The sequence below is a fragment of the Thalassospiraceae bacterium LMO-SO8 genome (assembly GCA_031655335.1).
In the GTDB taxonomy this organism is placed as follows: domain Bacteria; phylum Pseudomonadota; class Alphaproteobacteria; order Rhodospirillales; family Casp-alpha2; genus UBA1479.
Window position 1 is genome coordinate 2,910,001 of record CP134226.1, and the last position, 115,343, is coordinate 3,025,343.

Consider the following 115,343-nt stretch of genomic DNA (forward strand, 5'->3'; position numbering starts at 1 on the left):
AGTTCCGACCTGCACGAATGGCGTAACGACTTCCCCACTGTCTCCAACATCGACTCAGCGAAATTGAACTCTCCGTGAAGATGCGGAGTACCCGCGGTTAGACGGAAAGACCCCGTGCACCTTTACTACAGCTTCAGAGTGGTATTAGGGAATGACTATGTAGGATAGGTGGGAGGCTATGAAGCATCGGCGTCAGCTGGTGTGGAGCCATCCTTGAAATACCACCTTTTTGTTCTCTGATATCTAACCGCGGCCCATGAACCTGGGTCCGGGACCCTCTGTGGCGGGTAGTTTGACTGGGGCGGTCGCCTCCTAAAGAGTAACGGAGGCGCGCGATGGTGGGCTCAAGCCGGTCGGACATCGGCTGTTGAGTGCAATGGCATAAGCCCGCCTGACTGCGAGAGCGACGGTTCGAGCAGAGACGAAAGTCGGTCATAGTGATCCGGTGGTCCCGCGTGGAAGGGCCATCGCTCAACGGATAAAAGGTACGCCGGGGATAACAGGCTGATCGCCGCCAAGAGTCCATATCGACGCGGCGGTTTGGCACCTCGATGTCGGCTCATCACATCCTGGGGCTGGAGCAGGTCCCAAGGGTTCGGCTGTTCGCCGATTAAAGTGGTACGTGAGCTGGGTTTAGAACGTCGTGAGACAGTTCGGTCCCTATCTGCCGTGGGTGTTCGAGACTTGAGAGGATCTGCCCCTAGTACGAGAGGACCGGGGTGGACGGACCTCTGGTGGACCTGTTGTGGCGCCAGCCGCATAGCAGGGTAGCTAAGTCCGGCCGGGATAACCGCTGAAAGCATCTAAGCGGGAAACCCTCCTCAAAACCAGGTCTCGCTTGAGAGCCGTGGAAGACCACCACGTTGATAGGCCGGGTGTGGAAGCGCAGTAATGTGTGAAGCTGACCGGTACTAATGGCTCGATTGATCTTGAGAACCCCTCCATACGTATGGATAAGCAAAACCCATACAGGGGAAACCGATACTCGGTATTCCCGACTTGCCAGACTGTTCTTGGAATATGCCCAACGAATATAACGAATATGCGCGAACCCGGTTTGACGACCTGGTGGTTATGGCGGAAGTGCCCCACCCGATCCCATCCCGAACTCGGCCGTGAAAGCTTCCAGCGCTGATGGTACTGCGTCTTAAGGCGTGGGAGAGTAGGTCGCCGCCAGGTCTTCAAACCGGGTTCCACCCAATTCCTCTTCATAATCTCCCGCGCAACCGCGCGGACCATTCCAGGCGCCGCAGGCGTCCCAGCACAGACAGTGCTATTCGGTGACGCGGGGTGGAGCAGCCCGGTAGCTCGTCAGGCTCATAACCTGAAGGTCGCAGGTTCAAATCCTGCCCCCGCAACCAATAAAAAACGCCCTAACCTCAACAGGTTATGGGCGTTTTTGTTTGGCCAAAGCACAGGCCCAAAAAGCCAGGGGTCAACCTATGGAAAGCAGGCGAAATCTGGGTTCTGCAAGGTTGAACAAGATCAAAGGGCGATGCGAAGGTGATTCAAATCTCGACGCAGAACCGATCATGACCCGTATGATGCGCTGTTCCGGGGTTAAGTCAATTGGGCTTGATACCGGCGGTGACCAAATGTGACGGTCTCAGCCCTTGCCCGAGCCCTTCTTCTACCGCAGTTCCCGAAACAGCGGCGTCGTACCGAAGGCCCTTGGCGTCAATGACTTGAGAACAATTATAAATGCGTCATAGGCCAATTTCTCGGACCAGACAAACATGAAGGCCGTGATGCCGGACATCGCAAATTGCAGGGGCAAGTTAGGCCACTAAAGACCGCAGAACTCCTCGATGGAAAAACCGAGTTCACGACCAAGCAGAATGAACCGCAGACGCGCCACTTGTGTATCGCCATAGCTGCGGTATCCCGTGGCAGTGCGCGGCGGTTCGGGCATCATGCCGATCATCTCGTAGTAGCGAATGGTCTCCAGGTTACTGTCCGTCCACAGCGCGAGTTCAGCGCGCATCAACCTCTTCCTGGAAACGTGATTACCCATGCAGACAAAAAACCTTTTGTACTTGCGGTTACTGCAGATCTTGCCTTAGTGGGTTTTAATCACGAAGTAAACAATGGAAGGTGAAGGGACGAAAGGTGGCAAAAGGTCATCACCCGACGAAATGCGTGATTATCCGTGATGGCCGCTTTTCGTCCCTAAGAGTCCTTGCTCAGCCCGGTTGCCCGCACGAGAGCCCTCATTCCCAGCTATTTAGATTCAGTCTCGTCAATTGGCGAATTCGAGACAGGTTGTAAGCGACGAATGCCTCGCCTCATCTTACGCTGGTAATAGCGTATCCCTTGCCTGATTGCACGAAGTCGAAATCGACGGTATTGCCGACATTGAGTTTTTCCAACAGGGTCTTATCAATGACCATGAAGCCCATCGTCATGGACGGCCAATTCAAGGTTGCGACGGGTTCGTGGGCCAACGTCACCATGCCACTGCTACCATCGACCTTGGTCACCTTACCCCTTGTGGAATGGACCGTTTGGTCGGCGACAGGTTTGTCCATCCTGTTGTTTTCCATGGTGCCCATTGGCATGTCGTTCATCATCTTTTGCTGAGCCGTGGCCGGGGCCGCGGCTATCGCCAGGATGGCGGCACAAACAACGATCCATGATGTCTTCATTGAATTCTCTCCTAAGGTTGGTGAAAAGTTACGAACTGGGTTACGGTACCGCCGGTTGACCTGAAGATGTTCATCACGCGGCATCGGCACGCGATGGAGCACGTTGGTCCGCCACCCGCCATCCTTTGCGCCGTCGGCGCATTAGGTAGTAGGCGGCGGGAATCACGAACATTGATAACAGAGGGGCGGTGATCATACCGCCGACCATCGGCGCGGCGATGCGCTGCATGACCTCACTGCCGGTCCCGACGCCCCACATGATCGGCAACAGGCCGGCCAAAATCACCGCCACCGTCATGGCTTTCGGCCGCACACGCAGCACCGCGCCTTCCCGAATGGCGTCGAGCAAGTCGTCCTCGCTTGTCAGACCTTGTTCAATCCGCGAGGACCATGCTTGCTTCAGGTACAGGAGCATGATGACGCCAAATTCGGCCGCCACACCCGCAAGCGCGATGAACCCAACCACACCCGCGACGGAAAGGTTGTATCCGAGGCCGTAAAGAAGCCAGATGCCGCCGACCAGTGCGAACGGCAGAGTGGCCATCAGCAGCAAGGCCTCGCCGAAGCTCTTGAAGGTCAGGTACAGCAGCACGAGGATGATCAGGAGCGTAAAGGGTACGACAACCTTGAGTTTGGCGCTCGCGCGCTCGAGAAACTCGAACTGTCCGGACCACGTAACCGAATACCCCGGCGGCAGATCGACCTGTTCGCTCACCCTTTGTTGCATTTCGCGAACTGCTGAACCGAGATCCCGCCCACGCAGGTCCACGTATACGAACCCGGCCAACCTAGCATTTTCGCTGCGAAGCATCGGGGGGCCATCGTTAATCCGGATGTCGGCGACGTCACCCAACACCAGTTGCTGGCCACGTGGCGTGACGATGGGCAGGGCACGAAGCCTGTCGAGAGAGTCGCGCGTCTCACGGGGATAACGCAGATTGATGGGATAGCGCTGTAACCCTTCGACCGTCTCACCAATATTCTTTCCCCCGATGGCGGAACTGACGACGGACTGAACGTCGGCGATATTCAACCCGTAGCGGGCGGAAAGCTCCCGCTTGATGTCCACATCGACGTACCGGCCACCTGTCATACGTTCGGCGAAGGCGCTGGTCACACCGGGCAGGTTCTTGACTGCCCGTTCAATTTCGCCGGTGAGCCTGTCTATGACCTTCAAATCGCTCCCGAGAACCTTGACACCAACCGGGCTCTTGATCCCGGTCGCCAGCATATCGATGCGGTTGCGGATGGGCGGTATCCAAATGTTCGTCAGTCCCGGCACACGCACGGTTCTGTCGAGCTCCTCGACGATTTTTTCGGACGTCATGCCGGCGCGCCATTCATCGCGGGGCTTGAATTGGATCGTCGTCTCGAACATCACCAGGGGGGCCGGGTCAGTGGCGGTGACCGCCCTGCCAGCTTTTCCGTATACGGTCGCGACTTCGGGGACAGTCTTTATCAGGCGGTCCGTCTGTTGCAGCAATTCGGCGGCCTTTCCCGCAGACAGGCCTGGAAGCGCCGTCGGCATGTAGAGCAGGTCACCTTCGTCGAGCGGCGGCATGAATTCGCTTCCGATGTGCTGCAAAGGCCATAGGCTGGCCGCAAAAAACAGAGCGGCTACAACGATGGTCGACTTGGGAAAGCGCAACACGATTTCAAGCATCGGCCGATAAACCGCGATCAGTCCGCGATTGATGGGGTTTTTGTGCTCATCGGGGATGCGACCGCGAATCAGATACCCCATCAGCACCGGGATCAACGTGACAGCCAAACCGGCGGCTGCAGCCATTGCATAGGTCTTGGTGAAGGCCAGGGGGGAAAATAGCCGACCCTCCTGCGCTTCGAGCGCGAAAACCGGTACGAACGACAGCGTGATGATCAGAAGCGAAAAGAACAAAGCCGGGCCAACCTCAGCCGCAGCATCTCCGATGACCCGCCACCTTGCTTCCCCTATCAAGGGTTTATCCGGATTTGCGTGACGCCAGTGTTCCAGGTGCTTATGGGCATTTTCGATCATCACCACAGCGGCATCGACCATTGCCCCGATGGCGATGGCGATCCCGCCCAGGGACATGATATTGGCGTTCACTCCTTGCCAGTTCATGACCATGAAGGCCGCAAGAATGCCGATCGGCAACGAGACGATCGCAACCAACGCTGACCGAAGATGAAACAGGAAAATCACGCAAACCGCCGCGACGACCAGAAACTCCTCAAATAGCTTGAAGCTCAAATTCTCGATGGCGCGTTCGATCAGGCCCGAGCGGTCATAGGTCGGAACGATCTCAACGCCGTCCGGAAGGCTCGATTTCAAGGCTTCCAGCCTGTCCTTGACGGCCTGGATGGTGGAAAGGGCGTTCTCGCCGGATCGCATTACGATCACGCCACCCACCGCTTCGCCCTCGCCGTCCAACTCGCCGATCCCGCGCCGCATTTCCGGGCCGATCTGGATATGCGCGACATCGTCCAAGACTACCGAGACACCGGCATCTGTCGTCATCAGCGGTATAGTCCGAAAATCATCCAGGGATTGAAGGTAGCCGGAAGTCCGCACCATGTACTCGGCCTCTCCCATCTCGAGAACCGAGCCCCCGGACTCTTGATTGGCCCGGCGAATGGCGTTCACGACACTTTCGTGTGGGATTCGATAGGCGGCCAGCTTGTCGGGATCCAGGACCACCTGATACTGGCGCACCATACCGCCGATCGTCGCCACTTCGGCCACGCCGGGGACCGTCTTGAGCTCGAATTTCAGGAACCAGTCCTGAAGGCTTCTGAGCTGCGCAAGATCGTGCCGCCCGGATTTATCGATCAAGGCATATTGATAAATCCAACCGACACCCGTGGCATCCGGCCCTAAAGCTGAATTGGCGCCGGGCGGCAGACGTGATTGAGCCTGGTTGAGGTATTCAAGAACCCGAGACCGTGCCCAATAAAGGTCGGTTCCATCTTTGAACAACACATACACATAACTGTCACCGAAGAAGGAGTAGCCGCGCACAACTGCGGCGCCAGGCACCGAGAGCATCGTGGTGGTGAGAGGATAGGTAACCTGGTTCTCCACGAGCTGTGGTGCTTGACCAGGCCACGTCGTCCGGATGATCACCTGGGTGTCGGACAGGTCCGGAAGCGCATCCAGAGGCGTGCGGGTCAATGAAATGATCCCCCAGGCGGTAAGCAGCAAAGTCGCAAGCAAAACCAAAAAGCGATTGGCGATCGACCAGTAAATCAGACGCGCGATCATTTCGACTCTCCCGTTGAGGTTCCATTCCGGGGCATCAGGGAAACGATCATTGGCGCATCTCCCTCTTGCAACTGGAACCTGATCTCAACCTCGTCGCCTCTCCGCACGTCCGACATCATGATTTGAGGGTTCAACTTGAAATCCATGGTCATCGCCGGCCATTGCAGGGCTTTGATCTCGGGATGCACCAAGGTCAGGGCATCCGCCGAAACGGCCTCGACACGTGCGGTCGTTTCATAGGTTTGGGTCGCATCGGATTCAGGCGTATCAAGTGGCGATGCGGACATGCGCGCTTCGACCCCTTTCAGACTGGCTTCTGAATCGATAAGAAACTGGCCGGATAAGACAACTTTCTGACCTTTTGACAGGCCCCGCAAAATCTCACTCCGGCCATTCTGCTCCCTGCCGACCTCAACTTCGGTAGGGCGGAATCTATTGTTGTCTTCGACCGCCATAACCAAGGTTCGCCGCCCTGTTCTGATCAGCGCTTCGGAAGGCACCAGCAAAACCTTTCTGCTTTGCTCATCCAGGAGACGCATCCGCACAAACATTCCTGGGACTAGAAGTTCCTCGGGGTTTGCCAATTCCAAACGCGCCTTACGTGTTCGGGTCGTGGGGTTCACCTCGGGCAGAAGAGCCTGCACCATTCCTTCGAATATCTTCCCAGGTAGCGCGGGAGTCTGCGCAGAGACAGGATTTCCCACGCGCAATTTTGCCACCTGGCTTTCCGGAACTTCAGCATGCGCCCACACCGTCGAAAGGTCGTTTATCCGGGCCAGCAACATTCCCGAATTGACCGTGCTTCCCTCTCGCGCCGCCAACTCGATGACGACGCCGTCATGCGGCGCGACGATGGTGGTACGCGCCTGTACCTTCCCCGTGCGCTCGACATTAGCGATCTGTCGGTCGTCCATGCCGGCTTGCCGCATACGTTGCAGGGAGGCCTCGATAAGAGGTTGAAGATCGCGTCCCCGCATGCGGCGGAGGCTCAGGTAGTCTTCCTGCACGGCAACCCAGTCGGGAACATAAAGTTCGAACAACGGCTGGCCCTTGGTGACGCGGTCTAGCGTCGCACGGACATGCAGTTTTTCGACAAACCCGGTCGCGCGGGCTTGGATGGCGGACTGACCGCGTTCGTTCCAGGCGATGGCGCCCACCGCCGAAACTTCCTGCGACAGGACGCCGTCAACGACCTCGCCAACGCGGAGGCCGAGATTTTGTTGGATACGCGGGCTCACGGTCACCGTTCCCGGATCGGAACCCTCGCCTCCGAAATACGCGGGGACGAGCATCATATCCATAAACGGCGACTTGGCCGGGGACTCGAACTTTTTCCCCGGCACCATAGGGTCGTGATAATAGAGAATCCGACGATCTGTCAGGGGGTCCATATCACCGGCCTTGAGGCCGCTTTCCATATGGCGGCGAGTCGCCTTCTCACCTTCGGGAATTCCCCAACTGGAAGGATCTTCCGGCGCCGAGACGGTCATCGCCTGTGCCGCTATCAGCCCGGTCGAGGGAGATTCGGACGTCGCGTGCGACATGCCGAGACGATAAAGCCCAAAGCCGCTCGCGGAGACCACGCTGATCGCGAGGAGGCTCATCGATATCTTTTTGCGGTTCATTGCCCCGGTTCCTTGTCGGATTTCGAATTGGTTGCATCGGCTGACAGATCGGGTTCAGGCATGAGAAACTCCAGCTGCGCCCATGTGGTCGCGGCTTGTTTCTCAATCCGGAGCCGCTCTAACTGGGTGTCGGTCTGCATGCGTCGAGCATCCAACACGGTCGCCAGAGCCCCTTTGCCGCCTCGGTATGCAGCAAGAGTTGCTTTGGATCTCTCGGCCGCCAGAGGAACTAACGACTGGTCGTAGCCCTGCAGTCTCTGCAGGTCGGCGCGCCAGGTCGCCAACATGCGCTCTACTTCAGAATGATGCTCACGGCGCATCTCCGCCCGTTTGGCCCGTATCTCGGCGACCTCATGTAGGCGAGCAGTGAGTTCCCGATCCTGGTGATTTTTTTGATTCCATTGTAGGGGTACTGAGGCACCGATTGAGACCATATCGCTGAAATTATCGCCTCTCTTGCTGAACATCAGCGACAGGCTCCAGTCGGCATCCTTTTCTTCCCTCGCTACCTTAACCGCAGCCAGCGCCACCCGTTCCTGTGCGCTTAAGATCTGAATGTCGGGATGAAAATCAATCTGATGCGCCATGTCATCCGTATTCAAACGGGTGCTGTTCACCGCCGGCATGGCTCCCAGCGGAAAATTCGCCGCATCTCCAACCCATCGTGCCAAGAGAGTAACGGCATTGCGGAGATCTGCCCGTGCTTCGTGAAGGCGATCCTCGATACGGACGATTTCTTCCCGGGCCGAGAAGACGTCCGTTTGGTCTCCCCGGGCGCTTCGATAGGCGGTTTCCACCGCTTCGGCCGTGAGCACGGCTTCATCACGTTGGCGTTCAATCAGTTCCAATATTTGCTGTTGATATAAGCGGCCGAACCAGGCGCGTGCGGTTTCCGAGCGGAGCCGCGCCAGTTCCACGGATCGCATTACCGACGCTAATTCGGCCTCGCGCTCAAATCGCTCGCGTCGGGCATCCCTTTTGTCGCTTCCGGTGAATGTCTGCGTAACGCCGACCGACCGCATTGTCATAAAGTCGTCGGTCAGGGTATAGCGCTTCGAACCGGTGACAGGCAGATTGTCAACCGAGAACCGGAGAACCGGGTCGGGCAGACTGCCCGCCGACACTGCCCGTTCCTGGGATGACCGGCCCTTGGCATCTTGAGCCTGCAAATTGAATGAACGTTCTTCCGCCAACCGAAGGGCGTGATCAAAGGTCAATTCCGCTGCAAGTTCAGGCGCCTGTGCGAACGGCTCCTCGGGAAAACTGATCGTTAACGCGGCGACGGCAACAAGAAGACTTGAAAAGCCGCGGAAGGATTGAGCGAGAAAAGTGGGGGGGGCTTTGGCTTTCCGTGGGGGCTCTTCACCCTTCGACATTGGGACAGCGGCCAGGAGTTCGTGATTTTCCGCGACGCCATGAGATGGTGGCACAAGTGTGACTAGGGTAAGCTCGGGCATCCCCGGAGCCAACCTCTTGATGGTGGACATATTGTTTGACCCTTCTTGGCGGACGGCTATCGAATGCCGCCGGAAACGGTGCACGCATACGCGAGGCTAACGACCAGGCTCAGGCCCGGTCCAAGGCACGCGCAGAGATCATCGAAGGATCAGGTTCGTGGGGGAGGGAATAAAAGACCGATTGCCCACGAGCGCAGGTATTCGGCTTTAACGATTCGAAGCGCGATGGTCTCCTGATCTGGAAATTCGTGCGTTGATGCACCAATGATCAAGGGAACAAGACAGGTTGAAACGCAAAACTCAGGCGGGCAAGATTGTTCCGGCGCGCAACAAGAACCTTCCGCTTCTCCGTTTCGGGCCGCATCGTTCTGACAGCTGATGACGTCCACTTGGCCAACGCTGGCGCCGCCTGATGTCGATAATCTATCCGAGTCCGCCCACGCAGCGACCACAGGTGGAAGCAACAAGGCAGATACCAGTATAATCGCTGAGATCAGTCGAGGGAAAAGTCGCATCAGGTTTACAGAGCCAACAATCTGAAGCAGGGGAGGCAGTAGGCACGATATCAAATTTTTTTCGCAGCGCACCATCTTTGTTTTCGCAGAGCATCATATTTTTGTGACCGGACGACAACGTCATCGCATCGGACTGGAAAACGGACCAATCCATGGGGTCGAGCAAGAAGTAGACCCATTATTACGATATTCAAGGTGCCGAAGATCAAATGCCAGAGGCCAATGACATATTCGCCCATGCGGGGCTATGGTTGCCCTATTCCTGCGATTCGAAGGGCGTCTTCGGTCACGCCTCGCCCGGCACAACATGAGGCCAGAACGCCATTCACCGCCACGGCGGGAAGCGAGCGCACGCCAAGCTCCTTGGCCCTGGCCGCCACGTTTGTGTCTTTCATGTCGAGGATAGATACCTCGCAATTCGAACAGGCCATCTGATGGACTATTTCAATGGTTTCTTCGCACAGGCCGCAACCCGCGCTGAAGACTTCAATCTTGCGTTTGTCTGACATCGTTTTATCTCCTTTGTTGATTCTCGAAATGACCAATTCAGCCGAGAGTGCCCACACAAGCGGGACACTCGGCCTCTTGGCCGGGTTGATGATTCCGTCGCATCGGCCAGGTGTTCCACAAGGATGCTGCGACAAGCACGCCAAGGCCGGCCCACATGGCCAGATCGCTGTCGAAGCCGAACTTGCCGATCATTACGATCCCTGCGCCGATAACACCCAAGCCAAACGGGCCGTAGCCGCGTCGGGTTCGCGCGCGGTAGGCCAATGCAACAACGGCAATGGCGAGGAACGTGCCGGTCAGCGGCAACAGGTACGGCGTATAGTCGATGAACCCGATACCAAGGCTGCTGAGCAAACCGGCATATGCAGGCCAACACGCGGGGCAGGCGAGTTTCGGGAGTAAGGCGGCGCCGATGGATGGCACCATGGCCGCATTTAAGCGAAAGGCCCCGGGGGACTTGTCGGATGCAAAATTTGGTGTCAGTGCCGCCACAATCTGATCGAGCGGCGGCACGCCACGCGCATCACCTTCCAACGTATAGATCCGGCAACATGAACTCGCTTCTTCAAGGGAAAGGCCTGATACATCCTCACCATCGACCAAGATCGTCGGCGAGCCATAGAAACGGACATGATCCGGCGCACCAGAGTCACTGACCTCCCATTCCGACCAAACGGGGGCCACGCCGGCAGCGCCAAACGCCGCGATCAACTGTTTGCGGGCGGCCGCGATATTCGGACATGACTTTTCATAGACAAATTCAACGGCCGGCATTTAAAGGCTCTTTCCTGGCTTCCAGGGCATCAAGGATCGGACATTCGCTCACCGGCCCTGTGCTGGGGCATGCATGCGTCCATATCCTGAGGATATCCCGCATCCTCGACAGGACATCGATCTTGTCCTCGATCTCGCTGAGTTTCCCCAGCGCTCGGTCGCGAACATCACTGCATGACGCGCCGGGGTCTGCCTTGAGAGAGAGAAGGTCTCCGATGTCCCGCAAGGTGAACCCGACATCCTGAGCGCGCTTGATAAACCGGATATGCCGAACGACGTCCGGCGCATATTTCCGATAGCCATTCGCATCCCGGTCAGGCGTTTTAATCAATCCCTGCTGTTCATAGTAACGCAGCGTTTCAACGCTTACGCCGCCTTGCCTGGCGACATCTCCGATGTTCAGCATTTCGGTGTCTCCATCGATTCCGGACACGATAACCCCTGTAGTATACTTCAGGGTCAAGGCCGAATTTTGCCTTGATCCGGCCATGATTGATGGCAACACTCTCCAACCATGAGACGTCTGTTACGATCCCGCCTTCTAGTTTTTACCCTGCTGCTCGCGGTGGGCGTGGGATCCGTCGTCTCCGTGGTTCAGGCAGGGCAAATGCGTGTCGATATGGCCACGGCGGGGGATACCCAAGGGGCCAGCGGCGACAACTGCACTGCCTGCGGTACCGGTGATGACAGCACAAAGATGTCGATGGATTGTGCATCGGCCTGTCATCTGTCCGCTGTCGATATGGTCGATGCTCTCGCAGCCGTTGGCATGATCGATGACCGGACGTATCACCTAGACCGTAGGCAATTCGCTCGGTCTTCTGGGCCACTTCTCGACCCGTCTCCCCCTAAATCCATTCTCGGTTAGAGCGCTGCTGGCGGAAGCTTCCGCTTTTGCTGGACATCGCTCCTAGGTCCGCCTCCTCGGTCCGAGGTAGGTGGCATTACGTCGGAACAGGCCTATCCGCCTGTCCACGCCCATACCCGAGAATGGAAATCATTCAATGCAAAACATGTTTATCGACGGCCTGTCGCGCCGTTCCTTCCTTGCCGCCGCCGGTGCCGCGGCAGGCATGGCCGCCGTACCCGCCTGGGCTGTGTCTTCGCCCCCCGGTCGTCAATTCGATCTGACCGCGTCCCCCGGCGATACCCACTTAATTGACAGTGACGGGGCCAAAACCAAGGTCTGGTCTTACAACGGCCGCGTGCCTGGCCCGGAAATCCGGGTACGCCAAGGCGAACGCCTGCGTGTAGCCGTGCGCAACGACCTGACCGAAGAGACGACGGTCCATTGGCATGGGCTGCGCGTGCCCAACGCCATGGACGGCGTGCCGCACCTGACGCAGAAGCCCATCGCACCCGGCGAAACCTTCGTCTACGAGTTCGATGCACCCGACGCTGGAACCTATTGGTACCACCCCCACCAACGCAGTTTTGAGCAGGTCGGGCGGGGACTTTACGGCCCTTTGATCATCGAAGAGCCGAACCCGCCCCAAGTCGACCGCGATGTGACTTGGGTGCTCGATGACTGGCGATTGTTGAAAGATGCGCAGATCAGCGAGGATTTCGGCAACCGCCACGACATGAGCCACGCCGGGCGTATCGGTAACACTGTTACCGTCAATGGCCGGATCACGGACGTGTTCGAAGCCCGCGCTGGCGAACGCATTCGCCTGCGCCTGATCAATGCCGCCAACGCCCGTATCTTCGGCCTGGAATTCGAAGGCCATGCCCCCTGGGTCATCGCCTATGACGGCCAGCCGGTGGATCCGCATCAGGTGGCGGGGCGGCTGGACATCGGGCCGGCCATGCGGATCGATTTGATTCTCGACCTGACCGGAAATCCGGGTGATGCCTTCGCCGTCAGGGACACCTTCTATCAGCGCTTACAGTACCGATTGCTGGATGTCGTCTACGGTCCCAAGCGGCTGCGGGAAAAGCCGATGCGTGAGGTTGCGATACTGCCTGCAAACACCCTTCCGGAACCTGACCTGGCTTCTGCCGAGCGCCATCAAATTGCGTTCGGCGGCGGCATGATGGGTGGCATGTCCATGGCTAAGATGGGCGGGCGTGAGGTCGGCATGATGGAGATGATGCGGAACGGCAAGGCCTGGACAGTCAATGGCATTGCCGCAACGGGTCACATCATGGATCCCATTCTGACGCTTGCGCGGAACCGTTCCTATATCCTGGCTCTGGACAACCAAACGGCCTGGCACCATCCCATCCATCTGCATGGACATTCGTTTCGCGTGATCAGCCGAAACGGTCAGCCGACCCGCCACAAGGAGTGGCAAGACACTGTTCTGATGGCGCCGCGCGAACAGGTCGAGATCGCCTTCGTCGCCGACAATCCCGGCGGCTGGATGTTCCATTGCCACATCTTGGAACATCAGGCCGGCGGCATGATGGGCGTCATTCAGGTGGCCTGAGCCAATTCCCTACGTAATCGAGATGCCGGAGATTGGTTTGGCGTCCCTCCCACCAAAATTCTGGAAAGTGACAGAATCATGTTTACACGAATCCCCTTTCTCGGCGCCGCCTTGGCAGCCTTTATCGCCGTATCCGTTCCCGTACCTTCGCAGGCAGCTGAACGACCGGATGCAACCCTCATCAAGAACCCGCAGTGCGGCTGCTGCGAAAGCTACGCAGATTACCTACGCCAGAACGGCTTCAAGGTGACGGTAAAGGCATCCCACGACCTTACCTTGATGAAGCGTGAGATGGGTGTGCCCGATGACTTCTCGGGCTGTCACACCATGGCACTCGACAAATACGTGGTCGAAGGCCACGTCCCTGTTTCCGCCATCGACAAGCTGCTGGCCGAACGCCCGGACATTAAGGGAATTTCTCTTCCGGGCATGCCGCAGGGATCGCCTGGGATGTCAGGTGCCAAATCCGCGCCCTTTACCGTCTATCAGTTCGGTCAAGGGCCGGTAAAAATCTTCGCGGTCGAATGATGGAAGATTTGAAACCGAAGGCTTTAGTGCTGGTTGCGGCGGCCGTCGGGGTGATCTCCCCGACGGTTGCCGCGCAGACTTCCGAGAGCGGAAATTTTGCCCAGGGTCGCGCGCTCTACCAAACTCATTGCGCCAGTTGTCATGGCAAAAATTTGGAAGGGCAGGCCGATTGGCAGATCCGCCTGCCGAATGGCCGTCTGCCGGCTCCGCCGCATGACCGGACGGGTCATACCTGGCACCACCCGGATGAACACCTCTTTCGAATAACCAAGTTCGGAATCGTCCCACCGTTGGCGCCGGAGGGATACGAAAGCGACATGCCGGCGTTCGGCGATGTCCTTTCGGACGATGAGATTTGGTCCGCACTCAATTTCATCAAAAGTACCTGGCCGGACCGTTTTCAGCGCCGGCAACAGGACGTCACCAGGAGGGCGAAAAAGCAATGAACAATATGATGGGAACCGATTGTCCCATGGGTTGGGGCATGATCCTGGCGGGCGGACTGGCCGCCGGACTTGCATTGCTGATCGCGGTTGCGTTGATCAAGTATCTATTCACCCGTGGCGGGGAAAACCGCCATGAATGAGCTGTCTCTTGAGACCGAACAACGGCGCCGACCAGTACTCTTATTCTGGGGCCCGGTTGTCGTGTTCACGGGCCTGGCCGTGGCGTTGGGTTGGGGATTGACGCGCGATCCGAAAGTGCTGCCCTCGGCCTTGATCGACAAGCCGGTGCCTGAGTTCAATCTGCCGCCGGTCAAAGGCCGAACCTTTGGGTTAGCCTCGGTGGATCTGGTTGGCGAGGTGTCGATCGTCAACGTGTTCGCGTCCTGGTGCCTGCCGTGTAAGGCAGAGCATCCGGTCTGGATGGGGCTCCAGGCCCGGAACGGCGTGCCCATCCACGGGCTAAATTACAAAGACACGCCCGAGGACGCCTCGGCTTGGCTCAACCGGCTTGGCGATCCATACAAACGGACGGGTGCCGATCTGGACGGCCGTGTCGCCATCGACTGGGGCGTCTACGGCGTGCCTGAAACGTTTATTGTCTCCGCCGACGGGCGTATCGCCTACAAACACGTGGGAGCCGTAACAAAGGACATCGTGTACGGCAGGCTTATGCCCATCGTTGATCGCCTGCGGCGAGAAATCAAAGGAGCAAAGCCATGACCGGCATGACGCGACGCCGGGCCATGACGCTGATGGCGGCGGCATCCTTGGTGATGCCGGCTGCCGTCGCAAGTGCTGCGGGAACGGTGAAGGCCTTTAGCCTGAACGATGCACCACTACCAATGCCGGAGGTCACATTCGTGTACGAAGACGGCCGGCCCGGGGCTCTCGCGGACTTCCGGGGGAAACATGTACTGCTGAATGTCTGGGCGACGTGGTGTCCACCCTGCCGTGAGGAGATGCCGACGCTTGACCGCCTGCAGGGCCTTCTGGGCGGTGATGACTTTCATGTCTTGCCGCTTTCGATCGACCGGGCCGGGGTAAAGGTCGTGCAGGATTTCTATGCCAAGACTGGCATCGAGAACCTGAAAATCTACGTGGATCAGAATGCACAGGTCATGCGTGCCCTGAAGTTGGGCGGTTTGCCGACAACCTTTCTAGTCAGCCCAAGCGGGCAGCAACTGGGTCGATTGGTCGGCCCCGCGGAATGGGATGCGCCGGAACTGATAACCCTGTTCCGGGACCGGATTACGGAGGCAAAAAAACAAAGGAGATAGAACGATGAAGGATGGTCAACAAACGATGCCCGAGGTTTCAGTCGCACAACGCGCAGTCAACAAGATCTGGCCCTATGTTACCGGACGCCGTGGCTGGATTTTGTTCGGGCTCACCGCCATCGGTGGCGGTCTGGCCATGAACTGGGGCACGGTGGTCGCGCTAGGTTTGGCGCCGCTTTTGCTCGGTGTGCTTCCTTGTGTCGCCATGTGCGCGTTGGGCATGTGCATGAGCGGAGGAAGCGGACAATGTTCGTCCAAGACAGAGGAGAAGGGTAAGGCAGACGATGTCTGAAACCTCGACCCGTGTATCGAAGGATAGCCGCCGCCTACGGGTTGTGCGTTGGACGGCTTGGGGATTTGTCCTGATCACGGCCATGGCGGCGGCCGGTATCGCCGGCTGGCGTACCTTTAAACCGGAACCACCATTGCCTACGGCACGGCAACTCGGCCAGGCTATGATCAAAAGCCAATTCACACTTACAGATCATCACGGTCGTACTGTCACAGAGCAGGACTTCCATGGACGATGGCAGTTGGTGTTTTTTGGCTTCACATTTTGTCCCGACGTCTGCCCGACCACCCTTTCGGTCATGGCTCAGGTTCTGGATACTTTAGGGGATGACGCGAAAAGATTGGCCCCGCTGTTCATCACCGTCGACCCGGAGCGCGACACACCCGAGGTCTTGGCGGAATATGTCGGAGCCTTCCACCCAAACATCGTAGGCCTCACCGGCACCTCTGAGCAGATTAAGCAGGCCGCAAAGTCATTCCGGATCTTTTACGGTAAAACCGAAAAAGCCGAGGCGCCGGGTGGCTATGTCATGGGACATTCGGGATACATGTACCTGATGACACCGGAGGGTATGTACGACGCCGTGTTCTCGGAAAACCTTCACCCGCCGGAGAAAATCGCGATTGAAATCCAAAAACGCCTACAAAACGAAAGTCCCCAAAAATGAACCCACTTAAATTGAGTCTACTCGCCTTCATTGCCGCCTTCACTCTGCTGGCACAGGCAGGCGGCGCGTCGGCAGAGGACGCTTCTATTGTCATTGAGAAACCGTGGGCGCGGGCGTCTATCCTCCAATCACGGCCGGGTGCCGCCTATTTGACGATCCGTAATACCGGCACGAAACCGGATCAACTTCTGAAAGTTACGTCGCCTGCTGCAGGCATGGTGATGATCCATGAATCCAGCGTCTCGGAAGGTGTTGCGCAAATGCAAGGCCGCGACGAGGTCACAATCGCGCCCGGCGCCGAAGTGATCTTTCGCCCGGGCGGGCTGCACCTCATGCTCATGAACTTGCGCGAGAAACTACGAAAGGGAGAGGAACTGATTTTGACTTTGGAGTTCGAGCACGCCGGAAAAATCGACATCATAATGCCGATCCTCGGGCTCGGAGCGACCGGCCCGGAATGACGCGGGGTTTATCCTTTTACGTCACTTTCCTGTTTGAAGCTCCACCACAATCAATCTCAATAAGCTTACTTTCGGCCGGGGTTGGCTAAAAAAGCAGACAATTGAGAACTCGTCTGTGAGCAGTGGTTCTGATCAAGAACGGGCATCACCGGCTAAGATCAGCCACTGATATGTCCACCATGAAAACGCTACGGCAGCACCAATCCATATAGCTGCTACGATGCCGGTAACTGACCAGTGAGACGCGGGGCGGGAAGCGGATTCGGCCGCCTGCCGAAATTCGATCATCAGATGCGGTGGGATAAGACGAATGGCTAGGAGAATACCGAGCGGCAAAAGCAGCAGGTCATCCACATACCCCAAGACCGGGATAAAATCGGGGATCAGATCAATTGGACTCAATGCATATACTGCAACGGCAAGGGCGATGCCTTTGGCGTGCCATGGCGTGCGAGGGTCGCGAGCTGCGATATACAAGGCAATAACGTCACGCTTGCATCGTTGAGCCCATTCTTTGACTGCTTGCCACATCGTATCTTATCCGTTGTATTTTAGACAAACCAACACGCACTCTCTAGAACACCACTCCTCGGAGACGGATCAATTTTCCGATGAACTATGGATGTCAGAGGCTATAACAAGCCCGCTCAAAATACGGCGATTCAACATCGAGATATCTTAAAAATTCAGATAAATGTCCCGGGGTGTCGCAACGCAATTGGAAATTTCCAATGCCACGCGATCTGAAAGCCTCGAACGCCCCCGGATTCCGATGGTTTCCGCGATGGCGACCTCATAAGCCATTAAGCCGCCCAAGACTTCTTGCGCCGCGCGGGTGCGCCAAACCCGTTCCTTAGCGACAACAGCAAGTGCGCCTTGAACCTTTTCAGTAATCGCGGTGCGAGCGGTCGGGTCAGCACGCAAAATCCGGCGCGTTTGAGTTAAGGCATTATCTATTTCCGTGGAACGGTGGACCAGGGCTGCCTGGCCATAGGCTGTTTTCAATCGATCTGTCAGATCGTCCGCGGGCATCACCTCGACATTATCTTTTAACTCTTGCAAAGCCATTTGGATGGACTCCAGCAGATCTCCGTCATTGATCGCCTGGATCGCTTCGACCACGGGGGCATGGGCCGCATCAACGGTTCGCCGATAACGAATACGTGCGTCATGGTGAGCTTTTAGCTTAGCCGCCATGTCGGTCCGCACATCTGTCCAATCTGCCGGAAGTCGGGCTGCTAGTTCGGCGCGTTCCTTTGTCAGAGCCTTTATGCGCTCTTCTGCCCGCTGGCCTTCCTCGGACGAGGCAGCCCTACTGGCCCAGGAAGCGATAGCCCGGTTTTGCTCGATCTTCTTATCGATCCGCCGAATATCGCGTTCGATCCGCCGCACCCTGTCGTGGACCGGCCGGTAGGTCTGCGCCGCCGTGTGTATCGCCGCAGCGGTTTCGGTGATTTGTTTCATCGTCGGAAACGCATTTTCTGCTTTCTCGAAGCTGCTTATTAGTTCGTTCTGAAGGGATGAAGGAAGTCCCTCCAGATTGATGTTCCGGGCTTTGCCGATGGCTTGCCTTATGGTCGTCCCGTTTGTTTGAAATTCGTCTCTGACAAACTCTTCCATGCAGTACTGAAGCCGAGGATTGGTTGGCGGCGGTGAAGTCTCCGCCCCGAGCGAAACACGGGTCGGAAGATAGGTCACCAAGGTCGGATAGGCCGCAACCACACCAAGGACCAGCAACTGAATGGCGATAAAGGGCACAACGCCCTTGTAGATGTCGAGCGTACGGACGCCTTTCGGCGCGACCCCGCGCAAGTAGAAGAGTGCAAAACCGAAGGGAGGCGTCAGAAACGAGGTCTGAATGTTCAGCGCGATCATAACACCGAACCAGACAGCGGCGACGTTTGCCGCGGGGTCGGTCAGCAGAATCGGCGCGATGATCGGGACGACAACCACGGTGATTTCCAGGAAGTCGAGGAAAAATCCGAGGACGAAAATGATGATCATAGAGACCGCGAACTGACCCCAAAACCCGCCCGGCAGGCCACGCATAAAATCACGCACCAGGTCCTCGCCGCCGAACCCCCGGAATGCTGCTGTCAGCATGACCGCACCGATCAGGATGGCGAACACCAATGAGGTCGTCTTGGTCGTGTCCTCCAACACACGCTTTAAGGTGCCGCCGGTTGCCCATGTGCGCCAGAGGCTCCAACCGAGGGCGATGGCGAGTGCGCTTGAGGCGACCGCGGCGAGCACAATGCCCACAATGTCCGCTGTGCCTTCGATCTTTCGTAGATTGACGTGGAAAAAGGCATTGATGATGCCGAGCGCAACCAGGGCAGAGATGGCCAGTAGGGTCGGCCAGAAGGCATCACGCTGACCTTCACGCAGGCGGTATCCAGCCATCATGGCCGCCCCGGCGGCACCGACGGCACCGGCCTGATTGACCGTGGCGACACCGGTGATGATCGAACCAAGAACCAAAAGAATAAGGGTCAGGGGTGGGGCCAGGGCGATGAGCAGCGCCGCAACGGCATTCTTGCCAGAGGTATCTGTATGCCTGTGCACCGGTGCCAGGTCTGGCCGCAGATAGGCCGCGACGAGGATATAGAGGACATAGAGGGCGATAAGGACCAATCCCGGCACGAGAGCGCCCATGAACATCTCGCCTGCGCTGACCGATGGCACATCGAACGGGCTCGGCATCAGCAGGTCACCTGTCACGGTTTTGTACAGGGCCCGCCGGGCGGCGTTGGCTTCGTTGACGGCGGTGGTCAGTTGGTGGACCAGGATTAGCAAGACGATGGATGGTGGGACGATCTGGCCCAGCGTGCCCGTGGCTGCGACAATGCCCGTCGCCATGGGCTTGGAATAGCGGTTCCGTAACATGGTCGGCAACGAAATCATGCCCATGGCGATTACCGTCGCGCCGATCACGCTGGTGGTTGCCGCCAGCAAAGCGCCGACCAGGACGACCGAGACGCCGAGCCCGCCACGCACCGTGCCAAACAGACGCGCCATGGCAACGAGAAGGTCTTCGGCGACGCGCGACTTTTCCAGCATCAGGCCCATGAAGATGAACAACGGCACGGCGATCAACACATCCGTCCCATCATTGTTATAAATTCCCCGAATGTTCATCGCTCCAGCGGACAGCCATTCGCTAGGGCCACCGCCGTGGATAAAGAATGCATCCGGGTTTCCGGTAACCGCCAGGCCGGCGAACGCGGCCAGGCCGACGGCGACGATCGCCGAACCCGGAATGGCAAATGCGACGGGAAAGCCCGAGCCGAGGGCGACGGCCAACATCACGACCAGTAGGACGAGGAAGAAGAGTTCCATCCTCAGCCCCCCCCAGCGCTGCCCGTTGGCGCGGGCTCTCCCAGCACGTCGGCCATCCCGCCGAACATCATGCTGACGAATTGAATGATGAGCGTGACCGCAAACACCCCAACCAGTACGGTCATCAGGTAGAGGATGTACATGCCGTCGCCGACGCCTTCGATCTCGAAGGTTCGCAGGGCGCTGTTGAGGATGCCGGTGCGGCCTGCCGTGCCGACGCTCAGGATCAACCAGCAGAACGGCATACCGAGCACCAGGGCACCGATGGAGTTGACCAGCCCGCGGCAGCGGGGATTTGCTTCCGCGTAAAGCAGATCAATCCGCACATGGCCATCCTCATAAAGGGTGTAGGCGCAGCCCAGCATGAATAGGGCCGCGTACCAGAAGCGGACCAGATCGCCCATGTAGGTCTGTTCGTAGGAAAACTCGAAGCGGAACAGCACGATTAGTAGTTCGGCGACGACGATCATCAGGACCAGCCAAGGTAGCGCCAGGACCCGTGTGCGAAGCGCGATGGCGAGCCCGATTGCGACCAAGGGCATGTGTACATAGGCACCGCGCAATTCCGCGCGCCCCAGAGTATCTGCCAGCGGCGCGCCGACCAGGCCGATCAGGAGTTGCTCGCCCTTCAGAAAGGCAAGAGTGAAGTCTACCAGACCGATCAACAGAACGGCCCAGAACCCGGCGCGGATGAGCACGGCATTGAGCCCAAAGACCCGCTGGTGGTCGGTTCTAAGGCTGCGGTCCCTGGTGCGTGCGACATGGGCGGCGGCGGCCAGTACGGCGGCAGCGTAGATGGCCACCTGTAACCAGATGCGGGGGTCGTGGCCGCCAGTGGACGGGTTGGCCAAAATCCTGACGCCAGGCCATCCAAGCCAATTAGTCAGGAAATTATTGAATAGAAAGGCGGCAAGTACGCCGATGATGGCCCAACCAAAAATTCTCGTCAGGGCTATGGGGAAGTTCGGTATGGAAGCAAAGCCAGCATTTCGTTTGTTCTGCTTAAGCTCCGGCATGATGCCCCCTTAACCCTTATTTTTCGTGCCATTCAGGAACGTCGACGTCAAAATCAAAAACGCGCCGATGAATATGAAAGCATCGGCAGCGTTGAAAGCAGGCCAGTGCAGTCCTTGCCAATGAAAATCGAGGAAATCGGTTACAGCACCTAGTCGCCAACGATCGATGATGTTGCCGAGTGCTCCGCCCGCAACCAGGGCCAGTCCTCTGCGCTCTCCCGGCAAGCGGGATCTTAATGCCCAGGTCATCAGCAGACTGGCGATCGCAAGGGAGAGAAGAGCCAGTGTTCCTGGTCGGGAGGCAAAAAAATCCTGGAACATGCCGAAACTTACGCCGGTGTTGAAGGTCAACATCAGGTTAAAAAAAGAGGTCACCTCGATCACTCTCGGCGGGTCCATCACTCTGGTAAGGATGATCCACTTAGTCACCTGGTCGCCAGCCGTCGCCCCTGCCGCCAGGAAAAACGGTGAAAGTGTATGCAAGCCGGTCTGCCGGCAGCGATTACCGAAGATTAGTCTGGGCAATGTCGTGCCAATCCATTTCTTCACTCCTTACCTCCCGGCCATCGTTGTCTCTAATTTACAATCGATATGGCCGATGCCTTTTGACGCTTCTGGAGGACTGATCGAATCGTAAAAAAAGACGGTGCAGAACGCCTCCCCCGAGCTTTTTCATTTAAAGCACCTCTGTTCAGCGCCTGCGCCACCAACAGGAAAACCAACGGCTTCGATACGCACCTCGTCAATTCGAAATCTAACCAGTGCGCATATAGCAACTTCAAAGCTATCCAGCCTCCTGTTTGGTATCTCTCCTTTGGCACTCGTCGATATTCTTATTCTCATGTTTTCCAAGTGCCGTTTGGCCGGCCTGCGTGCTGGTCCACTCCGATCTTGCCTGAAGGACAATCTGCGTTGCCGACCAAAGAAACAGCCCGGCCATGAGGGCGGCGACGATAAGGTCGGGCCATGCAGTGCCGGTAAACCAGACACCTGCCGCTGCCAACATAACAGCCACGTTTCCGATGGCATCGTTTCGGCTGCAAAGCCAGACAGAGCGGACATTCGCATCCCCGTCTTTAAATCGCCTCAAAAAGAGGACACTGATAATATTGGCGGCCAGCGCCATGAAACCGATTGCGCCCATGATTGTCGCCGAAGGCATACCCAGAATTAGGACCTGATATGCTGTTGAGCCGAACACCCAAAGCCCCATAGCGCCGAGACTGAACCCTTTCGCGAGCGCTGCCATTGCCCGAATTCTGAGAGACATGCCGATGACAAATAAGCTGATTGCATAGGTTACGGTGTCACCAAGAAAGTCGAGCGCATCTGCTTGCAAGGCTTTCGACCCAGCAAAAGCGCCCGCGGCCATTTCGACGAAGAACATTGAGCCGTTAATCGCGATAACAACCCATAGCGCACGTTTGAAATCCTTTGAAACTCCATCGAATTTGGCAGTATCTCCGCAACAATTGGCACTCATATGGATCGGCTCCTTTAATCCGTGGTGGGCACGTTCATTGAAACTGTCCGCCGCTTTGCATTCGTCGATCCGCAGATGCTACAATCTACAATCGTTGTAGGAGCAATAGGAAAAACTGATGACCGTTGAAAGCACCTCCATTGGGGAATTGGCTGAGCGTGCCGGATGTACGGTCCAGATCATCCGCCATTACGAGAAAATCGGACTGTTGCCGGAGCCAAGACGGACCAGGGGCAACCGTCGCATCTACTCCGAAGATCAAGCATCTCGGCTGGTTTTCATTCGTCATTGCCGACAACTGGGGTTCAGTTTGGACAATATCCGCCAATTGCTGTCGTTCTGCGGTCAGTCCAATCAGTCATGCGCGCAAGTAGACATCATCGCTCGCAAACACCTCGGTCACGTTCAGGAACGACTCGCGCGCCTTCGGTCTATGGAGCGTGAACTCAAGCGCATGATCAACCAGTGTAGCGGCGGCAAGGTGGCGGAATGCAAAATCATCGAGGTCTTGGCCGATCACTCGAAGTGTTTGAGCGATGACCATTCATCTGCCTGATTTTACCGTGTTTTCTGTTAGAAACGCCTTCGTGTGACATTTCTGCCCAGCTACACGAAAGTGTCGCGCGATCGAAGGTCAGGAGCGTGTATTCGTACGCTTTAAAGCACCAAATAGCTGTACTAGGTGGCTGTTCTTGAAGTGACCAATTAACGGCTAGGTTCACTTTAGCTTGCGCCAAACGGGTTCCACACAGGTCTGCCAGGACCAAAATTTTACCATGGCGATATAATTGAATGATGCGGACCAAGCAATCAGCAACAGGCCGTTCAGGGTCTCGATTCCTGTGATGAAGCGCAAGTGATCCGACGGCACGATGTCGCCCATGCCGAGGGAGGTATAGGCGACAATCGAGAAATAAAAATAGTCCAACGGCCCAACGATCTGAAGGCCGTCTAGACTGCCGATCTCAAGCGTTCGTTCTCCGAAGGCATAGGCCGCTGCATATAGGGCGACTTCAACGACATGGGCGAAGAGCGTCAGCAGCCAAATGATCAGAATCCGCTGCTCCGCCGTCATCGCAATGTTCGACATCCCGCCGGACAGCCATCGAAAGACGGCGTAATGCAGGAGGAAAGTCGTGATGACCAGAAAAAACGATATGCTCACTGCGGCGCCCATCCGAACCTCCCCTCGTTCTGTGTTCGCAGAGAACTCCACTGTTGCCTTGGGCATCGTAGAGCTGACATCTCTTTAGGACTCTATCAGCTTCATGTCTTCTCTAGTTCCAAGAACCGTCATGGCCCGACCAGGGTCGATCATCGAAATGAAGACCGAACGTTCATAGGCGTCGGTGACAAGGGAGGCTTGCCGCAGGAGCTCTTCCTGGCGTTGCCGATAGCGGTCAAGGCCCTGAGTATCTTCCAATATTTGATTTACGATTTCCGGGTCTCTGACGAACGTCGCGAACTGCGGCCGACGCTCCGGTCCCTCGATGCCCCTCGCCTCACTTTCCAGAAGATCAAGGCGATCCGCCTGATCTGCGGCCAGAGGCGCTGCTGGGACAACCGCAGCCTCTGTCCCGACCGTTGGGATGGGCGGAATAAGGCCGGAGTAGAAATCTGTCTGGATGCCGATCATCGAAGTCACTCCATTCCATTGGATTCTCCGATGGTTGCCAACATAGGGCCTCCAGTCACCGGAGGGTCAAGGATAAGATTGGAGAGAATGATGGAAGATTAATCGATCAGGGCAGCATGACGAGCAAACACGGACGAACGCTGCGTTTGCGAGCCGAAGGGATTGAGATGAGGCGGAATCAAATTTAGTTGGCAGACGACGATGTGGCCTGGTCTTTGTTGAGAGAAACCGAATCACCTGACTTGTTTACCAAAGTCACGCCGACGATCGTCAACGGGATGCCGATAAAATGCGCCCACCCGAACGGCTCGTCGAAGAAGGTCATGCCGAGCAGGATGCCGAACACCGGCACGAGAAAGGCGAAGGCGTTTGCCCGGTTGAGCGGGATGTGTTCGAGCGCCGAAAACCAGAGGTAATAGGCAAGAGCGGTGCCGAAAATACTAAGGCCAAGCAAAGAGGCTACGAACGAAGGAGTCCATTGTACTTTCCAGGGATCTTCTAAGGACCAGGCAGCCGCGGCCAGAGGAACGCTTCCGATAAGCGTTTGCAGGCCCATCGCCATCAGTACATCAATCTTGCCGGCGATCTTCTTGATCAAGACGTTGCTGATCGTGATCCCGAATGCCGCCAGCAAAATGTAGGCGATGCCGAGCGCGTAGGTTTCCCCGCCAGTTGAAAAGAACTGCGGGACAGCGATCACCACGATCCCAACAAAACCCAACAGCAATCCGAGCTTCCCTCGAAACGATACAGTTTCACCCAGCATGAGCGCGGCGAGAAACGCCGCCATGAGCGGCTGCGTATTGGCGATAACCGTTGCGACACCCGGCGTCACGAATTCGGCGGCATGGAACATGCCGAGGAACCCAAGACTCGTTGCGCCCAGGCCGATAAAGGTGATGATGGCCCAATCCCTTCCGGTGTCGGGAAGAGGGCGGCGAAGTGCGGCCGCGAGGATCATGAGCGCTGCGCCCGCGATAACCGCGCGCAAGGCTGCGAAGGTCAAATGCGGCGAGAACCCGATCCCGGCCGTGATGAGCGGAAAGCACGACGCCCAAAGCACCATCACCACGAGAATCTGCAGCGTCGAAATGCGCGAGACGGAAGATTTCGGTTGGTCGGAATCCATTTAATGCGCTACCTCGATTTTATCGTGTTCCAGGAGGTGTAGCAGAAGGAGGCATGTCATGCATGAGCTGGTGCCGGAAAAATTCGTGTGGTTTGTCTGGGCGTCCGCATTCCTTGTTCCGTGGATGGTGGCTTTTGGCGCGTTCCCGGCCCATCGCAGAGTAATTCTTTGGGCGAGCCTGTTTACGACACCGTTCGGTTTGACGGAGCCCTTGTTCGTGCCTGAGTATTGGAACCCACCCAGTCTCTTCGATCTCGCGCAACGGACGGGGTTCGATATCGAAAGCCTCATTTTCTGCTTTGGCATCGGCGGGGTCGGCGCGGTTTCGTACAACATCCTGACGGGAAAAAGTCACGGACGAATGAGTTCGATGGCGCGCCGGCTCGCAAGTCATCGGTTTCATTTTTGGGCCGTGGCGACGCCGTTCCTTGTGTTCCCTGTCCTCTATCTGATGGAGTGGAACCCCATCTATCCGGCGATCGTCGCCATGGCATTGGGCGCCGTTTCGACGATGCTCTGTCGACGCGACCTGATTTCCAAAACTTGGGTCGGAGGCGTGTTGTTCCTTGTCTATTACCTAGTCTTTCTTGCCGGACTGGAGTGGCTGTCACCTGGTTACATCGGCAAGGTTTGGAATCTTGAGTCACTGTCCGGAATATTGATTTACGGCATGCCCATTGAGGAGCTTCTTTTCGCCGTCATGTTCGGCGCCTATTGGTCCGGGGTCTATGAGCATTTCACATGGCGGCGCGTGACAGATATACATTGAGGACTGAACTTATGAGCATGATCTGAAATGGCCCGCGCGAGAGATGTGTTTTTCTGAAGCCGTGAGTTTCGCGACCGGCGGCGTGTTGATCGCCGGCGGCGGTTTCGCGACCTATAAGGCCGTGGCGTTGAACAGGCGTTACCTCCCCTTCGCGTTGATGCCCGCGATGGCTGGCGTCCAGCAGTTGTTCGAGGGGCATGTCTGGATGGGATTGAATGTCGGCGATCCGACAATGGTCTGGTGGGCCGCGCTCGGCTTCATGTTCTTTTCGTGGTTTATGTGGCCTGCGTGGATTCCGCTCTCCGTATACGTTTTGGAGCCCCCGGAAAGCCGGCGTAAAAGATGGTTTTATATTTTCGTAGTCGTCGGCGTTGGCCTCGGCAGCATTCTCTTCATGCCGCACCTGCTGAATCCTGATTGGATCAATGTCAGCGTCAACAACCGATCGCTGGCTTATGAAGACACGATGTTCTTGGACTATTTGGTGCCACGCCCGACGACCTACGCCGTCTATCTTTTGCTTATTGTCCTGCCGCCTCTGCTCTCGACATATCTACACGTGCGGTTGTTCGCGGTGACACTCATCGTCATCGTCACGGCAGTCTATTTGTTCCTAAGCTATGCTTATATATCCTTTTTCTGCTTGTTGGCGGGCCTTGGCACACTCCATCTCATCTACATTATTCTCAGAAACAAATGCCGCCGAGAGTGCCCGGTACTTTTTAGTTAATGGTATCCGGACCGGGGCGCGACCAAAGTAATTGCTTCTCACGCTCCGGATGCCGTTGGAGCCTAAGCGACATGCGATCACGGTGAATTTACCGCATTTGGATGAATAGCCCAGGGGAGTTGACCTAGGTCATGTGTTCGCGACGCTAGAATGAGTAGCGTCCGCATCTTCAGTATTCGCAAACCCGCAATCATGAAAGGGTGAGGAAGATGAGTTCACGGAAGATCATTGTGGCGATCGCGGTCGCCGTTGTGTTCAGCGTTGCATCATTTGAAACGGCCTACGCCCACGGTCCGGCTGCGTCATCTGGCAACCAGTCTCAGATGCCCATGATGGGTGGCTACGGCATGATGGGTCAGATGCCCATGATGGGTGGTCCCGGTATGATAGGCGGCCAAATGCCCATGATGGGAGGTCCCGGTATGATGGGTGGCCAAATGCCCATGATGGGAGGTCCCGGTATGATGGGTGGCCAGATGCCCATGATGGGTGGCTACGGCATGATGGGGCAGATGCCCATGATGAGTGGCTGCGGCATGATGGGCCAGATGCCCATGATGGGATCCGGCATGATGGGCGGCCAAATGCCCATGATGGGTGGCTGGGGCCGGATGCAGATCCTGCGCCGGGACCTGAAGGCCGACGAAGTGAAACACATGATGGAGCACCGCTTGGTATGGACCGGCAACCAGGACATCAAGCTCGGCAAGGTCACTGAAAAAGATGGCGACACCATCGAAGTCGAAATCGTGAACAAGGACGACAAGGTCGTTCAGAAATTCGAAGTCGATCGCCATACGGGATGGATGCAGCCTGCTCAATAAGGCGCCGACTGCGACGAAATACCCGCATCCTGTTTTGAAACTATGATGGCGGGGAGCCTCATTCCGTTGCGAGTGAGCTCTCCGCCTTTGTTTTCGGCTTTCGTTTGTGACAATGCTGGAAGCATCTGCTGGTCAGTCGCCGTTCCCTGTCGCCTTGTCTCTTGCGAGGGCCATCTTTCACACAACCGCGACGGAGACCGTGAAACGCATTCATCTTATTTCTCCCTTGACCCTCCGGTTGCCGGAGGGGGCATCTTCACGGTGTTTCCGCTTAAGAGTCTCGGCGGGAAGACAATTAAGGGAGTGCTGGCTAAATGGAAGCACTGGTTTATTTCGTCATTTGGGGCGTGTTCATATTCCTCATGATGCGCATGGGATGCGGCAGCCACGTCATGGGCCACGGGCATGGTCGTTCCGATGCCCGTAAACATCACGGGCCGGACAACGAGAAGGGGGAAAACCTGAAGTGGTATCCGCCTGAAGAGGATACCGACCCCGTCTGCAAGAAAACGGTCCGGACGGAGAGCGCCAAACCCAGCGTTCACGATGGGTCCGTTTATTACTTCTGCTCTCGGGAATGCCGTGAAGTCTTCGAAGCTGCCCCTGATTTGTATGTCGGACCGCAGGCTGATGGGTCGGTGCCGAAACTGGAGGCAAACAATGTCTGAAGCATCAAATCCGTTATCGCGGTCGGGTACGTCCCTATCCTTGAAAACGAATTCCGCAAGGTTGCCGGTCTTCGTTCTTGGAATGAGCCTTGGGCTGTTTCTCGGAATCACGTTCATCCTTTGCGTGGGGTTCGATCTCTTGTTCCCCGATCACGCTATGTACCGGGTCTGGCAGCCCCTGTTGCCGGGCTTTACCTGGCTCACTTGGCCGAGCTTCTTCCTGGGCCTCGTCGAGAGCGTTGCATACGGGTGGTACGTCGCGCTGGTGTTCGGGCCGCTATACAACTTCTTCGCCTCGCGGAAAGGTTAAAACCTCTCCAGAGCGATGCTTCTCATGTAAATACTCATTCGGAGTCAGTCATGACAGCGCAGCTCACGTTCCTTGGAGGTGTCGGCACCGTCACCGGATCAAAGTATCTGCTTACATTTGGTGGCCAGCGGGTGCTTGTCGATTGCGGCCTGTTTCAGGGTTTCAAGAAGCTGCGTCAGAAGAACTGGGCCCCGCTGCCAATCGAGCCGAGCGAGATTGACGCCGTGGTCCTGACGCATGCGCACCTTGACCACTCGGGATATCTTCCTCTCTTGGTCAGGAATGGGTTCAAGGGACCTGTCTACGCCACCTCTGCGACGACTGAATTGTGTGGGATCCTGCTGCCGGACAGCGGTCATCTGCAGGAACGCGACGCGGAATTTGCCAATCGACACGGCTTCTCCAAACACCGGCCGGCCGCCCCCCTATATACTGAAAGGGATGCGCGGAATTGCCTTGGCCACTTCCGCGCATGCCCATACGAGGTCGACACCGAAGTCATTGATGCGCTTCAAATAAGATTCCTGCCGGCGGGGCATATTCTTGGCTCTGCGTTCGTCCGTGTGTCATTCGGCGGTCGATCACTACTGTTTTCCGGCGATATCGGGCGCCCGAACAGCGCGACGATGGTGGATCCGACGATCGTGCGCGGCGCGGACTATCTCATCATGGAGTCGACCTACGGAAATCGCCTTCATGATCGGGTGAACGTAGAGGACGCTTTGGCCGAAACGATCTCAAGGGTGGCTGCCAGAGGTGGAACCGTCCTGATTCCGGCTTTTGCTGTCGGCCGCGCCCAGTCGATCCTGTTTCATCTGCAGCGGCTCAAGGCGTCGAAACGTATACCAGACCTCCCGGTGTTCTTGGACAGCCCCATGGCTGTCAGCGCCAGCGAGGTTTTCTGCCGCCACATGAAGGAACACCGGCTGACTGCCGAAGAGTGTCGCGCGGCGTGCAACGTCGCGACCTACGTGAGAGAAGCGGAGGAATCGAAAGCGCTTGATGAAAACCCGATGCCTAAGATCATCATATCGGCAAGCGGTATGGCGACAGGCGGGCGGATACTTCATCACCTGAAGTTCTATGCGCCGGATGAACGGCATGCGGTGTTGTTTACGGGGTTCCAGGCCGGCGGAACGCGCGGCGCCAGCTTGGTGGCAGGTGTAAAGTCGGTGAAAATACATGGACGGCATATTCCCATCCGCGCGGAGATCGCGAACCTCTCCATGCTGTCCGCGCATGCCGATGCGGACGAAATCCTGACCTGGCTCGGCAATTTCACGCAGCCTCCTAAACGGACCTACATCACCCATGGTGAGCCGGATGCTTCCGAAGCGCTGCGCGTTCGCATCTCCGATGAATTGCAGTGGCCCTGCGTCGTGCCCGAGTATGGCGACCAGGCCACGCTTGATTGAGCCGTGGATAAGACGCTGGAAGTAGGACGTCGCGTGAAAGATACAGCTACAAACTCCTTGCGCCTGAAGCGCCTTGGGATCGATACGCAGCAGGAAGCGGTTATCTATATGCGGAGCGATTGCCACGTCTGCCGCGCGGAAGGGTTTGCCGCCATGGCCCGTGTCCGCGTGACTGCCGGCGACCGATCGATCATCGCCACGCTGAACCGCGTGAAAGGCGATTTGTTGGCGGAAGGAGAGGCGGGGCTGTCAGAAGCTGCTTGGGGCAGATTAGATGCCCAGGAAGGCGACATGGTGGCGATCGGGCATCCCCGCCCGCCGGACTCCCTGAGCCTCGTTCGTGCGAAAGTCTACGGTTCGGAGTTTTCGGACACAGGTTTGGAAGAGGTCATGCAGGATATTGTGGCAGGCCGCTATTCCGACGTTCAGGTCTCCGCTTTCATCACCGCCTGTTCATCGCACGGGTTGAAACGGCGGGAAATTGTTGCCTTGACCCGCGCCATGGTCTCCGTCGGAGACACTTTGGACTGGGGAACCTCACCGATTGTCGACAAACATTGCGTCGGTGGTCTACCCGGAAATAGAACCACCCCAATCGTGGTCGCAATCATGGCGGCCTGTGGGCTGACCATGCCCAAGACGTCTTCCAGGGCAATCACTTCACCCGCCGGTACAGCGGACACGATGGAAACGCTGGCGCCGGTCGATCTTAACATCGATGCAATGCGGCGCGTGGTCGAGCGTGAAGGCGGGTGTATCGTCTGGGGAGGCGCTGTTTCCCTCAGCCCGGCGGATGACATCCTGATCCGGGTCGAAAGGGCCTTGGACATCGATGGGGAAGGGCAACTCGTTGCGTCGGTGCTATCGAAGAAACTATCCGCAGGATCAACGCACCTCGTTCTCGATATTCCTGTCGGGCCGACGGCCAAGGTGCGAAGCGAAAAGGATGCGCAATCCCTCAGCGAAAACTTGACCGCTGTGGCTTCCGAGATTGGCCTGAAGTCGACTGTTTTACAGACCGATGGGCGGCAACCGGTTGGGAACGGGATCGGGCCCGCTCTGGAAGCCTTGGATGTCCTCTCCGTGTTGAAGGGAAAGCCGGACGCGCCGCATGATCTTAGGGCGCGATCGGTCGCGCTCGCGGCCGCTTTGCTCGAGTTGTCGGGTGCTGCTGGCTCCGGCATGGGCTTTCAGAGAGCCGAAGAAACTCTGGATAGTGGCGCGGCATGGGCCAAGTTTCAGGCGATATGCGAGGCGCAAGGGGGTATGCGGACGCCGCCTGTTTCATCCCAACGACGGGTAATTGACGCAGACGTTTCCGGCGAAATTCTAGGCCTCGACAACCGTCGTCTGGCCATGGCGGCGAAACTTGCGGGTGCGCCGGACGCGAAAGCGGCAGGTGTGCAATTGCACACACGGCCCGGGGACCAGGTGGAGAAGGGAACGCCGCTTTTCACGCTTCACGCCGAGACGCCGGGTGAATTGGCTTATGCGCTGGATTACATCGAGCATCACCCGCCCATCTTCGATATCGGAGTGCCCGTATGAGTGCCGTCGTGTACCCCATGCCCGGGAATGAAGTGGTTGCCCATTCGCTTGCCGCAGAAATCGGAGGCGAGATCGGAAAGCTCGTTGTGCGTCGCTTTCCCGACGGTGAGTCCTATTTCCGATATGAAACGCCCGTCGATGGAAGAGAAGTCATCATTGTAGCCTCGCTGGATCGTCCCGACGAAAAGGTTCTGCCGGTGATATTCGCCGCCGGGACGGCAAAGGAACTTGGTGCGTCGAAAGTCGGGCTTGTTGCGCCGTATCTCGCCTATATGCGCCAGGACAAGAGGTTCAATCTGGGAGAAGCGGTGTCGTCCATCTATTTCGCCAAAGTCCTCTCGTCATGGATTGATTGGCTTGTCACAGTAGACCCTCATCTCCACCGGCGCAGTTCACTTGACGAAATTTATTCGGTGCCGAGTGCCACGGTGCATGCGGCCCCGTTGGTCTCTGAATGGATAAGAGGAGCGGTTTCAGCACCTTTGTTGATCGGTCCCGACAGCGAAAGTGAACAATGGGTTGCTGCTGTTGCGGCGGATGCCGGGGCGCCGTTCGTCGTCTTGGAAAAGACGAGAAGAGGAGACCGCGACGTCGAAGTTACTGTTCCCGAGGTCGACAAATGGCACGACCGAACGCCTGTTCTGGTGGACGATATCATCTCGACCGCGCGTACGATGATCGAAACGGTTGGGCATGTCCGGGCGGCTGGCCTGCACGCGCCGATTTGCATCGGCATCCACGCGGTATTTGCAGACAATGCTTACGCGGAATTGAAGCAAGCCGGCGCGGGTGAAATTGTGACCTGCAACACGATCGGCCACGACAGCAATCGGATCGATGTCTCAGGATTGATCGCTTCGGCCGTCCGCCGGGTTTTACCCATTTAGATTAGCCTTGACCCTCCGGTCGCCGGAGCCATTAAGGATAACGCTTTACGTTGATGGCCATAAATTCGGATGGCAAACCCCAAGTGACCAGCAAGGTTCTGCAGAGGTGTATTCCCGATGAACGAAACAACGAAACGAAGGCATGCAGTCCGGGGGAACGCGGGAGATTCGACCACCAAGGTCGGAAACGCAGCGCAATCTAGTCGAGCGAATCAGGCATCGCCGGAACTGTTAGGCGTTCCGGAAGAAAAGGTAGTCCAGGCTTCCGAATATGGGCGAGATCTCTGGCAGCGGTCGATACTGTTTCTGGACACGCTTCGTGAACGCGCCAACAACATGTTGGACCATGAGCGCGCTGGCCTGCCGCCTTTGCTCGATTTCAAATATGAGATGATCCTTGATGGGCGCGATTTTGAGTCACCTTCAAATTACGCGCTGTTGCAGATCACGGAAGTTGGCGAGGATTGCTGGGAAGACTGTGTTGATCCAGAAAAGCCCCCGGTTATCGTTATCGATCCACGCGCAGGGCACGGACCGGGTATCGGAGGATTCAAACACGACTCCGAAGTCGGCATGGCCCTGCACGAAGGTCACCCGGTTTACTTCGTAATGTTCTATCCCGAACCATCGCCTGGCCAGACGCTTGCGGACGTGTTGCATGCCCTCCGGCGTTTCGTCGATGAGGTTGCTCAGCGCCACCCTAAAACACCTCCCATATTGTATGGAAACTGCCAAGCCGGTTGGGCGGTGGCGCTTCTATCCGCGGATTGCGAGGGCTTGGTCGGCCCGGCTGTGCTTAACGGCTCGCCAATGTCCTATTGGGCGGGGGAAGCCGGCGTTAATCCGATGCGGATAACCGGCGGGCTTCTCGGTGGCGTTTGGCTCGCACATCTTGCCGCCGATCTCGGTGACGGGCGTTTCGATGGCGCGTGGCTTGCGCAGAATTTTGAGAATCTGAAGCCGGAAAAGGCAATCTGGGAAAAGTACGCCGGACTGTTCGCCAAGGTCGATACGGAGCGCGAGCGGTTTCTTGAATTTGAACGATGGTGGAACGGGTTCTATTTCATGAGCCGCGAGGAAATCGTCGCGATCGTCGAAAACCTGTTCATCGGCAATAAACTTGAAAATGGCGAATTCCGAATTTGCAACGGCTGTACCGCTGACCTTCGGCGAATTCGAAACCCGCTCGTGATCTTCTCCTCCTACGGCGACAATATCACCCCGCCGCACCAGGCCTTGGGATGGATCCCGGCCGTGTACAAGGATACGGATGACCTGAAGCGCGCAGGGCAACGTATCGTCTATTTGACGAACCCGCATGTCGGGCATCTCGGGATATTCGTCTCGGCCAAGGTCGCTCGGCTTGAACACCGCGCGATCCTTGAAAGCCTTGATGAGATCGAAGAGTTGAATCCCGGGCTCTATGAGATGCAAATCGACAACCCGAGCGGCGATCCGGACTGCCATAAACCGCAATTTTCCGTCCGGTTCATAGAGCGCAAAGTCGAGGACATCGACTTTGCGAAACAACCGGAATCTTTCGAACGGGTTCGAGCAGTGTCGGAGGCGAATGAAGCTTTCTATCGGACGTTCGTGAGCCCTTGGGTGCAAGCCGCAACAAATCCCTGGATCGCGGAATCTCTCAAATGGCAGCACCCAATGCGCATGAGCCGCTACGTATTCTCTGAAGTCTTTAACCCATGGATGAGGGTAGTCGCGGGTCTTGCCGACGTGGTCAAAAAAGAAAGACGTCCGATGCCCGACGCGCATCCAATGATAATGTATGAACAGGAGTTTTTTGGCCGTGTAGCCGAGGCAATGGAGACCGTCCGAGAGCTTCATGATGCGGGCAATGAGCAGGTGTTTCGCCTGCTTTACAGTCGAAACCCATTTGAGCTCAGCATAAAAAGCCTAGCCAAGGTGAGCCGTGATGATGGTTGAAGAGGCGATCATTGTTATTAACTGTGGGTCATCAAGCGTAAAATTTGCGCTATTTTCTCCTGAGTTCGAGAGTTCTGTGCGGATTGCGCGTGGCGCGGTCGAGCGGATCGGCATAGGTGCCGGCCGGTTTTCAGTGTTGGATGGTTCTGGCGCGACCATTTTAGACGAGACACTCGAAGTTGAAAGTCACGCTGCCGCCATCGACGCGCTCCTCGACTGGCTTCAGGGCACCCAATACATGCCTGTGTCCGTCGGGCACCGTATCGTCCATGGCGGTGAAGAATGCGATTGCTCGCTCATCATCACTTCCGACTTGGAAGATCGCCTAAGCCGACTGATCCCTCTTGCCCCATTGCATCTCCCGCATAACCTGACGGGTATCAAGGCGGTGAAATTGCGTTGTCCGGAGCTTCCGCAGGTCGCCTGTTTCGACACGGCGTTTCACCATGGACTTCCGCGCGTTGCACAGTTGACCGGACTGCCTCGCCGGTTCGATGACGACAGCATACGCCGGTTCGGTTTTCACGGCCTGTCCTATGAGTACGTTGTCGAGCAAGTGCGTCGTTGGCACGGCGATGAGGCGGCGGACGGGAAGATCGTTGCCGCGCATTTGGGCAACGGCGCGTCCATGACGGCGATCAAGGGGGGACGGAGCATCGAAACCTCAATGGGGTTCAGCACCTTAGCGGGCCTTCCCATGGGGACGCGACCTGGAGATCTCGATCCCGGTGCCGTCCTTTACCTTCTGATGGAAAAGAACCTAACCCCCGCCGAACTGCAGCATATCCTTTATCGTGAATCCGGGGTGCTCGGTCGATCCGGCCTAAGCCGGAACATGCGAGATCTTCTGGCGCAACAGGATTTACCCGAGGCGGCTGAGGCGATCGAGTTTTTCTGCCATCACGCTCGCAGGCATCTAGCCGCGCAGACAGCGTCTCTCGGTGGCCTCGACCGGCTCGTCTTCACCGGTGGAATTGGTGCGAATTCGCCTGAAATCCGCGCGCGAATTTGTGATGGATTGTCCTATTTGGGGGTCGAAATCGACCCAGATAGAAATGCCCAAAACCTTCCGGTCGTATCTACTGATCGGAGCCGCGTCCCCATTGATGCGTTCGACACGGATGAGGAATCAGTGATCGCTCGGCATGTCCGGACGGTTTTGGAAAGCGCCTCGGGGAAAGGGGAACTAAATGCCTGTGCATAGTCATGCTGAGGGGCTCGAAGAACTGGTTGAGCGTGCAGAAAAGCTTCCGCCGATCCGAATGGCCGTGATTGCAGCAGACCAGACGCTTGTTCTTCAGTCTGTGGCGCAAGCGCGGAAGGCCGGTCTTATTGTGCCGCTCCTCATCGGTGCGCCGGACGAGATTATTGCATGCGCGGGTGAAATTGACGCCGATATCACCGGTGTTGAAATCATCACTGCAATAGAAGCGGAGGAAGCGGCTCGGGTTGGCGTTGACCTCGTTCGTGGTGGACGAGCAGATGCACTCATGAAAGGGCGAATTCACACAGACGCATTGATGCGGGCGGTTCTCGATTCTGATCGCGGGCTCAGACTGCCCGGCCAGCGTGTCAGTCACGTATTTGTGGTCGATATCCCGACCTATCCGAAACTGTTGGCGATTACAGATGCGGCGATAAACATTTCTCCGGACCTAAACGCGAAGGCGCAAATTCTTCAGAACGCCATCTCGCTCTTTCATCTCCTTGGCGTCGCTAGACCCAAGGTCGCAGTGCTCTCGGCTGTTGAAACGGTGAATCCGGCGATTGTATCGACGGTGGACGCGGCTTGCCTCGCGTTGATGGCAAGACGGGGGCAAATCTCTGGCGCTGTCATTGATGGCCCCATGGCCTTTGATAATGCGATCTCGAGTGACGCTGCAAAGGTGAAGGGGATCGTGTCCGAGGTCGCGGGAGATGTCGATATTCTCCTCGTTCCCGATCTCATATCCGGCAACATCTTGGCCAAGAATCTAGAATATCTGGCAGGCGCCACGGCGGCGGGTATCGTATTGGGATTGTCCGCGCCGGTCGTCCTAAGTTCGCGTGCCGATCCGACCCAGGCGCGCTTGGCGGCAATGGCGCTTGCCGTCCTAATGCATCAGTCATCGGCGGCTCAACGACAACAAGGGCGCGAGGAAGAGCTCGAGTCTGCGATTCACTGTGCAGCCCAACCCGAAAGCGCCTGTTGTCCTATTGGAGCGTGAACGATGTGTGCGACCATGAACAAAATGAAGAATGGCCTGGAGTGTGAGGCGCCTGATCTCAAGTATGCCCCCAAAACCCACCCTTCGTTGGACCAACCGCTGAATGCTGCGCTTGGGCGGGTAACCGGTGGGATCAGCCCTACAGCTCTCTCTCAGGCGTACATCGATTGGGCTCAACATCTCCTTATGTCGCCGGACAAGCAGATTGAACTTGTGCTCAAGGCACAACGAAAGTTTTTGCGGTATATCGAATTCAGCCATAGTGCCTGTTGCGACCCTCAATGCGCACCATGCATCGCTCCCTTGCCTCATGACAAGCGGTTCGCGGCCGAGGAATGGCAGGATTGGCCTTATCGGCTTTCCTACCAAGGGTTCCTTCTTACCCAGCAGTGGTGGCACAACGCCACGACCCAGGTTCCCGGCGTCTCTAAACATCATGAACAGGTAGTTTCCTTCGTCGCCCGCCAACTACTTGACGTTGTTTCGCCGGCGAATTACCCGGCGACCAATCCGGAGTTTCGAAAGGCGACGCTGGAAAGCAGCGGTCAAAACCTGGTTCAGGGGGCGCTGAATTTTGTAGAGGATTGGAAACTTGCCCTTCAGGGTGAACGCCCGTCCGCGGCAAAGCAGTTCCAGATTGGGCGCAATCTGGCAGTCACGCCAGGAAAGGTCATTTTCCGCAACGAATTGATTGAACTTATCCAATACACGCCAGCATCCGGAAAGGTTTATCCAGAGCCGATCCTGATCACACCGGCTTGGATAATGAAGTACTACATCCTCGACCTCAGCCCTGAAAATTCACTGGTCAGGTTTCTTGTCGAGCAGGGACACACGGTATTCATCATCTCCTGGAAGAACCCGTCGGTGGAGGACCGCGAGCTCAGTCTGGAAGATTACCGTTTATTTGGTGTGATGGCGGCGCTTGATGCGATCTCTGCGATCATGCCTGGGAGGGGCATCCACGGCGTCGGATATTGTCTCGGCGGCACTCTTATGGCTATCGCGGCTGCGTGGATGGCCCGTGAGGATGATCGTCGTTTGGTATCCTTGACATTATTCGCCGCGCAAACCGACTTTACCGAGGCTGGCGAACTTATGCTGTTTATCGATGAGGCTCAGGTCAACTTTCTCGAGAATATTATGGCAGAGACAGGATACCTGGACACCAAGCAAATGGCTGGCGCTTTTCAGCTCCTGCGCTCCAACGACCTTATATGGTCAAGCATGGTGAACGCATACCTGTTCGGCGAACGACTGCCTATGATTGACCTGATGGCCTGGAACGCAGATGCAACACGGATGCCGTCGAAAATGCATTCGGAGTATCTCCGTAAGCTCTTCCTGAATAATGACCTTGCCGACGAGCGCTATGTCATCGACGGTCGAGCAATCTCATTGCGGGACATCCGTATTCCGATTTTTGCGGTCAGTACTTTGTCCGATCATATCGCTCCGTGGCGCTCCGTATATAAAATCCATGCTCAGACCAACGCCGATGTCACCTTTGTTCTATCTACTGGTGGTCACAATGCCGGCGTCGTTAATCCGCCAGGCAACGCGAAGCGATCCCACCAAATCGCCGCTCACGATGATCTCGAAGCCTATCTCGATCCTGATTCCTGGCAGTCACAGGCGGACAATCATGAAGGATCTTGGTGGCCCTGTTGGCGGAAGTGGCTTGCGACGAATTCGGGAGTACTGGTCGACCCGCCTCGAATGGGGGCTGCGCGGAAAGGCTATAAACCGCTCTGCGATGCCCCTGGGACATATGTCTATATGCAGTGAATTGATGGCGACGTGAGATTGGTTCACTCGCTCGAACTGCAGGAGGAGTATCAGAGAATGGAAGTCATAGATTTGAATGGCCGGAAAGGACTGGTCGTTGGTATTGCCAACGAGCACAGCCTTGCTTGGTCGGCGGCGCAGCGTTTCCGGAATGCCGGCGCCGAACTGGCGATCTCCTACCTGAACGACAAGGCGATGCCGTTTGTTGAGCCGCTTGCCCGCGAAATCGAAACCCCGGTTTTCCTTCCCTGTGACGTCTCCGTCCCCGGGCAGTTGGAAAAGTTGTTTGACACGATAGCGGAAAAATGGGGTCGACTGGATTTTCTTCTGCATTCGATCGCTTGGGCCCGGAAAGAGGATCTGCATGGCAGGCTGACCGACTGTTCGAGCGATGGGTTCGCTGAATCAATGTTGATATCTTGTCATTCCTTTATCCGCATGGCCAAGCTTGCCGAGCCATTGATGCAAGAGGGCGGCAGCCTGATGACTCTAAGCTACTACGGTGCTGAGAAGGTGGTTGATCACTACAATGTCATGGGGCCTGTGAAGGCTGCTCTCGAAGCATCAGTTCGGTACTTGGCACATGAACTCGGACGCTCTTCCATTAGAGTGAACGCCATCTCGGCGGGCGCTGTGGCAACACGCGCTGCTTCCGGGATTGAGCATTTCGACGAACTCCTGAATGAAACGGTGCGAAAGGCGCCGCTTCGGAGAACCGTCGAATCCTGTGAAGTTGGACGCGCCGCATTGATGTTGGCGAGCGATTATTCTTCCGCCATTACAGGTGAAACGCTCCACGTCGACGCCGGATTTCATATTGAGGGCATGGTTTTTCATTGAGATTTGGTCGCGGGGCTGTTTGCGACCGAGGCAGAAAATTTTGACTTGACCCTCCTGCTGCCGGAGCTCTCATACAAAGATTTATTCGGTTTTGAGCGAATGGAGAGGGTTATGTTTCAGCAATCGATCAGTCGAGTTTCGGAGGCCCGCGCAACAGGATTGGGTTTTCTTATCATGGCGGCCTATTTCGCGATGGCTGCGCTTTCCTCGGCCTCAGCCGGAGAACGGAATGTGGTTTTTGTCCCCATGGGCGGCAACAATGAAATCGCGGTTATCGATGTCGATACAAACAAGGTCGTCGAGCGCATCACCGGCGTACCGGCTGTCCACGGGCTTGCCAAGACGCCCGACGGGAAGCTCCTTATCGCCGGCAGCTTCACGGAGGTCGAACCCGGCGCCACAATACCTGAACGGCCTGCGGGTGTGTCGGCGGAAGACCATGCCGCGCATCACGCGAAACCAGCAAGCCGACCGGTGGCGAAGAGCGCCGTCATAAGCCGCGTAAACTTCATCAAGGTTAAGGATCGTTCCGTGGTTCGTCGGGTTGACGTTCCGGGTGGGGTTCATCATGTTGCCGCGTCGCCCAATGGTTCCTACGCCGCTGTGACCCATCCCAATCAGGACGCGGTGTCCGTGATCGATATTCGGACGTTCACGGTCGTTGCGACCGTCAAGACCGGGGCCGTGCCCAATTATGCCGCCTTTTCTCAGGACGGAGCCCGCCTTTACGTCAGCGATTCCGGTGACAACTCCGTCAGCATTGTGCGCACGGCCAACTGGCGGGTTTCCGACAGGGTGAAGGTTGGAGAAGCCCCGGAGCACCTCGTTGTTCGAGATGATCTCGGAAAGATGTTCGTCAACAACGTTGGCGACGGCACTGTGTCGGTCATTGACCTTAAGCACCTTGCCGTTGCCAAGGTTTTAAAGGGCGGTGAGGATCCGCACGGCATCGACGTGTCTGAGGACGGCCGGACGCTTTTTGTGAGCGCCAAGGGCGCGGACAAGCTCATTGCGATCGATCTGAGTTCCGGTGACCGGCGCGAACTGACGTTGGCACCGCAACCCTACCATCTGGCGGTGATCAAGGGCCAAGGCGTGATCTATGTCTCGAGCGTCGAACTGCCGAAGCTATGGGTTGTCGATGCGAAGACCCTGAAACTGACCGGCACGATCGACGTCGGCGGCAAGGGACATCAGTTAGTTCAGTAGTGGGCTTCAGTTGGAGGGCGATAAAATGGCTGAAAGACATTCCAACGGCATATTGAGCGGGTTGTTTTCGCGAAGCGGCTTGGTCCTTGCTGGGTTTCTCGGTGTTGCCGGATACTTTCTCTGGACCGAGCATCAGGCGCACGTGGCCAGTGCGTTACCGTATCTTCCATGGCTTCTTATTCTTCTGTGTCCCTTGATGCACCTCTTTATGCACCACGGGCACGATGGCCATGGCGGCCACAAGGGGCACGAAGGCCACCAATCGGAAGGGAAGACCGAGGGCGGTCGGGACGAAGGCAATAATCGTGGAGGACCAAGCGCATGAGCGAGACAACTAACGCATACGGTCTTTGGTCCCTTGTGATCATTAACTCCGCAGTATTTATCATGTTTGCTTTCAGTTTCTTCAAGCCACAGACGGCAACGGACTGGCGGTCCTTCGGGGCGTTCAGCGCGTTCCTGGTCGCGTTGTTCACTGAGATGTATGGCTTTCCGCTGACCATCTACCTTCTATCGGGCTGGCTTCAGAGCAATTATCCGGGGATCGACTGGTTAGCTCATGATTCGGGCCACCTGCCCGAGATGATCTTCGGCTGGCAGGGCAACCCGCATTTCGGTCCATTCCATATTCTGAGCTTCGCGTTCATCCTGGCGGGATTCGCGCTGATTTCGTCCGCCTGGCGCGTTCTTTACCAGGCGCAGAAATCCGGCACGCTGGCGAGGACGGGCGCTTATGCGAAGGTCCGTCACCCGCAGTACGTTGGATTTATCGCCATTATGATCGGATTCCTTTTTCAGTGGCCGACGGTTCTGACGCTGGCGATGTTCCCGGTCCTCGTCTGGATGTACGTCCGGCTGGCATATGCGGAGGAACAGACAGCGCTGAAGGAGTTCGGCGCTGAATACGAAGACTACCGGTCCAGGGTTCCGGCGTTTATCCCTCGGTTTGGGGACTTGGTCGATACGACGACATAACCGCATCCGGGGTTAACGACCAAGCTAAGTGAGCAGGTTGTTTCACGATGATGAAATCAGAAGGACATATTGAAAGCCTCAGGATTGACGAGCGGTCGAGACGCGATTTTCTGATCGTCTCAACATCGACGCTCGCAGCTACCGGCGTGGCTTTGTCGGTTTGGCCGTTGATCGACAGCCTTAATCCGGCATCCGACACGCTCGCGCTCGCATCGACAGACTTGAACCTGCAGCCTATTGAGCGCGGCCAGCGGATTACGGTTGTTTGGCAAGGCAAGCCGGTATTTGTGGATCGTCGTACTCCGGAGGCCGTTACAAAAGCGAAGGCAGATGATGGCGCGGCCTTGCCGGATCCGGAGAAGGATGCGGACCGGGTCCAAAGGGAAGAGTGGTTAATTGTCGTTGGGATTTGCACACATCTGGGCTGCATTCCCCTTGGTCAGCGAGAAGGGAGCCGGCGAGGTGATTTCGGCGGCTGGTTTTGCCCCTGTCATGGGTCTCACTACGACACCTCCGGCCGCATCAGGAAAGGGCCGGCGCCGCGCAATCTGGTCGTGCCGCCATATGCTTTCCCCAACCCTGAGAAATTGGTTATCGGATGACATTGGAAATGGAAGGATTTGTTATGAGAACAAAGTTGATCGGCGGGGCGCACGCTTTTCGTCGATATGGTCTCGCTTTCCGGATCTTCGTAGTGGCGGCGGTGGCGGTGGCGGTGGTCTCAGTTACGGCGGTATCTAGCGCGCGGGCTGAGATGAGTGCGGACGAAATTCGAAATAAAGTCGCCGCTGACTACGGTGTTACGGTTCTGAAAATAACACCTGTGGAGAGCGCGTCAGGCACTCGTTATGCCGTGACCGTGATGGCTCCTGGCGGCAACCGGAACCATGCGTTTCAAGTCAACACCATCGTGGTTGATGGTGGAACCGGCAAACCGGTGATTCTGTATGGCCATACCGGCGGGCAACAGCAATCGGCGGCGCCGTCGATTTCACACCGCACGCATCCACGCACGGCTGGGGATGAATAGAATGATCGGGCAGAGCTGTTGAACACCAGAGAAGTCGTCGCCGTGGAGGTGGAGTAGTGAAGATCATGGACAAGGTGCCCGCCATCTTTGTGAGTGCGTTTGTCATAGGCGGCATTGCCATCATCGGTTGGACGATTTTCTCCATGGAACGGGCAGACACAGTTGTTTCGGTGAAGGTGCCCACGCTGTCGCAGCCGGCGAAGGCCGGCAAGGCGGCGTTCGATGCGACCTGCGCTCAGTGCCACGGTGCTAACGCCGCCGGATCTGACAAGGGGCCGCCTCTGGTGCATGACATCTACAATCCGGGCCATCATGCAGACTATGCGTTCGTGCTCGCGGCCCAGCGGGGCGTGCGGCAACATCATTGGCCGTTCGGTGACATGCCGCCGCAGCCACAGGTGAGCGAGGCGGATATCGGGGCCATTGTCCGCTACATTCGCGAGTTGCAGACCGCTAACGGAATTGGATACCGGCCACACAACATGTGAAGTGGCCGTGTGCATTCCTCCAACCTCTGTTTCTGAGAGAATAAATGAAAAGCCTGCTTCGCAGTGATCAAGGTGCCGGCATCGTCATGCTTGCATTCATGGCGCTTGCTTTGGTCGCTGCCAATTCACCCCTCGCAGCATTGTATCAGGCCGTCCATCACACGCCGGTCCACTTGCGCATTGGCGAACTCCTCATCGAAGGCCCAATGGTTTACTGGATTAATCAGGGCCTCATGGTGATCTTTTTTGTCATCATCGGTTTCGAAATCAAACAGCAGGTTCTCGAAGGGCAGCTCAACACCTTGCGGAGTGCGGCGCTACCAGCTTTCGCGGCGCTGGGAGGCATGGCGGTGCCCGCGATCGTCTATGCGTCTTTCAATCAGGGTGACGCTGTGGGCATACGTGGTTGGGCGGTGCCGACTGCGACCGACATTGTGCTCGCTCTAAGCATTCTCTCGCTGATGGGGCCGCGTGTGCCGATTGGACTGAAAGTCTTTCTGACGGCTCTCGCCGTGTTCGATGACATCGGGGCGGTCATCATCATCGGTGTATTTTATGGTGAGCATTTTTCCCCGGTACCGGCGGTGGTCGGGTTGGCTGCGATTGTCGGGCTGTTCGCACTTAATCGCTGGAAGGTTACTAACCCTGTTGCATACATCATCGTCGGAGCGGTTCTGTGGGTAGGCATGTTGAAAGCGGGTGTCGAGGCTGCTCTTGCAGGGGTTATAATTGCGGCCGCCGTTCCCATGCACGGAGACCGGACAAAGTCCAAATCCCCTCTGCGTTCCGCTGAAAACACCCTCCATTTGTGGAGCTCCCTGCTCGTCGTTCCCTTATTCGTGTTTTTCAATTCCGGCGTGGTTTTGGACGAGAAGGCATTTTCCAGCAGCAGCGAAGGGGTTTGGCTTGGGATCGTCCTGGGGTTGTTCCTAGGGAAACAGGTCGGCATATTCGGTGCAGCATTTCTCGCGGTTCGTTCTGGTCTTTGCCGTTTGCCGGAACGTGTTAACTGGATGCAGGTATTCGGTGTTTCGATTCTTGCGGGGATCGGATTCACCATGAGCTTGTTTATCGCCACACGGGCATTTCCGGACCCGGCGGTGCTGTCGTCAGCGAAACTTGCGGTTCTATCCGGGTCGCTGTTGTCCGCCGTGATTGGTGTTCTGGTTCTTCAGTATGCGACTATCGGGTCCGGAACGATCACGCATGATTGATATTTTTCGGAATACTTGGTGTTGACCCTCCTCCTACAGGATGCTTCAGGATTTTCATCAGTCTTTGGGAAGGAGATGTAAAATGACATCCAAGTTGGCGATCGCCTCCATCTTTGTTGCCGCACCTATCCTGGCGGCCTGCGCGAGCTTCGGGCCGGGGAAACTCTTTGAAAAGGCCGTTCTGGTACCTGTCGGCAACTCGTCCGTAGCGGAAGTCGACCAGTTGCAGGCGTGGCAGACGGAAGATGGCTACGTGCTGACCGGAAGGTTGATGCAGTTCGGAAGCGCAGGGCTCCGCCGAGGGCATATTCATGTCCGAGCCACCGATAGCGGTGCCGAGCCCGACGCGAGTTGGGCGGCCTTCACGGATCGGGGAAGAAGGATCACGACGGCACTTAAGGTCTCGCGGTTCAGCGTAAATCTCGGGAAGACAGTACCGCCGGATAGCAAACTCGAAGTGCGCTACCATGGCGGTGCCCATTCATGACGGCAAAACCGGGATAAAGCGATATGACCGATCCGCACGGCCACGAAGGGCACGGCAGTCACGATCGCTCGGCCAAATATCAAGAGAACAGCCTGTCGCTGACCGGTGCCGTTTCCTTGGGAACAGGCGTCATGATCGGTGCTGGGATTTTCGCGCTGACCGGCCAGGTCGCCGAACTCGCAGGCGAATGGTTCCCTTTCGCCTTTCTCGCGGCGGCGATCATCGTAGGATTTAGCGCCTATTCTTACGTCAAGATGTCGAATGCCTATCCGTCGGCTGGTGGCATCGCCATGTTCCTGGAGAAAGCCTACGGCAAGACCATGATGACCGGCGCCTGCGGGCTCCTGATGTATTTCTCCATGGTTATCAACGAGAGCTTGGTTGCACGGACATTCGGCACCTACACGCTGCAACTGTTTGACGTCGATGCAGACAAAAATTGGTTGGTACCTGCAATGGGGATCGGACTGCTGACTTTTGCCTTCTTTGTGAACGTTCTCAGCAACCGCTTTATCCAGACATTTTCCTTCGTCATGGCATTTCTCAAGATCGGCGGGATTGCCGTGTTCGCCGTGGGCGGGCTTTGGCTCACCGGGTTCACGTTCAAGAGCGTCTCTGTCGATCCGGCAACGACCAGCGCCGGCGGCTTCCTCGGCGCCACGGCCCTGGCGATCCTTGCCTACAAGGGGTTCACAACGATCACAAATAGTGGTGGGGAGATTGTCGAGCCGAACAAGAACGTCGGCCGCGCCATCATCGTCTCCATTGTCATCTGCGTCGTCATCTATTTCCTGGTGGCACTTGCGGTTGGGGGGAATTTGACCATTGAGGAGATCGTTCGTGCGCGCGACTTCGCTTTGGCTGAGGCCGCGCGTCCTGCCTTCGGAAAAACGGGTCTATGGTTTACGGTTGCTTTCGCCATTATCGCGACGGTATCGGGCGTGATCGCCAGCGTTTTCGCAGTCTCGCGTATGCTCGCAATGCTGACCGATATGAAGCTGGTGCCACACAGCCATTTCGGCATGCCGGGGGATATCCAGAGGCACACCCTCGTCTACACCATCGTACTGGCGATGCTTTTGACCGCGTTCTTTGACCTCGGCCGCATCGCTGCGCTGGGTGCTATCTTCTACATCGTTATGGACATCGTCGTTCATTGGGGCGTTCTGCGCCATTTGCGCAAGGAAGTGAACGCCTCGGCGACAGTGCTTATCATCGCCATTGTCATGGATGTCGTCGTGCTCGGTGCGCTGTTGGTGATCAAGGCGCAGTCCGACATGACGGTGATCTATTCCGCGGCGGTCGGTATTGCCCTCGTTTTCTTTGGGGAAAAGCTTTTCCTCCGCCGTACCGGCTGAATTCGGTGCGCCTTGGTGCCAGGCGAAATGGCGCTTGAGAGTGAAAATTCTTGCTTGACCCTCCTGTTGCTGGAGGCCTCAAAATTCCATCATCAGTTCAACCGGGGCTCTTGAGCAACGTGAGAGGAATTTAGTGATGGATCAGCATTCCAAACAGGGTGAAGGCGAACGTAAGCAGGTAGAAACCGCTGCGGAGTCCCACAAACTCCAAGGCCACAATTGTTGCTCCGGCCATGGTTCGTGCGGCGGCCATGGGCATCACCATGCGCCGGCTGCGGTGAAAGACCCTGTATGCGGCATGACGGTCGATCCTAACGCGGGAAAACCGCGGTTCGACCATAACGGGTCGACATATCATTTCTGTTCCGAGAAATGTCTCGGTAAGTTCAAGGCTGATCCCGACCATTATCTCTCTGGCGCTCACGAAAAGGCTGCCGAGAATTCCCCCGTTGGCACCAAATACACCTGCCCCATGCATCCCGAAATTGTCCGGGACGCTCCCGGCGATTGCCCCATCTGCGGCATGGCATTGGAGCCCATAGGGGTGCCGACAGGCGAAGAAGGGCCTAATCTTGAACTGATCGACTTCACCCGGCGGTTTTGGGTGGGGGCTATTCTGACCGTGCCGTTGCTGGTCCTGACCATGGGGCCGTTCGTCGGGCTTGGGTTCATCCGTGAGGCGGTCGGCGAACGTGCGGCACTTTGGATCGAGTTGATCCTCGGAACGCCCGTGATTCTTTGGTCCGGCTGGCCATTCTTCGTGCGCGGCGTGAAGTCGGTCGTGAACCGCTCGCTCAACATGTTCACCCTCATCGGTATGGGCGTGGGGGCAGCCTACGTGTTCAGCCTCGTCGCCGTTCTGGCACCCGATATCTTCCCCGATGGTTTCAGGTCCGCGGACGGTCACGTCGGCGTTTATTTCGAGGCTGGTGCGGTTATCGTCGTTTTGGTCCTACTCGGGCAGATGATGGAACTTGGCGCACGTGACCGGACGGGGGCCGCGATCCGGGCGCTTTTGGATATGGCGGCGAAGACGGCCCGCGTTATCCGCGATGACGGCTCGGAAGAAGAAATCCCGCTCGAGGACGTCAAGGTCGGCGACAAGCTGCGCATCCGCCCCGGTGACAAGGTTCCGGTGGACGGCGTCGTCCTGGAAGGCCGCTCAAGCATCGATGAGTCCATGATTTCCGGGGAGCCGGTCCCGGTCGAGAAGACGGAGGGCGATGACCTGACTGGCGCCACCATCAATGGTACGGGCAGTCTGGTCATGGAGGCCAAGCGGGTCGGATCCGATACCATGCTGAGCCAGATCGTTGAGATGGTTGCGAATGCGCAGCGTTCCCGTGCTCCTATTCAAAAGGTCGCTGACTCTGTCGCCGGCATGTTCGTCCCGGTTGTGATCTTGGTCGCGATTGGTGCCTTCATTGCATGGTCCATCTGGGGGCCGGCACCGGCTATGGCGTATGGTTTGGTTTCGGCGGTTGCCGTGTTGATCATCGCCTGTCCTTGTGCGCTGGGCCTAGCGACACCCATGTCGATCATGACGGCAACCGGCCGAGGGGCCCAGGCGGGCGTGCTGATCAAGAACGCGGAAGCCTTGGAACGCTTCGCCAAGGTCGATACGCTGATCGTCGACAAGACCGGCACGTTGACGGTCGGCAAGCCCAAACTGGTCGCCGTTCTTCCCAACGACGGTCATGACGAAGCGGAAGTCTTGCGGCTTGCGGCAAGTTTGGAGCGCGGTTCAGAGCACCCGCTGGCCGAGGCCATCGTATCAGGTGCCGAGGAACGGGGCGTCGAATTCGCCAAGGCAGAGAATTTCGAGGCCGTCACCGGCAAGGGTGTCAAGGGCATCATCGACGGCAAACAGGTCGCGCTGGGCAACGCCAAACTTGCTGCTGACCTTGGTTTGGATGGCGATGCACTCTCTGCCACCGCGGATAGCCGCAGGGATCAAGGCGAAACGGTGATGTTCGTCATTCTCGGGAATGAAATCGCGGGCCTGATCGCCGTCGCCGATCCCGTCAAAGAAACCACCGTCGGCGCGATCAAGGCCCTTCACGCCGAAGGGTTCCGCATCGTTATGGCCACTGGCGACAATGAACGCACGGCGAAGGCCGTGGCCGGCAGACTGGGCATCGACGAGATTCGCGCGGATGTCCTGCCTGAGGATAAGGCGCGGATTATCAAGGATCTCCAAGATCAAGGCCGTAAGGTCGCCATGGCCGGAGACGGTGTCAACGACGCGCCTGCGCTGGCCCAGGCCGATGTCGGTATTGCAATGGGAACCGGCGCCGACGTCGCCATTGAAAGCGCTGGGTTCACCCTGGTTAAGGGAGACCTAAACGGCATTGTCCGTGCCCGCCGTTTGGCACGAGCAACCATGCGCAATATCAAACAGAACCTGTTCTTTGCCTTGGTCTACAACGCGGCCGGCGTGCCGGTGGCGGCGGGGGTTCTCTACCCGTTCTTCGGAATTTTGATCTCGCCGATCTTCGCCGCGGCAGCCATGAGCCTGAGCTCGCTCTCCGTCGTAGGGAACGCGTTGCGTCTTAGGACCGTCTCAATCGAGGAGAAGTGAGATGATGAACGTGGGTCAAGCCGCCGAGGCAAGCGGCATGTCGGTCAAGACCTTGCACTACTATGAGGAAATCGGCCTGGTTGTGCCGAAACGTCAGGAAAACGGCTATCGCGCCTATAGTGAGACGGATGTCCACAAACTGAACTTCATTCATCGGGCGCGCGGCTTGGGATTCACGGTTGAAGCTTGCCGCGAACTGCTCTCGCTCTACGAGGACAGGAGCCGAGCGAGCGCCGATGTCAAGGCGATCGCGGGCCAACACCTTGAAGAAGTCGAAACGAAGATCGAGGAATTGAAAGCCCTTCGGGAAACAATCAAGGACCTGCACGATAAGTGCCGGGGCGACCATCGGCCGGACTGTCCCATCATCAACGGCTTGGCCAGTACGACGCACTGATGAGAAGACTAAAGGTCGTCGTTACCGGCGCGGTATGTGTTGCGGTACTCGGAGCCGGCGTTTGGTTCTGGATGCCAGGTGCGGAGGCGGATATCCGATTGCGTCCGAATGACCCGGAGGTAGTGGCTCATGGTCAGAAGATTTACATGGCCCAATGCGCATCCTGCCACGGCCCGGGGTTGGGGGGGCAAGCCAACTGGCGCGAACGCCTGCCCAACGGACGCCTACCCGCACCGCCTCATGACAAGTCGGGGCATACTTGGCACCACCCGGACGCTCAATTGTTCGATTTGACGAAACGCGGCCCTGCAGCGGTCGTTGGCGGCAGTTACGAAAGCGACATGCCCGCCTATGCCGGCATCCTAAGCGACGAGGACATCGTTGCCGTTCTGTCTTTTATCAAAAGCACTTGGCCGGGAAAAACTCAACGGCGCCACGACGACATAAACATGCGAACCAAAAAGCCGGGTAATTAGTTAAATTAAGGTGTTGACCCTAACCTTAGGGGAGGCTTCAAACTCCGAGCTTGTGCAAGATTGGATTGAGCTAACAATGTTTTGTCTGCACCTTGAAGGAAGCAAACAAAGGACATGGCCATGAAAGAAAAATTGGCGATTTTCGGATCGATTCCCGGAATATTCTGGGGCCTGCCTGCCCTTGCTGATGCAACCGATCGGGGGGGCTACTATTACGGTCATCCCATGTGGTCCGGTGGCTGGGGCGGCATGTTCATGGGCTGGGGCATGATGGCGATTTTTATGATCGCGGTGATCGTCGTCATCCTGTTTGTCGTCAAGGGGCTGACCGGTGGTGACCGCTCATCTTCCGCCCTTGATGTCCTGAACGAACGCTATGCCCGGGGCGAAATCGACGCTGCTGAATATAACGAGCGCAAAAAGAACATTTCAGGAAAGGGATGAGGGCAAATCATCCGAAATCGAAATTTCAACAACCCTCAAACTGATATAGTATTTGTGTGTTCAGAGGAATGATCCAGGCAGTGAACATGAGATGCGGTTTTCTCCGAATATGCAGTTTATTGCTGGCTGTTTCCGTTCTTTTCGCGGGGATGAGTGCCGGTCACGCTGCCGGCTTTCAGGGAGGAGGGCACGTTCATGTTGCGCATTTTAGTGCGGGTGCGAGTGACGGAACCCACCTGAACTCTTCTCCGCAGCACAAAGCTGATTGCGATAAGCCCTCTGAAGAAAAAGCCGGAGCCGGGAACAAGAGTTCTGGCGGAATGGATGGTTGCTGCCACGTTGCCTGTTTCCCATCCGTTGCCGCGCAAGACCTCTCGGACTTGTCCGCTCACGTGTTCGAGGCGGAGAGGCTCGTTCTGCCGCACGATGAAGCGGTCGTTTCCAATAATCCTCAAGAACAATTTAGACCTCCGCGCCCTCGCGGCTGACTTCCATGCGGTCATTCGGGCTGCCGACACGTCAGGCCATCAGGACCGCGTAGCAGGGTAGATGGCGACAGGCCGTCCGAAAATGAATCGAAACGCTGAAATATGCGTGATCGTGCGGCACGGAGTTCTGCCCCGTTCGCCTTCCAAACGCATGGATATAAATTTTCCAGTAAGGCTTGAGCCTTGCTGACCAACAATCAAGGAAACCCAAACTTTGGGACAAGGATATCGAAAATGTTGACCTTAACGACCAATGCGCCCCGTCTTGTGATCACTTCCCTTGCCTTCGCTACTTTCTTGACCTTGACCGCTTCGGCTTGGGCCGGCGCGGGGCACGGTCCGGCGAAGGGGGAGCAGCAAAACCAAGGACACATGATGGGCGCTCAAGGGGGCGATAGTCACGGCCCCGAGGGGCATCACGGTATGGAGATCGGCGCGCCGGGCAAGGCTGCCGACGTGACGCGGACCATCGACGTGACGATGCACGACAATTACTACAAACCGGAACAAATCACCGTTAAGGCGGGAGAGACAATCCGCTTCAAGATCACCAACAAAGGCGAGTTCCTGCACGAATTCGGCCTCGGCACTGCGGTCATGCACAAAGCCCACCAGAAGGAAATGATGAAAATGTGGGAACACGGCATGATCGAAGCTGATCGGATCAACCGCGGAAAAATGATGATGGACCATGGCGATGGGCGCGGGATGAAGCATGATGACCCGAATAGCATCCTGCTGGAGCCGGGAAAATCCGGCGAGGTGATTTGGAAGTTCTCCAAGCCGGTGGATCTGGAATTTGCTTGCAACATTCCAGGGCATTACGAGTCCGGGATGATGGGCCCCATCAAATTCAAGTAAAGATCGAAGGACAGGAGAATCCGATGATAACCATTACACGCCAATATGTTGTCGGTGCCGTGATGGGCTTAGGGCTGGTAGCCGCTCTGGGGAGCGGCTCCGCCCAAGCCGGCGAGTACAACATTACTATCGATCCGGTAACCATCGACACAGGCGACTTCACGCGATCCGGGGTGGGGTTCAACGGCGCCTCGCCGGGGCCGGTGTTACGGTTCAAGGAAGGTGAAAACGTTACCATTAACGTGACCAACAATCTGTCCGAGGATTCGTCAATCCACTGGCATGGATTAATCCTGCCGTTCCAGCAGGACGGCGTGCCTAACATCAGTTATCCAGGGATCAAGTCAGGCGAGACTTTCACCTATAATTTCCCGATCAAGCAATCCGGCACCTATTGGTTCCACAGTCATTCTGGATTTCAGGAACCGGATGGCGCCTATGGCGCCATCGTCATCGAACCCAAAGAACGCGAGCCTTACCGCTACGACCGTGAATACGTGGTTCAGCTCGCCGACGCCCATCCGCATTCGGGCAATCGTATCATGCGAAACCTGAAGATGATGGCGGACTACTACAACCGTAAACAGCAAACGGTGTTCGACTTTTTCAAGGACAGTGAAAAGATGGGTTTGGGAGCGGCGTTGTCGGATCGCATGGCTTGGGGCGACATGCGGATGATGGCCACGGACATCGAGGATCTTCAGGGGTTTACACCGCTGATCAATGGCAAGGGTCCCGACCAGAATTGGACGGGCCTTTTTAAGCCAGGCGAACGCGTCCGCCTTCGCTTCATTAATTCATCGGCGATGACATATTTCGATATTCGTATCCCCGGCTTGAAGATGACCGTGGTGCAGGCCGACGGCAATAACGTACAACCTGTGTCTGTCGACGAATTCCGCATCGCCGTGGCCGAAACTTATGATGTCATCGTTCGGCCAGCGGAAGACAAAGCCTATACCATCTTCGCAGAGTCCATGGGGCGCACCGCCTATGCGCGTGGCACCCTTGCGCCTCGTGAGGGATTGACTGCCGAAGTGCCGGACCTGCGGAAGTCCCCACTTCTTACCATGGCGGACATGGGGATGTCGCACGGTATGGATCACGGAGCGATGGCCATGGGAAGCGCAACGCACGAAATGCCGGATGGCAGTTCGATGAGTGGTGCGGCCCATGATGCTCATAGCAGCACAACCCATAAAATGCCGGACGGAAGCGAAATGAAAGGCGCTGGCCACGCGGTGCCCGACGGATCACAAATGCAAGGTGCTGAGCACCAAGGTATGGCGCAGGGTGGCAGGCATCAAATGTCCGACGACGCCATGATGAAGGGCATGGACCATTCAGCCCAGGGTGCCATGGCACAGAGCGGCATGGATCATTCCATGCACGGCGGCATGGCCAAGGAAGCCGATTCTTTCTATGCATTCAACAGCGGTTTGATGCCGAGCGCGGCGAACGGCGGAAAATTTCTTTCCTACAATGATTTGAAAGCGCAGAAACCGCTCTATAAACAGCGTCCGCCGACGCGCGAGATCGAACTGCGTCTGACCGGCAACATGGAGCGCTACATCTGGTCCATTAACGGCGTGAAGTTCAAGGATGCCGAGCCCATCCGCCTGAAGTACGGGGAGCGGGTTCGATTCAAGTTCGTCAATGAAACCATGATGACCCATCCCATGCATCTCCACGGCATGTGGTCGATTCTGGACAATGGCAACGGCAAATGGAACCCGATCAAGCACGTTGTCAGCGTGTCTCCGGGGACTACGGTCTATATGGAGACTGAGGTCGATGCGCCCGGCCAATGGGCGTTCCATTGCCATCTCTCCTATCACGCCGACACGGGCATGTTCCGCAAAGTCGTGGTCGAGGGTGGTCCCAAAGAACAGGCCGACGCGTCGGCCGTCCGGCACGAAGGGCATTGATCATGACGCTGCAGAAAATTCTCGCCGGGCTTGTTGCGCCAGCCCTTGTGATATCGGTCTTGTCAGCCACGCCCGTTCAAGCAGAGCCTCTGATCTGGGGCATTCAGGCGGAACAGACTGAATTCCGGTATGGCAAGGATACGGACGTGTTCGCCTGGAACTTCGATGCCTTGGTCGGCAGTGATGAATTGAAACTCGTGTGGCGCTCCGAGGGTGAATTCGCGACCAAGAATGATAATTTTGAACGGTTGGAGAACCAGCTCCGGGCGCAGGTCCCGATCTCGACTTTCTTCGATGCGGTGGGCGGTGTTCGCTTCTCAAGCCCATCCTCCGGCAACCGTTTCGATGGGGTTATCGGACTACACGGATTGGCTCCGCAGTTCTTTGAAGTGGATGCCGATCTATTCGTTGGCGAGTATCCGTCAGCGAGGCTTGACGTGGATTACGAAGTTCTACTTACGAACCGCCTTATTGCGACACCAACCATCGAATTGAATCTACCGTTCACGGACGATACAAAATATGGCAAAGCGGCGTTTGGTCCCAGTTTGGAAGTTGGGTTGCGTCTTAGCTATGACGTCGTAGACCGTTTGTTGTCACCCTATATCGGGATTCATTACGAACGGTCGTTCGGCGGAACGGCGAATATCAAGCGTAGCGAAGGCGAAGATGCAGGTGCCGTATTTTTCTTGGTTGGGGCGAAGATGATATTCTAACCCCTTATCGTTTTCTCCCCAACCTGGCCCCTGGTGTCCTCGAGAGAGAGCATCAGGGGCCGCTCTTTATCATCAGCCAGAGTCTAGGGGGATGTTATAGAATTGGGGAAGATTCTCAGTTCGGTAAGGAAGGCGAAATTGGACATCAAATCCTTTCATGTTTCCCGTCGACACGTCCTGGGTGGGATTGCTGGAGCAGTTGCGGTTGGCGCTTTTCGGCAAAGCTTGGCGGCGATGCCGTCGCCCTCGTTGGTTCTACGTCCCAGCCCGGGTCGAAGCATGCTGACTGAGAACGGTGAACCGACGGCGGTCTGGAGCTATGGTGATACGGTTCCCGGACCGCTGATCCGTGTCCGTCAGGGCGAGCGCGTAAACGTTCGTCTGGAAAACGGTCTGAGTCAGCCGACGTCGGTCCATTGGCATGGCATCCGTATCGAAAATTCGATGGACGGCGTTGCTGGGATAACACAGGACCCTGTCCCACCGGGCGGCGAATTCGATTACTCCTTCGTTGTGCCGGACGCCGGCACCTATTGGTACCACCCTCATTTCCGATCTTGGGAGCAGTTGGCCAGAGGTCTATACGGCGTTTTGATCATCGACGAAGCCGATCCCCCCAAGGTCGATCATGACCTTGTTTTCTGCGCCGACGACTGGCGAATGACCAAGAATAATCAGATAGACGCGCAAAGCTTCGGACAACTCCACGACTGGGCACATGCCGGCCGGTTGGGGAATTGGCTGACGGTGAACGGCCAGATGGGCATGGAGTACTCCGCCAGGCCAGGGGCAAGGGTACGGCTGCGGATGCTGAACGTTGCCAACGCGCGCATCCTTGCGTTCAATCTGGGCAGCCTGCCTGCCCGCGTCGTCGCAATCGACGGCCAGCCAATCGTCAGTCCAGCTGAGCCTGGGAATAGATTGATTTTGGCTCCGGGGCAGCGGGCCGATGTGATCCTCGATCTGCCGGGGCCGGGGCCGGGCACCTACGTCATCCAGGAAGTGTCGGGCGCGGAGCCAATCGAGGCTGCTCGTATCGTTACGCAAGGCGTCGCGGTTGCGGCCCCTCGACCGGCCCTGGACGCTGTTGCCTTGCTGCCCAATCCAGTGCCGGAAGATTTTGCATTTGAGGACGCGGTTGTCGTGCCGTTGCGGATGGAGGGCGGCGCCATGGGGCGGATGGAAGGTGCAACCTACAAAGGCGCCTATTACGGCATCCGCGACCTTGTGGGAAAGAACCAGGCGTGGGCATTCAACGGCATTGCTGGGCTCCCTGAAAAGCCTTTGGCATCGGTCGCCAAAGGGCGAACGATTGTTGTCGATATGATCAACGATACTCGCTGGCCGCATGCCATGCACCTCCACGGCCATCATTTCCGTGTCATCGCCCGCAACGGTAAGGCCGTAACCGGCACCCCCTGGCGGGATACGGAACTGGTCGACGCTGGGGAACGCGTCCGCATTGCTTTCGTGGCGAACAATCCGGGAAAGTGGGTGTTTCATTGCCATATGCTTGAGCATCAGGCGGCGGGCATGATCACCTGGCTTCAAGTTGTTGATGGGTGAAGCTCAACGGCAAATCCTTCACTCCTCTAAAGAGATGCGTTTAAAAGTCGGCTTATCATGTCATCTGACGACAATTCACATTCGGCACCTCCGGTTGAGGATCATCCCGTTCCGAAAAACGGGATGGCGGGCGATGGTCCCCGTGACCGCAAGCGCACCAAAATTCTTCTTACCGTTCTTATTCTTGTCGGCCTTGTCGCGGCTTATGGTGCGCTCTCGTGGAGTGGCGCGCTCGACGAAATGATGAACAGTGAGACGCTTCGGAAGCATGTCGAAAACCTCGGTCTCTTCGGTCCTCTCGGCGTCGTCATTTTGATGTCCTTGGCGATTGTGTTGAATCCAATCCCAAGCGCGCCCATTGCGTTGGCCGCCGGAGCGGCCTATGGCCATTTCTGGGGAACGGTGTATGTAGCGATCGGTGCGGAGATAGGAGCTTTGATCGCGTTTGGCATTGCTCGCCTAGTTGGATACGACGTCTTGCGTCGTTGGTTGGGCCGCGGCCTATCATTGGGAGTTTTCGGCTCTCAGAATGCATTGATGGCTGTCGTCTTTCTAAGCCGCTTGTTGCCCTTCATCTCGTTTGACCTGGTTAGTTATGCGGCGGGCCTCACGCCCCTCAAATGGTGGCGGTTCGCGGTCGCGACACTGGCCGGGATCATTCCGGCAAGCTTCTTGCTCGCCCATTTCGGTGGGGAAATGGCATCTCTCGATAGTGAGCGGGTTGTAGAAGCGGTTGTCGCCCTTGGTGCCCTCACAGGCCTTCCGATCGCGGGAAAACTGATTTGGGACCGTGTTCGGAAGAAGGCCGTTCGAACAGAGGACAACGGATGATCAGCAGGGCAGGGTGACGGTCACGGTCAACCCGGACGGCGTTTGATTGTGCAGTTCGACAGTACCGCCGTGATTCTCGATGATCGTTTTCGCTAAGCTGAGGCCCAGGCCCGTGCCTTCGGTGTTTTCCGAACGGGATCGATCACAGCGATAAAACGGTTCGAACACGCGCTCGATCTCCTCACTGGGTATGCCTGGACCGTCGTCCTTTATGCGGACAGATATCCGACCGTCTATACGTTCAAGAAATACCCGAACGCGATGTCCATAGCGAAGACCGTTGTCAATCAGGTTGCTCAATGCCCGGCGCAAGGCCACGGGCTGTCCATGGATGATGATTTTCCCGGAAAGCGGCATGGCGGTCACGTCATAACCTATGTCTGAAGCATCATCGCAAATGGCCTGGATCAAGGCTCCCAGGTCAATGTCCTGCCTGTCTTCCAAATCAAATGCCTGCCGCGCCAGACCCAGGGTTGCCGAAACGATGGATTCCATTTCCGAAATTGACGAAAGGAGTTTCGTCTTTTCTTCGGACGAGGGCAGAGCCTCGGTCCGGAGTTTGATCAAAGACAGTGGGGTCCGCAGGTCGTGGGACAGAGCACCCATCATTTCCGTCCTGCTTCGGATCATGCTTCTGACCTGATCCTGCATGTCGTTAAAAGCTGCGGTGACGTCTCGTACTTCCGCTGCGCCTTTGTCCGGCATTGGCGGCGCATGAATATCGGATGCAAACCGACGTGCGGCTCGGGCAAATTCATCCAAAGGAGAGAGCATGCGACGGACGGCCCAGATTGAGAGCAAAATGATCGTGATGGTCATGACGCCCACGGTAGTTAATGACGGGCTCCAGAGTTCTGCGGGGAATTCGGGAATGACATATGCCATATTCAGCCAGCTTCCGTCCTCCAGGGGGACGGACACCCTTGCGTTCAAGTGAACTGGAAGGCCGTAAACTGTTCGAAGTACGTGTAGGAACAGTTCGTTAGCCGTGTCTCTGTGCAGAGAAGCGGACACAGGTGGTTGTTCGCTCAAACTGATACGTACATTGCCCATCTCTCCTGCATGCCCCTCCCGCTTCAGATGCTCCCGGAAGACTTGGTCATACGGGGGGCGGTAGGGTTCGTTGGAGAAAATCGGCTTTTCACTAAGCGACGAACGGAGGTGTGGTTCGTTCAGTGTTCTTACGATGTCAAACCGCCACGCGGGGTTCGAGGACGCGACAGTGTGCGTGACATGAGAAAAGGTTTGCGCCGTCGTGCGTAGACTCAAATGAATGAGCGCGTCGAGACGATCTCTCGAGTAATGGAACAGCCCGGCAAGGTAGGCGACTGTGAGTCCGAGGACGACGATGATGACGGTCTGCGTCGTCAGAGATCGGATGCGCATGGCGCTATTCCCGCGTTACTTCAGCCGAGAGCACATATCCTCCTCCCCAGACGGTCTTGATGATTATGGGGCTCTTGGGATCTTGTTCGATTTTTCGTCTTAGCCGACTGACCTGCGTATCGATACTCCGATCGAAAGCGACCGTGTCACGCCCGCGTGCCAGATCCAATAATTGTTCGCGTGAGAGTACGCGGTTGGGACGCTGGACAAATACGTGGAGTAGCTCGAACTCACCTGTGCTCAGTGGTACGATTACGTTGTCACTCGCGATTAACTCGCGGCGGTCCGGGTCGAGGCGCCAGGTGTTGAACCTGTATATTTTGCCCGTCTCGTTTGACGGTGAACTCGTTTCTCGTTCCGTCCTGCGGAGAACGGCCTGAACGCGCGCGATGAGTTCAAGGGTGCTGAACGGTTTGGCCAGATAGTCGTCCGCACCCATTTTTAGGCCCAGCACTCGGTCCAATTCCTCGCCTTTGGCGCTTATTATAATCACCGGCGTCGTGGCTTTGGTGCGGAGGTCACGGCAAAGGGTTAATCCGTCATCGCCTGGCAACATGACATCGAGAATGACCAAGTCTACCCTTTCGTTCTCCAGGGCCCTGTTCATTTCCTTTCCGTCTCCTGCCAAGGAAACACGGTAGCCTTCTTTCTGAAGCGCCTTGGAGACGAGTTCCCGCATTTCGCGGTTGTCCTCGACGATGAGGATTTTCGGTGTGATTTCCATGTTCGGTCCTGCTGACATCGCGGTAGGCGGGAATGTCCAATAATCATCGTTGCGTGATTTGTGGAGGCTCCGGTAACCGGAGGGTCAATAGTGTCTAGTCGGATGGTGGATGATTTTGTCCAGGGATGTATCGCAGGGCGACGAAAAGAATGTGACAAGATGTTGCAGAACCGTGTTCTGAAATATTTCGTCACAAAAAATCGCTAATCGGAAAAACTTCAGTCGTATTTCCCGGCCCTAGTGCTCCTCTGTTCAAAATCTCTAACGAGGAGGCTTCTAAATTGAAGAAATTCACAGATACTGTTTTGAAATCGTGTGCGCCGCTTTCGGTCGCGGGGGCTGCGCTATTCGCATTTTCCGCGCCTGCGGAAGCTGGCTCGATCAAGAATGGCAACGCCACCGACCTCATAGTTTACGGTCAGGTCAACCGTACCTTCATGGTTTTCGATGACGGCGATGAAACCGGATACCGCAATATGGACGGTGACGCCGGCTCAACCCGTTTTGGCCTAAGGGCGTCCGGCAAGGTGAACGAGTCCGTTTCCGTCGGTGCCAGGTTGGAAGCGGAACTGCAGTCCAACGATCCGGCTACCATCAACCAGACGAACGAAAGCGACAGCCTGAGGAGCTTCAAGGAACGCTTGGCCTTCGTTTACATCGACCACAAGCAGTTCGGAAAGCTTACCCTGGGGCAGGCGTCGGCGGTTTCCGACGGTATGTCCGACGGCTTGGATCTGGGCTACGCCGCCGGCGCTTTCGACGGGGTGGAAACCGGCCGGAGGAACGTCAATGGCCTCCTGTTCCGTGAAGACAATACCGGCGCGGCGCTTAGCAGCAGAACAATCGGAAACTTTTTCGGCACCTATGACCGTGGCCGTCAGGACCAGATCAATTATGTTACGCCAAACGTCAACGGCCTTAGACTCGAGGCCGGGTTGTATGACGCCGGCGATTGGGGCGCGGGGGTTCTCTATGACAACAAGTTCGGAGCCTTCAAAGTCCGCGGCCGAGCGTTCTTCGAAAGTCTGACGAACTCGAGCACGAGTGAGGGTGCTTGGCAGCTCGGCGCCTCCGTGATGCACGACAGTGGGATTTCCGTGACCGGTCTTTATGGCCAGAGTCTCGCCGTGGACGGTGCGGAGGAGGATGCCCGTTGGGCGGCCACCGTCGGTTATACTGCCAATATGAACACCCTTGGCCCCACCGGTATCGGTGTCAACGTCTCCGGCAGTCAGGATCGTACGGTCGTCGGCAGCGAGGCCATCGCTGTCGGCCTCGGCGTCAACCAGCAGATCAAGAGCGCGGGTACCAATGTGTATGGTAGCGTGGCCTTTTGGGATGTCGATATGCCTGCGGGGCAGACGCCGCTCGACCAGATCGTCACCATGCTGGTTGGCATGCAGGTCAAATTCTAATTGGGTTATGGTAGGGAGCCCCGGCTCTCCACCACTGGCAATAACCAGATTCAGGAAACGGCCGTCCTTCGGGGCGGCCGTTTCTCTGTGATCGGCAGCGGTATCAGCACGCCGTCGGGGGTTTGTCTGCAAACAGGCGACATCGCCAGGCAGGGTAGGCTTCTTGTGACCGAAGGTTCAGCGCGGTGTTCTGGGCGGGTCAGTTCTGGATTTCAACGCCGTGCTTGATTTGGAAATGATGTAACAAAATTTATCGAGACGCCCATCCGAAACATTCCGTCACAAGAAATCGCGATTCCGGCAAAGTTGCGAAACACATAAGTGGTTTGTTGTGAGCATTCACCAACCGCAACAAAGGAAGCTTTGACATGAAAAACATCACCGACACGATCCTGAAAACCCGCGCGCCCTTCTACGCCTTGGCATTCGCTGTTTTGCTCGGTATCGCCGGCGCGAACGTGGCACAGGCCGCTGAATACCAGGAAGGTTCTTCGGTCGCCGTGGAGATGAACCACTCCCACGGCAATGGACACACCCATGATGACCAACCTCTGGATCAACGTGCGGGGGACTGATCGGAAAAGGTCGTTAAAGTGCATTGCGAGAACGGGGGCCGGTATCGGCCCCCGTTTCTGCTAATATCGCATCTATTGGTATGAGGCGGAGTTTTAAGACGATGTCAGTGAGGTCTATGCAAAATGCCTAGCTTCATAGGACGAGCAGCGACAGGAAAAGCGCGTCTGATTGTTTAACTATGATGCATCGGGATCAGTATTAATTACTCCCTATGAAGGCTTAAATTTAGGGGAGCTAGATCAAAACCTGAGTGGCTGTGTCTGAGTGGAACTAGATTGATTGGGGCGGATAGCTTGGGAAAACACCCTGGAAATATCTCTCATTTAGCTTTGCGATACTCTAGGAAAAGCCTTGACCCGTCTTTGGGTAAATGCCCTATATGTCCTTGATGATGCGAAAATTATTCAATTTTCCGGCCAAGAGAGTTCTCCTGGCGTTCGTCGTGTTCAGCGTTGTCGTGCTGAATATGACGGCGGTTATCGCCGCGTCTGTGGACGAAGGCGTTGCCCGTGATTTGATTTCCGTCGCTCATTTGGATCATCCGACAACAAAAAACAATCTCGCCAACGAACATGATGATGTATGTCATTATCTGACCCATCATCTTTCTTGGGTTGAGCATGAAATCGAATCCATTTCATGGATGGATAGCGAGGCGGTCCTTCTTGCTGTCTCAGAAAACCGAACGGGATTGGTTTCCTCCGGATTGTATCGACCTCCCAAAGTCTGAGTTTCCACGCATTGCACCTAACTGCGCGAAGCCCCGTGGCCACGCGCTGTCCTCTACTTGTGCACATTTGGGAACTCAAACATGCTCAATATCAATCGAGCTGCAACGGCGCTTGCGCTTGCAGTGACGGCACTGGCACCGATGACTTCGGTTGCTCAGCAGCCTCAGCACTTAAGCGTTTTCATCGATCAGACGATCAACCTACATCCGGCCGTTCGAGCGGCGGAGAAAAACCTATCCAAGGCTAAGGCATCAGCAAGTGCCGCAGGCCAATATCCATATAATCCGGAACTTTCAGCCGGCTACGAAGAGGCGGCAGAAAAGACCAAGGAGTTCGGTCTGTCACAGACGATAGACGTCTGGGGTCGGCGAAGTTCTGCGGAGGCCTTGGGTTTTGCAGAAATCGAAATCGCTCGCGCGGAGTACGACCTGGTGCGAACGGATCTGCTTGAAGCCTTGCTTCGTTCATTGGGCGCCAACCGGAAGCAGACCGCTCTCCTTCGTTTGGCGGAAAAGCGTCTCGACTTAAGTGTCCGTTTCCTCAACTTAACTGGAAAATTTGCGGCCGCAGGCGACATTGGGCGTGCGGACGTGTTAACGGCCGAGGTCGGCCGCTCAAACGCAGTGCTTCAGGTCGCAGCGGCAAAAGCCGCAGTTGCGGATGCTCAAACCGCGCTGATTGCGTTGGCTGGTGAGCAGAGGACAGTTTGGCCAAAACCTGTCGAAATTGTCGGAAGTGCCTTTGACGCACTATCCCCCGATGTTGAAAAAACACCCGAGATGGTTATGACACGCGCGACATTGAACGCCAGCAAAGCGGGTATCGATGTAGCCGGAAAACTTTGGTTGCCAGACCCGACGGTTGGCGTGCGAGTTGGAAAAGATGGGGACTCCAGCTTATTCGGGGTTTCTCTGTCCGTGCCTCTGCCTGTCTGGAACCGCGGGTCAGCAGAAAAGATTGCTGCCTCTGAAGATGCGGCAAGCAAAGAATTCTTGGTGGCAGAAACACGAAGACGTTTGAATGCGCGCCTCGCTACGGCGGAGGTGAATCTGCGGTCCGCGAGTGAGGCCGTGACGCATTGGCGGTCAATTGCGCAGCCGACGGTTGCTCGTCAGGAAGCACTTCTCAATCGATTGTCCGAGGCCCGGGAAATCGGTGCTTTGGAATACCTGCAGCAACTAGACCGCCTGTTGGAAACCGAAGCTTTGGGCATCGAATTGGAACAGTCCCTTTGGAGCGCATGGATAGATCGCCTGCGTGCCGGCGCCAATCTCCTGGCCTGGTTGGAGGAATTGAAATGAAAAACGGAAAGAACTTAGTGATTTCAGTCTGTGTCGCGGGATTGGTTATAGCCACTCCTGTGTTCGCATTCGGTGCCGACACGCACGGGCACGGCCCTGAAGAGACGAAGGCCCAGCAAGAGACGCCGGGTCATTCTGAGTCACCTAAAAACGCATGGGAGCCCGAAAGAGAAAGCCATTCGAAAAAAGAGGCGGATGGTGACCATGCGGAGGGCGAGAAGCCGCATGGCAGTGAAGGGCATGAAGAAAAGGAGGAGAAAGGCATTTCTCTTTCAGAGGTCCAACGCAGAGAAGCCGGTGTGATTGTTCGCCCGCTTCGGCCGATACAACTGCCCTCTCTACTCAAGGTTCCAGGCGAAGTGCGCCTAAACCAGTACAAGACCCGTATTGTTACGCCACGAATCACGGCGATGGCGCTGAAACGAGAGGCCATCATGGGCCAACAAGTCCGTAGAGGCGACGTCCTCGCGACCCTGTTCAGCGTCGAAATGGCTCAGGCTCAAGGGGAATACATCGTTGCCTCCACCGAATGGAAACGGGTCCGCGATATCGGAGAAAAAATCGTCTCAGAAAAACGGGCGATCGAGGCGCGTGTGAACCTGCAGCAAGCGAGGGCACGGCTGATTGCGTATGGTTTGACAAAAGATCAAATCGCGGCACTTCCCAGTCAAGGCTCTCTGGAGACGCCGGGCCAGTTTGACATTCTTGCGGATCAAGACGGCCTAATCGTGGTGGATGACTTTTTGGTCGGGCAGGTCATCGAGCCTGGAACGCCGATGTATAAGCTTACCGATCCGGACTCAAGATGGATCGAAGCCCGGATTAATCCTTCCGAAGCGCGCCTCGTCGATGTCGGTGGCCAAGTCAGCATCGAGACAAGTTCGACAGGTGCCCAAGTATATGAGGGGCGGATCCTTCAGATCGGGCAACAAGTAGATGAAAGAACTCGGACCCTGGGTGTGCGGATTGAAGTTACTGATCCTCAGCAACAATTACGCCCGGGACAATTCGTCAGTGTTTCCTTGAACGGGAGTGGGCGCGAGAGCGTTCTGGCCTTACCGAAGAAGGCCGTGCTTCGAGGGCCCGATGGAGATTGGACAGTGTTTCAACAGGTGTCGGCTGAAAGGTTCGTACCTGTGGAAATACGTGTCGTGCGGGAAACCTCAGAGTTGGTGGTGTTCGAAGGAATTCCTGCCGGCGTAAAGGTTGTGACTGACGGTGCCTTCTTTGTGCAGTCGGAACTCGCGAAGAGCGGGTTCAGCGTTCACAACCACTGATCAGCAGGAATCCAGAACCATGTTGAATAAGATCATCGACCTTGGGATTCAGGGGCGGTTACTCGTCGTCCTGGCCCTGTTTGGAATCATGGCTGGAGCGGCGATCCTGTTGCCCCGCCTGAACCTCGACGCATTTCCTGACGTTACAAATGTTCAAGTCTCGATCAATACGGAGGCACAAGGACTTGCTGCAGAGGAAGTCGAGCAGCTCATAACTTATCCAATCGAAGCAGTGATGTACTCAATGCCTGATGTCTCGGAAGTCCGCTCAATCTCGAAATCCGGGCTTTCGGTTGTCACCGTTGTATTTGCGGAAGGGACGGACATTTACTTCGCGCGCCAGCTTACGTTTGAACGCTTGCAGGCGGCAAAGGAACAGATCCCGGAGGGCATTGGGGCACCTGAAATGGGACCGAACACGAGTGGCCTGGGCCAGGTGTTCCAATATGTTCTTCGTTCTGAGGCAGGGGATGCCTTCGATGTCACAGCGTTGCGCAGTCTGAATGACTGGGTTGTGAAGCTGCTGCTGATGCCCGTGGATGGCATCACTGAAGTTTTGTCTTTCGGAGGGGAAGTTCGCCAATATCAAGTATTGGTCGATCCGGAACGATTGCTGTCCTACGGCCTGCATGTCCGCGAAGTCCAAGAAGCGATTGAAAACAATAATCGCAACGCGGGCGGGTGGTTTATGGATCGGGGGCAGGAACAACTTGTCATTCGAGGCGTCGGCTGGGTCAGAAGTGAGTTAGATGGCCTGCGGGATATCGGCAACATACCTGTCAAGGAAGAAGACGGCGTGGTTGTCCGAGTAAAGGACATCGCAAAAGTCGCCTTCGGAAATGAGATTCGGCAGGGAGCAGTCTCGATGACCGCGCGGTCCGCCGACGGGGCGCCGGTGCAATTCGGCGAAGTCGTCACAGGCATTATTTTGAAGCGGACGGGGGCAAATACCAAAGCAACCATTGACGGCGTGAAAGCACGGTTGCCGATCATCCAAAATGCTCTGCCGAAAGGGGTCTTGCTCGAGCCAATCTACGATCAATCTGATCTGATTACAAAAGCAGTAGAGACAGTTACGCGGGCCTTGATCGAAGCATTTGCACTGATCGTCGTGATCCTTCTTTTGTTTTTGATGAACCTGCGGGCCTCGCTCTTGGTTCTGGTGTCTGTGCCAGTGTCGATCGGTCTGGCTTTGATGGCCATGGCTTATTGGGGAGTGTCCGCCAATCTTATGTCGCTCGGCGGGTTAACGATTGCGATCGGCATGATGGTCGATGGTTCCGTCGTGATGATGGAGAACATCTTCAAGCATTTGACCTCCCATGGAGAGGGAGATGAACCGAAGACCTTGGGGCAAGAACCTCATGCTTTGCGACTGAGAGTCCAAGAGGCTTCCAAGGAAGTCGGGCGGCCGGTTTTCTTTGCCGTACTCATCATTATCGTGGTGTTCGCTCCGCTGTTCAGTCTTGAAGGAGTTGAAGGAAAACTCTTCCAGCCCATGGCAACATCCATCGTCCTTGCGATGCTGGCCTCACTTGTCGTTGCACTCGTCGTTGTTCCCGCACTGGCCACGTATGCATTTAGCAAACCGGTCAAACATCGCGACAGCCCTGTTTTTAAGCCGATCGAGGCCGCCTACAGGTGGGTGTTGGCAAAAGCGTTGCGTAACCGGATCATCGTAACCTCGGTGGCGCTTGTCATTTTCCTTGTCTCTCTGGGGACGGTTCCGTACCTGGGAACAGAGTTCGTACCGGAACTTGAGGAAGGAACTCTCAATATCCGCGTAACTCTCGGACCGTCCGTGAGTCTCGATACCTCTCTTGCAGTCGCAAAGAAGCTTGAACGGAAACTCATCGATTTCCCGGAAGTAACCTACGTTTCCGCTCGAGTAGGCCGGCCGGAATTAGGCGGGGATCCTGAACCTGTTTCCAACATCGAGTTGTTGGTCGGGATACTGCCCGTAGATCAATGGACTTCCGCAAAGGACCGCAAGGGGCTGCAGGCTTTAATGGAGAACAAGATGTCTGTTCATCCCGGCTTGTTGTTTTCCTTCTCCCAGCCAATTGCGACACGCGTTGACGAGCTGCTTTCGGGTGTGAAAGCCCAACTGGCAGTGAAATTATTCGGCCCGAATCTCGATGTCCTGGCCCAGAAAGGGCAGGAAATAGAGACGTTCATGAAGACCGTGGATGGCGCCCGTGATGTCGCCATGGAACAGGTTGTGGGTGAGGCCCAATTGGTGGTCAGCCCGGACCGTGACCAGCTGGCACGCTACGGCATTCCTGTCAGCCAGGTGATGGACTTGGTTGCCGACGCCATTGGCGGCGTCTCTGCGGGCCAAGTGATCAGTGGGAACGAACGTTATGACATCTACATTCGTTTGGCGCAGGAATTCCGTGACAGCACAGAAGCGATATCAGGCCTTGTTCTCCAGGCACCTAACGGCGGGTGGGTTCGTCTTCGCGATGTCGCGTCCGTAGAGATCATCAGTGGCCCGCCACAAATCCGAAGGGACGATGTGCAAAGACGCGTCGTTATCCAGGCGAACGTCGAAGGGCGCGATATGGGAGGGCTTGTGGCAGAACTCGAGAAACGAATCCCAGAGGCCGTTGAATTGCCCCCAGGCTACTCTGTGGTATTTGGCGGTCAATTTGAGAATCAGCGTCGCGCACAAGAACGCCTGATCATCGTCGTTCCGCTTTCTTTGTGCCTGATCTTTCTTTTGCTGTTCTTCGCCTTCGGATCCGTTGGTCAATCGTTCTTGATCATGGTGAACGTGCCTTTGGCATTGATCGGTGGAATCTTCTCGTTGTTTCTCACGGGACAGTTCCTATCCGTTCCGGGATCGATCGGTTTTATCGCTTTGTTCGGGGTGGCCGTCTTGAATGGCGTGGTGATGGTCAACGCTATTAACCAGAACGTCCTCGGCGGTATGGAACCTGTCGATGCGGTCTATCAAGGGGCGTTATCGCGCCTTCGCCCTGTTCTGATGACGGCATTGATTGCTGCTCTGGGTTTGATCCCGATGCTGCTTTCAACCGGAGTTGGTTCTGAGGTGCAGCGACCCTTGGCAACCGTGGTGGTTGGGGGATTGCTCAGTTCGACATTACTGACCTTGCTGCTCCTGCCGGCGCTCTACATGTGGTTCTCGCGTGGAATGCTCCGCTATTGGCGGCGCACTCATCAAACCAATTATCAAACCTCGGAGGTAATGTGATGCGTAGACTATTTCCTGTAACGGCTGTTCTCTTTGGCGCTGTTTTATTGGCGGGATGTGCCTCAAACAGCCAAGAGATCACAAAAAATGGCGATCTCTCGATCAAGGTTGAAAACACCACAAAGACTGAAATCGACATGGTCAAAGTATGGAAAAGGGAAGATGGGGACCTGATCCTGACCGGGCGAATAATGCAGCGTGGGTACGGACGACTGATCAGGGGGCATGTAGATGTTGAGTTCGTCGAGAATGGTATGAAAGCGCCGCGGCAATATGTCGGCGAAATTCAACGAGCGATACCGATCACGAAGCATTTCAAGCGAGCGAACTTCGATTCCAATTTAGGAGCCGTGAAGTTGGCCGCAGGGGAATTGAATTTGCGCTATCACGAAGAGGCCCACCAGTTTGAACCGATGGAGTTAAAGAACAGTATGTAGCAGCATTTCAGTGCTGTTCTTTGGGAAGAAAGGGAGGTTCGCTTTTTGGCGGGCCTCTTTTTCTAAGCTCTGGATGCATGAAAGGAATTCCCAAACGAGCGAAAGATGATGCTCCTATGGCGTGGGTTGGTTTTTGCTCGCAGTGATCGATTGCTCTTGTGTGTCCTGCCTGTAGGTCCACCCGAGGAGGAAAGAATGGTTACACTTTCCCGGCGAGATCGGCATAACAGTAATTAAACATCGTGGCTAATAGTCACAAAAACCCCCGGCACAGACCGGGGGTTTTCATGATCGCAGATACGGGGCTTCCCGCATGCGCAGGGCTCAAAAAATCAGAGGGAACCTTTGAGTGCAGCGCCCGGCTTGAACCGGACCGATTTGGATGCCTTGATCTTGATCTTCTCGCCGGTCTTGGGATTGATGCCGGCGCGGGCGGCGCGCTTGGTCACGGTGAACGTGCCGAAGCCGACGAACTGGACCTTTCCGTTTTTCTTCAAGGATGCGGAGATCGTGCCGAGTACGTCGCTCAGGGCATCGCGCGCAGCCGTGGCGGTGCAGCCGGTGGCGGCCTGCAGGACGGCGACCAGATGGGCGCGATCATTGAGGTCGGACGGTGTCGCCTTTGGTGCCGGTTTCTTGGAGGCGACCTTCGCAGGGGCTGCTTTCTTGATCGCAGATTTTTTCGGTGCGGACTTCTTGGGAGCGGATTTCTTGGCCATGCAGGCCTCCTGAAAACTTGTGAAGTGAGACAGCGCTTCTAGACCGGAACTTCGGACGGCGCTAGTGACGCTCATCACGCATTTCGAGCTCTGAGGCAGATTCCCTAAAGCCAAGCCAGCCATATATTGGTGGTATAGCTGACGTGTCATCAGAAACGATACGGCCATTAAGTCAAATTTGTATCCCTTGGGAGGGCCTGATCAAGGCATAGCCCATATGTAGCGGAGGTTTGACGAAACGCTCTGTTGATCTATCGATCTGGCGACGACTACACGCGAGAATTTTCAGCTCTCGCCCGCCCCTTCTTTCTTCTTCGCAGCCTGCTTCAGGGAGGTAGTCTCAGACGGCGTGGGTCGTTTCGGAAACAACGGCGTTGCGCCGAAGGCCCCCGGCTCCGCTAACGTCGTCAAGGGCAGCCCCTTCGCCCGCCGCTCTGCGTTTCGCGCGCGGATCCGCTGCTTCGCTTCCGGTGTGAAGTCGAAGGGCAGCGACGTCCGGGCCGGCGTCGAGGCCGAGTTCTGTCGTGAGGAATTCTTGCTCATGGTCGAAAAGTCTCCCATTTCGGAGGTATGACGACAACACCTGACGGTCCAATTCAACGAGGGCATCCGGCGCGTACAGCAAGACGACCGGCGCGAAGGCAAGCGGTGCGCCGGGCGCAGCCGCTAATGACTACCCTCAGACTCGGTTGGTGTATTTAGGCTCGAGCGCAGCTCGGTAAGGACTGACCGGCCCGTGATGATCCGGTCCGGCTCCCGACGCGCGACCTCCGACGAATTCGCCGAAACCGTGTGAGGTATGTTCTTCAACCAGAGACTACCGTCCTCTAAGGCAGTGCTGGAACCACCGTCGCTAGTCAGTTTCTCGCCGGGCATTTGTTTGCAGACTCCAACCAAGGCTGTCTGGGGGGCGGCTTTGTCGTGTTTCCAAAGCCACCTATCTAAGCCGTCCCTTCAGAGCAGGAAGCGATAGCTCCTTTCGACTTCACCGAAGTTCCACCTTATCCTAACAACACTTTTGCAGCGCAATGTGGCCGGGTTGCAAGCGGCGGATCGAGAAAACGAGCGTAACCTCAATATGTCGTGGGAAATCGGTTCAGGTCCTACTACCCCACATAAAATTGAATGCTCATTCGGCGGGATAAAGGAGCAGACCGGCAAATATTTATGGCGCCGATTCGTGGATGCGATGGCCTGGTTAGGGGCGCTTTTTGGGGTCTTATTCTTGGGTTAAAAAATGCGGAACATTTGATGCCTTTCAGGCTCGTGTGCAAAAATTTCAGGGCTATCAACCAAGGGAAGAGGAGCCTGATCGCTACGCGGCGGCGGTCCGGCGCTTTCATGAAACCAAGATCATGCTGACCGTGCGGCTCAAGGCCACCGAAGTCGCGGCGAAGTAGCGGAGAGAGGGGGGCGCAATGATTTCCGGAATGAGTGGGGTCACTTGTAATACGTTTTGCTATTCCTGCCATGACGCGGAAGATAGTGCAGAAAATCAGTGCCGTTTATTTTCTCATGTTTTTCAATGGGTAATGCTGTTCTTCAAAAAGAGTAAGACTTAGGGGGATAAGCCTGCCGTGTGGCACTTTTGAAAACGGCAACGAAAGGGGTGTGGCACACCTTAAAATTCGTGTGGCACGCTTCAAAAATCTTGTGGCACCCCCAAATTTCGTTGTGGCACGCTTTAAAAACGCTGTGGCGCGGTAAAGTGGCCCTTGTGGCCGTTCGCACCCCACATCATCCAGTAGCCCCTGTTCTGCTTTGATGGGGTTTCTGATCAGCTTCGGTTCTCCGGAGGCGAAGATGAACGCGGCAGAGGTTAGGATTGATAGCTATAAGACTGACTACGCGTTCGGTGAATCCCGGAAAAGGTACACCTGCAAGAGGTGATCTTCATGGCAGAGAAACAACAAGTTACGGGCCAAATATGGAACTGTCCGGAATGCGGCACACCTGGTCGTCAGATCATTTATGGATATGTTCACGATGTTGGCGACATCGAAAAATTGCGACAGCAAAGCCCGACTGGGCTTATTGAACTTGGTGGGTGTGTTCAAACCATTTTAATTTCTGAGCAGGGGCGCTCCTGCTCCTCGCCTGACTATAAATGTGATGCCTGCGATCATCGGTGGTGTGTCCAAGGCGACGCCATAGACGAATAGAGCGCCACTTAATTTAAATGCCTTCTCTCATAAGTGCGTGTGCCCGTCGTCATAGACGAATACGCCACGACTTATTAAGCCTTTCTGGCCGAGGAATGGGCACGTTTAGATTGACGGCATGGAAATGCGGCATTTCGTAGTGGAGACCAAGGGCGGTCTGCTCGCCGACGATTTCCATGACAAGGAAGCGGCGAAGGTTCTCTGTGGCCAGGCGAATTTTTCCGCATTGGTGATGGGTGATAAGCCGGCACCCTACATCAAGGCGACTAAAGTTTCTGATTCCGCGCCTTGGAACGACGAGCTCGGTATCGTAACGTCCAGGCGTGGGTAGTTACGCATGCCGTCTTGAGGCGCGAAAACCGTTCAACAGGATGATCGGGCCCTCTCAATGACTAATGATCTGAAACATATTGCCGTCATCGGTTCTAGAGGGTTCGCAAATCCAGGGGCTGTCCGGACGTTTGTGGCAGCATTGCCAAAAGACACCGTGGTCGTCTCCGGTGCGGCCCGGGGCGTCGACATCTGGGCCGAAGAAGCAGCGGAGGCTGCGGGCATAGCGACCCTGATCTTTCATGCCGACTGGGATAGGCTTGGCCGGCGTGCCGGCCCGATCCGAAACGAGCAGATCATCGCTGCCGCTGACGAGGTCGTGGCCTTTTGGGACGGGACAAGCCGCGGCACCTTGAATGCGGTATATCTGGCGACCGAAAAGGGCATCCCGATTCGAGTTCTCGATGCGGCCGGCCGGGACGCGCCCATCGGGACCGTGCTTGAAGCCGCGAGTGCATTGGGCGTGATTGACGCGCTGATGAAAGCCCGAGGCAAGAACGCAGATATGTGACCAAAACGGGCATCTCGATCGTCCATCCTGTCGCAGATAGATGGAGGTATACCGACCGTGGGAAGCACTGTGTACTGGCTCGGAACCTTGGCGCTGGCCGTGTGGACCGGCATCTCGGCTGATAATTTCGGCACAGGGTTCCTGGTCTGGATATTTTTCATCATCATTGGTGGGGCATTCACGGCCGCGACAGCCCGGCCCGTAGCTACACTGTTTGGGTTGGTCCTGGGAATCTCGCTATTTCGTGGAGATGATGATTGCGGAGGCGAATAGTCGATGACCTGAGCCCCGATTTCCCCACCATTATAAGGAAGAATACATCGTCCCTGAGAGGAGATGGACATGAAGGCATCTAGGTTCAGCGAAGAGCAGATCATAGCCATTCTGCGCGATCAGGAGGCGGGTCAGAAAACGGTGGATGTGTGCCGGCGGCACGGTATCTCGGAAGCAACGTTCTACAAGTGGAAGTCGAAGTACGGTGGCCTGGAGGTATCGGATGCCAAGCGCCTTCAGGCGCTGTCGGCGGAACGCCGCCGGTTAGGCTACCGGCGTCTGCATGTGATGTTGTCGAGGGAAGGTCTGCATATGAACCACAAGAAGCTGCGTCGTCGGAAGGTCTTCAGGTGCGCCGCCGGGGCGGCCGTAAGCGGACCCTGGGCACACGGTCTCCCATTCTCCTGCCCCAGGGGCCGAACCAACGCTGGTCGCTGGACTTTGTGTCGGACGCGCTGAACGACGGGCGACGCTTCCGCATTCTCTGCGTCGTCGACGGCTTCACGCGAGAATGCCTCTGCCTGGTCGCCGATACGTCGCTGTCCGGCACCCGCGTGGCGCGGGAGTTGGACGCCATCATCGGCCGACGCGGCACGCCGCTGATCGTAGTCAGCGACAACGGCACCGAGCTGACCGGCATGGCGATCCTGAAGTGGTCGCAGGATCGCCGGATCGACTGGCATTACATCGCGCCGGGCAAGTCGCAACAGAACGGCCTCGTCGAAAGCTTCAACGGGGGGCCGCTTGACGAATGCCTGAACGAGACGCTGTTCGCCTCCCTGCCGCACGCCTGGGACGTCCTGGCAGCCTGAAAGTTTGATTACAACCACCACCGGCCGTACTCCGCCCACGGCGAGGTGACGCCGCTCGAGTTCGCCGAAAAAGCCGATAGGGGGCATGCCCCCTATCGGCTTGAACACAACGCTCGCACAGGGCAACATTTTGAAACCGGACTGTCCCTCTGACTGGAGGGAAGACGGGGAACTATCTGGTTGACGTACCATACGAGTCGAGGATATGAAAATGGCCGACAGGCCGGCGCCCACTGATGAGATTGAGGTGACCCCCGAGATGATCGAGGCGGGGGTCATTCCCCTTTACGCTTATCATCCCGAGGTGGGTGTTTCCGACGAGGAGACGGTGAGGCAGATTTTTTTGAGGATGCTGCTGGCGGCGCGGACTCGGTTAGCTTCCTAATAAGCGCCCTGCGGTGCATTTCTGGCGTTAGCGTTTCAGTGCAGGCGCTCAGCTTGCCAAGATAAAAGGACAGGCCGTCGTCACCGGACTTATAGTCGGGGAATTTTGCCAGGAGTTTTTTTATTTCTTCGTGGTCAAAGTGCATCCACTCCTTGGAGTGGGCAAACTCGTTGCGAATGTCGCGGACAATATGAAGGTCCCTTTGGAGCCACGCAGGAATAGCGCCAAGCGCATATGCAATATCGATCTTTGCCGAGAAGCTTCCCAGCGGCCCATACCCGGTGAATAGCTTTTCGCGAAGGCGTTTTGAGAGGTTGGGCATACATAGGAACAAAAGGTTTGATAGATTTTCCTCAATGTTGGACGCCACCCATATCGCGTGAGCAGCGTGGCCGTTGCGGCCAAGATCGAGTAGAATCTTGGCGATATCCTCTTGGGAGTGTTCCTTCGTAGCCATGTCGAGTTCCCAATCAAACGAAGATCGTCGCGACGATCTTCTGCTGCGCCTCCTAAAGACGCCCCCGCAACCACGCCCCAAGCGTGAGCGGGAAAAGCCAGCCAACAAGGCTGGAAAAACCAAAGGTGGCAGCCGCCGCCAGTCTAGCAAGGACTAGCTAGGTTTCCCTAGCAGGGCCCGGGTTTTGAACGTTTGTGTGGTTTCACACGAACGGTTTTAGGCCCGGGCTTTTTGCCCTCGCGGACCTTACGAACAACCTTTTTACAGGACATATCGCTCTCCATTTTCTGTGCGGAGTTGAAGCCCCGCGCTCCTGGGGCACCATTACCCCGCTCTCTCATTCAGGGTTGGTGTTCAGGAGTGAAAAAAGAGGCGGCGGCCGCCTATCGGAATGGTGGCTTACGGCTCTACTCAGAGTCGAGTCTTTTGCGCCAGCGTATGAAGGCGCGAGCCTTCTGCTTAAGCGTTCGCGGCTTCACAAGGTTGGGCGTACATCAAACGCTTTCCCTTGGCGCCCTTCAACAGCGCGTCGGCCCGCTCGCCACCGGTAACGTCACGATGGTTGTAACGGAAGTCGAACTCCGCGAGGTAGCGGTGCAAGTGGGCTTCGCTCACGTTATGGAACGAGCCCATGATGCCGCGCTTGAGGATGGCGAAGTAGCTTTCGACCGTGTTGGTTGACCAAAAGTGGCCGCGCACATATTCGCCCCGGCTGTGATTGACCGTACCGTGACCTTTGAACTCGCCGCCGATCTTCGGATAGACGCCGCTTTCGTCGGTCATGAGGTAGCTATCACGGCTGGCGTGTTTGACGATCATGGGGCGCAGCGTCTTAGCGTTGACGTTGGTCACATGAAAGGACCGGACTTCACCGCCACGCTCGACCAGTGAGAACACGGCCTGTTTCTTCGGCGGCTCGCCGTAGGCTTTGTTCTTGGCCTTACCGCCGACATAGGTTTCATCAGCTTCAACGACCTTGTTGGAGCCACCCACGGGACCGGGGTTCGGATTGAAGGCGCACTCGCGCAAACGGTGGAAAAGGAACCAGGCCGTTTCGTAGGTGCAGCCCAACATACGCTCAAGCTGCTTGGCGCTCATGCCCTTCTTGGAGGAAGCCATCAGTTGAGCGGCCAGCACCCACTTACACAGCGGGATTTTGCTGCGCTCCATGACGGTGCCGACAGTGACCGTGAAGGGCTTGCGGCAGTCCTTGCACTTGTGGACGCCCGGACGGGTGCTTTTGCCCATCAGCTTGGTAATGCGGCTGGCGTCGTGGGTGCCGCAACGCGGGCAAGTGGGGCCGTTCGGCCACAGCAGGGTTTCGAGGTGTTCCCGCGCCGCGTCGTCATCGTGGTAGATGGGGCTTGTGAGATCGACTTTAGACATGACTTCAACTCCAAAACGTTGAAGCCATATTAGATAATCACCCGTGGTACGTCAACCAGATAGTTCCCGGAAGACGGGCCTCAGGTCAGGAAGTCGGTAAAACTCTGATGCCCGCTCGGTTCTTCCTACGAATTTTACTGCTGCTACCCCGCCACCTTTGTCGCAAATGTAATACAGACATCGCCGAAATCGGCAGATAGCCTTTTCCAACCACGTTATTGGGTGGAGATAAGGTTATGAAACCAGCAGACGATAATTTTCTGCGACCTAAAATGGGTCGCTACGATGAAGCGGAAGAACGCAGGTGGGAGCGATTGTTGTCGAGGAAACGACGCAAGGGCGGCACCGCCCCTCTCCAAGCTACGAAGGGCCTGCGACGAAAGACGATCGCGCCGTTGCTCAGTGATCGCGCCTTGCGGACACGTATCCAGGTCGCGACAAACCGGTACGATGCTGCCGGGCGGGAAGTTATTGTAAAGGCGACCAAAGGCCCGCCTAAGACAATCGCGGGTATTCGGATCCTGGTCCGATATATCTCCCGGACAGATGCGGCAGGTCTTTCGGGTACTGGGCGTGAGCCGGTCAAGTTGTTCAACGGTTACGGCGTTGAGATCCCTGTCGATAGCGTGGACGGTGAACTTGACGCCTGGAGATTGAAGGGTAATCGAGAAAATTTATCAAAGGCTGCGCGGAAATTGTGGCGCGATGGAGATATTGGTGCGTTCCGTGCGCTGGAGCACCGTAAACGATATCGGAATATCCAAGCTTGGCACTTTGTTTGGTCTATACAATGTGACCGACCGCATAAAGAAACCTATTTGTCCTTTCAATTGGCGGTTTCTGCGGCAGTCGGAACTATGTTCACCGACAAAGGCCATCAATGCCTGTGGGCCATTCATCTCGATAGAAAAGACCGCATCCACGCACATATCGTGGTGGAGGCGCTATCTTCTTACGGTCAACGTATCCGCTGTGACCTGCATGGCGACTATCTCTACTCAATGCGGGTTGAGTTCGCTAGAGAGCTTCGAATTAGTGGCCTGGGGTTCATTGCAACACGGCGGGAAGATGACAATTTTCTTCGCCGTCATATCTTGGTCGGTGATGAACAGCTTCGGAACGACAATAGCATTTCCCAGGCTAACACAGGAGGCGGTGATCTCACGAAGCGAGCACCTCAGTGGTGGAGAGATTTTGGGGAAGAGGTGCTCGAGAACTGGCAACAATTAGGTAACTCTGGCTCTGTGTTCTTCAGGGAACTTAAGTCATCGAAGCTTGCCCACAGAATCATGCAACGGCGCATTAAGCTCGATAAAGAGGCCCTCCCGATCCGGTTTCACGCATTGTATGAGACTTTTTTGGAAGGTTATGAAAACCCAATTGATGCGGTTTCATTGTGGGTGCGCTTGGCGCAAGAAGGTGGAAAGCGTGACGAAGCGGAAAATGTCATTCATCCAAACCGAAATCTGGCTATTTGGTATCTGTTGAACAAGCCTGAAACCTTCGGAAGATTGATCGATGGGCAGGGGTGGCCCCGAGCCAAGAAGGCTCTGAAACGATTTCTCCGCGAGGTTTCATTGCCGATTGTTTATGAAGAGCTAACGCAAGGTTCTCAACTTCGCGATCTCGCTCCGGAACCAGAAGGGCGCCAGTTAAAGCGCGTAAGGCGGGACCGCCGCCGCCTCAGTTCCAGTGTTCATCGGCTTGCCCGGATAGCCGATGAGCGTGGATATCCGAAAGAGGTTGTCGACGATATCAAGCTTCGCCTGCGCGATGATATGAAAGAGTTCCAAATTGGAGATGATGCGATGAAGTGGGTCGTGCCGCGTCCGGCTCCAGTAAGCAGGTTGCCACTGCCTCAAGTGGATGACCGGCAAGATAACGATGCAGATTTGGGGCTTAGTGTCACAAAGCCTGTCAGCAGCCAATTGAACGACAAACGGAAACAGCCCCCGAAAACCCGATCTCGGGGAGGACATTCGATATAGACGCCAATGTATCGAAGTGGAAGTGAGCAGGGCGGCCATCGGCCGCCCTGTGCTTCTGTGTAGGCATGGTTCATTGGCCCTTACCTAAATTTGCGGCCTGACGCTAAAAGGCTCTCAACATTACGAAGGAAGGCGCGGGCTAGATCAAATAAGCTCGACAAATGATAGGGGGCTATTTTCTCAACGCCCCGTGAGTGTGCGGACTCTAGCTCCTGAAGCATCCGGCGGAGCTGAGATTTCTGATCCTCGATTTCCCTCGTTACCCGGACATCTGCCAAGTCTATCGGCGCCAATATCCGTTCTGCCAAGTCCAACATCGCGGCTCTGGCGAATTGGCTCAGGAATGGAATGCCCTCGTGAGCCATGGCCGAGTGAATGATTTCATCTTGGGCGAGCGATACTCGGATACAGATGGTCTTCTCTTTAGGTTGGCTTAGGACCATCGTTCCCTCCATTGATTGCACTGGACGAAGTGCCAGACATCAGCGGATGAAGGTGAAACGCAGGTTCGCATCAAGATGCAGTCAGCTTTCCAATCCCTATCCCTTCTCACGTCGGGTAGGCAGATCGCAGCCGACCCATAAGCGCGTGAGTTTAACGGTCGATTGATTGCAAGAGCTTGAGGGAGATTGCAGGAGTGAGAAACTAGGGATAACGCGGCGACTCCCGGACAATGGAGGGGATGGTAGGTGATTGCGGGAGCTTGTTGTTGTCTGATTCCCCAAAGATGATCCGAAGTATCATTAAGACGGTGATACATGGCCGTTTCCCCGCTCATCAAATAAGTCGCTTAAGTCGACCCCAGAACCACAGTCAGCAGTGTTCGCTTTGAAGCCCTCTTCGAGCATCCATTCGTATAAGTGGAGCCGCAAGTAGCGAACGGCTCGATGTCCAGCGGGTCGAAAGTACTTGGGGCCGTTTCCGATTGATCGCATGGTTACTAAAGACGCGATCGGCGTGCTGGTGATTTCAGACGCCTCTTTCGTATCAGCAGCGCCAAGAAGCCAATCTACTCTGGTCGAAAGCAACTCCTTGAACGTTGGAATTGAGTTTTTAGAAACCTTGTTCGGCATTTTTAGCCTCCTTTAGATGTTGAACGGAGGCCATGTTGGGAAATGATTACCTGAGTCGGCAGGGAGAAATTTTTGCAGAATTTTGTCAATGATCAGCGGAAGACAATATGTCCTTATAGCCTCCGTCGATGAGTTCGGTAGCCCGTTTCAATCTGTATTTGAACCAATTTTTGAGCCGACAGTCGGGGTCGTTCCATAGCTCTTCTATTGCCTCTTCGCCCAAGATTGATTCGGCGATCTGCCGTCTTGAAGCGCCTTCTCGAATCCCGTCATAGACTCTAAGGCACTCGACATGCCTTTTACGGTTAGCAATAACGCCAGAGGGATCGTCTGCTGGTTCATTGTCGTCATCGTCCCCTAGGTATCGAATTAACCTCCGGCGGACGGCTTCAGCTTGTTTGCTTTGGGAGTTGGAGCGTATCTCAGCGCGGGTAATAGAAAGGGGAATTCTTTCGCCAAAGAAATAATGAGGATATCCGCGCTTTCTGGTAACGACGTGCGCGACCCCAGCCTTGAACAGCGTCTTAACATGGGCTCTAAAATAAGGGATGGGATACTGCTTCCGACGGTCTCGAGAAGTTGGAGTGCTGGCTTTAAGTTCAACGGAAGCCTTGTTAGCTTGAGGGCTCCAAAAAGCGTTCACTTCGTCGCCCCGCAAGCAGTAGTCCTGGTACTCCATAAGGCCCCATTTTTGCTCTATCGCATTCTTAATTGAGGATGCTCTATCTCTGAGCTTTTCCCAGCGAGCTGTTGCCCGGGTTAAAGAAATACGTCGACCCATTTGGGCGAGAGAAGAAATTGAACATAGTTTTCGTTCAACGTCCTGCTTCGCAATATACTCCTTATAGAAAAGATCGTAGTCCGTCTGATACTCAGTATTTCGGCGGAGGTACTCCCACGCTATTCCGGTATCAGGCAGGAAGTGGACATAAAGGTAGGTTGGGTGAAGGGCCCAATAACAGCCAAAAAAATCATCCGGTGAACTTTTCTTCCACGCCATATTACGTCCAAATCAATTTACCAATGATGTCTGAGGCCTGTTTCACGGGATCCTGCGCCAAGTGCGCGTATCGTGCCGTCGACTGCGGGCTGGAGTGACCGAGAAGCCCGCCGATAATCTGCAGAGGAATGCCGGCCGAGGCGGCTGCGCTCGCAAAGCTATGACGCAGATCATGGATGCGCACATCCTCTAGCTCGGCAGCTTTACGGACGCGGCCCCAGGGTTTCTGAAGGTTGACCAGGTGGGTGCCGTCCTTGCGGCCGGCAATGACATATGGATTGTCGACGACTTTCTCGCCTTTGCGCCGGCGCGCTTCTGCAAGCTCTTTGGTCGTCTTTGCGAGTTGCTTGAGAACCTCGATCGCAGGCTCGTTAAGTGGGATCGCTTTAAGCCCCTTGGCGTCGGTTTTGTGCTGGGCGAGGAGAAGCCGCTTGTTTGCGAGGTCAACGGCGTCCCATTCGAGAGTGAGGATCTCGCTCAGCCGGCAGCCGGTCAGGGCAAGCAAGCGAATGGCACCGGCCTGATAAGGATCGATGAGTTTCAGGCGCTCCTGTTCGTCGATGACGCGGAACAGGCCTTTCAACTCTTCCGGCGTGAGATATCGCTGGCGCTTGCGCTCGCGGTAAGCCTTCACCGACAGGGCCGGATTGCAGTGGGGTTCGATCAACCCCCATTGGGCCGCCTTGTTGAACATCGCCTTGACCAATCCCAGGACTCTGTTGGCGTTATAGGGCGTGTCTTTGAGCTTGCGGTGCAGAGTGGCCACATCCTGCGCCGTCAGCTCATTTATCTTTCTAGCACCAAACTTAGGTCTAATATACCGCTCCAGTAACCATATGTGGGCGTTTTTCGTGCTTTCCTTGCATCGGCCCTCACAATGGTCCTCGAGATATCTGTCTGCCAGATCGTTCATCGTATCGCCCTGGCGCAGCTGGGCGCGGGCATCGGATGGGTCGTTGCCGAGAGAGATCCCGCCGCGAAGGCGAATGGCTTCGTCCCGGGCCTGGTCCAGGGTTAGTTGGCCGACACGCCCCAGTGTGTAACGTCGCAGGCGGCCGAACTTGTTGCGGTATTGCAGGATGAAGGTCTTGGTGCCGCTCGGGCGTACCCGAACGCCGAAACCGGGGAGGGTACTGTCCCAGACGCAGTAGTCCTTGTTCTCGACCTCGAGAGAGTTGATGCGGGCCTTCGAGAGTTTCATGAGATGCCCCTGCGGAAATCATATGGAAATCAAACGAGAGGGAATTTTGGACTCCGTTTCAAATCGTCGTCAAGCCACAAAAGTGATTCAATATATTGAAAAATAACAATTAATATACTTCCTGCAATCTCCCTCAAGCTCTTGCAATCAATCGACCGTTAAACTCATAACCTGAAGGTCGCAGGTTCAAATCCTGCCCCCGCAACCAAAACAAAAACGCCTTAGTGGGAAACCACTAAGGCGTTTTTTGCGCCTGGGAAGCGTGGGGTAAACCGCCATGGTCTATTCACGGCCCACGCCATGTTCGCTGCACAGACTGGCTAGAATGGCATGCAGGCGGGCGATGATTTCCCCGCGGGGCGAGACGGTTCGCTCGACAATCCCGATCTGCCGCGTCACCTGTGGCCGACCGAAGGGAAAGCGCACGAGGTTCCGGTCCTCGGGGTCTTGTAACGCGACATGGGGGACGACCGAGATGCCCAGGCCCTGACGGACGCAGGTCACGATCGAGGCGATGGTGTCAATCTCGGCGACGTCCTGGGTTACAATTCCAAGGCGCGAAATCTCGGTATCGATAAGGTTTGCCAACGGCACGTCGCTTCTGAAGCGGACGTAAGGGCGGTTCTTGAGCAATTCGATCGGTTCGGATGCGTCGGTCCCTTCCGGAGCGATCAGCCAGAGGGGTTCGCGGAGGAAGGGGCTCCATCGAAGGGCCGACGGAAAGCCCAGGTGTTCGGCAACGACGGCGGCGTCAAGCCGTCCGGATGCAACGTCCGCGATAAGGGGCGTCGAGAGAGATACCCGCAGGTTGATCTTTATCCCCGGGTACTGCGCACGCATCTGCACAATGGATGTTGGAATGAGGTTGAGCGCGCTCGACCGGACCGAACCGAGCATCAACGTGCCGGCTATCCGATCGCCCCGTAGGCCGGCCTTGGTGTTCTCTTCGGCCTGCAGCATCTCTTTTGCCATTTCAAGGACCTGCAATCCCTGAGGGGTCAGCTTGGGCGGACGCGAGGAGCGCACGAAGAGCGTCGTGTTCATTTCCTGCTCCAAGGCCTGGATCTGCTGACTGACCGCCGAGGGTGTCAATCCGACGACGTCGGCCGCCTTGGCGAAGGTGCCGTTCGTCGCGATTGCCAGGAGGGTTTTGAGCTGGCGCGTATCTATATCAAATTAAGTTTTGCTTCATTTGATAACAAAAATTATTCGTTATTATAAAGAATTTCTGTCGCATATAAAATGCTGATCGAAGAGCATATCCGCGCGAGCTGGGAGGTTGTCGCGGGGCCGCGCAGGCTGGGAGGCCGTCGCGAGCATTACCGAAAAATTCAGCATGACCGAGGCTTCCTGCGGCGCAGGGGGCCAGGAGATGGACGCGATGAACAAGACGATTCTCGTGACCGGACCGGAACTCGATCCCAGTGCGGCGCGGTTCGTGACCGAACGGGGTTTTCGGACGGTGCATACCCCACCTTACGCCGACGGCAAGATCATTGCGGCGCTTCTCAAGGAGACCGGCGCCGTCGGGGTCGTCTCGCGCATGGGGCGGCTTGATGCCGACGTCATGGACGCAGCTCCGCAATTACGCGTGATCTCCAAACACGGGGTCGGCGTGGACAACATCGATCTGGCCGCGGCGGGTGAACGCGGCATTCCGGTCCTGGTCGCGACGGGCGCAAACGCCGTTTCTGTCGCCGAGCATGCGATCGCGCTGCTTCTGGCGACGGTCAAACTGATCCTTCCTCTGGACGCCAGCCTGCGTGACGGGCGCTGGGAGAAACCCAACTTCCTCGGACGGGAACTGTCGGGAGCGACGCTGGCACTCATGGGCATGGGGGCGATCGCGCAGGCGACGTGCCGCATCGCCAAGGGGCTTGGCCTGGAACTTATCGGTCACGACCCTTTCGCCAAAGACGAGGTTTTCCAAGACCTGGGCGTTCGCCGGTGCGCGACGTTCGATGACCTGCTCGCCGATGCCGACGTTCTGAGCCTGCATTGTCCCTTGAACGATCAGACCCGATCGATCGTGAACGCCGCCGCCATCGCGAAGATGCCCGCAGGCAGCTACGTCATCAATACCGCGCGGGGAGGCTTGATCGACGAGGCGGCCCTTTTGGAAGCGGTGCAGTCCGGCCATTTGGCCGGCGCGGGCCTGGACACGTTCGCGACCGAACCCCCGGCGGCCGATCATCCGTTCTGGGCAGAGCCGCGCATCGTTGTCACGCCCCACATCGGCGGCGTGACGCGCGAAGCGGGCGCGCGGGTCGGTGTCGATGCCGTGCGCGGGATTATCCAGGTTCTCGAAGGAACGCCCGTTCCGTCTGACAGGGTCGCCAACCGTTCGCTGTTGGCCGACGCCTCCAAAATTCTTACCACAGTATAGGAGTGAAGATGTCCATCGGTTTCAGAATTTGTACCCGTCACCAAACGGCCTCCAAGGAACTGGTCGAAGCTTTTGCCAAGCTGCCCGTGGCCAATGTTTCCGATTCCATGTGGCGTCTTTACGCGGGCGGTTCACGCCTTCGGCCGATGCACGCGTCGGGTGGCATGGCCGGGGTCGCGCTGACGGTCCGGTCGCGCCCGGGTGATAACCTGATGTTGCATAAGGCCATCGATATGGCGGGCCCCGGCGACGTGATCGTCGTCGATGCAGGCGGTGACCTGACCAACGCGCTGATCGGCGAGATGATGTTGGCCCATGCGATAAAGCGTGGGGTCGCCGGTTTCGTGATCGACGGCGCGATCCGTGACGCCGATGCCATCCGCGAGACCAATCTTCCGATGTTTGCCGCTGGTGTCACGCACCGCGGTCCTTATAAGGACGGTCCGGGTGAAATCAACGTTCCGATCAGCCTGGATGGAATGCCGGTCGAACCGGGAGACATCGTGCTCGGTGACGGCGACGGCGTGCTGGCCGTGCCGCAGGCCCATGCCGAAGAGATACTCAACAAGGCCCAGGCGAAGCTGGATGCTGAAACCAAGCAGATGAAAGCCATCGCCGAAGGCACCAATGACCGCAGCTGGGTAGACGCCGCCTTAAAAGAGCGCGGCTGCGAATTTCCGTAAGACTCGTGACGTGAATTTAAAGGAGAGAGAGATGTTCAAAGTAATCGCAAAAGCGACGTTCGCCGGTGCCATGCTGATGGCCGCCGGCACGGGCGCCGCCCTGGCCGAATACCCCGAAAAGCCGATTGAGGTGATCGTCGGTTATTCCGCGGGCGGCGGCACGGATGTCATGGCCCGCACGACCATGCCTTTCATCGAAAAGTATCTTGGCAAGGGTGCCAGCATCGTGGTCAAGAACATGCCCGGCGCCAGCGGCCAGATCGGCGTCACCAAGGCAGCCACTTCGGAACCCGACGGCTATACCCTCGGCACGTTCAACCTGCCGGGAATGATGGCCCGGACGATCGACCGCAAGGCCGGCTACAGCGTTGACAGCTTCACCTATCTGGCCAACGTGGTGAACGACCCCAACGTGATCGTTACCTCGAAGGGCACGGGTATCGATACGCTGGAAAAACTGATCAGCAAGGCTAAGGCGGAGCCCGGTGCGGTCACCGTCGGGATGTCGAGCCTGGGCGGCGACGATCACTTCACCTTGATCAAGCTGCAGAAACAGACGAACACGGAATTCACCATCGTGCCGTTCAAGGGCTCGGCCCCCGCGCGCACCGCCGTGATGGGCGGGCACGTCATCATGGGCATCCTCAACGTTTCGGAAGTCGCCAAGTTCAAGGATGAACTGAATATCCTGGGCGTCGCCCAGGCCGAACGTTCGGAGTTCGCCCCCGACGTGCCGACCTTCAAGGAACAGGGGCTGAACCTGATTAACGGTTCCATGCGCGGCATCATCGCGCCGAAGGGCCTGCCCAAGGACGTCGAAGCGAAGCTGATCAACGCCTTTAAGCAAGCCGCGAAAGATCCCGAATTCCTCAAAGCCATGAAGGCCACGGCCAACCCGGTCGAGGTCGTCACCGGCGATGACTTCAAGGCATTGACCAAGGAGCTTTATGACTTGGCCAAGGGGGTTTGGGAAACCACTCCCTGGAAGTGATATGTTGCGCGAGGGGGGCGCGGCCCGTCTCCCTCGCCAATCATCCAACGTGATTTAGGGATCAACGACCATGTCCAATCCCCGCAGGCCTCGGCTGTTTCGGCCTGAGACGCTGACGGCCCTCGGCATTATCGCCGTTGCTGTGGCCTTCATGGCCCCGACCGCAGCATTAAAGCCGATTTCGGCCTTTCTTCCGGCGACCATGCTGATCGGGATGGCCGTGTTGTCTCTGTTCCTGCTGCTCGTCGATCAACGCGCGGCGGGCGCGGGCGAGGATGCCCCGCCGATGACGGCGTCCCCAAAACGCGTGCTGGGCGCGTTCCTGATGATCGTGTGCTACGCGCTGTCGACCGACTACGTCGGCTTTTATATCAGCACCGCCGTGGTTATTCCGCTTGTTGCCTATGTATTCGGTTATCGCAGCTTGCCCGGCCTCGCGCTGGCGACATGCATCGTGCTTGGCGCGATCTATCTGATTTTCGATGTCGCGATGGCTCAGACCTTCCCCGTCGGCCGTCTTTGGAAGAGTTGAGGTTCTCATGTATTCAGACCTGCTCGATGCGCTGCCCGCGGTTCTCGGCCTTTACAATTTCATCGCCTTGGTCATCGGGGTCGTCGCCGGCATCGTCGTGGGCGCGATGCCGGGGCTGAGCGCGACCATGGCCATCTCGGTCCTGGTTCCGTTCACCTTTGGCCTGGAGCCGCTGGTCGCCCTGGGGCTGATGGCCGGCATATACAACGGTGCCATGTACGGCGGGGCCATCCCGGCCGTTCTGTTGCGTATCCCGGGCACGCCGGCCGCCGTCGCCACGACCTTTGACGGCTATCCCATGGCGCAGAAGGGGGAAGGTGGTTTCGCCCTCCAGGTCGCCGTGGTGTCCTCGGCCATCGGCGGGATCGCGAGCGCCTTTGCTTTAATGCTGTTGGCGCCGCCCCTTGCCAAGGTGACTTTGTTGTTTGGTCCGTCAGAAGTGTTCTGGGTCGCCGTCTTCGGGCTCGCCAGCATCATCTTTCTCTTGGGCGGGAACCCGATCAAGGGATTGATCAGCGCCTGCTTCGGCGTCTTTGTGTCGGTCGTCGGAACGGATCCGATTTCCGGCGCCGACCGCTACACCTTCGATCATCTTGAACTGCTCGACGGGATCAACATCGTGATCCTGCTGGTCGGGCTCTATGCCTTGCCCCCGGTGATCGACCTTCTTGAGGTGCCGCTGAAGACCGACCAGGTCACTGACAAAAAATTGGGTACGGAGCCGATCTGGCGCAGCCTGCCGCGCATGTTCCGGTTTTGGAAGACTTGGATCCGGTCATCGCTCATCGGTATCTGGATCGGCATCCTGCCCGGCGCGGGCGGTTCGATGGCGGCCTTCATGTCCTACAACGAAGCGCGCCGGAGCAGCAAAACCCCGGACACTTGGGGCCACGGCGAACCCGAAGGCGTGGCCGCATCCGAGACCGCGAACAACGCGGACACGGCCTCTGCCCTCATCCCGGCGCTGACCCTCGGCATCCCCGGAACCGCCGTTGCCGCGGTGATGCTCGGCGGGCTGCTGATCCATGGATTGCAGCCGGGACCGATGCTTTTCCGTGAGAACCCGACCGTTGTGTTCGGCTTCATGTGGCAATTCCTGTTCGGTGCGATCCTGCTGGTTCTTCTGGGTGGTTCGCTCGCCACCAACAGCTTTGCCAAGCTCTTGAACCTGCCTCGGCCGCTTCTGGGGTCGGTTATTATCGTGCTCATGCTGATCGGCGTGTATTCGATCAACGGGCGCATGTTCGACGTTTACCTCATGCTCAGTTTCGGTGCGATTGGCTACGTCATGGACAAACTGAAGTTCCCATTGCCGCCGGTCGTTCTCGGGCTGATCCTGGGCTCCTATGCGGAGGAGAACCTGCGCCTTGCCTTGCGGATTGGCCGGGGAGACTGGACGATCCTGTTCGCCAACACCACGAGCCTGATCCTGGTCGCGTTGACGGTCGCTGTGGTCTTCGGTCCGATGCTGAAACGCCGCTACTTGAAATCCCGACAAAGCAAGTGACGGGGCATGGGCCGGCGGTGAGGTCCGGGTGCCCATGCGACATGGCGCGACCATCGCAAAGATGCGGGTGATGGCCCGCAGGCGCCAAATCCCGCTCTCGAAACTGGCAACAAGCCCCTATCGGCCGATTAGGGGCTTGTTGTCGTCTCGGCCCAAGGCGCCTCATGCAAGGGTAGGAGGTGAGGGACGCGAGTGATGCTCGTCATTCCCGAACTGTGCCGAAACGTATACTGTGTAACGCAATTCGCTAGCCGATTTGAACGCCACATGAAAATGGCAGTCCCGAGTGACGGGACGGAGGAGGCGATGTGGCCTATTTGGACAACCATACGGTCATGGCGACCGATGATATGGACGAATTGCACCACGCCGTTGCGGGATTGGCGGGGCGGCATCAATTCGACGTGCGCGGTGACAGAGCCGCCTTGTCCGCCAGAATCGCCGTGGCGTCGTTCGGGAATCTCAATCTTCTGCATTTCGGGTACGGCGACGTTCGGATCGACGTTTCCTCCGGCGAGGAGGGGGACGACGGGCTGTTATTCTATGTGGTGACGGGTGGCGGTGGTAACTTGCGCCTCGGCAATACGGAAATGGGCTTCTCCACGACGCGGGGCGTCGTACGGGACCTTTCCCATTCGATCATGGTGACGCAGGAGGGGCTCTCGGGGTTTGCCCTGCCGATGTCGAAAGAAAGAGTGAGCCAGCATGCTCGTGCGGTGATCGGCGCCGATGTGGGGGCGGCCCCGGTGATATTCGATGAAGGGATCGATATGACGACTCCGGGCGGGCGTCAATTCCGCAACACGGTGCATTTTGTCGCGAACGCCTTGGACGGCCCGCTTCGGGAAATGGACAATCCGATCCTTGCCCGGCAAATGGAAGAACTGCTTCTGACCCAGGTCCTGGCGTTGCTGCCCAACAATTTTTCCGACGCAATTGCGGATTGCGCAACACGGGTGGCCTTGCCTTATCACGTCAAACGGGCGCGCGATTACATCCATGCCCATGCGCATACGGCGGTCGGCGTGGCCGATATCGCGGCGGCGGCCGGATGCGGCTATCGAACCGTGCAAAACGCCTTCAAGGATGTTTATGGCATGTCACCCATGGCCTATCTGCGGCTTGTCCGGCTGAAACGGGTTCATGGCGCCTTGCTCAACGGCGGCGGAGACGGGGCGACCATCGCGCAAATCGCTCGGTCCTGGGGGTTCGGGCATATGGGGCGATTCGCCGAGATTTACCGTCGCCAGTTCGGCGAATTACCGTCGGAAACGGTCCGAAAGTGCGCCTGAATTACGCGGCCGTATCCACAAACTGTATCCAGTATCCCAAAAGCGCCGAATAAAGAGATGCAACGTGCCGTGTGCGTTCTCTAGCCGGCATTTCATACATAGAGTGCTTCTGATCGGACCATGCCTTCCAACCTGAAGAGCATGCGGCGTGGGGTGACGTCTGCTGGCAAATTTTCTTTCGGGGGACGAAGAACGAAGGCCCGCCGATTTTGGCGCGCAGGGTGCGGGCCGTGGTGAAACAAGACGCGATATTGAGAATTGAGGAATGGCCGATGAGGGTTCTTTTCAAGTCTGTATTTTTCCCCATCCTGGCGCGGGGGGCGTTGCTGGCCCTGATTGCGTTCGCCGGCATGGCGAACCCGTCCGACGCGGCGGCGCAGCAGACGCAGGCAGCCTTTACCGGTCAGGGTCACGCGATCTGTGGTGGGGTCGATCTACGCACGGGCAAGCTTTTAGATTCGTGCGGTTTCGAAAGTGCGAAGTATACCGGTAAGGCCGTCGGCAAATGCCCGAGCGGGTCGTTCTTCGATATCGGCACCTGGGCCTGCTTCACATGCCCCAGCGGCTACAACCGAACGGCGTTCGCGGTCGATACTCCGCAGGCCTGTTCCAAACAGGTCAGGGCTGAATACAAATACGCAAGGCGGGTCAGCGGCCACAAATCCTGTCCGAACGGCACCTTCAAGGACCCCCGCAACGGCGGCGAATGCTGGCAATGCCCGTCGGGGTTCGGCCGGACCCTGTCCGCGGTCAACGCCTGGGATGCCTGCGGCAAGTTTGGCGCAAGCGCGCGCCGGGCTGAATTCATCGACCGGGTCTGCCCGGAAGGCACGATCACAGACCTGAACGGAAGCTGTTATTCCTGCCCCGAAGGGTTCCGCCGCACTGCCGCCGCGGTCACCGCCAACAATGCCTGTTTTCGTAACGAGGACCTGAAGCCGGCCGAGCAAACGGCGGCGCTGACCTGCAAGGCCGGCGAGCACTTCGATTTCATCGACGGGGGAACGTGTTGGGAGTGCCCCGAGAATTCCGTGCGTTCGGTCTCCGGCGTTAAGACCAACAAGGCCTGCGAATTCACCAACATCCGTTGGGAAGCGGCCAAGCGTACGCCGAACGGGTTGTTCAAGCTGCCGGGCGGCCACGAGATCGCGGCCGAGGTCATCAAGGAGCGCACGCGGATCGACAAGATCCTCGACGAGGCCATCAAGGCGGAAAAGGTGAGCGGTGCCGAGGCCACCGAATTCAGAGACGTCGCCTGGGAGCATATTCGGACGGGGCCCGAAAGCTCCTCGGTCCTGATGGCGGCCGTCTACCAACGCGTTTTCGATCTGATCAAGAATGGCCCGAGGACCAAGCCCGAGCGGGACTTGCTGAACTACATGGCCGTCTATATTCAGCAGTCGCGCCAGTTGGCCGCCTCGGAAATGGACAGCATCTGGAAAAGCTGGACCCGCGGCCAGGAGGCGCGCACATCGGCACTGGCGACAAGAAGTATGCACAGTGCCTATGACGTCGGCGTCGCCCCACCGGATTTGAAAAGCCTGGTCGCCAACGTCATGCATCTGGCGCCCGCCGCGGCGATGACGACTGCGTTCCTCGGCGCGTATGCGCTCGAAAACGTGTCGCCCGCGTTCGCTCAGCTGACGGCCCGCGCGGCGGTAGCAATAAGACCCTTCAATTGGGTGCAGAAAATTGCCTCACTCCAACAAACCGCGGAGAAGGCCGGAGCCGCGATTACCCACGCAGCCGCCGCAGCCCAGGCCGGAGCGGGGGTCATCGGCTCCTTTGCCGCTCCCTTCGCGGTCATGACGGCCGCGTCGGTAATCTTCAGCATCGCGACGGAAAACACCTTGGCGCAGAACCAACAGATATCCATTGTCAACGACGCTCTGGAGACGTCGAAGAAGCCGGTGAACCTGTCCCGCCTGATCCTGACCCCAGAGGGCAGGGTGGAGGTCCTGAGCAACTGGGCGCTGATGACCCAGGAGTACTACAAGCCCAACGCCCGCACCTGGGCCGCGCTGGTGCCGACGCAGTCGTCGACGGGCAACACGGCGACCGTGAACGTGAATGGCACGAACATCGTCATAGACGTTCCCGTGGTGCCGAGCGTGACCTTGGAAGGCGACCGCACAGTGGTGGCGGGGGCCTCGGGCAGCGCGCCGAGTTGGGAGAAGGTCGCCGGTGCGGCCCTTGATGTTGCGGTCGGCTCCGACGGTACTGTCTATGCGATCGGCGTGAATAAGACGAACGGCGGATATCAGATGTTCAAACGCGCCAAGACCGATAGCAAGTGGACCAAGATTATCGGAGGGGCGCTTCGCGTTGCGGTTTCCGGGACAGAGGCTTGGGTGGTGAACGACAAGGGCGGGATCTATGTTCAGTCGGGCACCCGATGGCGAAAGGTCTCCGGCCCCGCGGCACAAGACATCGGCGCCAGCGCCAAAGGCGTGTGGATTACCGGTACCGATGACAAGATTTATCAACGCGTGGGCAACAACTGGAATCTTGTTTCGGGTAAGGCCCAGCGGATCGATGTCGATCAGGACGGTCGCCCCTGGGTCGTGAACAACAAAGGCCACATCTTCGTCCACGACAATAACTTGAAGTGGCAGAGGCTGCCGGGCGCCGCCAAGGATGTGGCGGTCGATGCACGGGGCGCGGCATACGTCGTCGGCACGAGTGGCGGCGTGTACGTGTTCAACGGCACAAAGCGCGATTGGGACCGAATTTCTGACGACAAGGATTCCGTCGCCATCGGTGTCGGCGGTGGTCAGCTGTGGCGGATTTCCAAGTCAAACGAAACCTATCAGTATCGCTAGGCTGCCCGGCATTCATTCTACGATGATGCTCATATACTGCCGGCGGCCCGTGGCGGGCCGCCGGCGAATTATGCGGCAGTAGGCGGCGTCGCTACTTTTGCCGGTACACCTCGGTTTTCGGACCCAGGTGCCAGATCTTTCCGCCGCCGACGGCGACGGCCGTCGCATCGCGGCCTGTCGTCATCCACTTGTTGGCGGCGGCGTCGAACAGCATGACCTTGCCGCTTGCATCGACCACCACCGGGACGCCGAAGGCATCGACGGCAATGTCCTGTGCCGTGCCGTTGAAGGGCTGCCATTTGCCGTTGACCAGGGCGAATATCTGGCCGGCCGCGTTGGTCAGCCAGGGATTGCCGTCACGGTCCACGGTGATGCGGGTTCCCCAGGCCGATTGATCGCGGAGCCATTGCTTGCCGGTCCAGCGATAGACGGCGAAGCTCCCTTGCTTGGTCGGTTCCGCCACGGCCCAGACACCTTTGGCGCTGGCGCCGATATCGACGGCCTTCATGATCTTGCCGCCGGCCAGGACCGGCCGATTGGCCCAGGTCGTGCCGGCGCGCTCGAAGGCGATGCCGCCGTCGTTGACCAGCCAGGGCGTGGTGTCGGCCACGGCGATGCGCACGGCGCCGCCGGGTGCGGATTTCCAATCCCGATCCTTTGGTCCGCGGAAGTAAATCCCGTTCCCGCCGGGCACCTTGTTGTCGCCGATCACCCAGACGGTCCCGTCGGTGGCGAGGGCGATGTCATGGGCGCGGCCGGGGATCTGTTCCCAATCATTGCCACGGCCCGGCTGCAGGCTCGCCGTCTCGTTGATCACGGGGATGGTCTGGCCTTGAATCTTCTGGCTCGGCGTATTGCCCGTATTGAGCGGGGTCACGACCGGGTCACCCTGCATGATGACGGTCGTCGGCGCCGTCACGTTCGTCAATTGGGTCGCCGCTTCCTTGCCTTGGGCATAGGATTTGATCCGGGACATGACGTGGGCGGCCGGATCGCTCAGGCCCGACATTGCCAGCAACCAGTATCCTTCCAGGACGGACCTGCGTTCCTCGGTCTGGAAGTCGCGGGTAAGGTCCGGTGTCTGCTTGGCATGGGCGAGCATGGCCAACAGATGCCCGCGGTCGGTCTTGGAGTATTCGTCCATCTTCGTCGCGACCTCGATCACGACCTCAATGATGGCGGTAATGACAAAGGCGGGGCCGGCGGCCTTCAGGAATTTGAAGACGCTACTGGCCCCCTTCGACAAGGCCTTGTTCAGCCCCTTGAGGGCGACCTTTCCCGCGACGTCGTCGACAGGCGATTTGGTTAATAGCTTTGTCGTTTTCTTGGCGAGTTCCCCGCCACCTTCTTTGATGCCTTCCACGACCTTTTTCTTTATGCCCTGACGGATGCCGTAGTTGGGCCTGACCAGTTTCTTGAGGGTGGGATTGGTGGCGACGGCAACCATGGTGCCGCCGGCAATGACGGTCAGACCGGAAACCGAGGCAATCGTCGCGGCCTGGACGATTTCGTGCCAATCGGGGGGCGGCGTCGGCTCGTCCGCCGGTTTCACCTGGGTCAAGTCAGGCCCGCCGCTCTTGCCGTTCGTGGTGATTAGGCCCGACGTGGAGTTTTCCGCGAATTTCTTCCAGTAGGCCTCGGCCGTTCTCCAGGCATCGAATGCTTTCAAGGCTTCTTCCGCGACGTATATCCGACGGTTCTTGACGTAGTCGGCGAAGCTCGCCAACAGGCGTTTGTCGGCGGCGGTTACCTTGCGCGCGTCGGATGGGACTTGCGACGGGTTCGCGGCAGCCAGTTCGATCCGCCCGAACACCATGTTCATGAGAATGCTGCTGACACCGGGCGTTTCCTCGATTTCCGCCCAGGCTTCGGCAACTTCCTTTTCCGGGTTCTGTTTGCAGTTCCTGGCCGCGTCGAGATCGTCCTTGTTCTCGGCACAGGACCGGACCATTTCGCGGATCGCGGCGTCTAACTTTTTCCGGTCGTCCCGCAGGATTTCCAGAACGACATCGTCGGCGCCGGGCAGCCGGAACAGGCCCGGTTCGCCGAAGGGGGCCGCGTACCATTCCGTGGTCGGCCCCTGACAGGCGTCATGGTTGTAAACCGGTGCATAGGTCCGCGTGTGTTCGGCCGGACAGGACCAGCAGGTGCCGCCGTCCGGCGCCGGCTTGGCCCTGGGGCTGGTGATGCCGGCGGTCTTCATGTTGTTGAAGAAGGTGTTGTCGACCTTGATGAAGTCGAAATGCTGGCCTGCGGGGCAGGTCAGTGCCGATACGAATTTGGCCTTTGAAACCACCAGACCCGGCGTCGTCTCGCAAGCTTGCGGTGATGTGATGGGGTTCAACAGCACGCGGTCATAGGTTTCCGGGCATTTCCAGCATTCGCCACCGTTGCGCGGATCAGTGATGGTGCCGGCTTCGCACTTGGCGATGCCGCGCACCGTGGCGCGCGCCGACGCCGCCGGGATCGCCCTGCTGCACCCACTCGTACTATTGACGTGGTGCGCGGTACGGACGAACCCGCTCGGGCATTGCCAACAGGCGCCCCCGTCCCAGGCATCGTGAAACTGACCCGGTTTGCAATCGTGCGGCCAAAGAGTGTTGAACATGCGCGTTGGGCGGCGGAGTTCCTCGGAGGAGGGCCGGGTACACTTATCCCAGGCATCGACACGCGGCAGGACATTGGTCTCGTATCCTTTAGGGCAGGACCAGCATTCGCCGCCGCGGATGCTGTCATAGAATGCCTTTTCAAATTGTGCCGTTGGGCCCGGGCACAAATCCCCCAGCTTCGTGGCCGGTTTGAAACGTTGTTTGACGTTGGATTCCTGCCAGGTTGCCTGCCGCGCACACGCGCGGTCAGTATCGACGGCGGCAGCGGTCCTGGTAAAGCCGCCTGGGCAGGACCAGCATTGCCAGAGCCCGATGTCGAAGATCGACCCGGCCGGGCAGGAGCCCAGGGCCGGGCCTTCGTAGATGGCGTGTTTCGATTTGCAGGGCGGCTGCGGCTTGCCGTCACGGCGCAGGCCGCCGCATTCCGTGTGGGAGGTGTAGAAATCCCAGCCATGGCTGAGATGCTCATCCTTGCCCACCTTTACATTCTGCGCCCCGACAAGCGTCGCTGTGGTGATGGGCAACGCGAAGCCGATGATGAGCAACAGCGGTGCAACAAACAACACGCGGTACTGTCGGCCCACAATAGCTACGAGCACACCCACAAGAACCAGCAGCGATATCGCCAAGCCGATTTCAACCATCACGCTCTCCCCCTCGTTCGGGCATCTGCCCGTCATTCGGTCCGCACGGTCCCATCGAGAGCTGCCGCAGGTTCAATACCCACCGAGACGAGACAGAACCGCCACAGCGCGCATGGTGCCGTCACCGTCTTGTGCGGTGATTGCGCGGCTAGGATTACTTTTCCTACGATGGGACGAGGGTGCAAGATGCGCGTTATATGATAAAAGGCTATACTATGAAGGATCGTCCTATAATAATTCGTGCTAGTATTTGGTGTGTCCGAACAGGAACGGTTTCGGATAGGTTCAAGACACGGGCATTCGCATCAGGCCACATGCCGAACTTGTAGAAACAGTGTTGATTTCCTCCCATGCCAACCAACGTGGAATGGCTCCTGCAAGAGGCCACCGGTGACCGCAGTCTTCGCGTCGAAAAGCGAATGATGATCGACGACGGTAATTGGACGGCGGAAATCGAGCGGCTTGAAATCGGCCCCGGACTTCGGGTGTTTCTTGCGACGGCGGATGTGCACAAGGATCTCACCGTGCAACCGGCCGACGGCGAGGACGATATCTGGCTGAACAGCGATGTCGCGGTTTCGGGGCGCGTCGACATTCATTTGCGCGACGGACCCAAGACCCATGTCGGTCCCGACCACGCGATCCTGTTTCGCCCGTTGATCCGCGTCGTCGATTATCACCTGACGGCGGGTCAGCAAATCAAGATGGCGGGTTACGGCCTGCATATCGACCGGGTCGTGCGCCTGTTCGACGGAAACGTGCCCAATGAGTTGTGCCCGCTTGTTGAGCCGAACATCGGCGAAAGCCGCATCTTCGCCATGAAAAATACGCGCCAGCTCCGCAATCTGGCGCAAAACCTGTTTGCCCCGGGCTTGAACGGTCCGCTTCGAACCCTGTTCATGGAAGGCACCGTTTTGCAGTTGCTCGCCGTTCAGGCCGCGGGACGGCCGAATGGAAAGGGGGCGCGGAGCGAGTTGTCCAGGAGTGAGCGCGACAGCGTTCATGCCGCGCGGGACATCTTACTGGCGGACATGCGGAACCCGCCGAGTCTGGGGGAACTGGCCAACGCGGTCGGGTTGACGGAAAAGCGGTTGAACGCCGGATTCCGCATGGCTTTCGGCGCGACGGTCTTTGAAGTGTTGCGAAACCACCGCCTGGAACATGCGCGCATCGCGTTGACGATGGAATCCACCCCGATGAAGGTCATCGCCTACCGGGTCGGTTACAACCACGTCACCAACTTCATCAACGCCTATACCGCGCGCTACGGGAATCCGCCGGGTCGTCACACCCGGCGCGGCAGCTAGATACAGAACGCCGCCCTGGCAAAGAGCCGGGCTTATGGACGAAGACGAAATCCGCGATGGGGATCAGGCCGCCGCGTGGGCCGGGTCCGCTCGTTCGGTCAGGAAAGGCGCGTCCCCCAGCAGCGTCACCCGGTTCATGTGGCGGCGGAAGCCGTGATAGTCGTTGATGGCGAAATGCTGGGTGCAGCGGTTGTCCCAGAAGGCGAGGGATCCGGGCTGCCAGCGAAACCGGCAGACGAATTCCGGCTTGCACAGGTGGGCGAACAGGTAGTGCAGCAGCGGCGCGCTTTCCTCGCGCGTCATGCCTTCGAAATTCTTGGTGAACACGCTGTTGACGTAAAGTGCGTCGCGGCCCGATTCCGGATGGGTGCGGATCACCGGATGGGTCGCCTCCTGTTCGACATCGTCGGAATGCTGAAACCCGCCGGAAGCGCTCCCGGGCAATTCGGCCTCGGCCGCCCGTTTGGCGAAATTCTCCCGCGCGCTGTGGAAGGCGCGCATCCCCCGCAGCATCGTTTTCATACCGTCCGACAGGGTTTCATAGGCCAGGTACATGTTGGCGAACATGGTATCGCCGCCGAAGGGCGGCACTTCCTTGGCGTAGAGGATGGAGCCGAGGGCCGGACGTCGGGTGTAGCTGACGTCCGTGTGCCAGCGGTCGCCGATGTTGTTCTTGTGTTGCGGTTCCTTGAGCAGGAGTTGGACTTCCTCGTGGCCGGGCACCTGGGGAAAGAACGAATTGACGTGCAGGTCACCGAACAGGCGGCCGAAGGCCTTTTGCCGGTCGGGCGTCAGATCCTGGTCGCGGAAGAAGATGACCAGGTTGTCGACCAGGGCGCGGCGGATTTCCGCAATCACCTCGGGGTCGAGGGACCGCGACAGGTCGACGCCGCCGATCTCCGCGCCGAGGGCGCCTGAGATCGGGCTGATGGTGATGTGACGGAAATCGGATTGCGGTTGTGCGGTCATCGGACGGGGCTCCCAAATTCAGGCGGTTTTGCGCGGCGCCTCGGCAAGAAGGGCCAGGGTTTCTTCGGATACGGGCGCCGTCAGGGCGCCGGCGATGCTGTCGATCAGGTTGGCGACGAACAATTGGGTGCCGCCGCTGCGTCCGGTGGTGCGGCCGCCGGCATCGCGCCGCGCCTTGTCGGCCAGGGCGTGGACGAAATGGGCGACGGCCTGGCGGATGCGCTGTTCGACCACGGTTGCCGGCAGGTCCGAAAGCAGGCCGCGCAACAGGTCGCGGGTGCGCGCCATGCCATGGTCGAACTTATCGCGCACCAGGCCGCCCAGATCGACCCCCGGGTCGCTGATCACCTGTGCCAGAAAGCGCACGTAATGGCCGCCGCGCATAACGGGGTCGAGTTGCTCCGCCAACGGCGCGACCATGGCGGCGACGACGGGACGCACCTGGATTACCGGGGCGGCGGCCTCCAGCGCGTCGAGCATGGCGACGCGACGCCGGTTGATGCCCGCCATGCGGCGTTCGAAGATCGCTTCGAGCAACATTTCCCGAGTGCCGAAATGGTAATGCAGCGCGGCCACGTTCTTCTGCCCGGCGGCGCGGTTGATCTCGCGCAGGGATACGTTGTCGATGCCCTTCTCGGCGAACAGCCGTTCGGCGGCGAGGACAAGCTTTTCGCGGGTATCGGTCGGGTCCATGGGGTAACCATATTAAATCATTTGAATTAATTCAAATGATTTAAATCTGCCAGACAAGGACGCTGCCCCATCAAAGCGAAATGTTGACAAAGGGGCCCGTGAGAAGGCCTTTTCAAAGGTAGACAAGACCATACCAAGAGGAATTCCATTCATGAGACTGATGATGTTCGAAGCGTCCGGCGGACCGCGCCTGGGCGTGGTCGATGGCGACAAGGTGATCGACGTCGCCGCTGCCGATCCGGCGTTGCCGAAGACGATGCTGGCCCTGATCCAGGCCGGCCCGGACGCGCTTTCCCGCGTCGCCGCCGCCGTCAAGGGCGCGGATGCGAAGGCGACCCTGGCGCTCAAGGACGTCACGCCGGCGCTGCCCATCGAGCGCCCGGGCAAGTTCGTCTGCGTCGGCCTGAACTACGCCGCCCATGCGCGCGAAGGCGGGCACGAGCCGCCCAAGTATCCGTCGCTGTTCGTGCGCTGGCCGTCGTCCCTGGTCGCCGCCGAGGCGCCGGTGATCCTGCCCAAGGTCTGCGACCAACTGGATTACGAGGCCGAGTTGACCTTCGTCATCGGCAAGGGCGGTCGCGCCATTCCGGAAGACAAGGGGTTGGACCACGTGTTCGGCTACACCCTGTTCAACGACGTCTCGGTCCGCGCCTGGCAGCGCTATACCCCGCAGTGGACTCAGGGCAAGAACTTCGACGGCACCGGCCCCTTGGGCCCCGTCGTGGTGACGCCGGACGAATTGCCGCCGGGGGCGTCGGGCCTGCGCATCACGTCGCGGGTCAATGGCGAAACGCGGCAGGACTCCAACACCGGAGACCTGATCTTCGGCGTCGCGCGGCTGGTCGCCATCCTGTCCGAATTCATGACGCTGGAGCCTGGCGACGTGGTCGCCACCGGCACGCCCTCGGGCGTGGCCCACGCCATGAAGCCGCCGGGCTGGATGAAGGTCGGCGACAGGGTCGAGGTCGAGGTCGAAGGCATTGGCATCCTGGGCAATCCCATCGTCGCCGAGGCCTGACGCGGCGTTCCGGGGTGGGGGCGGCCTCGGCCGCCCCTTGACCCGTGACAGGGCGGTTTTGGCGGCTATGATTGAGCCCGGGACGCGCGTAGACGCGCAAAGGGGAGAGACCGCCATGACCACCTGCCGCCTGACGACCGCCGCCGTTATCCTTGCTCTTGGCGCCATGATCGCCGTCGCGGGTTCGGCCCGAGCGGCGGAGGGGCGCATCGGGGTCGAGCTTAACAAGCTGGAGCCGCTGGCCAGCGCCTGCCGCGCCTATGTGGTGCTGACGAACACGGCGGGCACGGCGTTCCGCGACCTGAAGCTGGATCTGGTGATCTTCGATACGGATGGCATCGTCGCCCGCCGCGTGGCGGTGCAGGGCGGGCCGATCCCCGACGGCAAGACGTCGCTCAAGGTGTTCGATATCGACGGCGTGCAATGCGCCAAGATCAGCCGGTTTCTGCTGAACGGGGTCATGACCTGCCAGGCCCAGGACGGCAAGCGCGATGACTGTGTCGGATTGATCGACCCGTCGTCCCGCGCGCCGGCCCCGCTGATCAAGTAGCGGGCGCGGCCCCGCCGCGGGCGGAAGCTCAGGTCAGGTTGTTGGGATCGTAGGAATTGGCGAAGCGCAGGGGCGGCGTGTCCGTGGACAGGCGGTCTTCCCGCCCGGCGGCGTCATCGGGCCGTTCCTGCACTTCCTTCGACAGGACGGCGAAGGCGGCAAGCACGGCCTGCGGTTTGAGAGCTTTCCAGAGGAACATGTCAGCCTGCCGCCGCCAGCGCCGGGGTGGGTGCGAACAGGGGCTCGGCGGCGGTATCGGTATCGCGGCGCGCCTGACAGATGGCCTCGGAAATCTCGCATTCGCATTTGCCGCAGCAGGGTGCGCAGTCGAAATAGGTATGCACGTCGTCCCACTTTTCGGCGCCGGAACGCACCGCTTCCTTGACTTCCGTTTCGGTGATTCCGTTGCAATTGCAGACGTACATGGATGCGGTTCCCGGTCGCGGTTTGTTGTTGATAATGAGTATCATTCGTTCTGCGAATGATTGTCAATATCGTAAGATTAAAATTCGATTTCAAGCCCCCTGGGCGAATTCTCTTGAACCCCCTTGGCGATTGAGGGGACTCTGACACGGGGGCGGCCTGCCGCCTGGGCGGTCGCGTATGGGGGGATAAAGGCGTTGAGCACGGAAAACCAGGAAACGGACTTGAAGTACGCGGTGGACGAAACGCCGCCGCTGGCGCTTTCCGCCGGATTGGGGCTACAGGTCGTCATACTGATCATTGCCGGCATCGTCCTTGCGCCTGTTATTGTCATCCGCGCGGCCGGGGATCCCGGCGGGGCGGCATCCTGGGCCGTTTTCGCGGCGCTGGTCGTCTGCGGTATCACCACGATGATCCAAGCACGGCCGATCAAGATGCCGCTGCTGGGCCAGTGCGGGGCCGGTTTCGTCCTATTCATGGGAACGTCGGGCGCCTTCATGGCGATTTCCGTCGATGCCATCAAGTCGGGTGGCATGGCGTTGCTGGCGACCCTGGTGCTCATGTCGTCGCTGATTCAGTTCCTGTTTTCCTTCCGTCTGGGGTATCTGCGCCGGATCATCACGCCGACGGTCGGCGGAACGGTCATCATGATGATCGCCGTGACGGTGTTTCCCATCATCTTCAAAATGCTCAACGCGCCCATGCCTGGTGTTCCCGAAGGCAGCGCCGCCGCGCCGGTGACGGCGATTGCGACCTTCGTGGTGATCGTCGGTGTCTCCCTGTTCGGCAAGGGCCCCATTCGTCTATGGGGGCCGCTCATCGGCGTCGCGGTCGGCTGCGCGATCGCCTTTGCCATGGGGGCGTTCGATCTGTCCAAGGTCGCCGCCGCCAGTTGGATCGGTTTGCCGGAAGGCACCTGGCCAGGCTTGGACCTGTCGTTCGGGACCGACTTTTGGCGGCTTCTGATCCCCTTCGCTATCGTCACCATCGTCGGCGCCATCGAAACCTATGGCGACGGCGTGGCCATTCAGCGCCTGTCCAAGCGCCGCCAAGAGCCCATCGACTTCCGCGCCGTGCAGGGGGCGGTGAACGCGGACGGTCTCGGCAATTTCCTGTCGGGCCTATCGGGCACCCTGCCCAACACGACTTATTCGACGAGCCTGTCCGTGGTCGACCTGACCGGCGTGGGCGCGCGCGCGGTGGGTTTGTTCGGCGGCGCGTTTCTGATCCTGTTCGCGTTCTGCCCGAAGATTTCCGCCTTCCTGATTTCGATCCCGTCACCCATCGCCGCCGCCTACATCATGCTTCTGCTGATCCTTCTGTTCATGCACGGACTAAAACTGGTGACCGAGGACGGTCTTACCTTCGAGAACGGTATGATCGTCTGTGTCTCTTTCTGGCTGGCCGTGGGTTTTCAGGAACAGGCGATTTTCGCCGGTTACCTGCCGGCCTGGGCGCGGGAACTGTTCGACAACGGGATGACTGCGGGCGGCATCGTCGCCATCGTGCTTTCGGTAATGGTCGGGTTCAAACGGGGCCGGGTGAAGAGCCTGCAACTGGCGCCCGGCCTGTCGTCCATTCCCAAGGTGCAGGAGTTCCTGACCGAAGCCGGCACCAAGGCCGGCTGGGACCATCACGCCATCCTGCGCCTGGAACTGGCGGGCGAGGAAGCCATGCTGTTCCTCATCGGCCAACTCGATGAAAACGGGGATGGCGGTGGCGCGCGTCAGATCCGCGTGTCCACGCGGCGGGTGCGCGACCAGATTGAGGTCGAAATCCTGTCCGGCGCCGTCGACGGCAACCTGGAACAGGCGGTCGAAGGGATCGACCGGCAGTCGCTGCCGCACGCCGACGACGTGGGCCTGCGCATCCTCAGCGGCCTCGCCGAGCGGGTGCGCCATGAACAGTTCTACGGCGTCGATGTGCTGCTGCTGACCCTGGACAGCCGGCCGCTTTAGGCGCTGCGCCCGTCCGGGACGGCCAGCAGGTGATTGTCCCAGGGGGCGCCCTGAAGGTTGCCGCGCGGTGTTGCGTGGTCCGGCCCGCCGACCACGAAGGCGCCGGTGCCGCCGGTCAGCACGAAACTGCCGTCGGCGGGGCCGGGGGCCAGACCGCAGCCGTCGGCGATCGCCACATTGCCGGCCAGTTCGCCGGTCAGGGTGTCCCAGAACAAGACCCGATTGCCGCGCGGGGCGCTGACCGCGGCCAGTTTCCCGCCCCGGTCCACGGCGACGGATCCGCAATAGCCGCCCAGGTTCAGGGTCGTCGCCTCGGGGGCGTTCAAATCGTCGATCCGCCCCGATCCAGGCCGATGTAGGCCGACCAGCGGCAGGCCGTCGGTGGCCGGGCCCTGGTCCTGGCAGGCGAATACCACGCGTCCGTCGGAGAAGGCCGCGAGATGGCGGATGCTCAGCAAGTGACGGCGGCCAGGGGCATGGGCGACGCTGTCTTCCAGGCGTCCGCTGGCCAGGTCCACATAGGCCAGGTTGGGCGCCATGGTGCCCAGGTTCAACTTGGCGCGGCCACTGTCCGGATGGGTCAGGATGCCGCCGTTGGCGACCGCCAGGGTATGGCCGCCGGGCATCAGCACCAGTTCGTGGCATCCGACGCCGTGGCTCGGCAACTCTCCCACGCGCTTGAACCCGTCGGCGGCGTCATAGACGCCGATGCAGCCACGCGCGTTGTCGTAATCGTTTTCCGTGGCGAACAGGTGGCGGCCCGTCGGCTCGAACACCGCATGGCCCTGGAAATGCCGCCCGGCGGGGGCATGGAACAGACGGGCCGGGCCATCGCCATCGATGGCGATGGCGGCGGCGAAGGTGCCGGGCCGCCGCGCCAAGGCGACGGCAAGTTTGCCGTCGGGACGAAGGGCGAAGCCGTGACCCCGCGCGGGCAGGTCGACCTGGCGCAGGATACGGCCCCCGGCGTCGGCGACGCAGGCGACGAAGCGATAGGGCTCGGCCCGGCCGTCGCCTAGGCGGCGCACGCCCAGGTAACGTGGGCCTCTGGAGGCAGCCCAGACGCCGGGCGCCATGAGGAAGACCAAGCCGCCCGCGCCAAAGCCCAGCAGGGTTCGCCGTGTCCTCTCCATGATCAGTCTCCGTCCAGTGAATTGAAGCCGAGGACGAGGTCGAGCGCCTCGGACACATTGACGACGACCAGTTCATGCAGGTCTTGGACGTCGCTTTTCAAAACCTTGATGCGCAGCGGCCCTTTTTCGGTCTTGAGCACCGCCGCGATGGACGGGCCCAGGTCGCGCGTGAACTTGATCAGATAGGTGAACTGATGGCGGATCAGGCCGTCCTCTCCCTTGCCGATATGGCTGCCCTTGGCCGTGGCGAGGCCGTCGTAGAGATCTTCAAGCGCGACCAGATTGTGCACCACGTTGCGCAGGGCGCGGCCGCTCATCCAGTTTTCCGCCCGGCGAGGCCGGGTCTTGCCGTCGGATCCCAGTGGGGCGCCCAGCTTCAATTCGGCCACGGCGCCCAGGCCCGTGGCCAGATCGTTGAACAGGTCCGTGGTCACGCGTTTGGCCGGTCGGCCCGCCGCCGGATCCTTGGCCCAGCGGCCTTCCAGGCCGGCGGCGATGTTGTGCAGGTTGACCGTGATGGCGCCGGCCACGGCACAGGGCGTCACCGGCCCGTCACCGGATGTCAGGGATGTGGGGGCGTCCTTGGCGAACAGCAGACGTTCCAGGGCGGGAAAACCCTGCACGGCGATGGAGACATGGGCGAAGCTTTCCGGTTTCAGAATGCCGCCGTCCTTGTGCGCCATCAGCCGCGCCAGATGCTTGTCGACCAGGCTCTTGCGGTCGGGCCAGAACTTGACGCGGATATGGGTGTCCGCCGCCGCCGCCGGGCCCTGGCGCAGGTGTTCGACTTCCTGCCAGGCGTCCAGCGCGCCGTGGAAGGCATCGCGGGTGGCATTGATCGCGGCGGGCGTGACGTCGGGACACAGCTTCCGGGCCGCGTCGGCAAGTGCTGCGGTCTTTTCCGTGAATGCGTGATAGCGGGGCAGCAGGTGGTTCTTGACGATGGCGGCGTTGATCGCGCCGTAGTTGATCGCCGTGGCGGCGGCCCGCACGGGAGACGCCAGGACGCTTGCCGCCAGAAGGGCGGTCAGGACCGCCGCCGGGCGCAGCAGGGTACGATGAGGGGTCATAACGAATTCAGGAAGGCGAGCAGGGCCTCCCGCTCCTTTGTGGGTAATTTTCGAACGGCTTCCCTGGCGGCCTCGGCTTCGCCGCCGTGCCACAGGATGGCTTCCAGCAGGTTGCGGGCGCGGCCGTCGTGCAGGAAGAAGGTATGGCCGCTGACGACCTTGGTCAAACCGATGCCCCAGAGCGGCGCCGTGCGCCATTCGCGGCCGTCGGCCAGACCTTCCGGGCGGCCGTCGGCCAAACCCGCGCCCATGTCGTGCAGCAACATGTCCGTATAGGGCCAGATCAGCTGATGGGAATGTTCGGGCCGTGCGGGGTCCGTGCGGGTCACGAACTTGGGCCGGTGGCAGGCCGCGCAGCCGCTGTCGTAGAACACTTTCTTGCCGGCCAGGACCTGGGGCTTATCGACATCGCGCCGCTTGGGCACGGCCAGGTTGCGGGCATAGAAGGTGACCAGGGCCAGAATCTTTTCCGAGGCTTCCATGCCGTCGGCGGTGGGATTGTCGGCGTCGGGCGTGGTCCCCCCGTCGGGGGCGGTGCGGCAGGCGGCCTGCGCCTGGGTGCAATCGCCCCAATGGGCGCGGACGACCGGGTTGGAAATCCCGATATCGCCGGCGAAGGCATGGCCGGACTGCTGGCGCACGGTCGGATCGCCCGCCTTCCAGCCGAACCGGCCGAGGGCGGGTTTGTCCGCGTCCTTGTCCCACACCCGCTGCACGCGCCCGGAAACGCCGTCGCCGTCGGCATCGTCCGGGTCGGCGCCCTGGACGATGTCGGCTTCGTCGATCATTTCCAGAAGGCCGAGCCCGATCATCGGCGTGGCGACGCGGGGGGAGATCATGGTCTGGGGATGCAGGGGACCATAGGCCAGGTCGGTGACCGTGTAGGCCGGGCGGCGCAGGTTGACGACCATGCCGTCGCCCAAGGTGACGGGCATTTCGGTATAGGTGATGTGCATGCGGCCTTCCGGGTCGATGCCCTGGACCGCGAAGTCCTGCAACTGCGTGCCGTAGGTCGGCTCGGCGATGACGGTGGCGCGGGCGTCGACCAAGGATTTTCGTTCGGCCTCGGTCTGCGGCGGGATCGACAGGCGCAGGAACATGGACACGGCGCTGTCGTCGGGCCAGTTGGCCTTGGGCGGGTGGCCGCGCCCGTCCTTCAGATGACAGCGTTGGCAGGATCGGGCGTTGAACAGAGGGCCCAGGCCGTCGGCGGATTGTGTCGACGCCGGGGCGGAAACCCAAAGCCGGCGGAAAAATCCGTTGCCGACCTTGAAATCCAGTTCCTGGGCAAAAGGCAGATTGCCCGACGAATGGGAAAAGGCGTCGGCGTTGACGGCCTTTTGCGAGGTCGCGGCACCGCCCGACATGGCTTCAAAGGCCTCGGCCCTGGTGAAGTCCGTGGCCGGTTTCACGACCTCCCGTTCTCTCTCGCCGGACGCAGCGGGGGCGCCGGCGGTCAAGACCATCATGGCGGCAACGCTGGCCCAGCGGGCGGCCGGAAACATCTTGGGCAGGTATCCTCGGTCAGGCTAGGGGTGGCTGTCTGCGGCCGGGTCGGGCGGGCGGCGGTTTCCGGTGGAGGGCGGAAACCGCCGCCCGTTCTCCCCCCTGCTATTTGAACACGGCGGACGGATTGTCAAGGCTGTCGGAGCCTTCGAAGGACACGCCGCTGAGGCCCAGCGGCGCCATCGCGCTCTCGATCGCCTTGGCCTGAGCGACCAGACCGTCGACCACATCCTGGATGATCTTGTTCCCGGCGGCGTTGCCTTCGCCGATCATCTGGTCATAGGCCATGACGCGGCGGTCGGCCGTGTCCTTCATGACCTGTATGCGGGCCAGGGTGGCGCTTAAGGCCGCGTCGATCTTGCCCGCCAGCTTGGCGTCCTTGGCCTTGATCAGGTCGGCCAGGCTCGGCCCCTGAACGACGGAGCCGTCGATGCGGGCATAGCGCCCGGCGTAGATGGACATCATGCCGACCTGGTCGAAGTAGTGGGAATTATGGGTGTTGTCGGCGAAGCAATCGTGTTCTTCCTCGGGATCGTGGAGCATGAGGCCGAGCTTGATGCGCTCACCGGCCAACTCACCGTAGGACAGGCTGCCCAGGCCCTTGATGATGGCGCCGACGCCCTTGGCCTTGTCGGCGGTCACGGCGGCGCGCGCCGCCCCGCCCGGAGCCCACTGACCGACGATGTCCTTGAGGTCCGAGATCAGAAGCTCGGTCGTCGCCGTCAGGTACTGGGCCCGGCGGTCGCAATTGCCGTGGGTGCAGTTCTTGGTGTCGAAGTCCGTATGCGGCCGGTTGCCGGCACCCGGGCTCGTGCCGTTGAGGTCCTGGCCCCACAGCAGGAATTCGATGGCGTGATAGCCCGACGCGACGTTGGCCTCGACGCCGTCGACCTCGTGCAGCTTGCCCGAGATCAGGTCCGGCGTGATCTTGGACGCGTCGATGGTCTTGCCGCCCAGGCGCAGGGACGGATTGGCGATCACGTTGGCGGTGTAATAGGGATTGTCCTTGGATTCCTTGCCATAGGATGCGTCGACATAGTCGATCATCCCCTCGTCAAGCGGCCAAGCGTTGACCTTGCCTTCCCAGTCATCGACGGCGGCGTTGCCGAAGCGGAAGCCTTCGGTCTGTTGATAGGGCTGACGCGCGGCGATCCAGGCGGCGCGGGCGCGCAGCAGCGACGCGCGCGAGGGCGAGGCGACCAACTGGGCGATGGCGGACTGGAGGGTTTCGGCGGTAATCAACGCGTCTTCGTACATGGCATGGGCGATGTCGGCATAGGTATCGAGCACCTTTGCCGGATCGGCCGCGCGGGCGGGCGCCGCGCCGAACGCCGTGGCCGCCAGCATGCAGCCGACGGCGAATGCGGTTGTGAAGCGTTTCATGGGTCTCTCCTTTGGTATTTTGCGTTTCTGGTCCGCCTTGGCGGCTTGGTTCCGCAGGGGGTGTTGTGAATAAGACGAATGAGGTGGCGAAAACCGGTCAATGAATCGTGGCGGTGCCGGGGCTGCGGGCTCGTCGTCGCGGGCGGATCAGCAATCCGGCACCGGAAAATACCGAGGCCAGATGCCCCGCCAGTTCCATCCCGGTGCGCCGCGCGGCGGGGGGCAGGCGGCAGGCGAACAGGGTGCTGCCGCCGCTGCCCGGGGATTGCAGGCCGGCGATGACATCCATCAACAGGTGTTCATCCGCGCTGATGTCGGCGCACTGGGGGCATCGAATGTCGATGGTGTCGGTCGCTGCGACGGTCAGGATGGTCATCAGGCCATCAAGGGCGGCATGGGCGTCGGGCACGCCGGCCAGCTTGAATCCGGTGCGAAGGATCGCTTGGTCGGGCGTGCCGTCGCGCAAGCCGCGCATCCACAGCCGCATGGCCCAGAGCATCAGCTGCTCGCCGAACGGCAGCTCGATGAAGGTGGATGGGTCGGCGAAGGCGCGCATGGGCTTAGTCGGCGCCTGCGGCGGCGTCGAAACTTTCCAACCCGTGACGCAGTCCGGCGACGAAGGACGCCACGCCCGAACTGCGCAGCGGCACGAAGGGCTTCATGGTCTGGCGGCACAGGCGTTTGACCTGCAACGCCGCATCATGGCTGACGCAGTCCGTGGGAAACACCACGGCGTCGGCCTTGACCACGGCGCCGGCCAGTTCGTTGATGGATTTTTCCAGGCCGCCGTCATGGTGCAGGAAATGGCCGTTCCAGGCCTCGACCAGGGATTTCAGGCGGTGCACGGTCTGCTGCCGTCCGCCGACATAAAGCAGGCTGCGCCCGCCGAGATCGAAGGGGCAGGAGGTGTCGCAGTCATTGCTGCCGGCGGGGCCGGTGCCGCGTTCGCGGACCAAAGCCGTTTCCAGGGAGCGATTTTCGTCCAACAGGCTATCGACGAGACGCGACAGTTCCTCGATGCGGCTGCGTTGTCCGCGCAAGGTGGCGTCGGCCTGGGCGGCGCGGATTTCCATGTGGCGCAATTCGCCCTGCAACGCCGGGACCGAGGCGCAGGCGCCGTCGCCGTCCGGCGCCGCCGGGGCGGTGATGCGGATGGCGCGTTCGGGATCGTGGTGAAGCTGATCGCGGAGCGCGTTGATCACCTTTTCTTTTTCGTCCAGGCGCAGGCGGTGGTGGTTCTGCTGCTTGGCGAGCTTGTCGCGCAGGCCGGCGTTTTCTTCCTCCAGGTCCGTCAGGCGGCGGATGTCGCCCCGGTTGGAGGCGCCGACCAGGTGCGACAGCATGTGGACATCGGCGAACATGCGTTCCGACAATTCCGTGGTCGCGGCGGGATGGCTGAGGATTGCCCAGTAAGGGCCGGGGATGTCACCGGCGGCCATGGCCTCGACCCAGGCGTCTTCCAGGCCCTTCGCGTCCTTGATCCCCTTCACGCGGCGGATTGCCGCCGCATGCTTGCGATCCAGAAGCTTGGTCAGCATCTTGGCCGCGCGGCCGGGCTGGTCGGCTTCCTTCACGAAGAAGCCGTGGAGCTGATAGTCGACCGGGAACCCCTGGCGGATCTTCAAGGGCAGCTTGCGGGCCAGGGCGCGCAGGTCGGCCAGGGTCAGGCAGGTGCCCAGGATCGAGCAATGCCATCCGGCGGTCATCTCCCACAGGCGTTTGCGCCGCGCCGTGGCGAAAAGGTGGATCTCGTCGTTGCCGCAAAGCTCGCACATCGGTGCGTTTGTCTCCGGTAGGCGGGGCAGAGGAGGTGCGAAGGCCGGGTGCCGGTCCGCGCCGCTCCCCGCCGCAGGGGCGATCGGCGACACCATATGCGAGTGATTATCAATTGCACAAGTGGAAATTTTATCCCGATGGGAAGAAGGGCGGGGGAGGGGCGCGTTGATCGGGACAAGGGGCCGGAAACTTCTTGATATCTTTAGAACAGATATTAAAATTAAAAATATATCTTAAATTGTGAGTTTCCATCATGGATATATCGGATCTCCGCATTTTCGAGGCGGTCGCCCGCACCGGCGCCATGAATCGCGCGGCGGCGGAACTGCACACCGTGCAGTCCAACGTGACCGCGCGCGTGCGCCTGTTGGAGGACGACCTGGGCGTCGCCCTGTTCGAACGCCATTCCAGGGGCGTACGCCTGACGCCCGCCGGGGAACGTCTGTTGCCCTTCGCCAAGGCGGCGGCGCGCTTGGTGGCCGACGCCCGGCGTGCGGTCGCCGACGACGGCGTGCCGCGGGGCGATCTGGTCATCGGATCGTTGGAAACCACGGCGGCCCTGCATCTGTCGCCGGTTCTGACCGGGTTCGCGGCGGCCCATCCCGGCGTCGATCTGGCGATCCGCACGGGCACCACGGCGGAACTGATCGACGACGTCTTGGAAGGCCGGGTCGAAGGCGCCTTCGTCTGCGGGCCGGTCGATCATCCGGACGTCGCCTTTGAAACCGCGTTTCACGAGGACTTGGTCGCGGTCACCGCACCGGGGGTCGCCGATCTGCACGACCTGACCGCCGGGGGCGACGTCAAAATCGTCGTTCTGCGCGCCGGATGCTCCTACCGCCGCAAGCTGGAGGAAGTGCTGGCCGCGCGCGGGGTGACCGGCCTGCGCATCCTGGAATTCGGCACCATCGAAACCATCCTGGGTTGCGCCGCCGCCGGGCTGGGCGTGACCCTATTGCCGCGCGGCATCGCCCAGGCCGCGGCCGACCGGGGACGCGTGCGCCTGCATGCGCTGCCGGCCCGCGAGGGCCGGGTGACGACGTTGTTCATCCGCCGCAAGGACGGTTACCGCTCTGCGGCCATGGCGGCCTTCATGGATCACCTGTATCCCGTCCGCGCCGCCGCCGAATAGATATCTGCCAGCCAGATAGCGCTTATCGCGGGAAACTGTTTTCCGCCGGGCGGGATGCGGGGGTAATCTTGGTCAATCCGCATCCAGCGCCGGAGGACCGCCATGCCCATCCAGACCAACCTGATGACCCGCCTGGGTATGACCTTGCCCGTGATCCAGGCCCCCATGGCCGGGGGCAGCGACACGCCGGACCTGATGGTCGCCGTGTCCGAAGCGGGCGGCCTGGGTTCCATGGGGGCGACCTATCTGTCGCCGGAGGCCTTCCGGGGCGCGGTCGAAAAAGTCAGGGGCCAGACCAACCGTTCCTTCGGCGTCAACCTGTTCGCGCCGCAGCCGGTGCCGCCGCGTCCCGAGGGCGCGGACGCCACGGTCGCCGCCGTCGCAAAGGCTGGGGCCAACGTAGGCGCGCCGGAGTCCTCCTTGCCGGACACCATGGCGGATCCGTTCGAGAAAACCTTTCCCGTGGCATTGGACAGCGGCGCCAAGGTGTTCAGCTTCACCTTCGGCCTGATCCCCGCCGAGGCGGTCGCGGCGCTCAAGACGCGGGGCACCTTCGTCATGGGCACGGCGACGACCCCGGCGGAGGCGGTCGCCCTGGAACGGTTGGGCGTCGATGCCGTGGTCGCCCAAGGCGGCGAAGCCGGCGGCCACCGGGGCACCTTCGTCGGATCGTTCGAGGCGGCGATGATCGGCACCATGGCCCTGGTGCCGCAGGTCGTCAATGCCGTCTCCGTGCCCGTGGTGGCGTCGGGCGGAATCATGGACGGGCGGGGCATCGCCGCCGCCCTGGCGCTCGGCGCCCAGGCGGTGCAGATGGGCACGGCCTTCCTGACCTGCGACGAGGCCGGAACGCCCGACTGTTACAAGGCGGCTTTGCTGGCCGCACAGCCGGAGCAGACGCGGATCACTCAGGCCTTTTCCGGGCGTTTCGCGCGCGGCATCCAGAACCGCTTCATGGCCATGATGGAAGGCGATGAAGCGGAGGCCGCGCCGCTGCCCTTTCCTTGGCAGAACGCCCTGACCCGGCCCATGCGCACGGCGGCGGCCCAGGCCGGGGATGCCGGGCTGCTGTCGCTGTGGGCGGGGCAGGGGGTCGGTCTTGCCCGCCGTCAGACGGCGGCGGAACTGATGACGCGGCTGGCGGCCGAAACCGAGGCGGCGATCGCCAATCTGGCCCGCTGATCGGCGGAAATGCCAAAATATTGCCATGGGATCGCCCAATCGGGCGCACATCCGCAGGGTCTCCTTGTCTCCAGTCGATTTACGTCCAACGTCAACGACAGGAGCCACTCATGACTCGCACCCTTCCCGCCATCGTTCTTGCGTCCGCCCTTGTTCTGGGCGGCTGCACCGGCATGTCCGACACGCAGCAAAGCACGGTCAGCGGCGGCGCCATCGGCGCCGGCGTGGGGGCCGTGGGCACGGTCCTGACCGGCGGATGCGTGTCCTGCGGCGCCGCGATCGGCGGCGCGGTCGGCGCCGGCGCGGGCTACCTGATGGGCAAGAGCAAGGAAGACGACAAGAAGAAGTGACCGGTCTGCCGCCGAGGCTCAGGCGCCCCGGCGCAGCAGATCGTCGAACAGGTCCGCCAGGGCGGCCCGGCCTTCGAAACCGATCCCCGGCAGCTCCGGCGGCGTCGCGTGCCCGCCGGTCACCACTCCATCGTCGGTCAGTCCGCCGAACGGCTGGAAGTTGTGGGGGTTGACCTCGGCCCCGCCCAGGCCCAGGGCGGCCACGGCATGCAGGGTGAACAGATGCCCGCCATGGGGCCAGAACGACCGCCGGTTCCAGCCCATGCCCTCGGCCAGTTCAATCATGCGGATATATTCCGGCAAGCCGTAGCAATGGGCGATATCGAACAGCAGGATATCCCGGTCCGCCCGCAGGCCGCCATAGCGCAGCAGGTTATGCGCGTCGGCCGTGCCGAACGTCGCCTCGCCTGCCGCTATGGGCGGGCCGTAGGCTGATGCCACCTCGGCCAACAGGGGGTAATCCAGCGGGTCGCAGATGTCCTCGAACCACCACAGGCCATAAGGTGCATAGGCCTTGGCGGCGGTCATCGCCGTGTCCGCGCCGTAGCTGTAGACGGCGTCCACGGCCAGGTTGCCGGCCCCACCCAGGGCTTCGGCAGCGGTCTCGATGCGGCCCGTATCCTCGGCCAGGCCCGCCGCACCAACCTTGATCTTGGCGCGGGTGTAGCCGGCGTCGCGGAACATTGCCATTTCGTCCCGCAGCCGCGCCCGGTCGTCCGTGGGGTAGTAATATCCGCCCCCGGCGTAAACGGGCACGGGGCCCGCCGCCAGAGCCTCGTCGCGGCCCAGGCGGCGGGCGAGATAGCGCCACAAGGGTAGGTCCGCCGCCTTGGCCGCCGCGTCCCAAATCGCCATGTCCAGGGCGCCGACGGCGACGCTGCGCTCGCCATGGCCGCCGGGCTTTTCACCGGCCATCATGGCGGCCCAGGCGCGGTCCGGGTCGGGGCCGCCCGTCTCCGCATCGCCGAGGTCGGCCGCCGCCAGAAGGCGCGGCGCGAAGCGGTCGCGGATCAACCCGCCCTGGGCGAACCGCCCGATGGACGCGAAGCCGTAGCCGACGACCGGCGCGCCGTCGCGGACAAGGTCCGTGACGATCGCGACGGCGCTGGTGTCCAGGCCACCCGGCGGAATCGCCGGGTCGGCATAACGGGAAATGGGCAGGGTGCGTTCCAGGACGGCGGTGATCTTCATGGGCGGGCCTCGGTCGGCGCGGGGGCGGTTGTCGCCGCCACCATACACCGGCCGGACCGTTCCGGAAGAGCCCAGGCCGCCAGTTACGCGGCCCGGTAGCGCGCCAGCCAATGGGCGTAGGGTGCCGGCAGGGTGGCCCAGGCCGGATTGTCGACGCCCAGTTCCTGCGCCGCCATGTAGGGCCAATGCGGGTTGGCCAGCAGCGGCCGCCCCAGCATCACGAGGTCGACCTGACCGTCCCGGATCATCCGGTCCGCCTGGGCGGGCTGGCTGATGTACCAGCTGGTCGAGGCGGGCAGGCCGGTTTCCCGGCGCACCCGTTCGGCGACCGGTGCCAGGAGACCGGGGCCCCAGGGAATCTGTGCGTCCGGCGTCGAAAAGCCCATGCTGACATCGATGAAATCCAGGCCTTCGTCCTTGAAGCGGTTCACCAGGGCGATGGACTCGGCCAGGGTTTCCTCGTCGCGACCGTCGAATTCGATAACGCCGAACCGCGCCGTCAACGGCAGGTTTTCCGGCCAGACCTTGCGCACGGCGGCCAGGGTCTCGACCAGGAAACGTCCCCGGTTTTCGGCGCTGCCGCCGTATTCGTCGTCGCGCCGGTTGGAATGGGCGGAAAAGAAGCTTTGCGCCAGATAGCCGTGGGCGAAATGCAGGACCAGCCATTTGAAGCCGGCGTCGCGGGCGCGTTCGGCGGCGGCGACGAAATCGTCCCGCACGCGATCGATGTCGGCCTTGGTCATGGCGCGGGGCACCTTGGCAAGGCCCCCGCCATAGGCGATGGCCGACGGCGCGATGGTTTCCCAGCCGCGCGGATCGTCGGCGGCGATATGGTCGTCGCCTTCCCACGGGCGGTTGGCGCTGGCCTTGCGTCCGGCATGGCCGATCTGGATGCCGGGCACGGAACCCGCCGCCTCGATCTCGCGGGCGATGGCGGCCAGGGCCTCGGCCTGGGCATCGTTCCACAGGCCGGTGCAGCCGGGGGTGATGCGGCCTTCCGGCGAGACGGCGGTGGCCTCGACCACGACCAAACCGGCGCCGCCCCGGGCGAGGGCCGGCACATGGACGCGGTGCCAGTCGTTGGGCATGCCGTCGTCGGCGGAATATTGGCACATGGGCGATGCCGCGATGCGGTTGCGCAGGGTGACGTCTTTCAGGGTAAAGGGATCGAACAGGGTCGACATGGTAAACTCCGTAAATGAGCGGGGGTGGCTGTATCGCCGTTAGTTCTATAGTTCGATATATTTCGAACAATAGCAATATCAAAATTTATGTGATACACAATCGGCCATGCGACCGTTCAAACATCCGGACATCGATGCCGTCTCGTTGGAGCATCTGCTGCATGCTCTCAGCGACCCGGTACGCATGGACATCGTCCGCCGCTTGGCGGATGAGGGCGAGGCGAGCTGCAACGCGCTTGACGGCGGCCGCCCGAAATCAAGCATGTCCCATCACTTCCGGGTGCTGCGCGAGGCAGGCCTGGTGTGGACGCGCAACGACGGCACCGTGCATATGAACTCCCTGCGCCGCAAGGAACTGGACAAGCGTTTTCCCGGCCTGATGAAGGCGGTGCTCGCGGCGAAGTGAGCCGGGCCCGGCCGATCGTCCGATTGGCGCGGGCCGCGGTGGGCGTTAGACTTCGGGATGATGAGCAAGCATTTCCTCTACGTCGCCGACCCCATGTGTTCCTGGTGCTGGGGCTTTTCTCCGGTCATCGGCAAGGTCGCGGAAACCTTCGGCGCCGACGCCCCCGTGCGGGTCATGGTCGGCGGCCTGCGCCCCGGCACGGTCCACCCCATGCGCGGCAAGGACAAGGACTACATCCGCGACCACTGGCATCATGTGCAGGACGCCACGGGCCAGCCCTTCGACTTCGCCTTCTTCGATCAGGACAATTTCGTCTACGACACGGAACCGGCCTGCCGCGCCGTCGTCACGGCGCGCAAGCTGGACGAAGCCAAGGCGCTGCCGTTCCTGGCCCATCTGCACCATGCCTTCTATGTCGACAACCGCGACACGGCGAAGGAGGGCGAGTTGGCCGACATCGCGGGTGAGTTCGGGTTCGAGCGCGACGAATTCCTCGCCCTGCTGACCTCGCCCGACACGCGCGAGGAAACCCAGGGCGATTTCTGGTTCGCGCAAAGCTCCGGCATCACCGGGTTTCCGACATTGTTGGCGGTCGAGGATCAAAAGGCGACGTTGGTCACGGCGGGCTATCTGCCTTGGGAGAACCTGGCCGAACCGCTGGCCGGTTGGGTCGCTGCCTAGGCCGCTTCATTCCGTCCCCGTGCAGTCCGGGTTGCTTTTCCGCGCCCCCTTGTCGATGCTGCCGTTCCGGTATGCGCAACGGTCATGCCGTGAAGATCATCAATAAACGGAATGCGGGACATGGAAGCTCTTCAAGGATTGAAAGTGATTGAACTGGGCCAGTTCGTGGCCGGGCCCTTCGCGGCCAAGACGTTGGCCGATTTCGGCGCCGACGTGATCAAGGTCGAGGCGGCCGGGGCCGGCGACGGCCTGCGCAAATGGCGCATCGTGCAGGACGGCACCTCGCTGTGGTGGGAGATCCAGTCGCGCAACAAGCGTTCGGTCTGTCTTGACCTGAAATCCCCGGAAGACCGTGACGTGGTTCTAGCGCTGGCTAAGGAAGCCGACGTGGTGATCGAGAACTTCAAGCCGGGCACCCTGGAGAAATGGGGCCTGGGCTGGGACCAGCTTCACGCCATCAATCCCAAGCTGGTCATGCTGCGGATTTCCGGCTTCGGCCAGACGGGGCCCTACAAGGACAAGCCCGGCTTCGGCGTGCTGGGCGAGTCCATGGGCGGGCTGCGCTACATCACCGGCGAACCGGGCCGCGTGCCGGTGCGGGTCGGCATTTCCATCGGCGACACCCTGGCCTCCATGCACGGGGTGATGGGCCTGATGTTCGCTCTGCATCATGTCAACGTGAACGGCGGCGAGGGCCAGGTGGTCGACGTCGCCCTCTACGAATCCGTGTTCAACGTGATGGAAAGCACCCTGACGGAATACACCTCCGCCGGAGTCGTGCGCGAGCGCACGGGCAGCGCCCTGCCGGGCATCGTGCCGACCAACGCCTATCTCTGCAAGGATGACCAATACGTTCTGATCGCCGGCAACGGCGACAGCATCTTCCAGCGCCTGATGACCGAGATGGGCCGCCAGGACCTGGCGGACGACCCGGAACTGAAGCATAACGACGGCCGCTCGCGGCATGTGGAGCGGATCGATGCGGCGATCCAGGAATGGGCCGCGACCATGACCTGCGACGAGGTTATCGCGCGGCTTGACGCCGTCTCCGTCCCCGTCGGCAAGACCTATACCATCGCCGACATCGTCGAGGATCCCCAGTACCAGGCGCGCGAGATGATCCTGGATACGGTGACCTCCCAGGGCAAACCCATGAAGACGCCGGGCATTGTGCCGAAGCTGAGCGCCACGCCGGGCCGGGTGAAGCATCCCGCGCCGACCCTGGGCCAGCATACGGACGACCTGAAGCAGCCGGGCTGGCCCCGCCGCACGGATTGAGCGCGCCCGGCATACGCACAGCAGACGAGGAACAGATGGGAAAGCTCCGAGGAAAAGTGGCGATCATCACCGGATCGACCGGCGGCATCGGCCTGGGCGTCGCACGGCGTTTCGCGGCCGAGGGGGCGACGGTCGTCGTCACAGGTCGGTCGGAAGAAAAAGGCCGGATGGTTGTCGATGCCCTGCGGAAGGACGGTGGATCGGCCGACTTCGTTGCCGCCGATGTGCAGTCGAAGGCCGATATGGACGCCCTGGCGGCCCACACGGTGCGGGCGCACGGCCAAATCGACGTGCTGGTCGCCAGTGCCTCCGGTGTACCGTCGCAGGACACCAACGACCCGAACGTTCGCGGCATCTTCAACGAGATCGACGTCGCCGCCGTGACCGAGGTGGTGTCCCGCGCGACGGCGGCGAAGCTGCTGCCGCTGCACGCGGTCCTGCCCCATATGATCGCGCGCGAAAGCGGCAGTTGCATGTTCGTCACGTCGGAAGGTGGGCGGGTGCCGACGGCGGGTCAGACCACCGTGGCGCTTTATGCCGGCGGGTTGGTGATGGCGACCAAGGTGATCGGCAAGGAGATGGCCCGCCACAAGGTGCGGGTCAACTGCATCGCCGTGACCCTGATCGGGGACTCGCCGTCCTGGGACGGCTTCGAGGGCAAGATCGAAATGACCGACCTGCACCGGGCGCAATACGCCCGCATTCAGCAGCGGGCGCCGTTAGGAATCGCCAATCCCGAGGACATCGGCGGCGTCGCCACCTTCCTGGCGTCGGAGGATTCGGCGTTTCTCACCGGATCGACCATCAGCCCGACCGGCGGTTTGACGTTTCACTGACCGGGGGCGGGTCAGACCGTTCCGTCGACGACGATTTC

111 protein-coding genes, 1 tRNA gene, 2 rRNA genes and 2 pseudogenes (2 of these 116 only partly in view) are annotated in these 115,343 nt (G+C 58.8%); 75 read left to right on the plus strand and 41 right to left on the minus strand.

Annotated features, from left to right (window positions below; genetic code table 11):
- The 3 genes from RJ527_13910 to RJ527_13920 form a co-directional block, all read left to right on the plus strand.
- Positions 1–937 (plus strand): 23S ribosomal RNA (locus RJ527_13910) (it extends 1,808 nt beyond the left edge of the window).
- A gap of 127 nt (positions 938–1,064) precedes the next feature.
- Positions 1,065–1,179 (plus strand): 5S ribosomal RNA (rrf, locus tag RJ527_13915).
- A gap of 105 nt (positions 1,180–1,284) precedes the next feature.
- Positions 1,285–1,361 (plus strand) — tRNA-Met (locus RJ527_13920).
- A gap of 440 nt (positions 1,362–1,801) precedes the next feature.
- Here RJ527_13920 and RJ527_13925 read toward each other — a convergent pair.
- The 8 genes and pseudogenes from RJ527_13925 to RJ527_13960 all read right to left on the minus strand — a co-directional run bounded on the left by RJ527_13925 (position 1,802) and on the right by RJ527_13960 (position 11,176).
- A pseudogene (locus RJ527_13925) lies at positions 1,802–1,984 on the minus strand (MerR family transcriptional regulator).
- Positions 1,985–2,285: 301 nt separating this feature from the next.
- Positions 2,286–2,645 carry a copper-binding protein gene (locus tag RJ527_13930; GenBank protein ID WND75127.1) on the minus strand — a complete coding sequence of 120 codons (360 nt, stop codon included), beginning with the start codon at positions 2,643–2,645 and terminating at the stop codon, positions 2,286–2,288.
- 73 nt (positions 2,646–2,718) lie between these two features.
- Positions 2,719–5,889, minus strand: coding sequence for an efflux RND transporter permease subunit (locus RJ527_13935; protein ID WND75128.1), 3,171 nt, complete (start codon positions 5,887–5,889; stop codon positions 2,719–2,721).
- Positions 5,886–7,514, minus strand: coding sequence for an efflux RND transporter periplasmic adaptor subunit (locus RJ527_13940; GenBank protein WND75129.1), 1,629 nt, complete (start codon positions 7,512–7,514; stop codon positions 5,886–5,888). Before RJ527_13940 ends, RJ527_13935 begins: the two co-directional genes overlap by 4 nt.
- Entirely contained in the window at positions 7,511–9,001 is a 1,491-nt protein-coding gene (locus tag RJ527_13945; GenBank protein WND75130.1) for a TolC family protein, read from the minus strand. The genes RJ527_13940 and RJ527_13945 overlap by 4 nt, the downstream gene beginning before the upstream one ends.
- 730 nt (positions 9,002–9,731) lie before the next feature.
- Positions 9,732–9,995: a thioredoxin family protein gene (locus RJ527_13950; protein WND75131.1), complete on the minus strand. Its 264-nt coding sequence runs from the start codon at positions 9,993–9,995 to the stop codon at positions 9,732–9,734.
- 37 nt (positions 9,996–10,032) lie between these two features.
- The gene (locus RJ527_13955; GenBank protein ID WND75132.1) at positions 10,033–10,770 is read right to left on the minus strand and encodes a MerC family mercury resistance protein; all 738 of its coding nucleotides are present in this window, start codon (positions 10,768–10,770) and stop codon (positions 10,033–10,035) included.
- Positions 10,757–11,176 (minus strand): heavy metal-responsive transcriptional regulator, encoded by a 420-nt coding sequence (locus tag RJ527_13960; protein ID WND75133.1) that lies wholly within the window; start codon positions 11,174–11,176, stop codon positions 10,757–10,759. Before RJ527_13960 ends, RJ527_13955 begins: the two co-directional genes overlap by 14 nt.
- Before the next feature lie 607 nt (positions 11,177–11,783).
- Here RJ527_13960 and RJ527_13965 point away from each other — a divergent pair.
- From RJ527_13965 to RJ527_14005, 9 genes are all read left to right on the plus strand, one after another.
- Positions 11,784–13,202, plus strand: a complete 1,419-nt coding sequence (locus RJ527_13965; protein WND75134.1) for a multicopper oxidase family protein — start codon at positions 11,784–11,786, stop codon at positions 13,200–13,202.
- 78 nt (positions 13,203–13,280) lie between these two features.
- Complete coding sequence (locus tag RJ527_13970; protein WND75135.1) at positions 13,281–13,730, plus strand: DUF411 domain-containing protein; 450 nt, start codon at positions 13,281–13,283, stop codon at positions 13,728–13,730.
- On the plus strand, positions 13,727–14,176 hold the full coding sequence (locus tag RJ527_13975; GenBank protein WND75136.1) for a c-type cytochrome: 450 nt from the start codon (positions 13,727–13,729) through the stop codon (positions 14,174–14,176). The genes RJ527_13970 and RJ527_13975 overlap by 4 nt, the downstream gene beginning before the upstream one ends.
- Entirely contained in the window at positions 14,173–14,316 is a 144-nt protein-coding gene (locus tag RJ527_13980) for a hypothetical protein (protein ID WND75137.1), read from the plus strand. Before RJ527_13975 ends, RJ527_13980 begins: the two co-directional genes overlap by 4 nt.
- Positions 14,309–14,896: a DsbE family thiol:disulfide interchange protein gene (locus RJ527_13985; GenBank protein ID WND75138.1), complete on the plus strand. Its 588-nt coding sequence runs from the start codon at positions 14,309–14,311 to the stop codon at positions 14,894–14,896. Before RJ527_13980 ends, RJ527_13985 begins: the two co-directional genes overlap by 8 nt.
- A complete protein-coding gene (locus tag RJ527_13990) occupies positions 14,893–15,453 on the plus strand; it encodes a TlpA disulfide reductase family protein (GenBank protein WND75139.1) in 561 nt (186 codons plus the stop codon). Before RJ527_13985 ends, RJ527_13990 begins: the two co-directional genes overlap by 4 nt.
- Positions 15,454–15,457: 4 nt before the next feature.
- Positions 15,458–15,745 (plus strand): hypothetical protein, encoded by a 288-nt coding sequence (locus tag RJ527_13995; protein ID WND75140.1) that lies wholly within the window; start codon positions 15,458–15,460, stop codon positions 15,743–15,745.
- Positions 15,738–16,412, plus strand: coding sequence for an SCO family protein (locus RJ527_14000; GenBank protein ID WND75141.1), 675 nt, complete (start codon positions 15,738–15,740; stop codon positions 16,410–16,412). Before RJ527_13995 ends, RJ527_14000 begins: the two co-directional genes overlap by 8 nt.
- The gene (locus RJ527_14005) at positions 16,409–16,873 is read left to right on the plus strand and encodes a copper chaperone PCu(A)C (GenBank protein WND75142.1); all 465 of its coding nucleotides are present in this window, start codon (positions 16,409–16,411) and stop codon (positions 16,871–16,873) included. Before RJ527_14000 ends, RJ527_14005 begins: the two co-directional genes overlap by 4 nt.
- Before the next feature lie 132 nt (positions 16,874–17,005).
- Here RJ527_14005 and RJ527_14010 read toward each other — a convergent pair whose 3' ends face one another.
- From RJ527_14010 to RJ527_14030, 5 genes are all read right to left on the minus strand, one after another.
- Complete coding sequence (locus RJ527_14010) at positions 17,006–17,404, minus strand: YkvA family protein (GenBank protein ID WND75143.1); 399 nt, start codon at positions 17,402–17,404, stop codon at positions 17,006–17,008.
- Positions 17,405–17,551: 147 nt separating this feature from the next.
- A complete protein-coding gene (locus RJ527_14015; protein ID WND75144.1) occupies positions 17,552–20,212 on the minus strand; it encodes a TRAP transporter large permease subunit in 2,661 nt (886 codons plus the stop codon).
- Positions 20,213–20,214: 2 nt separating this feature from the next.
- Positions 20,215–21,228 carry a TRAP transporter small permease subunit gene (locus tag RJ527_14020; GenBank protein ID WND75145.1) on the minus strand — a complete coding sequence of 338 codons (1,014 nt, stop codon included), beginning with the start codon at positions 21,226–21,228 and terminating at the stop codon, positions 20,215–20,217.
- Between the two features lie 9 nt (positions 21,229–21,237).
- Positions 21,238–21,777 carry a signal peptidase II gene (lspA, locus tag RJ527_14025; protein ID WND75146.1) on the minus strand — a complete coding sequence of 180 codons (540 nt, stop codon included), beginning with the start codon at positions 21,775–21,777 and terminating at the stop codon, positions 21,238–21,240.
- 235 nt (positions 21,778–22,012) lie between these two features.
- Positions 22,013–22,711: a cation transporter gene (locus RJ527_14030; GenBank protein ID WND75147.1), complete on the minus strand. Its 699-nt coding sequence runs from the start codon at positions 22,709–22,711 to the stop codon at positions 22,013–22,015.
- A gap of 118 nt (positions 22,712–22,829) precedes the next feature.
- Between RJ527_14030 and RJ527_14035 the strand changes: the two genes are divergently transcribed.
- Positions 22,830–23,267 (plus strand): helix-turn-helix domain-containing protein, encoded by a 438-nt coding sequence (locus RJ527_14035; protein ID WND75148.1) that lies wholly within the window; start codon positions 22,830–22,832, stop codon positions 23,265–23,267.
- 162 nt (positions 23,268–23,429) lie between these two features.
- On the opposite strand, the gene RJ527_14040 is transcribed toward RJ527_14035, so the two are convergent.
- The 3 genes from RJ527_14040 to RJ527_14050 all read right to left on the minus strand — a co-directional run bounded on the left by RJ527_14040 (position 23,430) and on the right by RJ527_14050 (position 25,476).
- A complete protein-coding gene (locus RJ527_14040) occupies positions 23,430–23,888 on the minus strand; it encodes an ion channel (GenBank protein ID WND75149.1) in 459 nt (152 codons plus the stop codon).
- Between the two features lie 72 nt (positions 23,889–23,960).
- Entirely contained in the window at positions 23,961–24,347 is a 387-nt protein-coding gene (locus tag RJ527_14045) for a hypothetical protein (protein ID WND75150.1), read from the minus strand.
- A 184-nt stretch (positions 24,348–24,531) separates the two neighbouring features.
- Complete coding sequence (locus tag RJ527_14050; GenBank protein WND75151.1) at positions 24,532–25,476, minus strand: DMT family transporter; 945 nt, start codon at positions 25,474–25,476, stop codon at positions 24,532–24,534.
- 58 nt (positions 25,477–25,534) lie between these two features.
- On the opposite strand from RJ527_14050, the gene RJ527_14055 reads away from it, so the two are divergent.
- From RJ527_14055 to RJ527_14180, 26 genes are all read left to right on the plus strand, one after another.
- Complete coding sequence (locus tag RJ527_14055; protein ID WND75152.1) at positions 25,535–26,245, plus strand: lycopene cyclase domain-containing protein; 711 nt, start codon at positions 25,535–25,537, stop codon at positions 26,243–26,245.
- Between the two features lie 61 nt (positions 26,246–26,306).
- On the plus strand, positions 26,307–26,975 hold the full coding sequence (locus RJ527_14060) for a hypothetical protein (GenBank protein ID WND75153.1): 669 nt from the start codon (positions 26,307–26,309) through the stop codon (positions 26,973–26,975).
- A 209-nt stretch (positions 26,976–27,184) separates the two neighbouring features.
- On the plus strand, positions 27,185–27,799 hold the full coding sequence (locus RJ527_14065) for a hypothetical protein (GenBank protein WND75154.1): 615 nt from the start codon (positions 27,185–27,187) through the stop codon (positions 27,797–27,799).
- Between the two features lie 314 nt (positions 27,800–28,113).
- On the plus strand, positions 28,114–28,467 hold the full coding sequence (locus RJ527_14070; protein ID WND75155.1) for a YHS domain-containing protein: 354 nt from the start codon (positions 28,114–28,116) through the stop codon (positions 28,465–28,467).
- A gap of 40 nt (positions 28,468–28,507) precedes the next feature.
- Positions 28,508–28,777, plus strand: a complete 270-nt coding sequence (locus tag RJ527_14075; GenBank protein ID WND75156.1) for a DUF5676 family membrane protein — start codon at positions 28,508–28,510, stop codon at positions 28,775–28,777.
- A gap of 50 nt (positions 28,778–28,827) precedes the next feature.
- Positions 28,828–30,192, plus strand: coding sequence for an MBL fold metallo-hydrolase (locus RJ527_14080; protein ID WND75157.1), 1,365 nt, complete (start codon positions 28,828–28,830; stop codon positions 30,190–30,192).
- Positions 30,193–30,195: 3 nt separating this feature from the next.
- Positions 30,196–31,740: a thymidine phosphorylase family protein gene (locus RJ527_14085; GenBank protein WND75158.1), complete on the plus strand. Its 1,545-nt coding sequence runs from the start codon at positions 30,196–30,198 to the stop codon at positions 31,738–31,740.
- Entirely contained in the window at positions 31,737–32,627 is an 891-nt protein-coding gene (locus RJ527_14090) for a ribose-phosphate pyrophosphokinase (GenBank protein ID WND75159.1), read from the plus strand. Before RJ527_14085 ends, RJ527_14090 begins: the two co-directional genes overlap by 4 nt.
- Before the next feature lie 117 nt (positions 32,628–32,744).
- Positions 32,745–34,568: a DUF3141 domain-containing protein gene (locus RJ527_14095; protein WND75160.1), complete on the plus strand. Its 1,824-nt coding sequence runs from the start codon at positions 32,745–32,747 to the stop codon at positions 34,566–34,568.
- Positions 34,558–35,772, plus strand: a complete 1,215-nt coding sequence (locus RJ527_14100) for an acetate/propionate family kinase (protein ID WND75161.1) — start codon at positions 34,558–34,560, stop codon at positions 35,770–35,772. Before RJ527_14095 ends, RJ527_14100 begins: the two co-directional genes overlap by 11 nt.
- Complete coding sequence (locus RJ527_14105) at positions 35,759–36,775, plus strand: bifunctional enoyl-CoA hydratase/phosphate acetyltransferase (protein ID WND75162.1); 1,017 nt, start codon at positions 35,759–35,761, stop codon at positions 36,773–36,775. Before RJ527_14100 ends, RJ527_14105 begins: the two co-directional genes overlap by 14 nt.
- A 15-nt stretch (positions 36,776–36,790) precedes the next feature.
- A complete protein-coding gene (locus RJ527_14110; protein ID WND75163.1) occupies positions 36,791–38,563 on the plus strand; it encodes an alpha/beta fold hydrolase in 1,773 nt (590 codons plus the stop codon).
- 57 nt (positions 38,564–38,620) lie between these two features.
- Positions 38,621–39,403, plus strand: a complete 783-nt coding sequence (gene fabI / locus RJ527_14115; GenBank protein ID WND75164.1) for an enoyl-ACP reductase FabI — start codon at positions 38,621–38,623, stop codon at positions 39,401–39,403.
- Between the two features lie 45 nt (positions 39,404–39,448).
- On the plus strand, positions 39,449–40,612 hold the full coding sequence (locus tag RJ527_14120; protein WND75165.1) for a YncE family protein: 1,164 nt from the start codon (positions 39,449–39,451) through the stop codon (positions 40,610–40,612).
- A 79-nt stretch (positions 40,613–40,691) separates the two neighbouring features.
- On the plus strand, positions 40,692–40,937 hold the full coding sequence (locus RJ527_14125) for a DUF2933 domain-containing protein (protein ID WND78064.1): 246 nt from the start codon (positions 40,692–40,694) through the stop codon (positions 40,935–40,937).
- Positions 40,934–41,587 carry an isoprenylcysteine carboxylmethyltransferase family protein gene (locus RJ527_14130; protein WND75166.1) on the plus strand — a complete coding sequence of 218 codons (654 nt, stop codon included), beginning with the start codon at positions 40,934–40,936 and terminating at the stop codon, positions 41,585–41,587. Before RJ527_14125 ends, RJ527_14130 begins: the two co-directional genes overlap by 4 nt.
- A 50-nt stretch (positions 41,588–41,637) precedes the next feature.
- The gene (gene petA, locus RJ527_14135) at positions 41,638–42,189 is read left to right on the plus strand and encodes a ubiquinol-cytochrome c reductase iron-sulfur subunit (GenBank protein ID WND78065.1); all 552 of its coding nucleotides are present in this window, start codon (positions 41,638–41,640) and stop codon (positions 42,187–42,189) included.
- Complete coding sequence (locus RJ527_14140; GenBank protein WND75167.1) at positions 42,186–42,617, plus strand: hypothetical protein; 432 nt, start codon at positions 42,186–42,188, stop codon at positions 42,615–42,617. Before petA ends, RJ527_14140 begins: the two co-directional genes overlap by 4 nt.
- Before the next feature lie 65 nt (positions 42,618–42,682).
- Positions 42,683–43,105 carry a cytochrome c gene (locus RJ527_14145; GenBank protein WND78066.1) on the plus strand — a complete coding sequence of 141 codons (423 nt, stop codon included), beginning with the start codon at positions 42,683–42,685 and terminating at the stop codon, positions 43,103–43,105.
- A 44-nt stretch (positions 43,106–43,149) separates the two neighbouring features.
- Positions 43,150–44,319 carry a Na+/H+ antiporter NhaA gene (nhaA, locus tag RJ527_14150; GenBank protein WND75168.1) on the plus strand — a complete coding sequence of 390 codons (1,170 nt, stop codon included), beginning with the start codon at positions 43,150–43,152 and terminating at the stop codon, positions 44,317–44,319.
- Positions 44,320–44,401: 82 nt separating this feature from the next.
- Positions 44,402–44,806: a hypothetical protein gene (locus RJ527_14155; protein WND75169.1), complete on the plus strand. Its 405-nt coding sequence runs from the start codon at positions 44,402–44,404 to the stop codon at positions 44,804–44,806.
- Between the two features lie 23 nt (positions 44,807–44,829).
- On the plus strand, positions 44,830–46,164 hold the full coding sequence (locus tag RJ527_14160) for an APC family permease (GenBank protein ID WND75170.1): 1,335 nt from the start codon (positions 44,830–44,832) through the stop codon (positions 46,162–46,164).
- Positions 46,165–46,462: 298 nt separating this feature from the next.
- On the plus strand, positions 46,463–48,745 hold the full coding sequence (locus RJ527_14165; protein ID WND78067.1) for a heavy metal translocating P-type ATPase: 2,283 nt from the start codon (positions 46,463–46,465) through the stop codon (positions 48,743–48,745).
- A gap of 1 nt (position 48,746) precedes the next feature.
- The gene (gene cueR / locus RJ527_14170; protein ID WND75171.1) at positions 48,747–49,142 is read left to right on the plus strand and encodes a Cu(I)-responsive transcriptional regulator; all 396 of its coding nucleotides are present in this window, start codon (positions 48,747–48,749) and stop codon (positions 49,140–49,142) included.
- A 146-nt stretch (positions 49,143–49,288) separates the two neighbouring features.
- Positions 49,289–49,618, plus strand: a complete 330-nt coding sequence (locus tag RJ527_14175) for a cytochrome c (GenBank protein WND78068.1) — start codon at positions 49,289–49,291, stop codon at positions 49,616–49,618.
- Between the two features lie 114 nt (positions 49,619–49,732).
- Positions 49,733–50,062: an SHOCT domain-containing protein gene (locus RJ527_14180; GenBank protein ID WND75172.1), complete on the plus strand. Its 330-nt coding sequence runs from the start codon at positions 49,733–49,735 to the stop codon at positions 50,060–50,062.
- A 116-nt stretch (positions 50,063–50,178) separates the two neighbouring features.
- On the opposite strand, the gene RJ527_14185 is transcribed toward RJ527_14180, so the two are convergent.
- Positions 50,179–50,400, minus strand: coding sequence for a hypothetical protein (locus RJ527_14185; GenBank protein WND75173.1), 222 nt, complete (start codon positions 50,398–50,400; stop codon positions 50,179–50,181).
- 384 nt (positions 50,401–50,784) lie between these two features.
- Here RJ527_14185 and RJ527_14190 point away from each other — a divergent pair, with 384 nt between their 5' ends.
- The 5 genes from RJ527_14190 (at position 50,785) to RJ527_14210 (ending at position 56,452) form a co-directional block, all read left to right on the plus strand.
- The gene (locus RJ527_14190; protein ID WND75174.1) at positions 50,785–51,411 is read left to right on the plus strand and encodes a cupredoxin domain-containing protein; all 627 of its coding nucleotides are present in this window, start codon (positions 50,785–50,787) and stop codon (positions 51,409–51,411) included.
- 23 nt (positions 51,412–51,434) lie between these two features.
- On the plus strand, positions 51,435–53,339 hold the full coding sequence (locus tag RJ527_14195; protein WND75175.1) for a copper resistance system multicopper oxidase: 1,905 nt from the start codon (positions 51,435–51,437) through the stop codon (positions 53,337–53,339).
- A gap of 2 nt (positions 53,340–53,341) precedes the next feature.
- Entirely contained in the window at positions 53,342–54,055 is a 714-nt protein-coding gene (locus RJ527_14200) for a copper resistance protein B (protein WND75176.1), read from the plus strand.
- 279 nt (positions 54,056–54,334) lie between these two features.
- Complete coding sequence (locus RJ527_14205) at positions 54,335–55,621, plus strand: multicopper oxidase family protein (protein ID WND75177.1); 1,287 nt, start codon at positions 54,335–54,337, stop codon at positions 55,619–55,621.
- A gap of 57 nt (positions 55,622–55,678) precedes the next feature.
- Positions 55,679–56,452 (plus strand): TVP38/TMEM64 family protein, encoded by a 774-nt coding sequence (locus RJ527_14210; GenBank protein ID WND75178.1) that lies wholly within the window; start codon positions 55,679–55,681, stop codon positions 56,450–56,452.
- On the opposite strand, the gene RJ527_14215 is transcribed toward RJ527_14210, so the two are convergent.
- Positions 56,453–57,838 (minus strand): ATP-binding protein, encoded by a 1,386-nt coding sequence (locus RJ527_14215; protein WND75179.1) that lies wholly within the window; start codon positions 57,836–57,838, stop codon positions 56,453–56,455.
- A 4-nt stretch (positions 57,839–57,842) separates the two neighbouring features.
- A complete protein-coding gene (locus tag RJ527_14220) occupies positions 57,843–58,562 on the minus strand; it encodes a response regulator (protein ID WND75180.1) in 720 nt (239 codons plus the stop codon).
- 281 nt (positions 58,563–58,843) lie between these two features.
- Between RJ527_14220 and RJ527_14225 the strand changes: the two genes are divergently transcribed.
- The 7 genes from RJ527_14225 (at position 58,844) to RJ527_14255 (ending at position 67,516) form a co-directional block, all read left to right on the plus strand.
- Positions 58,844–59,977 (plus strand): porin, encoded by a 1,134-nt coding sequence (locus tag RJ527_14225; GenBank protein WND75181.1) that lies wholly within the window; start codon positions 58,844–58,846, stop codon positions 59,975–59,977.
- Between the two features lie 368 nt (positions 59,978–60,345).
- The gene (locus tag RJ527_14230) at positions 60,346–60,552 is read left to right on the plus strand and encodes a hypothetical protein (protein ID WND75182.1); all 207 of its coding nucleotides are present in this window, start codon (positions 60,346–60,348) and stop codon (positions 60,550–60,552) included.
- Positions 60,553–60,932: 380 nt separating this feature from the next.
- Positions 60,933–61,283: a hypothetical protein gene (locus RJ527_14235; protein ID WND75183.1), complete on the plus strand. Its 351-nt coding sequence runs from the start codon at positions 60,933–60,935 to the stop codon at positions 61,281–61,283.
- A gap of 81 nt (positions 61,284–61,364) precedes the next feature.
- Positions 61,365–62,585, plus strand: a complete 1,221-nt coding sequence (locus tag RJ527_14240) for a TolC family protein (protein WND75184.1) — start codon at positions 61,365–61,367, stop codon at positions 62,583–62,585.
- Positions 62,582–63,862, plus strand: a complete 1,281-nt coding sequence (locus RJ527_14245; protein WND75185.1) for an efflux RND transporter periplasmic adaptor subunit — start codon at positions 62,582–62,584, stop codon at positions 63,860–63,862. The genes RJ527_14240 and RJ527_14245 overlap by 4 nt, the downstream gene beginning before the upstream one ends.
- A 19-nt stretch (positions 63,863–63,881) precedes the next feature.
- Positions 63,882–67,079 (plus strand): CusA/CzcA family heavy metal efflux RND transporter, encoded by a 3,198-nt coding sequence (locus tag RJ527_14250; protein WND75186.1) that lies wholly within the window; start codon positions 63,882–63,884, stop codon positions 67,077–67,079.
- Complete coding sequence (locus RJ527_14255) at positions 67,079–67,516, plus strand: hypothetical protein (protein ID WND75187.1); 438 nt, start codon at positions 67,079–67,081, stop codon at positions 67,514–67,516. Before RJ527_14250 ends, RJ527_14255 begins: the two co-directional genes overlap by 1 nt.
- A gap of 332 nt (positions 67,517–67,848) precedes the next feature.
- On the opposite strand, the gene RJ527_14260 is transcribed toward RJ527_14255, so the two are convergent.
- Together RJ527_14260 and RJ527_14265 are read right to left on the minus strand one after the other, a co-directional pair.
- Positions 67,849–68,235 carry an HU family DNA-binding protein gene (locus RJ527_14260; GenBank protein ID WND75188.1) on the minus strand — a complete coding sequence of 129 codons (387 nt, stop codon included), beginning with the start codon at positions 68,233–68,235 and terminating at the stop codon, positions 67,849–67,851.
- 285 nt (positions 68,236–68,520) lie between these two features.
- Positions 68,521–68,778 carry a hypothetical protein gene (locus tag RJ527_14265; protein WND75189.1) on the minus strand — a complete coding sequence of 86 codons (258 nt, stop codon included), beginning with the start codon at positions 68,776–68,778 and terminating at the stop codon, positions 68,521–68,523.
- Between the two features lie 725 nt (positions 68,779–69,503).
- Between RJ527_14265 and RJ527_14270 the strand changes: the two genes are divergently transcribed.
- From RJ527_14270 to RJ527_14290, 5 genes and pseudogenes are all read left to right on the plus strand, one after another.
- Positions 69,504–69,635, plus strand: coding sequence for a hypothetical protein (locus RJ527_14270; GenBank protein ID WND75190.1), 132 nt, complete (start codon positions 69,504–69,506; stop codon positions 69,633–69,635).
- Positions 69,636–70,130: 495 nt separating this feature from the next.
- Positions 70,131–70,397: a hypothetical protein gene (locus tag RJ527_14275; GenBank protein WND75191.1), complete on the plus strand. Its 267-nt coding sequence runs from the start codon at positions 70,131–70,133 to the stop codon at positions 70,395–70,397.
- A gap of 118 nt (positions 70,398–70,515) precedes the next feature.
- Positions 70,516–70,728 (plus strand): hypothetical protein, encoded by a 213-nt coding sequence (locus tag RJ527_14280; GenBank protein WND75192.1) that lies wholly within the window; start codon positions 70,516–70,518, stop codon positions 70,726–70,728.
- A gap of 57 nt (positions 70,729–70,785) precedes the next feature.
- Entirely contained in the window at positions 70,786–71,238 is a 453-nt protein-coding gene (locus RJ527_14285) for an SLOG family protein (GenBank protein ID WND75193.1), read from the plus strand.
- A 342-nt stretch (positions 71,239–71,580) separates the two neighbouring features.
- Positions 71,581–72,476: pseudogene (locus RJ527_14290) on the plus strand (IS3 family transposase).
- Between the two features lie 122 nt (positions 72,477–72,598).
- Here RJ527_14290 and RJ527_14295 read toward each other — a convergent pair.
- On the minus strand, positions 72,599–73,165 hold the full coding sequence (locus RJ527_14295; protein ID WND75194.1) for an MltR family transcriptional regulator: 567 nt from the start codon (positions 73,163–73,165) through the stop codon (positions 72,599–72,601).
- 459 nt (positions 73,166–73,624) lie between these two features.
- Positions 73,625–74,551 carry an IS1595 family transposase gene (locus RJ527_14300; GenBank protein WND75195.1) on the minus strand — a complete coding sequence of 309 codons (927 nt, stop codon included), beginning with the start codon at positions 74,549–74,551 and terminating at the stop codon, positions 73,625–73,627.
- Positions 74,552–74,787: 236 nt separating this feature from the next.
- On the opposite strand from RJ527_14300, the gene RJ527_14305 reads away from it, so the two are divergent.
- A complete protein-coding gene (locus RJ527_14305) occupies positions 74,788–76,539 on the plus strand; it encodes a hypothetical protein (protein ID WND75196.1) in 1,752 nt (583 codons plus the stop codon).
- Between the two features lie 743 nt (positions 76,540–77,282).
- Here RJ527_14305 and RJ527_14310 read toward each other — a convergent pair.
- The 4 genes from RJ527_14310 to RJ527_14325 form a co-directional block, all read right to left on the minus strand.
- On the minus strand, positions 77,283–77,612 hold the full coding sequence (locus RJ527_14310) for a hypothetical protein (GenBank protein WND75197.1): 330 nt from the start codon (positions 77,610–77,612) through the stop codon (positions 77,283–77,285).
- Between the two features lie 85 nt (positions 77,613–77,697).
- The gene (locus RJ527_14315) at positions 77,698–78,612 is read right to left on the minus strand and encodes a DUF2285 domain-containing protein (GenBank protein WND75198.1); all 915 of its coding nucleotides are present in this window, start codon (positions 78,610–78,612) and stop codon (positions 77,698–77,700) included.
- 1 nt (position 78,613) lies between these two features.
- Positions 78,614–79,813, minus strand: coding sequence for a tyrosine-type recombinase/integrase (locus RJ527_14320; GenBank protein WND75199.1), 1,200 nt, complete (start codon positions 79,811–79,813; stop codon positions 78,614–78,616).
- Between the two features lie 282 nt (positions 79,814–80,095).
- Positions 80,096–80,857, minus strand: coding sequence for a LysR substrate-binding domain-containing protein (locus tag RJ527_14325; GenBank protein WND75200.1), 762 nt, complete (start codon positions 80,855–80,857; stop codon positions 80,096–80,098).
- Between the two features lie 292 nt (positions 80,858–81,149).
- On the opposite strand from RJ527_14325, the gene RJ527_14330 reads away from it, so the two are divergent.
- The 7 genes from RJ527_14330 to RJ527_14360 all read left to right on the plus strand — a co-directional run bounded on the left by RJ527_14330 (position 81,150) and on the right by RJ527_14360 (position 90,026).
- Complete coding sequence (locus RJ527_14330; GenBank protein ID WND75201.1) at positions 81,150–82,199, plus strand: hydroxyacid dehydrogenase; 1,050 nt, start codon at positions 81,150–81,152, stop codon at positions 82,197–82,199.
- Positions 82,200–82,207: 8 nt separating this feature from the next.
- Complete coding sequence (locus RJ527_14335) at positions 82,208–82,882, plus strand: RraA family protein (GenBank protein WND75202.1); 675 nt, start codon at positions 82,208–82,210, stop codon at positions 82,880–82,882.
- 31 nt (positions 82,883–82,913) lie between these two features.
- Positions 82,914–83,873 (plus strand): tripartite tricarboxylate transporter substrate binding protein, encoded by a 960-nt coding sequence (locus tag RJ527_14340; protein ID WND75203.1) that lies wholly within the window; start codon positions 82,914–82,916, stop codon positions 83,871–83,873.
- Between the two features lie 70 nt (positions 83,874–83,943).
- A complete protein-coding gene (locus RJ527_14345; GenBank protein ID WND75204.1) occupies positions 83,944–84,405 on the plus strand; it encodes a tripartite tricarboxylate transporter TctB family protein in 462 nt (153 codons plus the stop codon).
- Between the two features lie 7 nt (positions 84,406–84,412).
- Positions 84,413–85,912: a tripartite tricarboxylate transporter permease gene (locus tag RJ527_14350; protein ID WND75205.1), complete on the plus strand. Its 1,500-nt coding sequence runs from the start codon at positions 84,413–84,415 to the stop codon at positions 85,910–85,912.
- Positions 85,913–86,247: 335 nt separating this feature from the next.
- Positions 86,248–87,204: a helix-turn-helix transcriptional regulator gene (locus tag RJ527_14355; protein ID WND75206.1), complete on the plus strand. Its 957-nt coding sequence runs from the start codon at positions 86,248–86,250 to the stop codon at positions 87,202–87,204.
- Positions 87,205–87,434: 230 nt separating this feature from the next.
- Positions 87,435–90,026 carry a tectonin domain-containing protein gene (locus RJ527_14360; protein WND75207.1) on the plus strand — a complete coding sequence of 864 codons (2,592 nt, stop codon included), beginning with the start codon at positions 87,435–87,437 and terminating at the stop codon, positions 90,024–90,026.
- 91 nt (positions 90,027–90,117) lie between these two features.
- Here RJ527_14360 and RJ527_14365 read toward each other — a convergent pair whose 3' ends face one another.
- Positions 90,118–93,279, minus strand: coding sequence for a hypothetical protein (locus RJ527_14365; protein ID WND75208.1), 3,162 nt, complete (start codon positions 93,277–93,279; stop codon positions 90,118–90,120).
- A gap of 350 nt (positions 93,280–93,629) precedes the next feature.
- Here RJ527_14365 and RJ527_14370 point away from each other — a divergent pair, with 350 nt between their 5' ends.
- Positions 93,630–94,586, plus strand: coding sequence for an AraC family transcriptional regulator (locus RJ527_14370; GenBank protein ID WND75209.1), 957 nt, complete (start codon positions 93,630–93,632; stop codon positions 94,584–94,586).
- 63 nt (positions 94,587–94,649) lie between these two features.
- On the opposite strand, the gene RJ527_14375 is transcribed toward RJ527_14370, so the two are convergent.
- Both RJ527_14375 and RJ527_14380 read right to left on the minus strand, forming a co-directional pair.
- Positions 94,650–95,555: a TauD/TfdA family dioxygenase gene (locus tag RJ527_14375; GenBank protein WND75210.1), complete on the minus strand. Its 906-nt coding sequence runs from the start codon at positions 95,553–95,555 to the stop codon at positions 94,650–94,652.
- A gap of 18 nt (positions 95,556–95,573) precedes the next feature.
- Entirely contained in the window at positions 95,574–96,248 is a 675-nt protein-coding gene (locus tag RJ527_14380) for a TetR/AcrR family transcriptional regulator (protein WND75211.1), read from the minus strand.
- A gap of 151 nt (positions 96,249–96,399) precedes the next feature.
- On the opposite strand from RJ527_14380, the gene RJ527_14385 reads away from it, so the two are divergent.
- Complete coding sequence (locus RJ527_14385; GenBank protein ID WND75212.1) at positions 96,400–97,266, plus strand: fumarylacetoacetate hydrolase family protein; 867 nt, start codon at positions 96,400–96,402, stop codon at positions 97,264–97,266.
- Between the two features lie 115 nt (positions 97,267–97,381).
- Entirely contained in the window at positions 97,382–97,816 is a 435-nt protein-coding gene (locus tag RJ527_14390; protein WND75213.1) for a Tat pathway signal sequence domain protein, read from the plus strand.
- Positions 97,817–97,844: 28 nt separating this feature from the next.
- On the opposite strand, the gene RJ527_14395 is transcribed toward RJ527_14390, so the two are convergent.
- Together RJ527_14395 and RJ527_14400 are read right to left on the minus strand one after the other, a co-directional pair.
- Complete coding sequence (locus RJ527_14395; GenBank protein ID WND75214.1) at positions 97,845–98,015, minus strand: hypothetical protein; 171 nt, start codon at positions 98,013–98,015, stop codon at positions 97,845–97,847.
- A gap of 1 nt (position 98,016) precedes the next feature.
- Positions 98,017–98,241 carry a (2Fe-2S)-binding protein gene (locus RJ527_14400; GenBank protein WND75215.1) on the minus strand — a complete coding sequence of 75 codons (225 nt, stop codon included), beginning with the start codon at positions 98,239–98,241 and terminating at the stop codon, positions 98,017–98,019.
- 195 nt (positions 98,242–98,436) lie between these two features.
- Here RJ527_14400 and RJ527_14405 point away from each other — a divergent pair, with 195 nt between their 5' ends.
- The gene (locus tag RJ527_14405) at positions 98,437–100,197 is read left to right on the plus strand and encodes a solute carrier family 23 protein (GenBank protein ID WND75216.1); all 1,761 of its coding nucleotides are present in this window, start codon (positions 98,437–98,439) and stop codon (positions 100,195–100,197) included.
- Here the strand turns inward: RJ527_14405 and RJ527_14410 are convergent.
- The 6 genes from RJ527_14410 to RJ527_14435 form a co-directional block, all read right to left on the minus strand.
- Positions 100,194–101,330: a DUF1513 domain-containing protein gene (locus RJ527_14410; GenBank protein WND75217.1), complete on the minus strand. Its 1,137-nt coding sequence runs from the start codon at positions 101,328–101,330 to the stop codon at positions 100,194–100,196. The two genes, RJ527_14405 and RJ527_14410, sit on opposite strands and share 4 nt — an antisense overlap.
- 2 nt (positions 101,331–101,332) lie before the next feature.
- Entirely contained in the window at positions 101,333–102,400 is a 1,068-nt protein-coding gene (locus tag RJ527_14415; GenBank protein WND75218.1) for an imelysin family protein, read from the minus strand.
- The gene (locus tag RJ527_14420; protein ID WND75219.1) at positions 102,397–103,905 is read right to left on the minus strand and encodes a di-heme oxidoredictase family protein; all 1,509 of its coding nucleotides are present in this window, start codon (positions 103,903–103,905) and stop codon (positions 102,397–102,399) included. The genes RJ527_14415 and RJ527_14420 overlap by 4 nt, the downstream gene beginning before the upstream one ends.
- A gap of 106 nt (positions 103,906–104,011) precedes the next feature.
- Positions 104,012–105,289, minus strand: coding sequence for an imelysin family protein (locus RJ527_14425; protein ID WND75220.1), 1,278 nt, complete (start codon positions 105,287–105,289; stop codon positions 104,012–104,014).
- A gap of 97 nt (positions 105,290–105,386) precedes the next feature.
- The gene (locus RJ527_14430) at positions 105,387–105,845 is read right to left on the minus strand and encodes a hypothetical protein (GenBank protein ID WND75221.1); all 459 of its coding nucleotides are present in this window, start codon (positions 105,843–105,845) and stop codon (positions 105,387–105,389) included.
- 4 nt (positions 105,846–105,849) lie between these two features.
- On the minus strand, positions 105,850–107,064 hold the full coding sequence (locus tag RJ527_14435; protein ID WND75222.1) for a DUF2325 domain-containing protein: 1,215 nt from the start codon (positions 107,062–107,064) through the stop codon (positions 105,850–105,852).
- A 254-nt stretch (positions 107,065–107,318) separates the two neighbouring features.
- Here RJ527_14435 and RJ527_14440 point away from each other — a divergent pair, with 254 nt between their 5' ends.
- The 3 genes from RJ527_14440 to RJ527_14450 all read left to right on the plus strand — a co-directional run bounded on the left by RJ527_14440 (position 107,319) and on the right by RJ527_14450 (position 109,729).
- Positions 107,319–108,197: a LysR family transcriptional regulator gene (locus RJ527_14440; GenBank protein ID WND75223.1), complete on the plus strand. Its 879-nt coding sequence runs from the start codon at positions 107,319–107,321 to the stop codon at positions 108,195–108,197.
- Between the two features lie 102 nt (positions 108,198–108,299).
- Positions 108,300–109,379, plus strand: coding sequence for a nitronate monooxygenase (locus tag RJ527_14445; GenBank protein WND75224.1), 1,080 nt, complete (start codon positions 108,300–108,302; stop codon positions 109,377–109,379).
- Positions 109,380–109,489: 110 nt separating this feature from the next.
- Complete coding sequence (locus RJ527_14450; GenBank protein WND75225.1) at positions 109,490–109,729, plus strand: hypothetical protein; 240 nt, start codon at positions 109,490–109,492, stop codon at positions 109,727–109,729.
- A gap of 18 nt (positions 109,730–109,747) precedes the next feature.
- On the opposite strand, the gene RJ527_14455 is transcribed toward RJ527_14450, so the two are convergent.
- Together RJ527_14455 and RJ527_14460 are read right to left on the minus strand one after the other, a co-directional pair.
- A complete protein-coding gene (locus RJ527_14455; protein WND75226.1) occupies positions 109,748–110,920 on the minus strand; it encodes an enolase C-terminal domain-like protein in 1,173 nt (390 codons plus the stop codon).
- Between the two features lie 83 nt (positions 110,921–111,003).
- Positions 111,004–112,104, minus strand: coding sequence for an NADH:flavin oxidoreductase/NADH oxidase (locus RJ527_14460; GenBank protein WND75227.1), 1,101 nt, complete (start codon positions 112,102–112,104; stop codon positions 111,004–111,006).
- Positions 112,105–112,210: 106 nt separating this feature from the next.
- Here RJ527_14460 and RJ527_14465 point away from each other — a divergent pair, with 106 nt between their 5' ends.
- The 4 genes from RJ527_14465 to RJ527_14480 all read left to right on the plus strand — a co-directional run bounded on the left by RJ527_14465 (position 112,211) and on the right by RJ527_14480 (position 115,305).
- On the plus strand, positions 112,211–112,510 hold the full coding sequence (locus tag RJ527_14465; protein WND75228.1) for a helix-turn-helix domain-containing protein: 300 nt from the start codon (positions 112,211–112,213) through the stop codon (positions 112,508–112,510).
- 57 nt (positions 112,511–112,567) lie between these two features.
- Positions 112,568–113,191: a DsbA family protein gene (locus RJ527_14470; protein WND75229.1), complete on the plus strand. Its 624-nt coding sequence runs from the start codon at positions 112,568–112,570 to the stop codon at positions 113,189–113,191.
- 120 nt (positions 113,192–113,311) lie between these two features.
- Entirely contained in the window at positions 113,312–114,469 is a 1,158-nt protein-coding gene (locus RJ527_14475; GenBank protein WND75230.1) for a CoA transferase, read from the plus strand.
- Between the two features lie 56 nt (positions 114,470–114,525).
- Positions 114,526–115,305 carry an SDR family oxidoreductase gene (locus RJ527_14480; protein WND75231.1) on the plus strand — a complete coding sequence of 260 codons (780 nt, stop codon included), beginning with the start codon at positions 114,526–114,528 and terminating at the stop codon, positions 115,303–115,305.
- 11 nt (positions 115,306–115,316) lie between these two features.
- Here the strand turns inward: RJ527_14480 and RJ527_14485 are convergent, their stop codons facing one another.
- Positions 115,317–115,343: the final stretch of a thiamine pyrophosphate-binding protein gene (locus RJ527_14485; protein WND75232.1), read on the minus strand. The gene runs 1,650 nt beyond the window's last position; only the last 27 of its 1,677 coding nucleotides appear in the window; its start codon lies beyond the right edge, outside the window — the gene reads right to left on this strand; it ends in the stop codon at positions 115,317–115,319.

Bases quoted from the DNA above. Each gene is read 5' to 3' on its own strand.
- RJ527_13960 (WND75133.1), bottom strand. From the start codon at position 11,176: ATGCTGAACATCGGAGATGTCGCCAGGCAAGGCGGCGTAAGCGTTGAA.
- RJ527_14130 (WND75166.1), top strand. From the start codon at position 40,934: ATGAGCGAGACAACTAACGCATACGGTCTTTGGTCCCTTGTGATCATT.
- RJ527_14415 (WND75218.1), bottom strand. From the start codon at position 102,400: ATGACCCCTCATCGTACCCTGCTGCGCCCGGCGGCGGTCCTGACCGCC.
- RJ527_14420 (WND75219.1), bottom strand. From the start codon at position 103,905: ATGTTTCCGGCCGCCCGCTGGGCCAGCGTTGCCGCCATGATGGTCTTG.
- RJ527_14055 (WND75152.1), top strand. From the start codon at position 25,535: ATGCATGAGCTGGTGCCGGAAAAATTCGTGTGGTTTGTCTGGGCGTCC.
- RJ527_14265 (WND75189.1), bottom strand. From the start codon at position 68,778: ATGAGCAAGAATTCCTCACGACAGAACTCGGCCTCGACGCCGGCCCGG.
- RJ527_14465 (WND75228.1), top strand. From the start codon at position 112,211: ATGCGACCGTTCAAACATCCGGACATCGATGCCGTCTCGTTGGAGCAT.
- cueR (WND75171.1), top strand. From the start codon at position 48,747: ATGATGAACGTGGGTCAAGCCGCCGAGGCAAGCGGCATGTCGGTCAAG.
- RJ527_13985 (WND75138.1), top strand. From the start codon at position 14,309: ATGAATGAGCTGTCTCTTGAGACCGAACAACGGCGCCGACCAGTACTC.
- RJ527_14160 (WND75170.1), top strand. From the start codon at position 44,830: ATGACCGATCCGCACGGCCACGAAGGGCACGGCAGTCACGATCGCTCG.
- RJ527_14310 (WND75197.1), bottom strand. From the start codon at position 77,612: ATGCCGAACAAGGTTTCTAAAAACTCAATTCCAACGTTCAAGGAGTTG.
- RJ527_13940 (WND75129.1), bottom strand. From the start codon at position 7,514: ATGAACCGCAAAAAGATATCGATGAGCCTCCTCGCGATCAGCGTGGTC.
- RJ527_14010 (WND75143.1), bottom strand. From the start codon at position 17,404: ATGTGGCAAGCAGTCAAAGAATGGGCTCAACGATGCAAGCGTGACGTT.
- RJ527_14105 (WND75162.1), top strand. From the start codon at position 35,759: ATGCCTGTGCATAGTCATGCTGAGGGGCTCGAAGAACTGGTTGAGCGT.
- RJ527_14345 (WND75204.1), top strand. From the start codon at position 83,944: ATGTCCAATCCCCGCAGGCCTCGGCTGTTTCGGCCTGAGACGCTGACG.
- RJ527_14455 (WND75226.1), bottom strand. From the start codon at position 110,920: ATGAAGATCACCGCCGTCCTGGAACGCACCCTGCCCATTTCCCGTTAT.
- RJ527_14470 (WND75229.1), top strand. From the start codon at position 112,568: ATGATGAGCAAGCATTTCCTCTACGTCGCCGACCCCATGTGTTCCTGG.
- RJ527_14300 (WND75195.1), bottom strand. From the start codon at position 74,551: ATGTCTAAAGTCGATCTCACAAGCCCCATCTACCACGATGACGACGCG.
- RJ527_13975 (WND75136.1), top strand. From the start codon at position 13,727: ATGATGGAAGATTTGAAACCGAAGGCTTTAGTGCTGGTTGCGGCGGCC.
- RJ527_14080 (WND75157.1), top strand. From the start codon at position 28,828: ATGACAGCGCAGCTCACGTTCCTTGGAGGTGTCGGCACCGTCACCGGA.
- RJ527_13965 (WND75134.1), top strand. From the start codon at position 11,784: ATGTTTATCGACGGCCTGTCGCGCCGTTCCTTCCTTGCCGCCGCCGGT.
- RJ527_14250 (WND75186.1), top strand. From the start codon at position 63,882: ATGTTGAATAAGATCATCGACCTTGGGATTCAGGGGCGGTTACTCGTC.
- RJ527_14015 (WND75144.1), bottom strand. From the start codon at position 20,212: ATGGAACTCTTCTTCCTCGTCCTACTGGTCGTGATGTTGGCCGTCGCC.
- RJ527_14435 (WND75222.1), bottom strand. From the start codon at position 107,064: ATGTGCGAGCTTTGCGGCAACGACGAGATCCACCTTTTCGCCACGGCG.
- RJ527_14235 (WND75183.1), top strand. From the start codon at position 60,933: ATGTCCTTGATGATGCGAAAATTATTCAATTTTCCGGCCAAGAGAGTT.
- RJ527_13995 (WND75140.1), top strand. From the start codon at position 15,458: ATGAAGGATGGTCAACAAACGATGCCCGAGGTTTCAGTCGCACAACGC.
- RJ527_14140 (WND75167.1), top strand. From the start codon at position 42,186: ATGACATTGGAAATGGAAGGATTTGTTATGAGAACAAAGTTGATCGGC.
- RJ527_14355 (WND75206.1), top strand. From the start codon at position 86,248: ATGGCGACCGATGATATGGACGAATTGCACCACGCCGTTGCGGGATTG.
- RJ527_13970 (WND75135.1), top strand. From the start codon at position 13,281: ATGTTTACACGAATCCCCTTTCTCGGCGCCGCCTTGGCAGCCTTTATC.
- RJ527_14410 (WND75217.1), bottom strand. From the start codon at position 101,330: ATGGAGAGGACACGGCGAACCCTGCTGGGCTTTGGCGCGGGCGGCTTG.
- RJ527_14370 (WND75209.1), top strand. From the start codon at position 93,630: ATGCCAACCAACGTGGAATGGCTCCTGCAAGAGGCCACCGGTGACCGC.
- RJ527_14440 (WND75223.1), top strand. From the start codon at position 107,319: ATGGATATATCGGATCTCCGCATTTTCGAGGCGGTCGCCCGCACCGGC.
- RJ527_14350 (WND75205.1), top strand. From the start codon at position 84,413: ATGTATTCAGACCTGCTCGATGCGCTGCCCGCGGTTCTCGGCCTTTAC.
- RJ527_14155 (WND75169.1), top strand. From the start codon at position 44,402: ATGACATCCAAGTTGGCGATCGCCTCCATCTTTGTTGCCGCACCTATC.
- RJ527_13990 (WND75139.1), top strand. From the start codon at position 14,893: ATGACCGGCATGACGCGACGCCGGGCCATGACGCTGATGGCGGCGGCA.
- RJ527_14190 (WND75174.1), top strand. From the start codon at position 50,785: ATGTTGACCTTAACGACCAATGCGCCCCGTCTTGTGATCACTTCCCTT.
- RJ527_14035 (WND75148.1), top strand. From the start codon at position 22,830: ATGACCGTTGAAAGCACCTCCATTGGGGAATTGGCTGAGCGTGCCGGA.
- RJ527_14210 (WND75178.1), top strand. From the start codon at position 55,679: ATGTCATCTGACGACAATTCACATTCGGCACCTCCGGTTGAGGATCAT.
- petA (WND78065.1), top strand. From the start codon at position 41,638: ATGAAATCAGAAGGACATATTGAAAGCCTCAGGATTGACGAGCGGTCG.
- RJ527_14175 (WND78068.1), top strand. From the start codon at position 49,289: ATGGCCCAATGCGCATCCTGCCACGGCCCGGGGTTGGGGGGGCAAGCC.
- RJ527_14450 (WND75225.1), top strand. From the start codon at position 109,490: ATGACTCGCACCCTTCCCGCCATCGTTCTTGCGTCCGCCCTTGTTCTG.
- RJ527_14475 (WND75230.1), top strand. From the start codon at position 113,312: ATGGAAGCTCTTCAAGGATTGAAAGTGATTGAACTGGGCCAGTTCGTG.
- RJ527_14325 (WND75200.1), bottom strand. From the start codon at position 80,857: ATGAACACGACGCTCTTCGTGCGCTCCTCGCGTCCGCCCAAGCTGACC.
- RJ527_14275 (WND75191.1), top strand. From the start codon at position 70,131: ATGGCAGAGAAACAACAAGTTACGGGCCAAATATGGAACTGTCCGGAA.
- RJ527_14180 (WND75172.1), top strand. From the start codon at position 49,733: ATGGCCATGAAAGAAAAATTGGCGATTTTCGGATCGATTCCCGGAATA.
- RJ527_14205 (WND75177.1), top strand. From the start codon at position 54,335: ATGCTGACTGAGAACGGTGAACCGACGGCGGTCTGGAGCTATGGTGAT.
- RJ527_14090 (WND75159.1), top strand. From the start codon at position 31,737: ATGAGTGCCGTCGTGTACCCCATGCCCGGGAATGAAGTGGTTGCCCAT.
- RJ527_14145 (WND78066.1), top strand. From the start codon at position 42,683: ATGGACAAGGTGCCCGCCATCTTTGTGAGTGCGTTTGTCATAGGCGGC.
- RJ527_14460 (WND75227.1), bottom strand. From the start codon at position 112,104: ATGTCGACCCTGTTCGATCCCTTTACCCTGAAAGACGTCACCCTGCGC.
- RJ527_14400 (WND75215.1), bottom strand. From the start codon at position 98,241: ATGTACGTCTGCAATTGCAACGGAATCACCGAAACGGAAGTCAAGGAA.
- RJ527_14165 (WND78067.1), top strand. From the start codon at position 46,463: ATGACGGTCGATCCTAACGCGGGAAAACCGCGGTTCGACCATAACGGG.
- RJ527_14040 (WND75149.1), bottom strand. From the start codon at position 23,888: ATGGGCGCCGCAGTGAGCATATCGTTTTTTCTGGTCATCACGACTTTC.
- RJ527_14430 (WND75221.1), bottom strand. From the start codon at position 105,845: ATGCGCGCCTTCGCCGACCCATCCACCTTCATCGAGCTGCCGTTCGGC.
- RJ527_14425 (WND75220.1), bottom strand. From the start codon at position 105,289: ATGAAACGCTTCACAACCGCATTCGCCGTCGGCTGCATGCTGGCGGCC.
- fabI (WND75164.1), top strand. From the start codon at position 38,621: ATGGAAGTCATAGATTTGAATGGCCGGAAAGGACTGGTCGTTGGTATT.
- RJ527_14065 (WND75154.1), top strand. From the start codon at position 27,185: ATGAGTTCACGGAAGATCATTGTGGCGATCGCGGTCGCCGTTGTGTTC.
- RJ527_13955 (WND75132.1), bottom strand. From the start codon at position 10,770: ATGCCGGCCGTTGAATTTGTCTATGAAAAGTCATGTCCGAATATCGCG.
- RJ527_13945 (WND75130.1), bottom strand. From the start codon at position 9,001: ATGTCCACCATCAAGAGGTTGGCTCCGGGGATGCCCGAGCTTACCCTA.
- RJ527_14335 (WND75202.1), top strand. From the start codon at position 82,208: ATGTCCATCGGTTTCAGAATTTGTACCCGTCACCAAACGGCCTCCAAG.
- RJ527_13935 (WND75128.1), bottom strand. From the start codon at position 5,889: ATGATCGCGCGTCTGATTTACTGGTCGATCGCCAATCGCTTTTTGGTT.
- RJ527_14240 (WND75184.1), top strand. From the start codon at position 61,365: ATGCTCAATATCAATCGAGCTGCAACGGCGCTTGCGCTTGCAGTGACG.
- RJ527_13980 (WND75137.1), top strand. From the start codon at position 14,173: ATGAACAATATGATGGGAACCGATTGTCCCATGGGTTGGGGCATGATC.
- RJ527_14020 (WND75145.1), bottom strand. From the start codon at position 21,228: ATGCCGGAGCTTAAGCAGAACAAACGAAATGCTGGCTTTGCTTCCATA.
- RJ527_14005 (WND75142.1), top strand. From the start codon at position 16,409: ATGAACCCACTTAAATTGAGTCTACTCGCCTTCATTGCCGCCTTCACT.
- RJ527_14195 (WND75175.1), top strand. From the start codon at position 51,435: ATGATAACCATTACACGCCAATATGTTGTCGGTGCCGTGATGGGCTTA.
- RJ527_13950 (WND75131.1), bottom strand. From the start codon at position 9,995: ATGTCAGACAAACGCAAGATTGAAGTCTTCAGCGCGGGTTGCGGCCTG.
- RJ527_14230 (WND75182.1), top strand. From the start codon at position 60,346: ATGAAAAACATCACCGACACGATCCTGAAAACCCGCGCGCCCTTCTAC.
- RJ527_14220 (WND75180.1), bottom strand. From the start codon at position 58,562: ATGGAAATCACACCGAAAATCCTCATCGTCGAGGACAACCGCGAAATG.
- RJ527_14095 (WND75160.1), top strand. From the start codon at position 32,745: ATGAACGAAACAACGAAACGAAGGCATGCAGTCCGGGGGAACGCGGGA.
- RJ527_14395 (WND75214.1), bottom strand. From the start codon at position 98,015: ATGTTCCTCTGGAAAGCTCTCAAACCGCAGGCCGTGCTTGCCGCCTTC.
- RJ527_14380 (WND75211.1), bottom strand. From the start codon at position 96,248: ATGGACCCGACCGATACCCGCGAAAAGCTTGTCCTCGCCGCCGAACGG.
- nhaA (WND75168.1), top strand. From the start codon at position 43,150: ATGAAAAGCCTGCTTCGCAGTGATCAAGGTGCCGGCATCGTCATGCTT.
- RJ527_14260 (WND75188.1), bottom strand. From the start codon at position 68,235: ATGGCCAAGAAATCCGCTCCCAAGAAGTCCGCACCGAAAAAATCTGCG.
- RJ527_14110 (WND75163.1), top strand. From the start codon at position 36,791: ATGAACAAAATGAAGAATGGCCTGGAGTGTGAGGCGCCTGATCTCAAG.
- RJ527_14070 (WND75155.1), top strand. From the start codon at position 28,114: ATGGAAGCACTGGTTTATTTCGTCATTTGGGGCGTGTTCATATTCCTC.
- RJ527_14305 (WND75196.1), top strand. From the start codon at position 74,788: ATGAAACCAGCAGACGATAATTTTCTGCGACCTAAAATGGGTCGCTAC.
- RJ527_14295 (WND75194.1), bottom strand. From the start codon at position 73,165: ATGGCTACGAAGGAACACTCCCAAGAGGATATCGCCAAGATTCTACTC.
- RJ527_14375 (WND75210.1), bottom strand. From the start codon at position 95,555: ATGACCGCACAACCGCAATCCGATTTCCGTCACATCACCATCAGCCCG.
- RJ527_14200 (WND75176.1), top strand. From the start codon at position 53,342: ATGACGCTGCAGAAAATTCTCGCCGGGCTTGTTGCGCCAGCCCTTGTG.
- RJ527_14000 (WND75141.1), top strand. From the start codon at position 15,738: ATGTCTGAAACCTCGACCCGTGTATCGAAGGATAGCCGCCGCCTACGG.
- RJ527_14365 (WND75208.1), bottom strand. From the start codon at position 93,279: ATGGTTGAAATCGGCTTGGCGATATCGCTGCTGGTTCTTGTGGGTGTG.
- RJ527_14050 (WND75151.1), bottom strand. From the start codon at position 25,476: ATGGATTCCGACCAACCGAAATCTTCCGTCTCGCGCATTTCGACGCTG.
- RJ527_14445 (WND75224.1), top strand. From the start codon at position 108,300: ATGCCCATCCAGACCAACCTGATGACCCGCCTGGGTATGACCTTGCCC.
- RJ527_14315 (WND75198.1), bottom strand. From the start codon at position 78,612: ATGGCGTGGAAGAAAAGTTCACCGGATGATTTTTTTGGCTGTTATTGG.
- RJ527_14100 (WND75161.1), top strand. From the start codon at position 34,558: ATGATGGTTGAAGAGGCGATCATTGTTATTAACTGTGGGTCATCAAGC.
- RJ527_14215 (WND75179.1), bottom strand. From the start codon at position 57,838: ATGCGCATCCGATCTCTGACGACGCAGACCGTCATCATCGTCGTCCTC.
- RJ527_14385 (WND75212.1), top strand. From the start codon at position 96,400: ATGAGACTGATGATGTTCGAAGCGTCCGGCGGACCGCGCCTGGGCGTG.
- RJ527_14280 (WND75192.1), top strand. From the start codon at position 70,516: ATGGAAATGCGGCATTTCGTAGTGGAGACCAAGGGCGGTCTGCTCGCC.
- RJ527_13930 (WND75127.1), bottom strand. From the start codon at position 2,645: ATGAAGACATCATGGATCGTTGTTTGTGCCGCCATCCTGGCGATAGCC.
- RJ527_14045 (WND75150.1), bottom strand. From the start codon at position 24,347: ATGATCGGCATCCAGACAGATTTCTACTCCGGCCTTATTCCGCCCATC.
- RJ527_14245 (WND75185.1), top strand. From the start codon at position 62,582: ATGAAAAACGGAAAGAACTTAGTGATTTCAGTCTGTGTCGCGGGATTG.
- RJ527_14390 (WND75213.1), top strand. From the start codon at position 97,382: ATGACCACCTGCCGCCTGACGACCGCCGCCGTTATCCTTGCTCTTGGC.
- RJ527_14285 (WND75193.1), top strand. From the start codon at position 70,786: ATGACTAATGATCTGAAACATATTGCCGTCATCGGTTCTAGAGGGTTC.
- RJ527_14255 (WND75187.1), top strand. From the start codon at position 67,079: ATGCGTAGACTATTTCCTGTAACGGCTGTTCTCTTTGGCGCTGTTTTA.
- RJ527_14330 (WND75201.1), top strand. From the start codon at position 81,150: ATGACCGAGGCTTCCTGCGGCGCAGGGGGCCAGGAGATGGACGCGATG.
- RJ527_14320 (WND75199.1), bottom strand. From the start codon at position 79,813: ATGAAACTCTCGAAGGCCCGCATCAACTCTCTCGAGGTCGAGAACAAG.
- RJ527_14340 (WND75203.1), top strand. From the start codon at position 82,914: ATGTTCAAAGTAATCGCAAAAGCGACGTTCGCCGGTGCCATGCTGATG.
- RJ527_14030 (WND75147.1), bottom strand. From the start codon at position 22,711: ATGAGTGCCAATTGTTGCGGAGATACTGCCAAATTCGATGGAGTTTCA.